This window comes from Microbulbifer halophilus (genome assembly GCF_026183675.1).
Lineage (GTDB): Bacteria > Pseudomonadota > Gammaproteobacteria > Pseudomonadales > Cellvibrionaceae > Microbulbifer > Microbulbifer halophilus.
On record NZ_JAPIVK010000004.1, the window covers coordinates 1 to 115343 of the forward strand.

Consider the following 115343-nt stretch of genomic DNA (forward strand, 5'->3'; position numbering starts at 1 on the left):
AGGGCCCGGCGGTGGTGGTGCTGCACGCGGTCTCGGGCCACCTGCTGCCGCTGCGCCCGCTGATCGAGGCCCTGCGCGAGCGGGTGAGCCTCTACGGCCTGGCGGCCGGCGCCGGGGTGCCGGACGGGGACGACCCCGACAGCCTGGAGCGACTGCTGGCGGGCTATACGGCGGCTGTGCCGGAGAGCCTGCGCGACAGGCCCCTGGTGCTGGTGGGCTGGAGCCTGGCCGCGCGCCTGGCGCTGCTGCTGGCCGACGAACTGCGGGCCCGGGGCTTCCGGGTGCAGGGGCTGGCCCTGCTCGACTACGACCCCCGCAACACCCTGCAGGGCGCCGGCGACGAGGCGGGGCAGCTGCTGGCCGACCTGGATCACTACTGCGAGAGCCGGGGCACAGTGCTGCCGGACGGTTGCCGCGAGTCGCTGGCGGCGGAGATCGCCGGCCGCGACTACGCCGCCGCCGCGGAGCTGGCGCTGTCCAGGCCCGAACTGCTCGATGCCCTGGGCGGCGGCGTGCCCGCGGACTGGATCCGCGAGCGGGTCGCGGCCCGCTGGGCCTTCAAGAAACTGATGTATGCCGCGCCGCTGCCGCGGGTGGATGTCCCCCTGTGGGTGTGGAACTGCCGCGGCGGGCCCTGCGACCCGGAGGCCTGGCAGCCCTACAGCAGCCGACCGGTGTGGGGCGGGACCCTGGAAGCGGATCACTTCTCCATCCCGGCCTCGGCGGAGCTGCACCGGCAGCTGTTGGGGCAGTTGTCAGAGGTAGAGGGTCAGTGACCAGTAAATAGGGCCGGATGCCGGCAAACGGATTGGGAATATGCAAACGATAACGACATTACTGCGCCCGGTGCGCTGGCAGATATTGCTCGCGGTGCTGGCCAGCGCCCTGAGCGCGGCGGCGGGTATCGGGCTGGTCGCCTGGGTCAACCGCGCGCTGGAGAGCGGATTGGGCGACACGGCCGCGGCGCTGGGGCTGTTTGGGGGGCTGGTGGCGCTGGTGTTCGCCAGTGGCGTCTGCGCCCAGGTGCTGCTGGTGCGCCTGGGCCAGGGGCTGGTGTGCCGGCTGCGCCTGCAACTGGTGGCGCGGGTGCTGGGCACCTCGCTGGAGCGGCTCGAATCCCTGGGTGCGCCGCTGCTCTACAACGCCCTGACCCGGGATATCACCGCGGTCGCCTCGGCCTTCAAGCAGCTGCCGATCGCCGTTTACAACGGCCTGCTGCTGATTGCGGGCATGGTCTACCTGGCGTGGCTGGACTGGGCCCTTTTCCTGGTCACCCTGGCGGTGATCGCCCTCGGGGTCTGGGGCGATATCCTGCTCGGGGGCCGGGTCAAGCGCCTGATGCGGCGGGTGCGGCAACTGGACGACACACTGTTCGAACAGTTCGAGGCGGCGGTTGAAGGGCGCAACGAACTGGGATTGAGCCGGCCGCGGCGGCGCCATCTGTACCTGAACCGGCTGCAGCCGGCGGCGGCGGAGTCGATGCGCGCCGCCACCCGGGCCGAGGCGCTCTGGGCGGTAAATCTCAACTGGACCACGGCGCTGGTATTCCTACTGCTGGGAGCGGTGTTCTTCGCCGGCACCGCCTGGGAGCTGGTGACCCGGGAGGTGCTGGTGGGTTATGTGCTGGCGATCATGTTCCTGCGCACGCCCATCGCCACCATCCTCGACGCGGTGCCCGCGGTGATGCGCGGCAATGTCGCCCTGGGAGCCATCGACCGGCTGGCGCTGGGGCGGGCGGAGGACTTCACCGAAGCGGACGGCGGCGAGCCGCTGCCGCCCTTCCGCGAACTGGTTCTGCGGGGGGCCGGCTACCGCTACCCGGGCGGGGGCGGCGAGCCGGGCTTCCAGCTGGGGCCGCTGGACCTGCACATCCGTCGCGGCGAGTTGATCTTCGTTGTGGGCGGCAACGGCAGCGGCAAGTCCACGCTCGGCAAGCTGCTCACCGGCCTCTACCTGCCCGGCGAGGGCGTCGTGACCCTCAACGGTAGGCCCCTGGACGCGGCCGCCGCGCCGCGCCACCGCGCCTATTTCGCGACTGTCTTCCCCGACTTCTACCTGTTCGCGGACGTGCTGGACGAGCGCGGGAACGATGGCGGTGTGGATGCGCGGGTGGAGTACTACCTGGCGCGCCTGGGACTGGAGGACAAGGTGAGTGTGCGGGAAGGGCGCCTGTCCACCACGGCCCTGTCCCAGGGACAGCGCAAGCGGTTGGCGCTGCTGCTGCTGTATATGGAGGATCGCCCGGTGCTGCTGCTGGACGAGTGGGCGGCGGACCAGGACCCGGTATTTCGCGAGGTGTTCTATCGCGAACTGTTGCCGGAACTGAAAGCGGCTGGAAAAACGGTCATCGCTATTACCCACGACGATCGTTATTTCCATCTGGCGGACCGGGTGTACAAGCTGGACAGCGGGCAACTGGTGTCCTGGGAGCGACAGGGGGCGGTGTTCAGTGAGCAGTGACGGGACTATCCGGCTCTGGCTGCGATCTCTCGGTAGGCTGTCCATCCGGCACCTGCCCGGACAATTGCCCGAATTGATTGGTCATCGGAATCGCAGGCTCCCACCCGTGGTCGGTGGTGGGATATTTCCGTATACCAGCCACCAAATGCCCCGTTTCCCGGCGCGAAGCGCCCGCCTGTGCAATACTTCCTGCAGCAGTGAGTTCAGTGCGCGCCCCAAAAAATTGCGTCAGTTTGGTGCGCCGCGGAACAGGGAGGAAGTGAGCAATGCGATTGAGTTCTACCTTTGCACAGGGGCGTTATCACTACAGCTGCGATGGCCGCGAGATGCCGGTGCAGGACAGCTGGCAGTTCGGCAAAGACAGCGATGGCCAGCGCATCCTGATCAGCCAGCGCCTGGTGGGCGAGCAGGGGTACGGCATGGAGGTGCGCGCGCGCCTGAGCGACGGCCTGGTGAGCGAGTGCCACGTCCGCTGGCGAGATGAGGTCGACGAGGTGGAGGCGCAGTACTGCCTGCAGAGCGCCGAGGGCGAGGCGCCGCGCCTGGGCGACGGGATCGCCGCAGACTGGACCGGCCCCAACGGCCCGCAACAGGCGCGGGTGGAGGGGCGCGGGCGGCTGCTGTTTCCGCTAATGCGGATCTTCATGGGTCCGCTGCTGCTGAAACTGGAACAGTTCCGCGAGGGGCTGGAGGTGGTCATGCCGGATATCGTCGACCCCTCCCAGCGCGGCAAGCTGCTGGCCCCGCGTATCAGTCATCGCAGTGCCCGACCCATGGCCGGCGACGCCGCTACCCAGGGTGCCCTGGAACTCGGCGCCGATATCACCGGCTATGTCTACCAGGGCGACGAGGCCGAGCGGGATGTGCACTGCTATGTGGACGGCCGCGGTCTGCTGGTGGGCTACGACTGGCCCTCCAGCACCGGTCGCCTGTGGCAGGTGCGATTGCGCGACCTGGAATGGTCGTCGCAATTGCGCAAGCTGTTCTAACTTCTAAGCTGTTTGGGTAACTGGCTTTAGACAGGGAGTAAAAGCCCGTGCCCCGCGTTGATGTTGAACGGTCTGTAGCGTTCGCTTTTCCTCTGTTCCTGTTATTTTTCACGATGCTCGGCAGTGCCCCGTCCACTGCCGCTACACCCGGTCTGCTTTCTCTTCCCGGCCACGGGGCGGGTGCGCTGATGGTGGACGCATTCGAATCGGAAACATCCTACGGCGGCGCCGGTCGGGAAAGCGTCGATATCGCTTTCAGCGACAGGGCGGAATGGGTGCGCGATGTGGTCAGCGACCGCCTGTCGCTGATTCCCCACAAAAGAAACTATGTATTGCCGGCCGTGTTCCGCCTCGACAATCTCGACGAAACCGAGTCCCCGAACGGCGAATTTGACGATAGGGAAGTCGAGTTCCAGTTCTCCGTGCAGGTGCCACTGTGGAGCGGGGCGGTCGGGGAGAACTCATTCGTGAGCCTCGCCTACACCAACCGCAGTTACTGGCAGGCCTATAGCGGCAGCGCCCCCATCAGGGAATCGAACCACGAACCGGAGCTGCTGGTTACCTGGCTGAGTGACTGGAGGCTCTGGGGGTTCGACTGCGTGGCCAGCCAGGTGGGGCTGAGCCACCAGTCAAACGGGGAGGGCGGAGCACTGTCGCGCGGCTGGAACCGGGTATACGGCCGCTTCATCTTCGAACGCGATGACTATTTTTTCAGCCTCAAGCCCTGGTACCGGATTCCCGAGGATCGGGCCTCCGATGACAACCCCCATATAGAGCGCTATCTGGGCAACTTTGAGTTCGATGCGGGTTATCGCGGCGATTTCTTCAGTACCTCGGTCATGGTGCGCAACAATCTGAGATCCGACAATCGGGGTGCCGTCGAACTGCGCTTCACGTTTCCGCTGGGCAGAAACATCAGTGGATACCTGCGCTATTTCAACGGTTACGGTGAGAGCCTGATCAATTACGACCAATCGATTCAGTCGGTGGGCATCGGCGTGGAGCTGGCCCGGGGACTCTAAGTGAAATGCGATCGGCGCCATCTTTCCGTATGGTGGGGAAACCAGCCGTTTTTCGGTGTAAGCTTGCGACAAATCGACATGGAGCCATGTGGGAGGAGCCGTTGCTGCGTCGCGAATTACCCTGTTGTATGACGGTTTGTCTGGTTTTTTACAGCTTTTCCCCCTATGCCCTGTCGAACCCGCAGGCCGGTGCAGAGATGGAAATTCCCGGGGAAACCGCCGGCCAGGCAGAAGCCGGGGAACTGACACCCAAGCAGCGCCAGGAAGTCTGCCTGCGCGAACAGCTGCTGGTTGCCCCGGCCAGCATCACCCTGGAGGATATGCGCCGATACTGTGCCGATCAGGTACGCAGCGCACCCGAGGACCAGGAAGCTCGACCGGTATTTGCTACGGCGCCCGGGGAACCGCGGGAGGCATCGCCGGACGAGCCCCGGGTGAGTTTCGCCGCCCAGGCGATCCGGGAGTCCGCCAACAATCCCTTTACGCTGGCATCCCACAAGGTCAATTACCTTTTGCCGCTGGTCTACAACCCGTCGCCGAACAAGGCGGGACTGGAAGGTGTGGAGGTCGAGGGCGGGCCGATTGATCTCGACAGGCTGGAGGTTCAGTTCCAGCTCTCGGTACAGGTGCCTGTCTGGCGGGGCTTTCTCGGCCAGGCCTCGTTCATGAGTCTCGCCTACACCAACCGCAGCTTCTGGCAGGCCTACAATTCCGAGGATTCCGCGCCGTTTCGCGAGACCAACCACGAGCCGGAGCTGATCATGACCTGGCTCAACGACTGGGGCCTGTTCGGCTTCCAGAATGTGGCCAACCAGTTGGCTTTCAACCACCAGTCCAACGGTCGCAGCGAGCCGCTGTCGCGCAGCTGGAATCGTATCTACGCCAATTTCATCTTCGAGCGGGATCAATACTTCTTCAGCCTGAAACCCTGGTACCGGATTCCCGAAGACAGGGAGGACGACGACAACCCGGATATCGACGACTACCTGGGCCATTTCGAACTGACCGGCGGCTACCGCGGCGGTGGACACAACTTCACCATGCTGTTGCGCAACAACCTGCAGTCGAAAAACCGCGGCGCCGTGGAGCTGCGCTGGAGCTTCCCCATCGGCAACCGGGTGCGCGGCTACGTGAAGTATTTCAACGGCTACGGCGAGAGCCTGATCGACTACGATGAATCGGTGCAGACGCTGGGGGTCGGATTTGAGTTGGCGCAGGGGTTTTAGGTTAATGTGGAACCTGGATCGGTCGATCCGCATTCATGTTTGAGTCGCAGGGTACGCACGGCGCACCCTATGGGAGTCCCGAGTAAGACCCGACACCGATGAGCTTCGAAGACACCTACCGCCTCAGTGCCCACGCCGTGCTCACCAACGAACTCGGTGAGGTGCTGCAACTGCGCGCTACCTACGCCGACCGCAACTGGGGCCTGCCCGGCGGTGCGCTGGATCCGGGGGAGACGATACACGAGGCGCTGCTGCGGGAGTGCAGCGAGGAGCTGGGTCGCGCTGTGCGTATCGATTACCTGAGCGGTGTCTACTACCACCGGGTCTACGGCTCCCACGTGTTTATCTTCCGCGCCCATTTCGACGATTCCGGTGTCATCACTCTCTCCGGCGAACACTCGGAAATGGCCTATTTCCCGCTGGCTGAACTTTCGCCGGTGCAGCGCCGGCGGGTGCAGGACTGCCTCGATTTCGACGGGCGGGTAAAGAGCGCAAAATTCTAAATATTTTCACTATCGCGGCATCAGATCTCGCCAGAATGCCGTGTTTTGGGGAATTGCGCCAAATCGTTTTGGCCCGAGGAATTCCCTTCACTGCTCCTTTAGTATCTTTCCTGCGGCCTGCGGGGCGCGTACCGGTCGCGGCCGGATGGAAATCAAAAAACAAAGAAAATCAAACAGTTAACTGGAAGAGACAGAAGCCCCCGGCAAGCTGTCCGGGCTATGCTGATGGAAGAGAACTATGGGTGTGGATCTGAAAATGCCTGAACTGGGCAACCTGGGCGATACGGTCCAGCCGCTGGAATGCCGCGTGGCGCTGATCAGCGCCGACCGCCAGTTGGCGAGCGACTGGGTCAACGCGCTCAATATCACCGCGGCGCAGCACGAGAATCCCTTCGGCCTGCGCTTCGAGGCGGTGGATGCCGGCGCCGCGGAGCGCCTGGTCCGCGAGGAGGACAAACTGCAGGCGCTGATCGTCGATGCCGGTACCGAGGCCGGCGGGCTGGCCGCGGCGGAAGCGCTGGTGGACAGGCTGCACGGGCTGCGCGCCCAGCTCAACGTCTTCCTGATGGCGCAGAGTGTCTTCGGCGGGGAGGGCGGTGTCGTATCGGTGTCGGTGCGCCAGCGCTTCGACGAACTGTTCGACCGCCGCGAGGGCAACTTCAACCAGATGTTCCGCCTGGTGCAGGCGTTTATCGCCCGCCGCGCCTCCACACCGTTTGCCGATACCCTGAAGGAGTATGTCTTCTCTGCGCGCGACGCCTGGCATACCCCGGGCCACTCCGGCGGCGACAGCCTGCGCAACAGCCCCTGGGTGGGGGACTTCTACCGCTTTATGGGCGAGCATATCTTCAACACGGACCTGTCCGTTTCCGTACAGGTGCTCGACAGCCTGCTGGAACCCCACTCGGTGATCCAGGAGGCCCAGGACCTGGCGGCGCAGGCCTTCGGCGCCGAGCACACCTTCTTCCTCACCAATGGCACCTCCACCGCCAACAAGGTGGTGATCCAGCAGATTCTCGGCGGCGGCGGCAAGATCATCGTCGACCAGGCCTGCCACAAGTCGGTCCACCACGCCATCGTCATGAACCGCTGCGAGCCGGTCTACCTGAAGTCCACCCTGCACCCGGAGTTCGGTATCTACGGGCCGGTACAGCGCGCCGATATCGAGCAGGCCCTGGACGCGCACGGCGATGCGAGTCTGCTGGTGATCACCTCCTGCACCTACGACGGCCTGCGCTACGACCTGGAGCCGATCATCGAGTACGCTCACGAGCGCGGCGTCAAGGTGCTGGTGGACGAGGCCTGGTATGCCCACGGCCACTTCCACTCCGAGCTGCGCCCCACGGCGCTGGAGTGCGGCGCCGACTATGTGACCCAGAGTACCCACAAGATGCTGTCCGCCTTTTCCCAGGCCAGCATGATCCATGTACAGGATCCGGACTTCGACGAGTTCCGCTTCCGCGAGAACCTCAACATGCACGCCTCTACCAGCCCCCAGTACGCGATGATCGCGAGCCTGGATGTGGCGCGCAAACAGATGGCGATGGAGGGGTACGGCCGCCTGAAGCAGTGCCTGCAGATGGTGGAAACACTGCGCAAGGCGGTGGACGATACCGGTGTCTTCCGCGCCCTGACCCGCGAGGACCTGATTCCGGCACCGCTGGCGGACGACAATATCCGCCTGGACCCGACCAAGGTCACCATCGACATTTCCGCCAGCGGTTACTCCGGCAAGGAGATGCAGATCAAGCTGTTCGACCAGTACGGTATCCAGGTGGAGAAGACCACCTACAATACCGTGACCGTACTGGTGACCCTGGGCAGCACCGAGAGTAAACTGCTGCGCCTGATCCACGCCCTCAAGCAACTGGCGCGCAGCGCCCGCAAGCGCCCGCACGTGGGTACGCCGCGGCGCCTGCCGGAATTCACCCGCTTCACCTGCCTGCCGGCGGATGCCTATTTTGCCGATACCGAGGAGCTGCCGCTGATGGACAACGGCGCACTGGCGGAGAAACAGCTGATCGGTCGCACCAGCGCCGACGAAATCGTGCCCTATCCGCCGGGTATCCCGGTGCTGGTGCCGGGGCAGGAAATCTCTGCACAGATCGTCCAGTTCCTGCAGCAGTTGCTGCAGGGGCAGAACGCCACGGAAATTCACGGCCTGATTTTCCGCTCCGACGAGCCGATGTTGCGGGTGGTCAAGGAGGTGGTCAGGAAGAAGCAGGGAAAGAAGTCTGGGGTGAAAGATTGACCCGGCAATAAAAATATTGCCGGGTTACTAAGGAGTGCATAAGTAGCCCGACATGGAATTTCGGACCGTATGAGGCATGGATGCCGATTACGAGCGTACACGGATGTATTCACAGCGTGTCTGAAATTTCATGTCGGGCTACTTATGCACGTATTAATAATAGCGGCACAGGGGCGTGCCGCCATCAGCCACAAGCCGATGTGAGCCGTTGAAATACAAGTAACTCCGCGTATTGGATGAACCGTTACGCCGACTATCTTGCAAAACTCCTAGTGTGCCGTGCGGGAAGTTCGCGAACAAAGGAGCACAGCCAAAGCGCTCAGATCAAGGCGAGAAAGCGCTGGAATAGCAGCGTTATTTCAAGCTTTCTCAACGCAGAGCTGGGCGCTTTGGCGCAGCGAACTGTTTGCGAACTTCCCGTACGGCACACTAGATCACCATAAGTCCCCCCTTTGAAGCTCTCTCCCTAACGTCCTCCCTTGCCTGCAAACGCGCCGAGAGAAAGGCCCTCGTGCCGGACAAATGCCATCCCGAAGGCGCTGGCGGATCCGTAACCGACCCGCAGGGCGATCTCCGTGTTGGTCAGTCTGCCCTGCTGCAGCAGGGTTTTGGCGATTGCCATGCGCCAGTCCATCACGTACTCCATCGGCGCGCGTCCGATTTCCCTGCGGAACTTCTCGAAGAACCCGGAGCGGGACATGCCCGCCTCCTTCGCCAGCCCGGAAACGGAAATCTCGCCACCGGCATCCGCGTGGATGCGCTGCAAGGCGGCGGCCAGCTTCGGATCGGTCAGCCCGCGCAGCAGCCCCGGCGGCATCTTCACGGCGGGCCCCGAGCGCAGCGCCTCGATCAGCAGCACCTCCAGCAGCCGCTCGAGGATCAGCTCACGCCCCGGACGGTCGGCGCGGGTCTCCTCGTGGATCGCCGGCACCAGGGCCATCAGGCGATCGTGCCCGGAGACATGGATCATCTCGGGCAGCAGTGACACCAGCAAGTCTCTGGCGGGCGTCTCGAAGCGGCAATGCCCGACCAGGGCGCGCATCTGCACAGGGGCGTCCGCCGGGCCGAGGCGAACCCGCCCGGGTCCGATATCGAGCGGCTGGCCCGGCCCCCCGGGTTCCGGCGGCACCTCGCTGGTCATGCTGAAGTCATGCAGGTCGGGGATCAGGACGAAGTCTCCGGCCGTCAGCGTGACCGGCTTGCGACCGCTCACCTCGACCCGGCAGCCCCCCTCGACCAGCGCGCAATAGAAGGGGCTGGCCATGTCATGCCGCTCGACCTGCCACCGGCCTCCCGCCTCGACCAGCTTCGAGATGGACACCGCCGGTTTGAGCAGGGTGACGACGCTGGACAGGGGGTCTTCGATACCATCGGGCATATTCTGGACTATTGATGATTTATTGTGGACTTTCATACATAGCATGAACGGATGTCGCTGTCTAAACTCGCCTGCTCATCAACAAAGGAGACCCGCTATGCCCCGTATACTTGTCACCGGTACCTCTTCGGGCTTCGGACAGGCCATCGTCGCGCACTTCCTCGACCGGGGATGGGAGGTCGTCGCCACGATGCGCAATCCTTCCCCCGAGGGCCTGCCCGTATCGGACAAGCTGCGCCTGCTGCCCCTCGACGTCACCGACACGGACAGCATCGCCGCTGCCATTGCCGAAGCGGGCCCGCTCGACGCCCTGGTGAATAACGCCGGCGTCGGCATGCTCAACGTGCTGGAAGGTGCCGAGATGGCCCGCGCCCGCGAACTCTTCGAGACCAACGTGCTGGGGACCCTGGCCATGACCCGGGCCGTGATGCCGGGAATGCGCAACCGCAGACGCGGCGTGATCGTCAACATCAGCTCCAGCGTGACCCTGCGCCCGCTGCCCGCCCTGTCGGTCTACAGCGCCAGCAAGGCGGCGGTCAATGCTTTCACCGAGAGCTTCGCGCTGGAGGCCGCGGAATTCGGCGTGCGTACCCGGCTCGTGCTGCCCGGCAGCGCACCGGAGACGTCCTTCGGACGCAATGCCGTGGCTCGAATGGGCGTGGAAGTGCCTGAAGCCTATGGCCACTTCGTGCAGGCCTATTTCCAGAGCCTCCAGTCCGCCACCGAGAAGACCCAGGCCCGCGATGTCGCGCTGGCCGTCTGGCGCGCCGTCACCGATGAGAGCGCCCCGATGAAGCTGCCCGCCGGTGCCGACGCCGAAACCTGGTTCCGCGAAGCAGGCCTCTCCGCCGCCTGACCCCGCCGCCTGACCCAAGGGGCGCGGCGGAGCGACCGCGCCTGCATCTTACAAAGAGGCTGATAGATGAACCGACTGATCAAGCTGTCCCGCGTCCTGCCGACGCCGGACCCCGCCCCGACCGTGGCCTACACGCCCATCCGCCTGAACATGCCGGGCCGCCAACCGCTGGAGCTGCGCCTGACCGCGCCGGCCAGCGGGGACGCCCTGCCGATCGTGATCCTGTCGCACGGCTTTGGCCCGTCGAACTACATTCCCTCGAAGGACGGCTATGCCCCGCTCGCCCAGTTCTGGGCCGAACGGGGCATCGCCGTCATTCAACCGACGCACGCCAGTTCACGGGTCGGCGGGCTGGACCCCGACCGACCCGAAGGCCCCTTCTACTGGCGCGAGCGCGTGGTCGAGATGCGTGCCATCCTCGACCAGCTGGCCGAGATCGAGCGGCAGGCGCCCGCCATCGCAGGGCGGCTGGACCACGACCGGATCGCCGTGGCGGGCCACTCCTTCGGCGGCCACACCTGCAGTCTGCTGCTTGGCGGGCGTTTGCAGGGGGAGGATTTCTCCGATCCGCGCATCCGTGCTGGCATCCTGCTGGCGGCCCCGGGACGTGGCGGCGCCGACCTGACGCCCGACCATGCTCGGCGCTTCCCCTTCTTCGACGTGGATTTCAGCGGCATCGAATTGCCGACCCTGGTGGTCTGCGGCGCCGAGGATAACCCGCATTTTACGCCGCGCGGCCCCGAGTGGCACGCGGATGCCTTCCACGACGCGCCCGGGGCCGATGCCCTGCTGACCATCAGTGGCGTGGGCCATGGGCTGGGCGGCATCGCGGGGCTGGACGCGAAGGAGACCGAGGCAGAGGACCCCGAGGCACTGGAGGCGACCCGGCGTTTGATACTGGCCTGGCTGAGGCGCACATTCTCCATTGAGCAGGACGCCTGGACACAGAGCCAGGCCGCGCTCCGGGACAGCGCGGCCGCCATCGCGAAAATCTCCGTGAGAGAGCGCTGATTCGAAGGCCTGCAGCAGGCCTTTGTCGAGCAGGCTTCTGTAAGGGAAGGACTGGCGCAGTCGCCGACCGCGATCTTCTGGTATTCTCGGTCATCGACTGCGGCCAACGCGACGGTCGCTCGTACAAGAACGCTGACGAAAGGTTTGCGGATCCATGCGAAGCCTGCACTGGGAAAGTACTTCCGCCGCCGTCTGGCGCGCCAGACACCAACACCTGAAACCGGTCACGCGCCTTGATCCGGTTCGCCCGGACCAGTTGCTGGGTATCGAGCACCAGAAGCAGCAGTTGGTGGAGAATACGCAAAAATTCCTGCGCGGCGAGCCGGCCAACCACGCGCTGCTGTGGGGCGCGCGCGGCACGGGCAAGTCCAGCCTGATCAAGGCGCTGCTGAACGAGTTCGCCGATGGTGGATTGCGTTGTGTGGAGGTGGATGTGGCGGATCTCGATGACCTGCCGGAAATCGTCGACCTGCTGGATACGGAATCCGCCAGGCCCTACCGCTTTATTCTCTTCTGCGACGATCTCTCCTTCGAGCAGCGGGACCTGCGCTACAAGCACCTGAAGACGATACTCGCCGGGTCGCTGGAACTGCCGCCGGACAATATCCTGCTTTACGCCACCTCGAATCGCCGCCACCTGCTGCCGGAAGATGCGCGGGATAACGACCAGACCCGCGTGGTGGGCAATGAGCTGCACCACGGTGACAGCGTCGAGGAGACGCTGTCACTGGCCGACCGCTTCGGCCTCTGGCTCAGCTTCTACCCGGCAGACTGGAAAACCTACCTGGAAATCGTCGACAGCTATTTCCCGGACTACAAAGGCGATCGCGAGGAACTGCACCGGGCGGCAAAACAGTTCGCCATGCTGCGCGCCAATCACAGCGGGCGCACGGCGGAGCAGTTCTATTTCAGTTATTCCTCCTAGTGTGCCCGGGTAGCCCGGGTGGAGCGCAGCGGAATCCGGTGGGTTGCCGGGCCAGATAGCTTTCCTACACGGGAAGAGCATCCCCGGCAGAAAGACAGATTTCTCTGGCCTCCCGCGGCGTCACACCGAACTGCCTTTTAAACGCCGTGGCAAAGTTGGCCGGATTCCTGTAGCCGGCCATCTCGCCGGCCCGCTGTACCGTGACGCCATCCCCCTGCAGTGCCGCCAGTGCCCGCTCCAGCCGCACCCGGCGCAGATAGCCGAAGACGCTCACTCCCTCCGTGCGGCGGAAGAGTCGCTGCAAGCCGCTGGCGCTGATACCGGCCTCCCGCGCAATGATGTCAACACTGAGTGGTGCGCCCGCCTGTGCCTCGATGAAGGTCCTGGCGCGCTGCAGGCGAGTGCGGTCGAGTCGGTCGAAGAGGGAATCCCCATCACCGCAGCCGGGATCGTGCTTCCGGGGCACCCACTCTGGCGGAGGATTGGTCGGCACAGTGTTGTCTGTTTTCTGATCGTCCATGGCGGCAGGCGTGACAGCAGGGGTATCAATCGGCGAATTCTGCTGCCGGGTAAAGAAATTTGATCGTTGCGCAAAGGTTTGGCGATTGCCAATCGATGGAGATCTTCTTATAGTTCCGATCTTAATTCAAATACAAATGATAACTACTAGCAAATGCATTTTTGCGCTGCGAACGTGCTGGTAGTTTGCTGTTTCCCGGCTTCCACGATCATCATCCGGAGTTTCCATGACATTGCGCCCTTCCGCGAATGCGAGTTTTTTTGCGGCCGCCTCTTTGTTGTTGCTCACCGCCTCCCAGGCCAACGCCCGGCAGACAGACAGCGACAACCTGGAGCAGGTAGTGGTCACCGCCACCGGCCTGTCTACTGCCTCGTCGTCCACCAAGACAGGGCTGCCGATCATGGAATCGCCGCAGACCATTTCGGTAATAAACCGCGAGGAGATCGATCTGCGCGCGGCGTCGACCATTGCCGATGCGCTGTCCTACTCCGCCGGCGTACAGCCGGAGCCCTCGGGGATCGACAGCCGCACCGACGAGATTGCCGTGCGCGGATTCGGCGCCGGCGGCTTCTCTTCCAATAACAACTTCGTCGATGGCCTGCGACTGCCCGCCGGCGGCCAGTGGACCCGCTTCGGTTTCGACACCTTCGGGCTGCGGCAGGTCGAGGTACTGAAAGGGCCGTCCAGTGTGCTCTACGGCCAGGTGGCCCCGGGCGGCATGGTCAATATGGTCACCAAACGCGCCGGCGCCGATACGCAGAACGCATTGCAGGTACAGGGCCAGGGCTATACCGACCTGGGCAATGTGTCCGGCCGCATCGCCGCCGATTTCGGCAGTGCGCTGAACGCCGATGGCACTTTGCAGGGGCGTATTGTCAGCGTGGCCGAGGACGGCGGCACCCAGGTGGATGAGGTGGACAACAGCCGCTACTACCTTTCGCCCAGTGTGACCTGGCGCCCCAGTGAAAACACCAGCTGGACCTTCCTGGCCCAGTACCAGCGCGACGAGGGCGGCGCCACTTTCCAGTTTTTGCCCGCTGCCGGCAGCCTGGAATCCTCCAACGGCGATCGTATCGACAACGACGCCAATATCGGCGAGCCGCAGTGGAATACCTTCGATCGCGACCAGTTGCTGGTGGGCTCCTTCTTCGAGCACGAGATCAATCCCAATCTGACGCTGCGCAACAACGCGCGCTTCACCCATATCGACACCCTGTATCGCGTTACCGTGCTGTCCGGCGACACCGTCGCCGACTGCGCCGCTTCGCCTTTTGGTCCGGAGTGTATCGATGGCCAGACCATCGGCCGCCGCGCGGTGCAGGGCGATGGCGAGAGCGACGGCTATGCCATCGATACCCAACTGGAGGCCCGCTTCGATACCGGTGCCCTGAGCCACACATTGCTCGGCGGCCTCGACTACTTCCACACCGATTGGGAGCACTACCGCGATGTGGTGATGCTGCCGGACCTGCCCCGCGGCCAGGTGGACCCGCTGTGGAATATCTTCGACCCGAAACCGCGCGGCGCCGCAGACTACGCCGACAACCTGGCGCCACAGATCTACGGTGCCGCCGAAAGCGAGCAGACGGGCCTGTATCTGCAGGACCAGATCAGTGCCGGCCAGCTGCGTGTCTCCGTGGGCGGCCGCTACGACGCTGCCGAGGACCGGAGCACCGACCTGCAGAGCGGCACGGGGTTCTCCACCGAAGCGGATGAAATGACCTGGCAGGCCGGTGCCGTCTACCTGTACGACAACGGGCTGGCTCCCTATGCGAGCTATTCGCAATCCTTTCTGCCGCAGCTGGTGGATCCGTCGCAGACCCTGGGCGGTGTCCTGTTTGACCCGACCACCGGCGAGCAGGTCGAGGCGGGCCTCCGCTATCAGAGCGGGCGCAATGTCTACCTGAGTGTGGGTGCCTTCGATATTACCCAGGAAAATGTCTCTATCGCCGATCCCGACGGCGCCCTCTGTGGTCGCCGTGTCTGTCGGGTACAGACCGGCGAGGCCCGGGTGCAGGGTATGGAATTCGAGGGCAGGGCGTCCCTGGCGAACGGCACCACCCTGATCGCTTCCGCCTCGCGCCTGGATGGCGAGGTGACCCGTTCTGCCGATGCGATTGTCGGCAATGCGCTACCGCAGGTGCCGGAAGTGCTGGCGTCGCTGTTTGTCGATCACCGCATCGAGCAGGGGGGCCTGGCCGGGCTGGGTTTTGGCGCCGGTGTGCGCTACACCGGCGAGAGCTACGGCGATACCAACAACACCCTGGAGATTGGCGACTACACCCTGTACGACCTGCTGATGCGTTACGAGCTGGGCGTTTCCCGCCCGGGGCTCGACGGCGTATCCCTGTCCCTGAACGCGCGCAACCTCTCCAACGAACGCTATGTGGTGACCTGCTCTACCACCCAGTCCTGCTTCTACGGCCAGGGGCGTGTGGTGACGGCGCGGCTGCAATACCAGTGGTGAGGTGGAGATAATCTCGGTGACTGCTTTTCTGCTTTTTTCCGCCGGTTTTCTGATAGCGCTCGGCTCGCTGGCGTTGTATCTCGCCAGCCCCAACCAGCGGCTGCTGTCGCGCCCGTTCCCGCGTCGCCCCCTGGCGATTGGCGGCAGTGTCGCGCTGGTCGCTGCACTGTCTCTGCAACTGCAGTACTCGGGTGCGGCGGCGGCCGTATTTATTGTAGTGACCGGTGCCATGCTCATCTGGACGCTGCTGCCGATGGCGATTGCCTACTGGCGGCACCGCCGCCAGGCAAACAATAACCGGCGGATTGTGAAGGGGAGTGCGCGATGAGTACGCGGAAACTGACCAGCCGCAACTGGTTCGGCAAGGCCAGTGCCGGCGCTATCCCGGGTTTTCTACTGTCGTTGGCCCTGTGCGGTGTCTTCGCCCGTTTCGGCCCCGGTGAAGTCGGCTTCTTTTCGCCCCAGGCGCAGTTCACCATGTGGCTGATGGCACCGCTGTGGGCCTGCATCCTGAGTTTCTGTTTTCTCTTTCAAACCGGTGCCCGCGCCTGGCTGTGGTTGGGCGGGGCCAGTATTGTTTTATGGGGGCTGCTCTACGCCAGCGGCCCGCTGATGGCTTAGGCGGTAACCATGAAAATTCGCAGCGATATTATCCGTATGTACCGCGATATCCACAGTTGGGTGGGGATCGTCTGCGGGCTGGCCCTGTTTATCGCCTTCTACGCCGGTGCCATCACCATGTTCGAGACGCCGTTGCAGCGCTGGGCGTCGCCGCCGCCGCAGTTCGAGCAGCCCACGCCACTGGAGAAAACGCCCGAACTGGTGGAAAAGGTATTGGCGAAATATCCGCAAGCCGAGAATCGCTACGAGATCACACTGCAGACCAGCCCGGAGAGACCGGCGCGTATGAGCTGGCATACCGGCCCGCGCGGTGGCGGCGCACACTATTTTGCCAACCTGGCCGCGGACGGCTCCCTGCAGGTGACCAGCGAAAGCCCCTCTGCCGTGGCGCAACTGGTGGACGACCTGCACCGGCAGGTGGGGTTGCCCTTCGAGCACGAGATTTCCGACCCGATTATGGGCACGGTATCATTGTTGTATTTTATTGCGCTGGTTTCCGGAGTCATCGTACTTCTGCCGACCCTGGTGAAGGATCTGTTTATTCTCCGAATCGGCAAAAACCTGAAACGGCTGTGGCTGGATTTTCACAATGCGCTGGGGTTGTTCAGCCTGCCATTTCATATCGTCATGTCGCTGACCGCGGTGGTGTTTGCCTTTCACCACCAGTTCTACGATGCGCAGAGCGCTGCGCTCGCCAGCGGCGAACGGCCACCTGCGGAGACGCATGCCGAGATGGGGCATACCGGTGACACGCTGTCGCCAGTGGCGATCGTTGACAGGCTCAAAGAGCAGTCACCCGAGTTCCGTCCCGCCTATCTGCAGTACCACTATGAGGAGGACCACGGGCTGGAGCTGCGGGTGGCCGGAGTGAATCCTCGCCATGGAATGCGTGGATCCACGGTGGGTTTTGCCGGGGTGGACCCCTATAGCGGCGAGCTGACCATGACCGGCTATATGCCGGGCGAACAGAGCGGCTGGTTCGCCACCATCACCAGCTTTTTTGCCCTGCATTTCGGCAACTTCGGCGGCAGCCCGGTGCGCTGGGGTTACTTTTTCCTCGGCTTGGCCGGTGCCGTACTTTTTTACACTGGCAACCTGTTGTGGATCGAAAGCCATCGCAAGAAACGTCGGAAAGGGTATGAGCACCGGGAAGTGAAACAGACGGGCGCCTCGAGCGTGCTCGGCGCCCTGACAGTGGGAGTTTCCCTGGGTTGTGTGGCCGGTATCTCGCTGACCGTGGCGGCGGCCAAATTCCTGCCGCAATGGGTTGGCGACCCGGCCGGTTGGCATTTCGGTATCTACTATGCGGTTTTTCTGCTGGCCACCGCCTGGGCCTTTATCCGCGGCGCGGCGACGGGGGCAGTGGAGTTGCTGTATGCGTCTGCCGCCGCGACGCTGGCGATTCCCTCGGCGAGCCTCGTTTCCGCATTGGTGCCCGAACTGGGTTGGAACCACGGCGGTTCCACTTATCTGGTCGATCTGGCGGCGGTAGTCGGTGCCTTGGCGCTGGTCGTGTTGGCGCGGAAGACGGCGGAGCGGATCCGCAGTGCGCCGGCAGAAAGTATCTGGTTTGCCGGCCGGGTGGAGCAGGGCGCTTCGGAAAGTGTCGACCGGGCCGGGGCCTCCTCTCCGGCATGATTACGTTGAAGTGACAACGCCTTCTGAAGCAACTATTTCCCCGTTTCAGGGGCGTTGACCGGCTCACCGATCACATATCGAATCCCGCCCAGAATATGCCGCATAAACAGCGGATCCCGGTAGCTCTCGGCGGTGTGCCCACCGCCTGTATAGAAGGCGCGGCCGCCGTCGTACGCGTGATACCAGGCGATGGGGTGATCTTCACCGTTTTCCCCGCCCTCGTAGGTGGATTCGTCCAGATTTATCAACACATGGACATCCGGGTTCAGGGATTTGAAGTTGTACCACTCGTCGAAACGCCGCCAGCGGTTGCCGTCCAGTTGCGTCTTTAGAAAGCCGGTCGACGGGTGGTCAAAATCGACCACAACCTTTTCCGCCTCCTGCTGCTGCGGATGGCTGACAAAGTAGGCACCCACCAGTCTGTTGTACCAGGGCCAGCCGTGTTCGGTATCGGCGGCGGAGTGAATACCCACAAAGCCGCCGCCGGCGCGGATATACTGCTCGAAGGCCCGGCGCTGTCTGTCATTGAAAATACTGCCGGTGGTATTGAGGAAAACCACGGTATCGTATTCCGCCAGTGTCGCGCCGTGGAAGAGTCCGGCGTTCTCGGAAATATCCACCGTAAAGCCTTCCCGCTGCCCCAACTCCAGCATGGCCCGCTTGCCATCGATAATGGAGTCGTGGCGCCAGCCTTCGGTCTTGGAGAAGACCAGGATCCGGGGCTTGTCCGCTGGCTCTTCAGCCGCGACCAGTGATGGCACCAGCAGGACACCGACGGCTAGGGCGGCGGCCAGTAGTGGGTGCCGTTTATTCTTGTTGGACATGGCTGTTCCTCGGAGGCTATCCGTTGCGCCCAATTGCGCCTGTCGATGAAGTCTCGCAGAATAATACGTTGATTTGAACGCATATCGGGAGAGCCGGGCTCTATGACTCATGGCCGGATACGACGCTTTTTCTGGCTGGTGCTGGCCTGGGTTTCCCTGGGACTGGCGATGGCCGGGGCCCTTCTGCCGCTGCTGCCCACCACACCCTTCCTGCTGCTGTCGGCCTGGGCCGCCACCCGGGGGTCGCCGCGGCTGGCCCTGTGGCTACACGAACATCCGCGTTTCGGCCCCATGCTGTACGCCTGGCGCGAGGAGGGTGCGATTCCGCGCTCCGCCAAGATCACCGGCGTGCTGCTGATGCTGGCCAGTTGGTTGACGCTCTTCTGGCTGGGGACGGACTGGAGAATACTGGCGGTGCTGGGATTGCTGTTCGCCCTCGGCGGCACCTGGCTGGCCACCCGACCGCTGCCGGGCGGGAGGCGATGATGGCGAACCTTTTCTGGATCAAGCATCTGCATATCGCCCTGGCTGTGGTCTCGGTCGGCTTGTTTGCACTGCGCTTTTGCGCCCGGCAAGTGGACGCGACCTTTGTGCATCGGCTGAGGGTCAAGGTGGCGCCGCACCTGATCGATACGCTGTTGCTGGCATCGGGGGTGGCGCTGGCGGTACTCTACCGCCTGTCGCCGCTGGAGACGCACTGGTTGTTGGTAAAGCTGTTACTGCTGGTGGGTTATATCGGCGCGGGTATGGGGGCCATGAAGGCGGCGGATGGCGGGCGGCGTTTTTTTTACGGCCTGCTGGCGCTGTGTTTTGTCGCCGGGGTGGTATTTATGGCGGTGCTCAAACCCTTCTGAGGAAGTGGGACGGGGCAGATTTGCAGTTTGTAGGATGGGCAAAGGAGCGTAGCGACGTGCGCATCAGGGCGTTGGGTGATGGGCACGAGCCCGCCATGGATGGCGGTAATGCCGAAAACGCAGGGAGCAGTTTTCTGCCTGCGCTTTGCCCATCCTGCGAAACTCCGGCACCCCGCCGATAAGCGGGGGCCGGAACTCCGGAAATGCGCCTTAAACCACCAGCGGATTGCCCCGTTCGATCAGGGTTTTCACATCCAGGCCGGTGGGCAGGCAGCCGGTGTTGTGGGCGCCCTGCGCGCCCAGGCGCGAAGCGATAAAGGCCTCGGCCACGGCGCTGTTGCCGCCCTGCACCAGCAGGTGTGCCTGCATTGCCAGGGCCATCTGGTCCACCAGGCGGCGGGCGCGGTATTCGATCTGGTCCATATCCGCGAGCTGGTCTTTCAGGCTGTCGACCGTTTTGTCCAGCAGCGGATCGGTGCCGGCGCTGTCCGCCAGTTCGTCGAACCAGTGGTTGATCACCGCCGGTGTCTTGGTGATGGCGCGCAGCACATCCAGCGCCTGGATATTGCCGGAACCCTCCCAGATGGCATTGATGGGCGCGTCGCGGTAGAGGCGCGCGGTGATGAAATTCTCGATCACGCCGTTGCCACCCAGGCACTCCATGGCCTCGTAGGCGTGGTGCGGGGTGCGCTTGCAGATCCAGTATTTGCCCACGGCAGCGCCCAGGCGCATCAGCATTTTCTCGTGCTCGCTGTCTAGGTGATCCATTGCGCGGGCCATGCGCATGGTCATGGCCGCGGAGCCCTCCACTTCCAGTTGCAGGTCCGCGAGCACGTTCTGCATCAGCGGCTGGTCGATCAGGGGTTTGCCGAAGGCACTGCGCTGGGAGGCGTGGTAGATGGCCTGCACCACCGCCTGGCGCTGGCCGCCGGAGGAGCCGATCATGCAGTCGAAGCGGGTGGTGGACACCATCTCGATGATCGCATTCACGCCGCGGCCTTCTTCGCCCACCAGCCAGCCGAGGGCGCCGCGCAGTTCGATTTCGGAAGACGCGTTGGAGACGTTGCCGGCCTTGTTTTTCAGGCGCTGTACCCGAATCGGGTTCTTGCTGCCGTCCGGGCGCCAGCGGGGTACCAGGAAGCAGGACAGGCCGGCGTCGGTCTGTGCCAGCATCAGGAAGGCATCGCACATGGGCGCGGAGGTAAACCACTTGTGGCCCACCAGCTCGAAGGTGCCGTCGCCCACCGGCGTGGCAGTGGTGGTGTTGGTGCGCACATCGGAGCCGCCCTGTTTTTCGGTCATGCCCATACCGATGGTCAGGTGGGATTTTTCCGTATGCGGGCGGTTGCTGGGATCGTAGCCGCGGGCGGTGATCTTCGGCAGCCATTCGTCGGCGAGCTCTTTGCTCAGCCTGATGGATGGCACTGAGGCAAAGGTCATGGTCACCGGACAGCCGTGCCCGGCCTCCACCTGGCTGTGCATATAGTATTTGGCGGCGCGCACCACGTGCACGCCGGGGCCTGGATTGGTCCAGGGAGAACTGTGCAGACCCTCGCTCAGGGCCAGCTGCATCAGCTGGTGGTAGGCCGGGTGGTAGCGCACCAGGTCGATGCGATTGCCGATGCGGTCGTGGGGTTCGAACAGCGGCTTGAACTCGTTGGCGTCGTAACCGCGCTCGATCCACTCCGGGCGGCCGCAGACCTCGCCGTAACGCTGCAGATCGTCCTCCGCCCAGTGGCCGCCGTTGTGTTGCACTGCATCGCGCAACGCGGCGTCGCCGGCATAGAGATTGTGGCCGGTGAGTGCCGGCGCCTGGTTGAAGACCCGGTGGGTGGAGGCGGATTCGGACGGGGATCTGTTGTCGGGCATTGATGTTCTCACCTGGTGTCTCGGCACGATGATTTCGGGTAGGGGAGCGCTACACACCGTCTGGTGGATATCCTAGTGGTATCCCCCACAGCCGTCTTGTCCAAATATAACCCGGATATTTACCGACTCGTTCAATTGTGTGACCGGATTTTCCTGTGGAGACAGAATCTCGGTGGGCCAACTCCGGGCAGCGCCTGACTGCGCTTTGTTGACAGCGTTGTCAATAAGCTTGTCGAGTCGATAGTATTGCCGGATATTCATCGGATGGAGCGTGGAATGAAACAGGTGATAGAAAGACTTGCCAGCGTATTGCGCCGCGGCGGAAATCCACTGGGATTGTCGATGGCGCTGTTGCTGGCCGGGTGTGGACTGGTCGGCGACAGCGGGGGCGGGCCCGCTTCACCGGCTTCGGCCATCAGTTCCTCGGAGCTGGCAGTCATCGCCTACTACACCGGCGATGGAAGGGATCTCGATCGCTACGATTTCGGCAAGATTACCCATGTGATCTACAGCTTCGTTCATCTGGAAGGTAATCAGATGGCCTTTCCCGGCCCCGAGGCGGTGGATGCCTACCGCCGACTGGTGGCGCTGAAGGAAGAGTATCCGCACCTGAAGGTGATGTTCGCGCTGGGCGGCTGGGGCGGTTGCGAGACCTGCTCACCGGTATTCGCCGACGCCGGCAACCGTCGCGCCTTTGCGCAGTCGGTGGTGGAGGCGCTGGAGGAATACGGGGGTGACGGTATCGACCTGGACTGGGAGTATCCGGCCATCGAGGGGCATCCCGGCCACCCCTACAGTGCGGAAGACCGCGACAATTTCACCGCGCTGGTGCGGGAACTGCGCCGCGCGTTCGGCGAAAGGTATCTGCTGAGCTTTGCCGCGGGCGGTTTCGACCGATTCCTGCGCACATCCATCGATTGGCAGCGGGTGATGCCGCTGGTCAACAACGTCAACCTGATGTCCTACGACCTGGTCAACGGTTTCAGCAGTGTCACCGGCCATCACAGCCCGCTGTATTCAACGGCGGCGCAGAAGCAGTCCACTGACAATGCGGTGCGCCACCTGCTGGCGCAGGGGGTGCCGCCGGAGAAAGTCGTCATCGGTGCCGCCTTCTATTCCCGCGTCTGGGAAGGGGTGGAGAAGGCGGATAACGGTCGCTACCAGAGCGGCGAGCATATAGCCGGTTTCCCTTTCCGCAAGCTGGCGAAAATTGCTGATGAAAACAGCGGCTACGAACTTTTCTGGGACGAGAGCGCACAGGCGCCCTACGCCTACAACGAGCGGGAAAAACGCTACGCGACTTTCGACAACCGCCGCTCGGCTTCACTGAAAACCCGTTATGCGGCAATGCATGGTCTCGGTGGCATCATGTTCTGGCAGTTGCCGGGGGACAGCGATAAAGAGGGACTGGTGGACGCGATATACGCGGAGAAAACCACCGAGTAATCGCATCGATATCGCGGCTTAACGGACTGATATTAACTAATCGGCCCGACTTGTGCGCCCGCCCAAAAAAGCCCGCCTCGGCGGGCTACAGGACTCCGGCTTGCGAGTGGGGACAGGCGCGGGAAAATAGCTATTGGCGGATCAGCTCAAACTGTTGATTGGTGTTCCCGGCGATACAGGTCCACTGGACAATATTGGCACCGTCCTCGGTGGAGATGCCCTCAACGTCCAGGCACAGTTCGCTGTTGCGGTTGATGATGCGCCACTTGCCGCTGCCGGCACTCTGGAAACGGAACTGCTGGTTGCTGCCACCCCAGTATTCCCACAGCATGATATTGCCGCCGTCACTGGTGGAGAAGGAATCCACATCCAGGGCCATGTCCGGCGCGTTGACCGGGGACACGCGGTGCCAGATGCCGTCCACCGGGGAGATGTTCCATTTCTGGCAGTCGTTGTCGAGCCAGCTCCACTGCTGCACATTGGTGGCGCCGTCGGTGCCGCAGCCGGCCACGTCCACGGCCTTGCCGCTGTGTACCGGCACTATCTGGTAGGTGCCGCTGACGGTACCGTTATTGTCGCCGGAGCCGCCGCCATCGCCGCCGCAGCTCGCCCCCTTGTTGACACCGGCACAGGCGATCACGCGATCCCTGACGTTGCCGGTGTCGTCGAGATCGTAGCTGTAGGGCGGGTCGTAAGTGGTGGTGGAGGCCATGCCGTCGCCGGCTACAATGCCATCGCCATCTTCCCAGGTGACGTTACTGAGACTGTTGCCGCGCGTATCCCAGTAACCGATCTCGTCGCTGTAGAAGGAGACCAGCGGGTTCTGCGCATTCTCGAATACATTGTTTTCCACCCGCAGCAGGGCGCCCATGCGCGAGTTGATGCCGGTGCTGATCACGTTGTTGTAGTAGTTGTTGTAGACGTGCCCGTAACCGAAGCGGAACAGCGGCGCGCGGGAGTTGATGTTTTCCCAGCGGTTGTGATGGAAGGTGATGTAGCGGTTGCCGCTGTCGCTGTCGGAGGAGCCGTGCAGCGATGCCTTCCAGCTGTCGTGGAAGTAGTTGTAGGAAATGGTGATGTACTCCGCTCCGTTCTTGCTGTCGAGTAGGCCGTCGTAATAGTCCTTGTCCACATCGAGCGACGCGTAGATTTCGTTGTGGTCCACCCAGATATTGTTGGCCGGCCCCTCGATACTGATGCCGTCCTTGTCCCCGGTGTCCACTTCGTGAATGGTCAGGTTCTGGATGATGACGTTGCTGGCGCGCCAGACCTTGATACCGATGCCGTCGAAGCGACCGTTGCTGCCGACGCCGATGATCGAGACGTCGGCGGCGTCCTTGACGTTGATCTTGCTGTCGGGGGAATTGCCCGGCGTGATGGTGCCGTCGACGTAGATGGTTACCGGACCGGAGGCGTTGTCGATGGCGTCCTGAAGGGCGGTGCCGTTGTTTACGGTCACGGTATTGCCGCCGGCGCCGCCGGTAGTGCCGCCATTGAGGCTGGCAAAGCCGGTCGGCTGTGCCTGGATGCTGAAGGGAAGCGCGAGCAGGGCAAACAGCCAGCCGCGCGTCAGGAGTTTATGCAGGTTGGTAATCATCGCTGGTTCTCGTCCTTTTATTGTTTGAGTTTCGAGCCAATTCCCCGGCCACCAAACCAGCCGGTATCACTGGATTCGGCTCGCCTTCCGGGCAATGGGTACGGCATTCATTGCCAGACCAGTACGGTGGATTTACCGTAATATGGTATGACCATAATTGCACGCGTTGTTCCACCGCGCAATGGAAGAGGTCAATCCGGTTTCGGTATCCATTATTCAATTTTATTTTATTAATGGCTTGATGTTGTTGAAACAAAAGGATTTTCTGGCTGTTCAGCGGTTGCCCGTTCAGGTGGCCTCTATTTTTCTGGCACCGGGTTAAACCCGAAATTGTGCGCTGGGTTTTCAGTTGTCATACCAATTAGCGCGAGAGTGTTGCCGGTAGAGGGGGACTGGTATGAGGGCCGGGAGGGCGCGGTGGATTGATTTGCCTCCCGATGTTTCCGGCGTAGCTCCCCTCTCCCGCCGGGAGAGGGGTTGGGGGAGAGGGCGGTGAAGGGCCCCGGTGGCTTCCGCGGCCCCGGTGCTGGACTTCGCTGCGCTCACTCCGCGCCTGTGTCACCATTGACCCTGGCGGTGCGCACGGCACCCCCTACTGAAGAGTCCCGAGTCCCGCTAAACGCTGCGCTTGCCGCACAGGTTCAGCGTCAGCTCCAGCAACCCCGTCCAGGGGTCCTGGTCCCGGCCGCCCTTGATGGCGTTGTCCACCGCGCGGGCGCGCAGCAGCAGGCTTTCCAGTTGGCGCGGTTGCAGGCGCGAGAGGGCGGACTGTACCAGCGGCTGGCGTTTCTGGATGCGCACCAGGCGTTGCAGCGGCTGCCCCCGATCCAGTTTTTCGCCGATCTCCAGCAGGCTGCGGATCTCGCGCGCCAGCGCCCAGAGAACCACCGGCGCCTCCACACCCTCGGCGCGCAGGCCCTGCAGAGTCTTGATGGCGGCATCGGCGTCGGCGGCCAGGGCCCTGTCGATCAGGCCGAAAACGTCGTAGCGGGCGGAGCTGGCCACGGCGTCGTTCATCGTCTCTGCGGTGATCAGGTTGTCGTCGCTGAGCAGCTTGAGTTTTTCGATTTCCTGGCTGGCGGCGAGCAGGTTGCCCTCCACCCGTTCCGCCAGTATCTGGATGGCCTCCGGCTCCGCATCCAGGCCGGCGGCGCGCAGGCGCTGGTGGATCCAGCGCGGCATTTCCCGCGCGTCTACCGGCCACACCTGGATCAGCGCGCCCTGTTGGTCCAGCGCCTTGATCCATTTGCTGTTGAGTTGGGATCTGTCCAGTTTCGGCAGTACCAGCAACAGCAGCAGGTCGTCGCTGGCGAGGCGGGCGAATTCCTGCAGCGCCTTGCTGCCCTTGTCGCCGGGCTTGCCGTTGGGCAGGCGCAGTTCGACGACTTTCTTCTCCGCGAACAGCGACATGCTGCCGGCGGAGGCGAGCAGTTGCCCCCAGTCGAAATGCTGTTCCGCGTGCAGCAGTTCGCGCTCGCTGAAGCCGGCTTTTTTGGCCGCGGCGCGGATGCTGTCGCAGCACTCCTGCACTACCAGCGGTTCGTCACCGGAGACGACGTAGATCGGCAGTAGGCCCTTGTCCAGGCTCTGCGGCAATTGCCGGGGGGGCATTTTCATCTGAGTACCTCTAGAAATCGTAGCGAGCGGGTGGCTGGTGGTGGCCGCCGGAGCGCAACACCCGGGACGCCGGCCGCCGGAGCGTACTTCAGTACGTGAGGAGTGGACCGGGCTGGCGCACCAGCATCGCCGGACGCCGCCAGGCGCACGCGCAGTAGATTTAAAGAGGTACTCATCAGTAGCTTCTGTCTTCTGCGGTAGCGTTGACGTCGATGCGGCGCAGCCGGTCGATAATGCGGCCGATCAGTTCGCGGCGCATTTCCTCGCGTAGCAGTCGCTCCTCTTCCCCTTTGCTGACGACTTCGTCGTCGTCCCACTCGAGGGTGCGGTAGACATCGGCCTGGGCGTTGTTCAGCAGCCAGCGGCCACTGCTGTCGCGTACGCTGTAGAGGGCGCTGGTGATCAGTTCGTACTCGGAGGCGCGGCCCCTGGCGTCCACGGAGACGGTGCGTTTGCGTTCGGTTTCCTCGTGGATGGTGAGGGCGTAGTCCGCTTCCCGCGGCGTTTCGGCCATCGGCAGGCCGGCGTTCTGCAGCAGGCGGGTCAGTTCCCCGGCGATATCGCTGCGCGGGTCTTCGCTGGAGATGTACAGCTCGCTGCCCGGGGGGAAGTTTTTCGGCGCACCGCGCAGGTGCCAGCCGCAGCTGGCGGTGGCGAGTAGGGCAAGAAGGAGCAACGGGCGGAGTATGTTCATAGTTTCTGAGTTTATCGCTTCGGTTTTATGGGGGGCAGAAAGAATACCAACGCCTGATGCGAAGGCCCCGATGCCGGTGGCTGTTTGCGGGACTGTGACTCGGGCCATCCCTGGCCCTCGCCCTTCGGGCGCCTTCGGCGTCCAAAACGGCAATCCTGCCGTTTTGTCTGCGAGAGGGACCTCGCAGACAAGCCTACAGGGATGTACTCACGGGGGGACGCCCAGTCCGTGTCCCGCAAACAGCCACCGGTAGCGGGGCCGCCACTAAGTCTGCTTACCGCTCGACAACGATCCAAGGCGGGCCTGCGGCCCGCAAGCGGAGCTGGAGCTCCGCGCTCCCGGGATTACTTGGCGACGATGTTGACCAGTTTGCCGGGCACCACGATCACCTTGCGCACGGTGGCGTCGCCGATGAATTTCTGCACATTGTCGTCGGCCAGTGCCAGCTTCTCCAGTGTTTCCTTGTCGGCGTCGGCCGGGGCGTCCAGCTTGGCGCGTACCTTGCCGTTGACCTGTACCACCAGGGTGATGCTGGAGCGCACCAGGGCGTTCTCGTCCACCAGCGGCCACTGGGCGTCCACCAGCGGAGTGTCGTTGCCCAGCGCCTGCCACAGGCTGTGGCAGATATGCGGGGTGACCGGGGCCAACAGCAGCACGGCGGCCTGCAGGGCCTCGCGCTCCACCGCCAGGCCCTGCTCGCTGTCGCGCTCGGCCAGCCTGGTGATGTCGTTCAGCAATTCCATGACCGCGGCAATGGCGGTGTTGAACGTCTGTCGGCGGCCGTAGTCGTCGCCGACTTTGCGGATGGTCTCGTGGGTCTTGCGGCGCAGTTGCTGCTGCTTGTCGGAAAGCGCTGCCTGGTCGATGGCCGCGCTGCTGCCGCCGGCGTCGGTATGGCCGTGCACGGTTTTCCAGAGCTTGCGCAGGAAGCGGCTGGCGCCCTCGACACCGGCGTCGTGCCACTCCAGGGTCTGCTCCGGCGGCGCGGCGAACATGGTGAACAGGCGCACGGTATCCGCGCCGTATTCCTCCACCGCCGCGTGCGGGTCGATGCCGTTGTTCTTGGACTTGGACATCTTCACCACGCCGCCGGCGGTGACTTCCTCACCGGTGGCGCGCTCGACAGCCTTGATCGGCTTGCCCTTGTCGTCGCGCTGGACATTCACGTCGGCGGGGTTGATCCAGGTCTTGTGACCGTCTTTCTCCCTGTAGAAGGATTCCGCCAGCACCATGCCCTGGCACAGCAACTGTTTGAAGGGCTCGTCGCTGTTCACCAGGCCCTCGTCGCGCATCAGCTTGTGGAAGAAGCGCGCGTACAGCAGGTGCAGGATCGCGTGTTCGATACCGCCGACGTACTGGTCCACCGGCAGCCAGTAGTTGGCGCGATCGGGGTCCAGCATGCCCTGTTCGAAATCCGGGCAGGTATAGCGGGCGTAGTACCAGCTGGATTCCATGAAGGTGTCGAAGGTGTCGGTCTCGCGCTCCACCGGCTCGCCGTTCAGCTCGTCCTTGCGCCATTCCGGATCCGCCTTGATGGGGGACTGCACACCGTCCAGTTCCACATCCTCCGGCAGCAGCACCGGCAGCTTTTCCGCCGGTACCGGTATTTCGCCGCCGTCGGCCAGGTTGAACATGGGGATGGGCGCGCCCCAGTAGCGCTGGCGGGAGACACCCCAATCGCGCAGGCGGTAGTTGGTGGTGACGCGGCCCTTGCCGCCGGCCTTGAGCGCTTCCGAGATAGCGTCGAAGGCGGCCTGGAAGTCGAGGCCGTCGAAGCCGCCGGAGTTCACCAGCTTGCCTTTGCCGGTAAAGGCCTCTTTCTCCAGGTCGATGGTTTCATCGCCACCGGCCTCCACTACCTGCTGGATGGGCAGGCCGTATTTGCGCGCGAATTCCCAGTCCCGCTGGTCGTGGGCGGGTACCGCCATCACGGCGCCGGAGCCGTAGTCCATCAGCACATAGTTGGCGACCCACACCGGGATCTCGTCGCCGGTGATCGGGTGGATGGCCACCAGGCCGGTGTCCATGCCCTTTTTCTCCATGGTGGCCATATCGGCCTCGGACATGGACTGTTTCTTGCTCTCGGCGACAAAGGCTTTCAGTTCCGGGTTCTTCTCAGCCAGTTCCAGCGCAATCGGGTGTTCGGCCGACAGGGACACATAGGTCACGCCCATCAGCGTGTCCGGGCGGGTGGTGTAGACATCGAAGTGGTCCACGCCGGCGACGGTTTCCGGCAGTGCGAAGGACAGCTCCACGCCCCGGCTCTTGCCGATCCAGTTGCGCTGCATGGTGCGCACCTGCTCCGGCCAGTGGGGCAGCTTGTCCAGGTCGGCCAGCAGTTCCTCGGCGTAGTCGGTGATCTTGATGAACCACTGCGCCAGTTCGCGGCGCTCCACGGTGGTGCCGCAGCGCCAGCAGCAGCCGTCCTCGACCTGCTCGTTGGCCAGTACCGTGGCGTCGTGGGGGCACCAGTTGACCGCGGAGTCTTTTTTGTAAACCAGGCCCTTTTCGTACAGGCGGGTAAAGAACCACTGCTCCCAGCGGTAGTAGGAGGGCTGGCAGGTGGCCAGTTCGCGGGACCAGTCGAAGCCGAAGCCCAGTGCCTTGAGCTGGCCCTTCATGTAGTCGATATTGGCGTAGGTCCACTTGGCCGGCGCGGTCCTGTTCTGGATGGCGGCGTTCTCGGCCGGCAGGCCGAAGGCGTCCCAGCCCATCGGGTGCAGCACATTCTTGCCCTGCATACGCTGGTAGCGGGAGATGACGTCGGTAATCGTGTAGTTGCGCACATGCCCCATGTGCAGCTTGCCGCTGGGATAGGGGAACATGGACAGGCAGTAGAACTTTTCCCTGCTGGCGTCCTCTGTCACTTCAAAGCTCTGCCGTTCCTCCCAGAACTGCTGGGCGGACGCTTCGACTGCGGAGGGGTTGTACTGCTCTTCCATCGATTGGGGACCTATACTCTGTGATCGAAAATTGCGGGGAGAATGTCCAGAACCTCGTTCGGGCGCCCCGGACCGGGCTCGCCCGCGGCATCGGATCGGATGCCAAGCGCGGGATTATAGGAGGGATATCGTGACGAAGGAACCGAAGTTGCCGCCGGAAGAGGATCTGGCGGAAGAGTTGCGCCAGGATCTGGAAGATCTGGTGGAGGGAGAGCTGGCGGTGGAGGACCTGACCGCCAACAAGGTGGCTTTCCTGCGCGCCTGGTTAAAAGATGACCTGCACCGGGCCGCCGACTACCTGCGGGGCCTGCGGGGCGAATTGCAGACACTGGAGGAGCGCGGTGGCAGTTGGCTGCTGGACAGCGCCGATCCCACCGAGACCGCCTGGCCCAACCTGATGCGCTGTATCAGGGCCGGCAAGCCCTGGGCGCTGGCGGGCGAGCGCACCGTGGCCGGCGAGGAGCTGCAGTGCCTGGGCTGCGGCTACCGGGCCCTGCCGCCGGAGAACAGCCAGATCACGCCCTGCCACCGCTGTGGCTACGGCTGTTTCCGGCAGATCGAGGGGGGCTTGGAAGAATAGAAACTCGAGTTTTGGGGGCGTGGTGCCCGTAGGTGGTACAAGCTGGAGCGGGGTGCGCCTTTCTGGGACACGGACTAGGCGTCCCCTCGTTAATACATCCCTGTAGGCTTGTCTGCGAGGTCCCTCTCGCAGACAGTCCCAGAAAGGCGCACCCCGCTCCAGCTCCCTGTCCCTGAACTGAACCCGGAAACTTGAGATAGAAATAATACCGGGGCCGAAGCGTTCGCGATGGTGTGGCGAATGTCCTGTGGAAGCCTCGAGAAACAATGAGAATAGTCACCTATGGAGTTCCACGCGATCTTGACCACCCTGGTTATGCCCCCGCTCGCCCCCTTGCTGGCCCTGTTGCTGGCCCTCATCTTCTGGTTTTTCCCGGCCAGCTCGCTTTTCGCAAAACTGTCACTGCCGCTGGCTATGCTGTCGGTCGCCGCGCTGTGGATATGCGCGACACCGGCATTTTCCGCTTGGCTGGGCGGGCAGTTGGGCAAGCCGGTGGAGGATCCGCAGGCGGTGCCCCAGGCCGTGGTGATTCTGGGCGGCGGACGTTACCGGGATGAGAAATCCGGTAACGAACGCCTTTCGGCCACCACCCTGGAGCGGGTGACCCGGGCGGCGGAGATGGCGCCGGAACCGCTGCCGATCCTGGTTTCCGGAGGGCGCGTATACGAGCGGGAGCGGGCGTCCGAGGCGGAGCTGATGGCCGCCCTGTTACAGAAGCTGTTCCGGCGGTCGGTAACCTGGCGCGAGAATTGCAGTCGTACCACCGCCGAGAACGCGGTCAATTCCGCCGCAGTGCTGCACGACTCCGGCATCGAGAGCGTGGTGCTGGTCACTCACTGGTGGCATATGCCCCGCGCAGCAAAGGTTTTTGCCCGCGCGGGGATACAGGTGCAGCCGCTGCCGGTGGGCAGTGCGGAGGAGTTGCTGCCGCGGGCGCAGACCGGGCTGTTGCGCTGGTTGCCCAGTGCGGCGGCGATGCTGCGGACCCAGGTTTACTGGCGCGAGCTGCTGGCGCGGGTCTGGTATTACTGGAGGCCTCTGCCGCCCGTGCGCGAATGCTGAGGAACCAGATCGGCTCCCCGGGATCCTATCAGCAGGTTGACCGGGGCCGGTACAATATCGTCGGATGACCTTGTCGGGCCCGACAGGTGGGCATAGGTTCAGTGTCCGTGTTGTTGTTTATTGTCGGCAGGACTAGTGGCTGTGAACAGCAATAACAATAAAAGAGGTACAACGAGATGACGGATATTCCTTCATCCTTTTCCCCGATCCAACTGCATAATCGCCTCAACCGGCCGGTGCAGATCGGGTTCAAGCGAACCGTTCAGGATGGCCGCGAGCTGGTCTTCCTCTGCGCGGGCAGCGAGGGGGCGGCTCAGGTCAGCAAGAATTTTGAGACCTTTGCCGGGCAGATTGTGCGGGAATTTCGCATGGAACCGGCCGAGGTGGACTTTGTCGAGCTGCGCTGCGACGGCGACGAGCGCCACTGGTACCGCTGGCACGCCCAGTGGGTGGGTTCGGCGCCGATGGAATGCCGGGCGGAGCTGGTGGTGGGAGAATCCGGCCGCCGCTACCTGGCGCAGGCGCTCAGCCGGACCGAGGAGGCGGCGTAGGGTCGTCCCTGGCCTACCTTATTGGCACTGGCCCAAGGTGCCGGAAATAAACAGGGTGGACATAAAGTTCTCCCCTTCAGATAGACTGGGGAGGCCTATCAAGCCCGCGCTTTCTTGGTGTGGCCGTTTTTCTGCAACAGGTCCGCCAGGGCCTGCTCCAGGGTCGGAAACTGGAAGCTGTAGCCGCTGTCCAGGGCGGTGCCCGGTTCCATTTTCTGGCTCGCCAGCAGCAGTTCCTCGGCCATATCCCCGAATACCATTTTGAGCGCCCAGGCCGGCGCGCGCATCAGGGATGGGCGGTGCAGTTGCCTGCCCAGCAGGCGGGCAAAGCTGTTGTTGGTGACCGCCTCCGGTGCGCAGGCGTTGAAGGGCACGCACAGGTGGTGGTCGATGGCGTGCAGCATCAGGCCGACGATATCGTCCTCGTGAATCCAGCTCATCCACTGCTCACCGGAACCCATGGGGCCGCCCACACCGAGGCGGAAGGCCGGCAGCATCTGTGCCAGGGCACCGCCGCGGGTTGAGAGGACGATTGCCGTGCGCATACTACCGACGCAGATGCCGGCCTGTTGCAGGGGCAGGGTGGCCGCCTCCCAGTCCCGGCAGAGCTGTGCGGCGAAGCCGCCGCCGGGGGGGCTGTTTTCCCGCAGCAGATCGCCGCCGCGATCGCCGTAGTAGCCCACCGCGGAGCCCGACAGGAAATAGCCCGGCCGCTGTGTCCGGGACAGGGACCACTGCACCAGCCTGTTGGTGATTTCCAGGCGCGAGTCGCGCATCTCCGCGCGTCGCTTTTCCGTCCAGCGGTGCGTGATGGGTTCCCCGGCCAGGTTCACCACCACATCCACCGGCGTCTCTACTTCCTCGGGCTCTCGACAGCCGGACGCCGCTTCACCACAGAGTTTATGGACCCTGTCCGGTCTTCGGCTGAGAACCGTCAATGTGTTTCCCCGCGCCAGCCACTGTTGGCAAAACAGTCGGCCGATGAGGCCGGTACCGCCGCTGATTAAACAATGCATAGAAGAGGGCATCCGTGCCGCCGTTTTGAAGTAATTTGTCTGCAGCATAGCAGCCGAGGCCTGCAGTGACGGGCGCTGGAGGCTGTTGACGCTAGATATGTGCAGTTTTGGGGAAGCTGTGCGGAGGGGCGAACAATTTTCGGCGCCGGCGGAGGGCCGGCACCGGTTTCGGCAGGGGAATCAGTCGGAAAGTTCGCCGGCCAGCGGGGTTTCCGAGTCGGCCGTTTTCCGGCGCCGCAGCAGTACCGCAGCCGCCAGCATCGGCAGCGCCAGTGCGAAGACGGCGGAGATACCCGCCAGCATAAACGGCGTGCTGCCGCGCATCGTCGAGACCTCGCCCACCAGGGTGGCCTGTTCGAACTGGGGCAGCCTGCCGGTGATGCGGCCGCGGGGGTCGACGATGGCGGTCACCCCGGTATTGGTGCCGCGCACCAGATAGCGGCCGGTCTCGAGCGCGCGCATCTGCGCCATTTGCATATGCTGCAGCGGGCCGATGGAGTCGCCGAACCAGGCGTCGTTGCTGATGGTGAGCAGTACCTGGTTGGACAGGGCGCTGTTGGCCACCATGCCCGGATAGACGATCTCGTAGCAGATCAGCGGTGCCCAACTGGCGCCGCCGGCGTGCAGCGGTTGCTGCTCCTCCGCGCCGGGGCGGATGAAGGAGGTGGGTAGGTCGAAGAATTCGATGGTGCCGCGGATCCATTCCTCCAGCGGCACATACTCGCCGAAGGGCACCAGGTGGCGCTTGTGGTAGACCTGCGGGCTGCGGCCGAAAACGGCCGCGGAGTTGTGTACCACGCGGCGGTCGCTGTCCGCCTGCCGCCGGTCGTAGAGCAGGCCGCTGATCAGGTCGATGTCGGTTTTTTCCGCGTTGCGCTGCAGTGCCTCCATCAGGTTGGGAGCCTGGTTGTACAGCAGCGGCAGCGCGGCCTCGGGCCAGATGATCACGTCCACCTGCTGGCCACTGAGTTCCCGGGTGCCTTTCTGGTAGCGGCTGATGGTCTCGCCGCGGAACTCCGGCAGCCACTTTTTATCCTGGGGAATATTGGCCTGTACCAGGCCCACCGCGATGGTCTCGCCCTCGGGTTGCGTCCAGTGCACCTGGGCCAGCAGGGCGCCGGCGGGCCAGGGCAGGGCGGCGGCCAGCAACAGTGCGACGCTGGATTTGCCGCGGACCGGGACCAGCCGGCCGCTGACCAGCAGCGCGATCACCGCGCCGGTCAGTGCCAGCAGCAGGCCGATGCCGTAGACACTGAGTACCGGCGCCCAGCCGGCCAGCGGTGTACCCAGGTGGGCGTAGCCGGCAAACAGCCAGGGAAAGCCGGTAAAGATCCAGCTGCGCAGCCACTCGCCGGCAAACCAAAGGGCGGCGAAGGCCAGGGCGAAGCTGGCGCGGTTGTCGGTAAAGCGGCCGAGCAGGATGAAGGGCAGTGCCAGTACCAGTGCCAGCACGGCGATGAAGGCGCCGGTGAGCAGCAGGCCGAGGATGGCCGAGGAACCGCCGAACTGGGTGATGGAAACATAGACCCAGGAGGCACCGCTGCCGAAGAGCCCCAGGCCATAGCAGAAGGCGAGCCGGAAGCTGCGTTTGCCCGGAAGCGGTTTTTCGCCGGCGGCGCGCAGGTAGAGCCAGGCCAGCAGCGCCAGCGACAGCAGGCTGCAGATCCAGTAGTCGTAGGGGGCGAAAGACAGGGTCATCAGGCCGCCGGCCAGGAATGACAAAAGCGGTACGATGAAGGGTGAATACTTTTTCACAAATGGTATCTCGCCGCGACTCAATTGTTTACAAACACATCTGTAGGAGCCTGCTTGTGACCGCCATGGATGGCGGAAATGCAGGGTTTGCATGGAGCAAAAATCTGCCAGGCGATCTCGGAGCGGCCCCGTGTATGATCGCCTGCGCGGCAGGCTCCTGCGGCACGGGGAAAAGGGTGCCGGGGCCTCTCACTCATCGTTCCGCGTTCCGCTCTCATCGCTCCGCATCACCCGCAGCAGGTGGATCTGCCGGTTGTCGGCGTAGAGTACGCGGAACATGAAGCTGCCCAGGCGGGTGATCTCGTCGCGCCCCGGCAGGTGGCCGAAGGACTGCATGATGAGGCCGCCGATGGTGTCGAACTCCTCGTCGCTCAGCTCGGCTTCGAAATAGTCATTGAATTCCTCGATGGGGGTGAGGGCCTTGACGATATAGTCGTTCTCGCCCACCTTGCGGATAAAGCTGTCCCCTTCCTCCTCGTCGGTCTCGTCTTCGATTTCGCCGACGATTTCCTCGAGGATGTCTTCAATGGTGACCACGCCAGAGACGCCGCCGTACTCGTCGATCACCACTGCCATATGGTAGCGGTTCTCGCGGAATTCCCGCAGCAGGATATTCAGGCGCTTGCTCTCGGGAATGATGTTGGCCGGGCGGATGATATCTTCCAGCCGGAAGCCCTCTGTCCCTTTCAGGACCAGCGGCAGCAGGTCCTTGGCCAGGAGGATACCGCGGATATCGTCGACGCTCTCGCCGATGACGGGGAAGCGGGAGTGGCCGGATTCGATGATCTTGGGGAGAAACTCTTCGGGCTTGTCCTGCAGGCTGACGACCACCATCTGCGAGCGCGGAATCATGATTTCGCGCACCTGCTGGCTGGAGACATCCAGCGCGCCCTCGATGATGGACAGGGCCTCCGCGTCCACCAACTGGTTTTCCGCGGCGTCCTTGATGATATCCAGTAGTTCATCGCGGGACTTGGGCTCTGCCGAAAAAGCCCCGAAGAGCTTTTCCAGCCAGTTCTTGTCGCCCTTGCTGGATGGGGGGCTACTTGGGGGTTCGTCAGTGGTCATGGAAGTGGCCATGCTCCGGGTTTCTCTCACTCTTACACTAGTAACTGGTCGGGGCGGGCAGGGCGCCCGCCATACCTATTCCTGTATTTCCGTAGGGATATACGGATCCGCAAATCCCAGCCCCTTCAGCAGGCCGGTTTCCAGGTTCTCCATGATCTCCGCATCCGCATCCTCGATATGGTCGTAACCCAGGAGGTGCAGTGTGCCATGGACCACCATATGTGCCCAGTGCGCCGTGGCGGCTTTGCGCTGCTGTTGCGCCTCCCGGGCGACAACGGGGGCGCATATTACAAGATCCCCGAGCAGTGGGAGGTTCAGCTCCTCCGGCAGCTCGGCGGGGAAGGACAGCACATTGGTGGGCTTGTCTCTGCCGCGGTACTGGTGGTTCAGTTGCCGGCTCTCGTCTTCGTCGACGATACGCACGCTGAGCTCCGTCCCGCTGCGGCGGTCGCCCAGGGCGGCGGTCACCCAGCGCTGGATCTGGCGGTCGGGGGGGAGGTCGGTGCAGCGGCTGGCCCGCTGCACTTCCAGAGTGAGTTTGCTCATGGTCGCGATGGCATCGGCAGTCGGCGGCTTCAGGCCGCGTCTTCGCCCGGTTTGCCGGCCACGGTGTCGCCCGCTTCGTGCGCGTCGTAGGCTTCGACGATACGCTGCACCAGCGGGTGGCGCACCACGTCCTTGGCGCCGAAGTGCGTGAAGCTGATGCCGTTCACCTTGCCCAGTACCTCGATCGCGTGGCGCAGGCCGGAGGACTGGCCGCGGGGCAGGTCCACCTGGCTGGGGTCGCCGGTAACCACCGCGGTGGAGCCAAAACCGATGCGGGTCAGGAACATCTTCATCTGCTCGCGGGTGGTGTTCTGGCTCTCGTCGAGAATCACGAAGGCGTTGTTCAGGGTGCGGCCGCGCATGTAGGCCAGCGGTGCCACCTCGATCACGTTGCGCTCGATCAACTTGCCCACCGTCTCGAAACCGAGCATCTCGTAGAGGGCGTCGTAGAGCGGGCGCAGGTAGGGATCCACCTTCTGGCTCAGGTCGCCGGGCAGGAAGCCCAGTTTCTCGCCGGCCTCCACCGCCGGGCGCACCAGCAGGATGCGCTCCACCTCGTCCTTCAGCAGCGCCTCCACCGCACAGGCCACCGCCAGGTAGGTCTTGCCGGTACCGGCCGGGCCTATGCCGAAGTTGATATCGCTGGACTGCACCGCACGCACGTATTTGCGCTGGTTGCCGCCGCGCGGTCGCACGGAGCACTTCTTGGTGCGGATCAGCACCACCTTGTCCGCCTCGTTGTCCCGGTCGGCGCTGCCCTGCTGCAGCTCTTCGACACCGGACTGCTGCAGGGCCAGGTGGACCTCCTCCGGCGTCAGGTGATCGCGGCTGTCGGTATCCCGGTAGAGGGCGTTCAGCAGCTCGCCGGCGGCGCGGGCCGATTGCGGCTCGCCATAGAAGGCAAACTGGTTGCCGCGGTTGCGGATCTCGATATCCAGTCGCTGTTCAATCTGGCGCAGGTGTTGATCGAATTGGCCACAGAGGTTGGCCAGGCGGCGGGCGTCGTTGGGCTCAAGGGTGATACTGTGAGCGAGGGTATGTGTTTCCAAATTGGTTTCCGGCACCTTTGATTGGGAGTTTCACTGCTAGGGTATACCCATTTTCCCGGTGGGGGAAAGGGCGGTGTGTGACGAATGGGTTCTAACCTTATAAGCGTTTTATAACAGGCCGGTATTACAGTTTCGGGACTCGGTGTAGGGTGCGCCGTGTGCACCGTCATCCAGGTCCGATCGAAGGGGCTTCGAACGGCGCCCCCCTCTCCCTAACCCACTGACTCGCGCCATCCCTGGCACTCGCCCGCTTCGCGGGCGCCTTCGGCGCCCAAATTTGATCCTGTCAAATTTGTCCCCGCGGGAGAGGGAACTTGTACCGGGCCGCGATCTACACCAGCGGTCCATCCAGCTCCGAATCCACCAACGTACCGCGCAGCGAGTTGGGCAGCGCCTCCTCGATGGATACATCGGCGAACTTGCCGATCAGCGCCAGGTCGTCGGCGCGGAAGTTGACCACGCGGTTGTTTTCGGTCCGGCCCTGCAACTGGCCCGGGTCCTTCTTGGACACGCCGGTCACCAGCACCCGCTCGATGTTGCCCACCATGCGCCGCGCGATTTCCGCTGCCTGCTGGTTGATGCGGTGTTGCAACAGCTGCAGGCGCTGTTTCTTCACGGCTTCCGGCGTGTCGTCGGGCAGGTCTGCCGCCGGCGTGCCCGGGCGGGCGGAATAGATGAAGCTGAAGGAGATATCGAAGCCCACGTCCTCGATCAGCTTCATGGTGTCCTCGAAGTCCCGGTCGGTCTCCCCGGGAAAGCCGATGATAAAGTCGGACGACAGGCAGATATCCGGGCGGATCCGGCGCAGGCGGCGGATCTTGGACTTGTACTCCAGCGCCGTGTGGCCGCGCTTCATGGCCATCAGGATACGGTCGGAGCCGCTCTGCACCGGCAGGTGCAGGTGATTCACCAGCTCCGGCACCTCGGCGTAGACGTCGATCAGCGCATCGGAGAACTCCACCGGGTGCGATGTGGTGTAGCGAATGCGGTCGATGCCGTCGACAGCGGCCACATAGGTGATCAGCTCGGCGAAGTCGACGATCTGGCCGTCGTCGCCGGCGGCCCGGTAGGCGTTGACGTTCTGGCCCAGCAGGTTCACCTCGCGCACGCCCTGGTCCGCCAGGTGGGCCACTTCCTCCAGCACGTCCGCCACCGGGCGGCTGACTTCCTCGCCGCGGGTGTAGGGCACCACGCAGAAGGTGCAGTACTTGGAGCAGCCCTCCATGATGGAGACGAAGGCGGTGGCGCCGTCCGCCTCCGGTTGCGGCAGGCTGTCGAACTTCTCGATCTCGGGGAAGGTCACGTCGACCACCACGGCGCCGTTCTTCTGTTCCCGCGTCTGCATCATTTCCGGCAGCCGGTGCAGTGTCTGCGGGCCGAAGATCAGGTCCACATAGGGTGCGCGACTGGAGATGGCGTCCCCCTCCTGGCTGGCCACACAGCCGCCGACGCCGATGATCAGGTCGGGATTCTTTTCCTTCAGGTGCTTCCAGCGGCCCAGTTGGTGGAACAGTTTTTCCTGGGCCTTCTCGCGGATGGAACAGGTGTTGACCAGCAACACGTCGGCATCTTCCGGGTCGTCGGTGGGCACCATGGCGTGGGACTCGCCGAGCAGGTCGCGCATACGCGACGAATCGTACTCGTTCATCTGGCAGCCGTGGGTCTTGATATAGAGCTTTTTCACCCCCTTGTTTTCGGGGGCTTCGGTCAGTTCGGAAGACATAGGTCGCCTGGTTAAAAACTGTTCAGGTGAAAAGGTGGGGCATTATAGCGGCCCCTCTGCGGACTGCATAGACGGGTCACTGCTAGAGTGCTAACCTTCCGCGCTTTTTCGGGCAGAGCCCGCGTCGAGACTAGAATCCGCAAGGGATCACCCAATCCGAGATTTCTATGGCCAACCCAATCTACAAAGTCATCTTCCACAACCAGAACCAGGTGTACGAGCTCTACGCCCGGGCCATCTACCAGAGTGATATGTACGGTTTTATCGAGGTGGAGGAGTTTGTCTTTGGCGAGAAGTCGCAGTTGGTGGTGGACCCCAGCGAGGAGAAGCTCAAGTCCGAGTTCAATGCGGTGAGTCGTTCCTATATCCCCATGCACAGCATCGTGCGCATCGATGAGGTGGAGAAAGAGGGCACCGGCAAGATCGTCGAGGTCAAGGGCGACAAAGTGACCCAGTTCCCCTACCCGGTGCCGGGGCGGCCGCCGGTGGATACCGAGTGACCTGACCGCCGGCGATTCCGGCGCCGCTCCCTCCCCGCCAGCCCCGGTGCAGCTTGCGGCGCCCCGGGCGCCGGCTTCAACCTCTTTACCCTTCCGGCGACCCCTTGCCCCCGCGTTTCATCGCATGCCGGGCGCAGGCATTCGTCTGCGCGGCTATTCTGTAATCAGGGAAAACTCCTGACTCGAGTTTCCGAATTCGGTGTAGCAGCCGATGGCACAAGCCGGAGCGGGGTGCACCTTTCTGGGACACGCCGTGAATCCATCCTTGGAGGCTTGTCTGCGAGGTCCCACTCGCAGACAGTCCCAGAAAGGTGCACCCCGCTCCGGCTTTCAAAACTTGAGATACCTAAAAGCGGGATGTATTTAGGTGAAGTCGATGACCTCCATACCGGCAAGCAAGGCGGCAATCTCCGCCCTGAGGCTCGAACAGCGCGTCGAGCGGGACGTGAAGGCGGGTATCCCGGAGCTGGACCGGACCAGTCACACCGAGAGCGAGGAGAGTATCCGCGCCTACGTCGCCAGCGAAATCGTCGGCGCCGTCCACCGCAAGCGCCAGGATGAAATCGACGAACAGGCGGAGGCCCGCAACGAACTGCATATCCGCCAGCTCTACCAGGAGCTGGGCAATACCGACCGGGAGCTGAGCAGGAAGATCGACAGCAGAAAGTCCGCGCTGCTACAGGAGCTCCGACAGTCGGCCCGGGACCTGTCCTCCGCGCGGGCCGACCTGGAGATATTCCGGCACAAGAATGGCCTCACCCGCGATGCCATCTACCGCGAGTCGAAACTGCTGCATTGCGCCATCATTTTCTTTATCGTCATTTTCGAAACGGCACTGAATGCCTTCTTTCTCTCCCGGGGCAGCGAGCTGGGACTGCTGGGTGGATTCTTCCAGGCGTTTATCCTGTCCCTGGTCAATCTCGGCCTGGCCGCTTTTATCGCCTTCTCCCTGCGCAACCTGTTTCACGTCAATATCCTGCGGAAACTCTGTTTCGGGCTGCTGTTTGTCGCCATCTCGGCGGCGTCGCTCTATTTCGTGCTCGGGGTGGGGCACTATCGGGAAGCGCTGGAGGCGGACCCGTTTACCGCCTCCGAGGTGGCCGTCACCAGCCTCTGGAGCGCTCCCTGGGGCATCCGGGACTTCAATTCCTGGATCATGGTGATCGTCAGTGCCATCGCGCTGTCGCTGCTGGTGGCGAAGTTTTTCGTCGTCGACGATCGCTACCCCGGCTACACGGCGGTTTCCCGCCGCGTCAGGGACCTGCAGCGGCAATGGGTGGAGCGCTGCGGCGATGCCTTCGATGAAATCGGCGAGGCGGTGGAGGAGTCGCGGCAGGCGCTGTCGGAAAAGGACCGTGAGATCCGCTCCCAGTTTATCCGCTTCAAGGCCAGTATCGAACGCAGCGAGGACATCCGGCGCGAATACCAGGAGGATATCACCAGGGCGCAGGGATTGCTGGATGAACTGGTGCGCTACTACCAGTCCCATTCGGCGAGGATCATGAATCGGCGAGCGGCCTATTTCGGTGAACTGCTGCGATTCGAGCTGGGAACCCTGCCGAAGCTCAATACCGTCGGCCTCGACCAGCACCGGGAAGAACTGCAGTTCTTCGAGCAGATGGTGGCCGCGCTCGACCGGGAATACGCGGCCGCCATGGATCGGATCGGCGAGCAGTGGGAAGGCGCCCGGGCCGATATCAGCGCATTTATCGGCCGGGTCGAGCGGGAAAGCGGGCTGAGCCTTTCACAATGAGGTACTCCCGAAACAGGTTTTCGTCGGAGGACCGCAGGGGGCTGATGCTCTTCGCCGCCGGTATCGCGGTGCTCGCGGCGCTGGCCGCGGTGGTGTTGCAGAAGATTCACTCCCCGGAACACGACTACGACCGGCAGACACTCTGCAACGAAAGCCTGCGGCGACAGGCCCACAACCTTTTTATTATCGATGTGTCGGACGCCATGTCCGCGTACCAGAAAAAATTTCTCAGCCGGCATATAGCGCGGCTGCTGGAAGCATCCGCGGTCAATGACCGCTTCACCATTTTTGTACTCGACGAGCGCTACAGCGGCCTGTCCGAACCGGTGGTCGACCTGTGCAAACCCAGGTCCGCCGAGGATGTGAGCAGCCTGACGGCGAACCGGTTATTTGTCGAAAACCTGTATGAAAAACGCTTCGAATCGCCGCTCCGGGGTGCCATCGCCGACACCGTCTCCGCCGGCGACCAGCCCATCTCCCCGATCTACGAAGCACTGTCCGATGTGGCCGCCCTGAAACGTATCGATCCCCGCGCGCAGGAGGTCAACCTGACCCTGGTCAGCGATATGATCCAGAATTCCGGGGCGGGATCGGTTTTCAACAGCGGACCCGAAGCGATCGAGAAACTGCCGGCGATCGACCTGCGCCGCGCCAGGACCCGGGTGTTGTGGTTGAACCGGGAGAAATACAGCCAATACCAGACCCCGGAACTGGCCAGCAGCTGGGAGGACTATCTCGCCAGTGTGTCGCGCTTCGATCAGATTGAAAGAATCCGGAACTGAGCGGTTTCGGGTTCTTGTTTCACCTGGTTCCGTCTGCCCATTTGATCCGGAAGCTGGCACCGGGCTCCGCCCTGCAACAAATTCTTCACCAAAGAATCCCAAACTTGTAAAAAAACCCGGTCAAGGTATCTCAAACCGCAACTTGGGACCTTGGCATGAGCAACCGCTATCGCGCACTGTGGATTTCCGATGTTCACCTGGGCAGCCGGGACAGCGAGCCGCAACGGTTGGCGGATTTTCTGGCCGAGAACCGCGCCGATACCGTCTACCTGGTCGGCGATATCTTTGACATGAAGGCACTGGCCCAGGGCAGGGGAAGCTGGTGTCGCCACTCCTCCATGCTGATGGGCATGCTGGCGGAACTCAGCAGTCAGACACCGGAAGTCATCTACGTACCCGGCAACCACGACGCCCCCATGCGCAGCTGGGCCGGCAAGCGGCTGGGCAATATCCGTGTGGAACGCGACTGGGTGCACGAATCCGCAGACGGCAGGCGCTACTGGGTAACCCACGGCGATCAGTTCGAACACCAGATCGACGTCAATCCACTCAGTTACCAGATCGGCGATCACAGCTACTACCTGATGCTGCGCATGAACCGCTGGATCAATTACTGGCGCGGCCGCTTCGACAAGCCCTGGTGGTCGCTGGCCAACCACGTCAAAACCCGTGTGCAGGCGGCGAGGCGGATGATGGACAGTTTCGAGGAAGTGGCTGTTCGCGAGACACAGCGGCGCGGTCTCGACGGTGTCATCTGCGGCCATATCCACCGCGCCGCCCTGCGCCGCAACAGCGCCGGCGAGTCCCCCGTGACCTACGCCAACTGCGGCGACTGGGTGGACTCGATGAGCGCTGTGGTGGAGCTGCCCGACGGCGGCCTGGATCTGCTGCACTGGCACCGCGCGCCGAAAATCGCGCGCATCATGACCGAGGCGGTGGCGGCATGATCCGGGTCGAGTCTCTTTTGCAGGACAATCCCTGGTACAGCGCCGCGCCGCAAAAACCGGCGCGCCGGCTGGTATCCGCGACCCTGAAGAAAATCTGCTGCGAGCAGCAGTTGCAGGAATTCGGGCGGCTCTATCCGCATCTGGGCGGGCTGGATTTTATCCGCCAGGTGTTTGCGTTTTTCGATTTTCACTACGACCTGAACCCGCTGGAGCTGGAGCGGATTCCCCGCAGCGGGCCGCTGGTAATCGTATCCAACCATCCGCTCGGCAGTCTCGACGGCCTGGCGCTGATCGACATGGTGGCGCGGGTGCGCAAGGATGTAAAAGCGGTGGCCAGCCAGTTGCTGTGGAATATCGAGCCGCTGCGCTCCTACCTGTTGCCGGTGGACAATTTCAACGGCCGCACCCGCCGCGGCGATGTGGAGGGGATTTACGAATACCTGCGCGCTGATGGTGCCGTTATCGTTTTCCCGGCCGGCGAGGTTTCGCGCCTGACACCCCAGGGGGTGCGCGACGGCCGCTGGAATCCGGGCTTCGCCCGTTTCGCGGAAAAGACCGGTGCACCGATACTGCCGGTGCAGGTGCGCGGGCGCAATTCTCTGTGGTTCTACGGCCTGTCGATGGTGAACCGGCCGCTGTCGACCCTGTGGCTGATTCGCGAGATGTTCAAGCAGAGCCACGGCAGTATCGATATCCGCGTCGGCAACCCGGTGGAGGCGGAGCACTTCCGCCAGTGGCCGCTGACCTCCCGCGCCCAGGCGCGCCTGTGGCGCCGGCATGTCTATCGGCTGCACAAATCGCCGCGCCCGCTGGGGCCGGAGATCATCGCCGGGGCCGAGCCGGCGGACGATGTCGAGCGGGGGATCGAGGCCTGCGAGACGCTGGTGGAGCAGGGGAATTTCTCGGTGCGGCTCTATCGCCAGCGGCCGGATTGCCCGGTGATGCGCGAGCTGTCCCGCATCCGCGAAATTGCCTTCCGGGCGGTGGGCGAGGGCACCGGCCAGAGCCGCGACTGGGATGCCTTCGATGCCCACTACGATCACCTGTTGTTGTGGGACGGCGCGCGCCGGCAGATCGCGGGCGCCTACCGGCTGGCGAAAACCGACAGTCTTTCCCCGGAGCAGATTTACAGCGGTACCCTGTTCAACTACCCGAGCCCGCCACAGCAGTGCCTGCCGGATTCGGCGGAGTTGGGGCGCAGTTTCCTGTTGCCGGAGTACTGGCGCAGCCGCGGCCTGGATCTGTTGTGGTGCGGCATCGGCCAGTGGATTGCGCGCAACCGCGTGCGCTACCTGTTCGGGCCGGTTTCCATGCCGGGCAATTTTTCCGCGCGTGCCAAGGCGGCGATAGTGCGCTATTTCCTGCACCACTTTGCCACCGACAATCCCCTCGGCGATGCCCGCCTGCCGTTTTCCGAGGCCCGCGACGATCTGCCGCAACTGGTCGGCGATGCGGCGGAAGACATGGTGCAGTTGAAGGGGATCCTGAAGGAAGAGGGGGTGATGCTGCCGCCGCTATTCAAGAAGTACACCGCGGTGACAGAACCCGGCGGAACCAGTTTCCACGCCTTCAATGTGGATCCGGATTTCTGCGATTCGGTGGACGGGCTGGTGGTGGTGGATCTGGAGAAGATGGATCCGAAGTTTGCCAGGCGCTACCTCGGCGCTTTGGCTGAACCGGCGTAGCGGTAGGGTGCGACGTGGCAGACAACTGCTCCATGCGCTCTCTGCATGACCGCCGTCCTTGGCGGTCTCGCACCACTGATCCTGTAAGCAGAGATCGGGACGGCCCTGCTGCCGGTGGCTGTTTGCTCAACAGCCTCATCGGCAATCGTTTCCCAAACAGCCCCCGGCAGCAGGGCCTTCACGTCCGGCCTCGATATTCTTTTTGACGTTGACCGGACGGTGCGCACGGCGCACCTTACTGAGAGTCCTGAAACCTACGCCATCTGCAACTGCTTGCGCACGCTCGCCAGCTTCACACACAGCACAAACACCGACATGGCCGTATCCACTTCCTCCAGTGGCGGGAAGCTGGGGGCGATGCGGATATTGCGGTCTTCCGGGTCCTTGCCGTAGGGGAAGGTGGCGCCGGCGGGTGTCAGTTTGACGCCCGCGTCCGCGGCCAGTTTGATCACTTCGGTGGCGCAGCCGGGACGGGTGTTAAAAGAGACGAAATAGCCGCCCCTGGGTTTTTCCCATTCGCCCAAGTCCGATTCGCCAAAGGATTTCTCCAGTTGCTCCAGCACGCATGCGAATTTCGGCTTCAGGATTTCCGCGTGCTTCTGCATATGTTCCTTGAGCATGGTGAACTCGGCGAAAAAGCGTGAGTGGCGAAGCTGGTTCACCTTGTCCGGGCCGATGGTCATGGCCTGCATCTGCTGTTTCAGCGACGCCAGGTTGGCGGGGCTGCTGCTGACGAAGGCTACGCCGGAGCCAGCGAAGGTGACCTTGGAAGTGGAGGCGAACTGGATCACCGAGTCGGCGGTATCGTTGGCCAGGGTGGCGCTGCGGATGCTGGGCAGGTTCACCTGCTGCTCCAGGTCGTGGATTGCGTAGGCGTTGTCCCAGAAGATGCGGAAGCCGGGGTTGGCGATCTGGCCCAGTTGCGCCAGGCGATCGACGGTGTCTTCGCTGTAGGTGACGCCGGTGGGGTTGGAGAACTTGGGGACACACCAGATACCGATGATATCGCGGTCGTTGCGCACCAGTTCCTCGGCCGCGTCCATATCCGGGCCACTGTCGGTCATGGGGACATTGACCATGCCGATGCCCAGTTGCTCGCAGATGGAGAAGTGGCGGTCGTAGCCGGGCACCGGGCAGAGGAATTTGGGGTTTTCCAGCTCGCGCCAGGGGGTGTTGCCGGCGAAACCGAACAAGTAGCCGGTGAGCACGGCGTGGTACATCAGCGTCAGCGAGCTGTTGCCGCCGGCAATCACTTCTTCGCTGGGCACCTGCAGGATGTCCGCGCCCAGGTCGCGGGCGCAGGCGAGGCCGTCGAGGCCGCCGTAGTTGCGGGTGTCGGTGCCGTCCGCCGCGCGGTAATCGCCGTTCAGGATGCCGTCCAGTTTGTCGGCCAGGTGAAGCTGATCGGCGGAGGGTTTGCCGCGGGTGATGTCCAGGCTGAGCTCGTGTTCGCAGATGCGCTGGTATTGCGCGCTCAGTTCCTTTTCCCACTCTTGCAGTTGTTCGCGGCTGGCGGAGTCGATATGCACGGTGATTCCTCGATTGGCTTATGGGGGGCTGGAGCTTAGCAGCCGCAGGGCGGATTCGTCAGCTCCGGTGGCCAGTGCGCCGGGGGGGAGCGGCGGGAATGCGCCGGCTTGCAAGAATGTGATCACGTAGAGGCTTGCTTATGCCTGCCGATAAGGCGAGTGGATAAGCCGACCCCGATATTTTTTAGACGGTAGGGTACGCCGTGGCAGACAACTGCTCCATGCGTTCCCTGCATGACCGCCGTCCTTGGCGGTCTCGCACCGTTGATCGGGTCTGTAGAGGCTGCCGAAATTCGGTTCGTAAGCAGGTTCTGGGGCGGCCCTGCTGTCGGTGGTTGTTTGCTCAACAGCCTCATCGGCACAAATCGGCAGGGCCGCCGATTTGGACGCCGCAGGCGCCCGAAGGGCGAGGGACATGGATGTCCCAAGTCAATCGTTTCACAAACAACCCCCGGCAGCAGGGCCTTCGCATCCGACCTGGATATTCTTTTCCAGCTGTAGCTCTGGCGGTGCGCACGGTGCACTCTACAGAGAGTCCCCTGTCCCCAAATCAGCGATTGGCCAGCTCGCGAAAGTCCCCCGCGTATTCGCGCAGGGTTTCGGCCAGGTGTTGCTGTTGCTCCGGTGTGGTGCTGGCGAGCATCTGCTCGCCCAGCGCGCGGGCTTGGCGGTGTCGCTCCTCCTGCATCTGTCGGTATTCGTCGGACCACAACTGTTGCGGGTCCAGCATCAGGTCGCGCAGCTGCGCCCGGTAATTATCGGGTTTGTTGCGCAGCAGTTCGAGAAAGCGGGCCTGCCATTTTCCGCGCTGCCGGTCTCGCAACAGCGGGTCGTAGGCAGCCCGGGAGACCCAGGTGGAGATCAGGGCTTTCTGTTTATCGGTGAGGGAGCCCAGCCAGCGCTCGCTGTGTTTGCGGATCCGCTTCCGGCGCTTCTGTTCGACTTCTTCCGGCGATTCGCGCCACTCCTCCAGTGACTCCTCGCGCTTTTCCCTGAAGTTTTCCGCCAGCTCGCTGATCTGTTCCGGCCGGAGTCTCGCCGCCAGTGGGATCAGCAGGTCGTAGAATTGAGTACTGGAGGCTTCCCAGAAACCGCGTGCCCTGTCTTCCAGCGTCTCCAGCGGCAGATCTTCCAGTTCACCTGTTTCCACCCGGTCGGCGAGTTCCATCATGGCGTCGGCGTAGCGCGGCAGTTGGGTCTGGCGGTGCCAGGCCAGGAAACTGTCGAGGGAGGCCTGTAGCTGGCGCTTCTGTTCGCGGTCCAGGTCGACATAGTCGTCCAGCTGCCAGCGCAGCCAGCGGTCCAGTTGCCCGTAGGCGAACTGGATGCTGGAGCAGCCGGCGAGCGACAGCAGTGTCGCCAGCAGCACCGTGGTGCAGAGGCTTCGGAGGCGGTGGTCCGGGGCGGGCTGGGCCGCTTGAGTCATTCGTTGCATCCCTAGTAGTGAGTAACTCAAGTTTCGGGGTTCGGTTCAGGGAGCTGGAGCGGGATGCGCCTTTCTGGGACACGGCTAGGCGCCCCCGCCGTGAATACGTCCCTGTAGGCTTGTCTGCGAGGTGTCCCGGCCGCTCCAGGTATTCACGGCGCCTTCGGCCCCTCTCTCAGATAGTCCCAGAAAGGCGCACCCCGCTCCAGCTTGTGCCACTCATAGGCGCCACTAGCTCCGAACCTTGAGTGAGTAACCCGCCGCAATTCTGGCAGGCCGGTCCCCACAAGCATAGCCGGCGGTGCAGCGAATGCGTGGCGCTATTCGATCCAGACCTCGACCCGGCTGTTCTTCACCGGCGCGTGTTCGCGATTGCCGGTCAGCGGGGCGAAGGCGCCCAGTGCGAGGATGCGGCTGTCACCCAGTTCGTGTTCCCGCAGCAGGGCGCCCTGCACCTTGAGGGCGCGAAAGCGGGAGATCAGGTCAGTGATGTTGTCGTTGGATTTGCGGTCCGAGAAACCCACCAGGGCCAGGCTGAGCTGCTGTGCGGATGTCTCCATATAGGTTTCCAGGCGGCGCAGGTCGCTGAGCGCGCGGCTGTCCAGTTCGGCGCTGCCGTCGGTAAAGCGGAAGGAGATGCTGAGGCGCTCGCCGGATTCCATCAGCTCGCGGTAGGCGGCCGGCGCGTTGGGGTAGGGGGTCATTTTCAGTGCCACTGGCGTCAGGTTGATGAAGCCCGTGTCCGCCACCAGCTTCTGCCCCTGCCGGGATTCCACGAAATGCAGGAATTCGTCCAGGTGCGGTTTGGACTGGTCCGGACGCCGGTACAGGTAGAGGCGCCGCGTAAGGGGGAAATCTTCGGTGGCGACGATGCCGCGGTCGGGCACCACGGCGGCCAGGTTGCCCGCCTTGATGGCGACTTTCTTCACGCCGCCGGCGTCGGCATAGGGCAGGTAGCCGATGGTGCCGGCGCCATTCAGTACCCGCCGGTGGGTCTCGGCGTTGCCGGACACCTCGCGCACCCCGCGCGCCGCCGGGCGGCTGCCGCCGAAGACCTCGTTGTCGAAGGTGGCGCGGGTGCCGGATTCGATATCCCGGTGCAGTGGCCGGATCGGCAGGTCGGCGCCGCCGAGCTCGCTCCAGTTGCGGATTTTGCCGCTGTAAAGGCGACCCAGTTGGTCGATGGTCAGTTGTGACACGGGATTGTCCGGGTGTACAGCCACCACCAGCGCGTCCAGCCCGATCACGTGTTCCGCCTCGGTGCCGGCGAGGTTGCCGAAGCGCTCGAGCATCTCCACTTCCCCGGGCCTTATCTTGCGCGAGGCCATACCGATATCCGCGCTGCCGCTGTCGAGCGCCTTGAAGCCGGTGCTGGAGCCCAGGGCGACGATCGGCACTTCCACGGGCTGCCCCGACAGCCGCGCGCTGATCCAGTGCCGCTCGCCGGCGCTGCGCTGTTCGATATCAGAGGCGTCGAGGCTCTGCAGATAGCCCTTCACCAGCCGCGGTGCCAGTTCCGCACCGATGGTGTTTGAACCGGTCATCCGGAACAGCGTCGTCGATTCCTGTGCCTGTACCGGCGCCGCCAGTAACTGGCCCCACAACAACGCAGCCACTAGACTGCGTATCCACAAGCCTTCCATATCTCGTGACCTCAATAGTGTGTCCACGGGTTGGACTTCCCGGCATTCCGGACTGTGCGGACGTGAGACGCGGCGCACAGTCTGAAGTGGAAGCTTTATCGCAGAAAAGTGTGACGCGAGTATTGCAAACAGGTGTTGTGCTTTCGCTCTGGTGCTGCCTGGCTGTGAACCCGGTGTTCGCGATAGAGGTGTTCGAAATTTGTACAGATTGGGGGTGTCTGCGCCCGCGGGTGGAATTTTTTCCGGAAATGGGATGACAACGCTGTCATTCGTCCTGTAGTATCCCTCAAATATTGGCACTGGCGCCCCTCGCGCGCCGATCGGGCCCGGTGGGGAAATCGTGTGGGAAGCCCGGTGAAGACACATAACAATACAAAATCTTAGAGGCCGGTACAGATGGTTGCTTTGAGAGACAGGGACATTCTATTTATTGGTATCGATGGCGGCGGCAGCAAATGTCGCGCCTCTATCGTCGATGCCGACAATCGACTTCTCGGGAGCGGTGTTGCCGGTCCCGCCAACCCGCTGCACGGTTACGCCCAGACGATCGATTCCATCGCCCGCTCCGCAGCGCTGGCCCTGGCCGATGCCAGGCTGTCGCCGGAGATCCTGGGTGAGCTGGTTGCCGGCGTCGGCCTGGCCGGCGTGAATATGCCGCGCCTCTACAATGAAATGGCCTCCTGGGCCCATCCCTTCAGGAAGATGTATCTCACTACCGATCAGCATTCCGCCTGTCTCGGCGCCCACCGCGGTGGCGACGGCGCCGTGATCATCGCCGGTACCGGTTCCGTCGGTTACAGCTGGGTGAACGGCAAGAGCACGCTGATTGGCGGCCACGGCTTCCCCCATGGGGACAAGGGCAGCGGCGCCTGGATGGGCATGGAGGCGGTGAAGTACCTGCTGATGGCCCTCGATGGTCTTGCGGAGGATTCCGGGCTGAAGGGCGAGTTGCTCGAGGTGCTGGAGAGTCGTACTGCCAACGAGGTTTTCGAAAAGATCGGCGGCAAGTCCTCCAGCCACTACGCGCGCCTGGCGGTGCCGGTGATCGAGTGCGCCGAGGCGGGCGATCCGGTGGCGGCGGCGATTGTCCGCGACGGCGCCGCCTATATCAGCGATCTGGCCGACAAACTGCTGGAGCTGAAGCCGCCGCGGTTGTCGATGATCGGCGGCCTGGCGCCGCGACTGCGCCCCTGGCTGGCGCCACACGTGCTGGATCACCTGTCGGAGCCGCTGGATGCGCCCGAATACGGCTGTGTGTATTTCGCGCAGCAGTCTCTGGCGAAGGAGGCCGGCGGGATTCCGGTGGCGAAGAAAGCCGACAGCAAAGCACTCTACGGATAACGGAAGCAGAGATTCTATGACCGCAGCAACCCCCGCCGGGGCAACACAGGTAGACAGCGCCATGGTCACCACCGTGATGGAAACCGAGGCCCGCGAGGCGCCCGAGCGCATCGACGGGCAACTGCAGGCCAACGCCGAGATCATGGCGAAGCTGGGCGAGCGGCTGCGCCGCGAACCGCCGAAATTCGCGATGATTGTCGGTCGCGGTTCCTCGGATCACGCCGGCGTCTTCGCCAAGTACCTGATCGAGATCGAGACCGGCGTTCCGACCTTCGCCGCGGCGCCGTCCGTCTCCAGCGTCTACGGGCGCACACTGAAGCTGGACGGGGCGCTGGTGATCGTGATTTCCCAGTCCGGTCGCAGCCCGGACATCCTCGCCCAGGCGCGCATGGCCAAAGAGGCGGGCGCCTACACCGTGGCGCTGGTCAACGACGAATCGGCGCCGATCAAGGATATCGTCGACCAGACAGTGCCACTGAAAGCCGGCCCGGAAAAAGCCGTGGCCGCCACCAAGAGCTACCTGGCGACCCTTGCCGCGGTACTGCAACTGGTCGCCAACTGGACCGACGACAGGGCACTGCTGGAGGCGGTGGACAAGCTGCCTCAGACCCTGCGCGACGCGGTGGCGGCCGACACCCAGCTGCGCCCGGAAGACCTGGCGGCGGTAAAGAACCTGGTGGTGCTGGGGCGCGGCCCCGGCTACGGCATTACCCGCGAACTGGCGCTGAAGCTGAAAGAGGTCTGCAATATTCACGCGGAATCCTTCTCCAGCGCGGAATTCCTGCACGGCCCGGTGACGTTGGTGGAACAGAAGCTCACCGTGATCAATGTGCCGATCGAAGACGAGTCCTTCGAGGCCCACAGCGAGCAGATCGCCGATATCATCCGCCGCGGCGGCACCCTGGTGAACCTGCATGTGCCGAGCAAGGGCGTGCACCCGCGCGTGGCACCGCTGGCGCTGTTACAGCGTTTCTATATCGATGTGGCCCACGTGGCAGTCAGCCGCGGTATCAATCCGGACGAGCCGGCGGGCCTGAAGAAAGTCACCCAGACACTTTGATTGCCGGTAGTGGAGACTGACGTGGCGCGCATATTCATTGCGGAACAGCTTTTTGACGGCGAGCGGCTCCACCGCGATATTCCGCTGGCCATCGACGATCGCGGCCGTATCGAATCCGTCGGCGGCGACGCGCCGGCCGATGCCGAGAGATTGGGCGGACTGCTGGCGCCGGGCCTGGTGGATGTGCAGGTCAACGGTGGCGGCGGTGTGCTGTTCAACAACGATCCCAGCGTGCACGCGCTGGAAAAAATGAGCGGCGCCCACGCCCGTTTCGGCACCACTGGTTTCATGCCCACGCTGATCACCGATCGGCTGGACGTGATGCAGACGGCCGCCGACGCGGTCAGTGCGGCATTGCACGAAGGTGTGCCGGGTGTGCTGGGGGTGCACTTCGAGGGGCCGCACCTGAGCGCGCCCAAGAAGGGCACCCACGAAGAGAAATTTATCCGCCCGCTCAGCGACGACGAGCTGGCCCTCTACGCGCGCGACGACCTGGGGCTCAAGATGGTGACCCTGGCGCCGGAGAATGTGGCGGCCGGGGATATCCGCAGGTTGGTGGACCTGGGCGTGAAGGTATGCCTGGGTCATTCCAATGCCGATGGCGCTACTGCAGCCGCGGCGGTCGATGCAGGGGCGCGCGGTTTTACACATCTGTACAACGCCATGTCGCCGCTGCATTCCCGCGAGCCGGGCATGGTGGGCACGGCGCTGATCCGCGACGAAGCCTGGTGCGGCCTGATTGCCGACGGCCACCATGTCTGTGCCGAGGCCATGACACTGGCGCTGAAGGCCAAACCGCGCGGCAAGGTGATGCTGGTGAGCGACGCCATGTCGCTGGTGGGCAGTGAGGAAACGAGCTTCCCGCTGTTTGATCGCCTGGTGACGAAGCAGGGCGACAAGCTGACCTCCACCACCGGCGAGCTGGCCGGTTCGCACCTGGACATGATTGCCGCGGTGCGCAATATCCGCGACTGGTGTGGGGTGGAAATCACCGAGGCGCTGCGCATGGGGGGGCTTTACCCGGCGCAATTTCTGGGCACGGACGCCGGGCGCATTAAGGCTGGAGACAGCGCGGATCTGATTCTGCTGAACGAGGAATTACAGGTTCAAAAAACCTGGGTTGACGGTAGGGAAGTTTTTGCAGTGTAGGAACCTGAAAGCAGGCTCCTGCAGAAGACTATAACGATAAAAGGTGCTCCTGATGGATACTGCCGCTATTGACGAAAAAAACCGGGCCGAGGCCAAAGGCAGCCTGGTGCCGATGCTGATTATCGGCATGCTGTTTTTTATTTTCGGTTTTGTGACCTGGTTGAACGGCTCGCTGATTCCGTTCCTGCGCATTCTCTGCGACCTGAATGACTTCCAGGCACTGTTCGTAACCTTTGCCTTCTATATTGCCTATACGGTGATGGCCCTGCCGATGTCGTTCATTCTCAGTCGCACCGGCTACAAGGATGGCATGGCGATCGGCCTCGGTATCATGGCCGTGGCGGCACTGGTCTTTATTCCCGCCGCGCAGACCGGCAGCTACCCGGTCTTTCTGCTGGGCCTGTTCGGCCTCGGCGCCGGCCTGACGATTCTGCAGACGGCCTCGAACCCCTACGTAGTGAGAGTAGGGCCACCGGAGAGCGCCGCCACCCGCATCGCGATCATGGGCATCCTGAACAAGGGCGCCGGGGTGCTGGCGCCGATGGTGTTTACCGCGCTGGTACTGTCCGGCCTGGCCGACTTCAATACCGAGGCCATCGCCAAGCTGGGTGAAGCGGAGCGCGAAGCCAAGCTGGATGACGTGGCCGGCCGCCTGGTGATGCCCTATATCTACATGTCGGCCCTGCTGGTGCTGCTGCTGGCGCTGGTGAAATTTTCCGGCCTGCCGACGATCGAGGAAGAGAAGTCCGAAGACAGCGAAAGCAAATCCGGCATCCTGCAGTTCCCGCAGGCGGTGCTGGGTGCCGTGGCACTCTTCTCCTATGTCGGCGTCGAGGTGATTGCCGGCGATACCATCGGTCTCTACGGCGAGCGCCTGGGTGTGGCCAACTTCTCTTCGCTGACGTCCTACACCATGGTTTTCATGGTGATCGGCTACCTGATCGGTATCTTCAGTATTCCCCGCCTGATCAGCCAGCAGCAGGCGCTGCTGGGGTCGGGGATTGCCGGCAGCCTGTGTGTTTTCGGTGTGCTGTTCGGCTCCAGCGAAAGCACCGCAATCGCCGGCGCGCTATGGGGCTGGGCGGGCATCCCGGTGGTTCCCGACACGGTCGCTTTCGTCGCGCTGATGGGGCTGGCACACGCGCTGGTATGGCCTGCCATCTGGCCGCTGGCGCTGGAGGGGCTGGGCAAATTCACCGCGCAGGGTTCCGCGCTGCTGATCATGGGCATTGCCGGCGGTGCCGTTATTCCCCTGGCCTTCGGCAAGGTTGCCGAGGTGGCCGACGCCACGGTGACCGGCTACTGGGTCGCCCTGCCCAGCTATCTGTTTATCCTCTTCTACGCTCTCAAGGGGCACAAACTGCGCAGCTGGCAGGGCAGTGGGCAGTGATCGACCGGGCGGCCCGCCGATGGCGGCGCTGCCCGGCTCCCCGGGCATTTCACAATCTGGCTTGAATTATTCTGTTGTTTTCTCTTTGGTTCTCGTCATCTTCGCCCTCCTTTGTGAGGGCTTTTTTTCGTGCGGAATGCGGAATGGTCACGGATCGGATATTCCGCGTTGATGAGACGCGCCCTGCCCGAAAAGAACATCGAGGTCAGATATGAAGGCCCTGCTGCCGGGGGCTGTTTGGGAAACGATTAACTCGGGACATCCATGTCCCTCGCCCTTCGGGCGCCTTCGGCGTCCAAATCAGCTGTCCTGCCGATTTGTGCCGATGAGGCTGTTGAGCAAACAGCCCCCGGCAGCGGGGCCGTCCCGGTATCTGCTTAAGGGGGCTGAGTTTAAACGCGAAATGATGAATGGTCACGGACCGGGCATTCCGCATTCTTCATTCGTCGCTCATCACTTCANGGGGCCGTCCCGGTATCTGCTTAAGGGGGCTGAGTTTAAACGCGAAATGATGAATGGTCACGGACCGGGCATTCCGCATTCTTCATTCGTCGCTCATCACTTCAACGGGCGCCGGCCCACTGGAATCGCGCACTACCAGTTCCGGGGTAAACTCGCGCCTGATACCCGCCTCCTTGCTGGCCGAGCCGCTCTCCGCGCCCTTGCCGCGGGTTCGGCTCAACAGCAGCGCGGCGGCGCACTTGGCGATTTCGTTGTTGGGCTGGTGGGCGGTGGTCAGTTTGGGCCAGGTCTGGCGGGAGAAGGGGCTGTCCTCGAAGCCGACGATGGAGAGCTGTCCGGGAATGTCGATATTCATCAGGCGGGCGGCGAAGAGGGCGCCGGCGGCCATTTCATCGTTACTGGCAAAAATGGCGGTGGGTGGCTGGTCCGACTGCAGCAGTTTCTTGGCGCCGCTGACACCCGAGTCAAACGAATACTCCCCCTTCAGGACCAGCCCCTCTTCGAGGGAAATACCGGCAGTTCGCATGGCGCGGCGATAGCCGTCCAGGCGGCCGTAGGTGGAAACGTGCTCCTCGCCACCACAGAGAAAACCGATACGCCGGTGGCCATGCTCCAGCAGGTGCCGGGTCAGGTCGTAGGCGGCGGCGCTGTCTTCCACCTGAATACAGTTGCCCTCATCTTCCAGCGCCGCTTCGCTGGAGACGATACGGATATAGTCGACCCCCAGGTGCCTGACAGTGTCGATCACCGATTGGGTTTCCGAGAACGGCGGTGTCAGTACCAGGCCGGCGATCTTGGAGTGTTCCACCAGGTCCTGCAGTTCCTCGTGTACTGCACCGGACCTGGAGTTGCTGGGGTGTATCAGCAGCTCGTAACCGCGCGCTTTGCAGGCATCGAGTATGCCGTTCTGCATGTCGATCACATAGTAGGCGTTCGGGTTGTCGTAGATAAACGCGATGGTGTAGGAGCGGGTACCGGCCAGGTTGCGCGCGGCGAGGTTGGGCTGGTAGTTGAGCTCCGCCACAGCCTCCATCACTTTCTTCCTGGTGGCGGGGCGCACGGAGGGTTCGTTGTTGATCACCCGGGAGACGGTCTTGATCGACACGCCGGCTCGCGCGGCGACATCGTTGATGGTCACTTTCATCTGTGGCGCTGGTCCTTATTGTGCGGGCTCTTCTGGCCGAATCCGGCATTTTAGCAGTAATGACGGCGGATTTATCGGCCTGGTCGCGGGAGCCTGGCGGTGGGCACTCCGGAGGCGTGCAAATTTGTGCCATACACAATCGTCACCATTCGTGGGTTCAAGTTTCGGGGGGCAGCGGTGAAGTGTCCCATCGGCAGGTACCCCGAACCCTCGGTTGTGAAGTTTTACTACAAATCAAATTGACAGCGCTGCCCCTGTGTGGGAGTCTTCCACTGGAAATGACAGCGCTGTCAATATTGTTCCGGACCCGCTCGAGGCGATGGGATCCATGGCAGTGGCATAAGAAAGAACAATAACCGGTCCCTGTCTCCCCCATGGCGGGGCCGCGACAATGGGGTTCTCACTATGGATATCACCCGACTTCCCTCCTGGCAGCAACTGGAATCCCTGGCGCCGCAGATGCGGGCTCGCCATCTGCGCGAGCTGTTCGCCGGGGATCCGCGGCGGGGGCTGCGCTACTCGCTGGAACTGCCGGAATTCCTGTTCGACTACTCGAAGAATCTGGTCGATGATGAAGTTTTTGTAAAATTATTACAGTTGGCCCGGGATACCGGTCTGGAGGACTGGCGGACCGACCTGTTCTCTGGTGCGCCGATCAACCGCACCGAGGGGCGTCCGGTTCTTCATCCGGCCCTGCGGGGTGGATTGCCGAATCCGGTCAGCCTGGACGGCGCGCCAGTGCAGGATCTGGTGGAAACCGAGCTGGGGCGCTTGAAAGAGTTTGTAAATTTACTACATAATGGTGCCGTGACAGGATATACCGGCAGGCGCATCACCGATGTGGTCAATCTCGGGGTCGGCGGCTCCCATCTCGGTCCGGAAATGGTGATCGAGGCACTGCGGGCCCACCGTAGTGACGAGGTGCGGGTGCACTTTGTTTCCAATGTGGACGGGGCCCAGCTTGCGGATGTACTGGCCCGGCTGGATGTCGAGACCACCCTGTTTGCGGTGTCTTCGAAGACATTCACCACTGCCGAGACCATGACCAATGCACGCAGCGCGCTGCGCTGGCTCGGTGACCTGGCGCCGCGGACGCAGTTGCTGCGGCAACACTTTGTGGCGGTGACGGCCAGCCCGGAAAAGGCGCAGGCGTTCGGTATCGATCCCGGGCGCGTGTTCCGGTTCTGGGACTGGGTCGGCGGGCGTTTCTCGCTCTGGTCGGCGATCGGCCTGCCCATCGCCATCGCCCTGGGTTTCGAGCGCTTTCGCGAGTTGTTGGACGGGGCGGCCTCGATGGACCGGCATTTTCGCGAGGCGCCGCTGGAGGAAAATGCGCCGGTGCTGATGGCGCTGTTGAGCGTCTGGTACTGCACTTTCATGGGCTATCCGGCGCACGCCATTCTGCCTTACGAGCAGGCGCTGCATAGGCTGCCGGCGTATCTGCAGCAGGCGGAGATGGAGAGCAACGGCAAATCTACCACCAGGGCGGGGGAGGAGGCCGGCTACGCAACCGGCCCGCTAATATGGGGCATGCTCGGTATCAACGGCCAGCACGCCTTTTACCAGTATCTGCACCAGAGCCCGGAAGTGGTGCCGGCGGATTTTATCGGCAGCGTTACACCGGGCCACGAGCTGGAAGGGCACCACGAGATTCTGCTGGCGAATATGTTCGCCCAGAGCCAGGCGCTGATGAACGGCGTCGATCGCGAACAGGTAAAGGCGGAACTGGCATCGAAAGGGTTGAGCGAAAAAGAGATCGAACAACTGGCTCCCTACAAGGTGCACCGCGGCAGCAGGCCGAGCAACAGTATACTGTTGCGACAACTGAATCCCCGTTCGCTGGGCGCATTGATTGCGCTCTACGAGCACAAAATTTTTACACAGGGCGTCGTCCTGCAAATTTATTCTTTCGATCAATGGGGCGTGGAACTGGGCAAGGGGCTCGCCGCGGCACTACAACCACAATTGGAGAGTGGTGAATTGCGCAGTCAGGATGCCTCCACCGCCCGCCTGATCGACTACTACCAGCGGGTAAGGAACGGCGCCGCAGCGCCGGAGACTGCCGGCTGAACAACAGGCGAAAGGGTTATGGTTCACAGCAAGGTTCAAGCAGTTACCGAACGGATTATCGAGCGGAGCGAGGAGACGCGCTCGCAGTACCTGGCACAGGTGGATCGCGCGCATTTTGAAGGGCGCGCGGCCAGCCATCTTTCCTGCGGCAACCTGGCGCACGCGATCGCGGCTTCGAGCGATGAGGACAAAAAGCTGATCGCCTCAGGGCGAGGCCCCAACCTGGCGATCGTCAACGCCTACAACGATATGCTGTCGGCGCACCAGCCCTACGGCGGCTATCCGCCGTTGCTGAAAGAGGCCGCCGCGCGCAACGGTGCCACGGCCCAGGTGGCCGGCGGCGTACCGGCCATGTGCGACGGTGTCACCCAGGGGCGCGCAGGCATGGAGCTGAGTCTCTTCTCCCGCGATGTAATCGCCATGTCGACGGCCATCGCGCTGTCCCACGATGTGTTCGAGGGTGGTATGTTCCTCGGCATCTGCGACAAGATCGTGCCCGGCCTGGTCATCGGCGCGCTCGCCTTCGGCCACCTGCCGGCGGTGTTCGTGCCCGCCGGGCCCATGCCCACCGGTATCTCCAACTCGGAGAAGGCGCGCGTGCGCCAGCTCTATGCCGAGGGCAAGGTCGGCCGCAAGGAACTGCTGGAATCCGAGAGCGCCTCCTATCACAGCCCCGGCACCTGCACCTTCTACGGCACCGCCAACTCCAACCAGATGCTGGTGGAGATCATGGGCCTGCAGCTGCCCGGCAGTTCCTTCATCAACCCGGGTACCGATCTGCGCAATGCGATGACCAGCGAGGCGGTCAAGCAGTTGGTGCAGATCACCGAACCCAGCCGGCACACGCCCATCGCCAAAGTCCTGAGCGAGAAGACCTTCGTCAACGGTATTGTCGGCCTGCTGGCGACCGGCGGCTCCACCAACCACACCCTGCACCTGGTGGCCATGGCGCGCGCCGCGGGTATCCAGATTACCTGGCAGGATATGGCGGAACTGTCCGATGTGGTGCCGCTGCTGTGCCATGTCTACCCGAACGGAACCGCCGACATCAATCACTTTGCCGCCGCCGGCGGTATGCAGTTCCTGATTCGCGAACTGCTGGGCGCTGGCCTGCTGCACAACGACGTGCACACGGTCCTGGGCGACTCCGGCATGGAGGCCTACTGCGAGGATCCCTTCCTGGACGAGGACAAGACCGGCGTGGTCTGGCGCCCCACCGTCGAGGAAACCGGCGATGCAGATATCCTGCGCCCGGTGAGCGACCCCTTTTCAGACCACGGCGGCCTGCAGTTGCTGGACGGCAATATCGGTCGCAGCGTGATCAAGGTGTCGGCGATCAAGCCGGAATTCCGCAAGGTCAAGGCGCCGGCGATCGTGTTCGACAGCCAGGACCAACTGCTCGAACGTTTCAAGGCCGGCGAACTGGAAAAAGACTTTGTCGCCGTGGTGCGCTTCCAGGGACCGCAGGCCAACGGCATGCCCGAGTTGCACAAGCTGACGCCGACCCTGGGTGTGCTGCAGGACCGCGGCTTCAAGGTGGCGCTGATTACCGACGGGCGCATGTCCGGCGCCTCCGGCAAGGTGCCGGCGGCGATTCACGTATCGCCGGAAGCGGTTGAGGGCGGCCCCATCGCGAAAATCCGCGAGGGCGACCTGATCGAACTGGACGCCGATGCCGGTGTACTGCGCGCGCATGTCGATGACGTCGAGCTGGAACAGCGCCAGCCGGCGGAATGCGATCTCTCCGGTAGTGCCCGGGGCATGGGGCGCGAACTGTTTACCAATATGCGCGCGATTGCCAGCGGTGCCGAGAGCGGCGCAAGTATTCTTTACTGAGTGAGCGCGTACGGAATTCGGGTTTCGGAGTTCGAAATGCTTTTCGATGCCACAAGCCGGGGCGGGGAGCGCCTTTCTGTGACTGTCTGCGAGAGGGACCTCGCAGACAAGCCTACAGGGACGTATAGACGGCGTGTCCCAGAAAGGCGCTCCCCGCCCGGGCTGCCGAAACTGAACCCCGAAACTTGAGTACAGAAAAACGCGATCCAACAACAGAGCAGAAAAATATGGCTAATGCTTTTGACATGGTGTTGTTCGGTGGCGGCGGGGACCTGTCGCTGCGTAAACTGATCCCGGCGCTCTACCGGGCGCACAAGGAGGGCGGCCTGGCTGAGGGCAGCCGCATCCTGCCCATTTGCCGCCGCCAGGGCGATGTGGACAAATATCTCGAGACCGCCCAGGACGCGCTGAAAAAACACCTGCGCGAGGGCGAATACAGCGAGTCCGTGTGGCGGGAGTTCAGCCAGATGCTGCGCGCGGTCAACGTGGATATTGCCAAACTGGACGAGCACTGGGACGAGTTGGCGGATATTCTCGGTGCCGACGAAGAGCGGGTGCGCCTCTTTTACCTGGCGATTCCGCCGGCGGTGTTCGGCATCTGCTGCGAAAACCTGTCCCTGAAGGGGCTGATCAACAGGCAGTCCCGCGTGGTGGTGGAAAAGCCGCTGGGCTACAACGCCCAGACCGCCGACGAGATCAACAGCAAGATCGCCACCTATTTCCCGGAAACCAGCATTTTCCGCATCGACCACTACCTGGGTAAGGAAACGGTCCAGAACCTGCTGGCGTTGCGTTTCAGCAATGTGTTGTTCGAACACCTGTGGGATGCCAAGACCATCGACCATATCCAGATCAGCATTGCCGAGACCGTCGGTCTCGAAGGCAGGGCGGGCTTCTACGACGAGACGGGCGCGCTGCGGGATATGGTGCAGAACCACCTGTTGCAGCTGTTGTGCCTGATCGCGATGGAATCCCCCAACAGCATGTCGGCGAAGAATATCCGCGCCGAGAAAATCAAGGTGCTCGAGGCGCTGCGTCCGCTGGTGGGTGAAAAGGTGGACGAGAATATCGTCCGCGGCCAGTACGTCGCCGGCGGATACGACACCGAACTGGTGCCCGGCTATCTGGAAGAACTGGAGGCGGCCACCAGTAATACCGAAACCTTTGTCGCTATCCGCGCCCATATCGACAACTGGCGCTGGGCCGGAGTGCCTTTCTATCTGCGCACCGGCAAGCGCATGGAGAAGCGTTACGCGGAAATCGTGATCCAGTACAAGGATGTTTCCCACCACGTGTACGAGGAATCTGCAGGCCCGGTAGTCCCCAATCGCCTGGTGATCCGCCTGCAGCCGGAAGAGAGCATCAAACTGATGCTGATGGCGAAAAAGATGGACAGCCTCACCATGGAACTGCAGCCGGCAGAGTTGAACCTGACTTTGTCCGATACCTACGACAGCTTCCGCAGCGACGCCTACAAACGCCTGATGCTGGACGCGGCCGCGGACAACCCGGCGCTGTTCATCCATCGGGAGGAAGTGGCTGCGGCCTGGGCCTGGGTGGATCCGATCATCGAGCACTGGCGCGAGACCGACAGCCAGCCGCAACTTTACCGCGCCGGAAGCTGGGGGCCGCAGGCCGCCAACGAGCTGCTGGAGCGGGACGGTCGCCACTGGTTCAACGCACAGTAAACGCCCACCGGGCGAATGGAATTTCTCATGGTAGAAGAAAAATTTTATTCCGATCGCGAGCGCCTGGTGCAGGCGCTGACCCAGGACTGCGCCAGCGCGTTGCAGAAGGGGATCAAGGAACACGGCCAGGCCAGTTTCATGGTTTCCGGCGGCAGCACCCCGGAGCCGGCCTATCGCGCCCTGTCCAAACGGCCGCTGCCGTGGCAGCAGATCAACGTCGCCCTTGTCGACGAACGCTGGGTGGAAAAAACGGAGAAGGGCAGCAATCAGGCGTTTATTGAAAAATGCCTGCTGCAGAACAACGCTGCCGAAGCACCTTTCCTGGGGATGAAAACGCCCCACGCCACCGCGGCCGAAGGCCAGGCCGATTGCGAGTGCGCCTACGGCGAGCTGCCGCGCCCGTTCGACATCTGCATTCTGGGCATGGGCGGCGACGGCCATACCGCCTCCCTGTTTCCCCATGCACAGGGGCTGGAAGCGGCGCTGGACCCGGAGGCGACGCAACTGTGTCGTGCCATTACCGCGAAAAAAAGCGAGGTTACCGGCGAGCACACGGAACGCATGACCCTGAGCCTCGCCGCGATCCTGCAGTCGCAGGATATAAAACTGCTGATTACCGGCGAGGAAAAACTCAAGGTCTACCGCGAGGCGCTGCTGGGCAGCGACGAACTGGCGATGCCGGTGCGCAGCATTCTCAAGCAGGGGCTGAAGCCGGTCACCGTCTACTGGGCACCGTAAAGAGGGCCCCGGCGGTTGCTATGGGGCCTGTTGTAGGGTGCGCCGCGCGCACCGTCGAGAAGGAAGCTGGAATTTAACGATGCAAGACAATTTCTCCGAAGTACTCCAACAGGCCGGCGTCGTGCCGGTACTGGTTATCGATAAAGTCGAAGAGGCGCTGCCGCTGGCCCGGGCGCTGGTGGAAGGCGGCCTCAATGTGCTCGAAGTCACTCTGCGCACCGAGGCGGCCCTGGCCGCCGTGGAAGAGATTGCCAAACACCTGCCGGACGCCCATATCGGCACCGGCACCGTGCTCAATGGGGACGATGTCCAGCGTTCCGTCGACGCCGGCGCGAGCTTCCTGGTGAGCCCGGGCGCGACAGAGTCCCTGCTGGACGCGGCGGACAAAACAGAGGTGCCGCTGCTGCCCGGCACCGCCAATCCCTCCGAAGTCATGCGACTGCTGGAGCGTGGCTATCGTTACCAGAAATTTTTCCCGGCCCAGGCCGCCGGCGGTGTACCGATGCTGAAGTCCATCGCCGGCCCGCTGGCCCAGGTGCAGTTCTGCCCCACCGGCGGTATCGGTCCGGGCAATGCTGCGGATTACCTGGCGCTGCCGAACGTAGTCTGTATTGGCGGCTCCTGGATGGCTGCACCCAAGCTGGTGCAGGAAAAAAACTGGGCGGAAATCACCCGCCTGGCAAAGGAAGCGAAGTCGCTGAAGGAGCAGTAGGACACCGCTCCGGCTCCCGGGACTCGAGTAACAAATTTAAAAATTGAGGCTAGTGAGATGAAAGTTAAAATTGCCATCAATGGCTATGGCCGCATCGGCCGCAATGTCACCCGCGCAATCTACGAATCCGGCTATGGCGATCGCGTGCAGTTGGTGGCCATCAACGACCTGGCACCGGTGGAAGCCAACGCGCACCTGACCCGCTACGACACCATCCACGGCCGTTTCAACACCGATGTGGCTGTCGACGGCGAATCCCTGGTAATCGGCGGCGACCGCGTGCGCGTCTGCCAGGAGCGCGATCCGGCACAACTGCCGTGGGAAGAGCTGGGTGTGGACTTGGTGCTGGAATGCACCGGCCTCTTCACCACCAAGGACACCGCGTCTGCGCACCTGGAAGCCGGCGCCGGGGCCGTTCTGATTTCCGCGCCCTCCAAGGATGCGGACCTCACCGTGGTCTACGGCGTAAACGATGACAAACTCACCTCGGATCACAAAATCGTATCCAACGCCTCCTGCACCACCAACTGCCTGGCGCCGGTGGCCAAGGCACTGCACCGCGAACTGGGTATCGAGCGCGGCTTCATGACCACCGTGCACGCCTACACTAACGACCAGAACACCCAGGACGCAGTGCACAAGGATATCTATCGCGCCCGCGCCGCCGCCGACAACATGATCCCCACCAAGACCGGTGCCGCCGCCGCCGTGGGCCTGGTGCTGCCGGAACTGAAGGGCCTGCTGGATGGCATGGCTGTGCGCGTACCGGTGAACAATGTGTCCCTGGTGGACTGCCAGTTTATCGCCGGCCGCGAGACCACCGCCGAGGAAGTCAACGCAGCCATGCAGAAAGCCGCTGAGGCGAGTGGCGGTGTCCTGACCTTCTGCGACCAGCCGTTGGTGTCCTCGGACTTCAACCATACCACCGCATCCAGCCACTTCGACGGCAACCAGACCCGCGTCAACGGCAACCTGGTGAAAGTCATGGCCTGGTACGACAACGAGTGGGGCTTCTCCCACCGCATGCTCGACACCAGCCTGGCCATAGCAGAAGCGCTGGAGCTGCAGAAAGCCACCGAACCCGCCTAAAAGGCACTTTTCCCTCCCCTCTCCCTCCGGGAGAGGGGCCGGGGGAGAGGGCTTCTCCCCGGCTCCCCATACCCTGAACATAACTTCGAACTGGTTTTTATGATCCGCCACACCAAAATCGTCGCCACTCTCGGCCCAGGCACCGACAAACCCCGCGTGATCGAGGAAATGGTCCGCGCCGGCGTCAATGTCGTGCGCCTGAACTTTTCCCACGGCAGCCCCGAAGACCACCGCAAGCGCGTGGAGGCCGTGCGCAGTGCCGCCACCGCCCAGGACAAGACGGTCGCCGTGCTCGGCGATCTGCAGGGCCCCAAGATCCGCATCGCGCGCTTCGCCGAGGGCAGCATCTGGCTGGAGAACAACAGCGAATTCGCCCTGGACCTGGACTGCCCGCCGAACGGCGGCGACCAGACCCGGGTCAGCGTCGACTACCCGAGCCTGATCAGCGACTGCGAGACCGGCAATATCCTGCTGCTGGACGACGGCAAGATCCGCCTGGAAGTGACCGGCACCACACCGCAGAAGCTCTATTGCCGCGTGTTGCAGGGCGGCAAGCTGTCCAATAACAAGGGCATCAACCTGCTGGGCGGCGGCCTCTCCGCGCCGGCACTGACGGAAAAGGACTACCGCGATATCAAACTGGCGGCGGAACTGGAAGTGGACTTCCTCGCCGTGAGTTTCCCGCGCTGCGCCGAAGATCTGGAAACCGCCCGCAGCGCCATGCAGGACGCCGGCAGCCAGGCCGCTATCGTGGCCAAGGTGGAGCGGGCGGAAGCCGTCGCCGACGACGAACAGATGGACAACCTGATCCTCGCCGCCGACGCCATCATGGTGGCCCGCGGCGACCTGGGCGTGGAGATCGGCGACCCGGCCCTGATCGGTGTACAGAAAAAGCTGATCAACCGTGCCAACGCCCTCAATCGCGGCGTGATCACCGCCACCCAGATGATGGAGTCCATGATCACCAGCCCCACGCCCACCCGCGCCGAAGTGATGGACGTGGCCAACGCCGTGCTGGACGGTACCGACGCCGTGATGCTGTCTGCGGAGACGGCGGCCGGCGATTACCCGGTAGCGGCGGTGGAATCCATGGGCGAAGTCATCGTCGGTGCCGAACAGTACCTGGGTAGTGTATCGCGCCCGGCAGCCAGCCAGAGCGCCTCCGATCGCATCGACACGGTGATCGCCCAGGCCGCCATCGACGTGGCCGCGCGGGTCGAGAGCCTCTGCGCTGTGGCCGCACTGACCGAATCGGGCCGTACCCCGCGCATCATGTCCCGCGCCACCACCCAACTGCCGATCTACGCACTGACCCGCCACCCGCGAATCGCGCGCCAGTTGGTGCTGTTGCGCGGTGTGGAGCCGGTGGGTTTCGACCCGGCCTCGGTGCCGCTGGGCCACCTGACCGACTCGATTATCGAAGTGCTGGGCTCCCGCCTGGATCTGCACAAGGGCCAGCGGATCCTGATCACCCAGGGCGAGCGCCTGAATATGGGGGGTCACACCAACTCCATGCGCATCAAGGAAATCGAGTAATAATCCCCGCCGAGGCTGTTCTGTCGCCACTCCCGTGCGATGGAACAGCTTTCCCGACGCACCTCTCCCCGGGTTCTCGTCCTTCCCGCCAGTTTTGAAGCTGGACGAAAACTGTTACCGCTAAAATTGTCATTCATGACTTTTTAACGCCGTTTCCGTGCAGCCTTCGCGCCGTTTTATGACAATTTGTAAGCTGTTGATCTCTCGATAATTTTTCAGATATGTATAAATATTGAACAGATGGTGGAACCCAAGTACACGAATGCGGCGGTAAATTGCCGGCGAAGCAGTAGCTTTTTATTTTTTTTATGTGTATTGTCGATCATGAGAATGACAGCGCTATCATAAAAATGAATGACAGCGCTATCATTTAGCGGTACAAGGTGAAAAAAATTTCTAACCAAACCTTTATATCAATAAAAAAGGAAGGGGAAATCGATGCTAAAGCGCAACAAACTCGCACTTTCTGTCAGTGCAGCTGTTCTCAGTGGCGGTCTCGCCGCTCCGGTGGCTGTGGCTCAGGATGCTGCTCTGGAAGAGATTACCGTTACCGGTATTCGGGGTGCCCTGCAGGACGCCGTCAATATCAAACGCGATGCGACCGATCTGGTCGACGCCGTGTCTGCCGAAGATGTCGGCAAGTTTCCGGATTCCGACGTAGGTGAAGCACTGGGTCGTATTCCGGGCATTACTGTCGGTCGCGCATTCGGCCAGGGCGCGTCCGTGTCCATCCGCGGGGCGGCGCCGACGATGACCCTGACTCAATTGAATGGCCAGAACGTTGCTTCCACCGGCTGGTTCGACAACATTCCGGTTGACCGCAGTTTCAACTATTCCCTGCTGCCGTCAGAGCTGATCGGTGGCATCGAAGTGTACAAGTCCTCCCGTGCCGACCTGAACGAAGGCGGTATCGGCGGCACTGTTATTGTCAAAACGCGCAAGCCGCTGGACATGGATGCGAATACTGCCTGGATTGGCACCAAAGGTCGTGTCGGTACCATCAGTGATGAACTGGCCCCGGAAGTTTCGGGCCTGTACAGCTGGAAGAACGATTCCGAGACTTTCGGTGTGTTGGTATCCGCTGCGGTTGAAGATCGTGAATATGTCCGTCGCGGTACCGAATCCGACTACCGCTGGTCCGGTGACGTTGCCCCGACCACCTTCCTGCAGGACCAGGAGCGCAAGGCGCTGGATCTGACACTGCAGTATGCACCGACTGACGCGCTGGCATTCACTCTGCACGCCATGTCCCTGGATTTACAGGCGGACAACACCAATACCAGCTCGTACTTGTTTACTTTGCCTCGGTATGGCGCGGATCATCCTCAAGAGGGTGAGCTGTTAGATAATGTCACTTGCCACAGTGCAAATGCTGCGGGTCTGTGTACTTCCAGCACTACTGAAAATGCCACTGTAGCCAATAAAACCTTCAATCAAACCTGGGGCCGTAAATCGTCCATGGGTTCTGATACCTTCGACTTCAACACCGAATATGAAGGCGATGGCTTCCGTCTGAGCGGCAATATCGGTGCCACCAAAGCGGACGGTGGTACTGACTTTACTACCAACTTCTCCCACTTTACCGACGACATGTCCAGGTGGCAGGGTTCTATCGATGCCACTGGTAAGGAAATCCAGATCGATCCGACTCTGGATCCGAGCCTGACCCTCGACAATTACGCGGATACGTCCAGTCCGGCTGGGTGGGCTGTCGCTGGCGGCCCCGTAGAGGACGAAGAAAGCTACGCTCAGTTGGATGTCGAGTTTGATCTGAACACGGGGATCCTGACTTCGTTCAAGACCGGTGCCCGCTGGACTGATCACGACGTCAATCGCCGCAGTTATCGTGGAATTTTCCACAAAACGCTTAACGAAGACGGTGACCTTGTGGACGACCCGGTTGTTGTCGATACATCCTCCCTCTATGGCGGTACCTATGAAGTCGGGCAGGACGGCTTTACTGCACCGAAACCCAATCTGGATGCAATGGTCGCAGCAACGCGCGACAGCATTGATCACTGGGTGGAAGAGCGTGCAGGTCATTCCGACCTGAACGAAGAAAATACCGCCCTGTACGGCATGTTCACTTTTGAGTCCGGCGCCCTGAGCGGTAACTTCGGTCTGCGTTACATCTCTACCGACGCGTCCCGCACCCAGTACGACCTGGATGGCACCGAGCCGGAAGACGGCGAGATCGCTGCGAATATCGGCTACAGCTACTCCCTGTCCACCTACAGTTCCGACTACAGTGATGTGCTTCCTAGTGCCACCGTGCGCTATGAGCTGTCGGAGGATTGGGTGTTGCGCGCATCGGCATCCCAGGCGATCAGCCGCCCGAGTTATGACGATATGCTGGTGACCTACAATGGTTTTGCCGACGATCGTGACAACAACCAGACGCAGCGGTTCGGCAGTGAGGGGCTGCTGCCGATGAAAGCCACCAGTGGCGACATCGCGCTTGAATACTACTACGGCGATGGCAACCTGGTATCCGCGACTTATTTCATGAAGTCTATCGATGACTTTGTGACCTCCGAAATCCTGGTCGACCAACAGATTGGTCTCGAGGATCCCGCCGGCGGTGATTCCTGGGCAGTAGAAACCCTGGAGAATACCGGTGGTGCCGACATCCGGGGGATCGAACTGCAGATCCAGCACGCATTTGACAATGGCTTTGGTGTGGCTGCCAACTACACCTATACCGATGCCGATGCACCGAAAGATGCGTTCATGGATCAGCTGCCGATCTTCACCGAGTCCTCCGAAACCGCGTATAACCTGGTTGGATACTGGGAAAGCGATACCTTCTCCGCTCGTGCGGCATACAACTACCGCTCCGAATACCTGATCCGGGAAGGTGGTTTCTGGTATGGTAACCGTATGCACGATGACTTCGGTTCTCTGGATCTGAGCTTCAACTGGTATGCTACCGATAACGTGGATGTTACCCTTGACGTTGTCAACGTCCTTGAGGAAGACGACATCCAGTACGGTGCTGCAAGTGCTGACAGTTCATCTACCGGTATGAAGGCTCCCCTCCAGGAGGGTTTCCCGGCCTGGTCGTTCCAGGGCGAAGCCGTGTACCAGTTGGGTGCCAGTTACAAGTTCTAAGATCGCGCGGCAAGGAAAAGCCCAGCTTTACGCTGGGCTTTTTTTTGCCTGAAGGTAAGTGAAGTATGGCAATACAGACTCTTGAGATCGGTGATGAAAAGAGAAAAGTCATGATTGTTGATGACTTTCTCGAGAACCCGGAAGAACTGGTTGCGTTTGCAAAGGAGGCAACATTTGCGCCGTGGCCCATGGCTGCAGAGCGCAAAGGATACCCGGGCGTCAGGGCGGCCGCACCTGAAGATCACTCCAGGCTTATCATGGATCGTATTGATCCTCTGGTTCGAGAGCAGTTCCAGGTGCCCCTGTCGGATAAACTCAAGATTCACCAGGAGACGCTCAATTTAATCACCGTGCCTGAAGAAGAGCTGGGTCCGCTGCAGAGGGCCCCCCATTTTGATACCAGTAATCCCAGGCTATTTGCCGTCCTGCTGTATCTTTGCGATGAGAGCCACGGGGGGACGGGTTTTTACCGGCATAAAAGTACAGGCTATGAATCTATAACCCCTGAAAGGTGCGAGCATTATCTGGATTGCTGCTATATCGAGTTCAATAAATATCGCAGGCCGAAAAAGTACTGTTCGGAATCGGACGATTTGTTTTCCAGGATTGGGTTTATCCCTGCCCGATTTAACCGCTTGGTGGTTTATCGTGGAGTAATGTTGCACAGTGCGAATATTCTAGGCGAGAAAAGTATCAGCTTCTGCCCCGCTACGGGGCGGTTGACTGCGAACCTTTTTGTTACCTATGAATAATCCATTTTTTGGCCTGTTAACCCGATAGCCGAATAGGTTGCCACCTTAATGAGACTTTGAATGACTCCGTAATTATTGACAGGTCAACCTGGTTTGTGTGACCGAGGATCCTGTTTCCCGCGATGCAGAGCAGTTCCGCTGGTACAGCCAGGCTTTAGCTCCTGTAGCTCTCCTTCCTGTCCCAAAGACCACCTCGTGCTCCACGGCTGTTCTGTCTGAACTTTACCCAATACCTCGCTGGGGGCGGAATCACGGTGTACACCTGTATCCGCTTCGTTCCGGATAGCGCGAAACCCGGTAGAGACGCTGCCGGATAGGTGTTTCCCTTTTTCTTTCGGGGAAATATACTGTCCGCTTATTGAACACAATAATCAATCGAGAACAGGTATAGATGTATGTCTGAGAATCAGCCCCCCAAAATCGTCCCCCTGCGCAGCGACGTCCACGGTAAGCTGAAAGTCCGTGAACTGGGCACCTTCGAGCATGTCAAGAGCGCGCATATGGTGCCGGTGACCGCCCACGAGTTCTCCCGCCTGGGGGCGGAGTACCCGATTGTTTTTGTCAAGAATTCCGAGACCGATCAGTTCCAGTCCGTGGCCCTGTTGGGCCTGAAGGTGGGTGAGAACCTGTTCGTGGACGGCGACAAGTGGAAAGGGGTCTTCGTGCCCGGCAGTATCCGCAATCACCCGTTCGTACTGGCGCCCGCCGGTGAGAACAAAGAGCAGATGGTGGTCGGTCTGATCGAGAATAGCCCGGTTCTGGGTGAGGAAGAGGGCAACGCGCTGTTTTCCGATGGCGAAGAGACCGATTACCTCAAGGCGAAAAAGGAAAATCTGGTCGGCTATCTCGAGAGTGAGCAGATGACCAAGGCCTTCATCAGCGTGTTGGCGGAGAAGGATCTGCTGGCTTCCCAGAATGTATCCGTTACTGCCGGTGGGGAGAAGATCAACCTGGGCGGTGTCTACATCGTCGATGAGAAGAAGCTGGGTGAGCTGAGCGAAGAGGATTTCGCCGATTTCCGCAAGCGCGGCTTCCTGCCGCCGCTGTACGCGCAACTGACCTCCATGCACCAGTTCTCGCGACTGGCCAGGATGCAGGCGGAAGCCTGATCTGTTCCGGTGTCCGGACAGGGCTGTAGCGGCCCTGTTTCGGCGATCCCTCGCCTCCCTCCCTCTCTGGACACCGATTGCATTTCCTCTCCCTGCGGCGTCCGGCCGCTGTATATCTTCAGAATGGTGGCGTCGTCTCGCGTACAATCGCCTGCGGAAATCAATTTTTCAGAAAATCTGCGATTTCTTCTTTCATGTTGGAGTCGTTGCTCAGTTTGCAGTAGCGGTACTGCTCGAGCCTGCCGGTTGGCAGTGGGTGGGGGATGGGGATCTGGCGGAAAAAATGGCTGGGGCGGTAGGATTCGAACCTACGCATGACGGGATCAAAACCCGCTGCCTTACCGCTTGGCTACGCCCCAGTATCAGGACTGTGAAGCGACTGCTTACAGTTTGAAAATGGTAGCAAGGGGGAGACTTGAACTCCCGACCTCAGCATTATGAGTGCTGCGCTCTAACCGGCTGAGCTACCTTGCCACAGATTGTCTCGGCTCCCTTTATGCCTTCTGGGCTAACCGAGGGCGCGCATTATCGGGCGCTCGGGCGGGCCTGTCAAGACCCATTTTAGTAATTTAATCAGTAAGTTAGCGTGTCTGCCGGGCCGCTATCGGCGGCGCCCGACGGCCGCCAGCAGCGAGCCGCTGACCACGGCGAAGGCGCCGATCCAGCTGATCCAGTTGAGCGGTTCCACTTCAATATAGTCCGGCCAGATGCGGCCGATCAGTGCGCTGAGCGCCAGGGTCATCAGTGGTACCAGGGACAGGGTGGCGCTGACCCGGGAGGCTTCCCAGGCCGCCATGGCCTTGGCGAAGGCGCCGTAGGCGATCAGGGTGTTGGCGGTCAGAAAGAGCAGCAGCGTCCAGCCCAGGGGGCTCAGCTCGATCACGCGGGTGGGATCGGCCATCGGCAGGAAGCACAGGGTGCCTGCCAGGTAGATAAGCACCAGCAGGCTCTGCGGGCGGGTACTGGTAACGATCTTTTTCTGGAAGAAGCCGTAGGTGGCCCAGGTGGTGGCGGCGATCAGGATAAAGCCGACGCCGATCAGGTATTCCGGGTCGGCACCGGTGACCAGTTCCTGCAGGCGCTGGTTGAAGAACAGTGGCAGGCCGGTGGCGACCATCAGTACCCCCAGCCACTGGCGCGGGGAAAAATTTTCACCGAGCCAGATGACGCTGGCGAGCAACAGCAGCAGTGGCGCCAGCTGGATCAGCACCTGCACGGCGCCGGCAGTGATATAGCTGAGGCCGCTGGCGTAGGCGATATAGTTGCCCAGCAGGCCGAGGACGGCAAAAGTGGTCAGTGGCAGGAGTTTGCGGGTAAACAGTTGGCCCAGGTGCAACTGGTGTGTCCAGCCGTAGTAGGCGCCGGCGAGCAGGGCGGCGCCGGAGAAGCGGTACCAGGTGACGGTGGCGGCGCTGATATCGCCCAGCAGGCCTTTCATGGCGATGGGCAGCAGGGCCCACATGAAGGCGGTGGTCAGGGCCAGCGGCAGGCCGACTTTCCAGTTGGATTGGGGCATGGAATCTCCCCGGCCTTTACTCCCGATGGCGGGAGTATGGCTGGTGTGATGGGGTGGCAGGGGAGGTTCGCCCTCTCCCCCGGCCCCTCTCCCGGAGGAAGAGGGGAGCTATTCTTTCGAACCTGTGAGCGTAGCGAAGCCCAACAAACAGTGGCGTGCAGGAGGTTGTAGAGGGCTCTCCGCACTCTTTGCCCGAGTTTCGGCCTTTACACGTTAAAGCGGAAGTGAATCACGTCACCGTCGGCGACCACGTAATCCTTGCCTTCCAGTCGCCACTTGCCCGCTTCCTTGGCGCCGGCCTCGCCGTTGTTGGCGATGTAGTCGTCGTAGCCGACCACTTCGGCACGAATAAAGCCCTTCTCGAAATCCGTGTGGATCCTGCCGGCCGCCTGCGGTGCGGTGGCGCCCACGGGGATGGTCCAGGCGCGGACTTCCTTGACGCCGGCGGTGAAGTAGGTGTGCAGACCCAGCAGCTCGTAACCGGCGCGGATGACGCGGTTCAGGCCCGGTTCCTCCATGTCCAGCCCCTCCAGGAACTCCTGCTTCTCGTCGTCTTCCAGTTCGGCGATTTCCGCTTCCAGCTTGTTGCAGATGGGAACCAGTACCGCGTTCTCCTCGGCGGCGATGGCGGCCACTGCGTCCAGGTGCGGATTGTTGTCGAAACCGTCTTCGTCCACGTTGGCGATATACATGGTGGGCTTCAGGGTCAGCAGGGTCAGCTCGCGCAGGTCTGCCTGCTCGTCTTCGGACAGGCCGAAGGAGCGCAGCGGCTTGGCCTCGTCCAGGTGCGGCTGGATTTTTTCCAGCAGTGCCTTCATCTTGATGGCGTGCTTGTCCTGGCCCTTGGCGGCGCGGGTAAAGCGCTGCAGCGCCTTCTCCACTGTGTCCAGGTCCGCCAACGCCAGTTCGGTGTTGATCACCTCGATATCCGATACCGGGTGTATCTGGTTGGCCACGTGGATCACATTGTCGTCTTCGAAACAGCGCACCACGTGGGCGATGGCATCGGTCTCGCGGATATTGGCCAGGAATTTGTTCCCCAGGCCCTCGCCCTTGGAGGCGCCGGCCACCAGGCCGGCGATATCGGTGAATTCCATGGCGGTGGGAATCACCTTTTCCGGCTTGACGATCGCGGCCAGTCTATCCAAGCGCGGATCCGGCACCGGCACCACGCCGGCGTTGGGCTCGATGGTGCAGAAGGGAAAGTTCTCGGCGTCGATCCCCGCCTTGGTCAGCGCATTGAACAGCGTGGATTTGCCCACGTTGGGCAGGCCGACGATTCCGCAAGTAAAACCCATGGTGCTTTTTCCGTATGCGTAGGGTGCGCCGTGGCAGAAAACTGTTCCCTGCGTTGTCTGCATGACCGCCATCCATGGCGGCCTCGCACCGGTTGATTGGTTTACTGGTGCGCGCGGCGCACCCTACGATTTTGTGTGGAGGTCTTTCATGGCCGCGCCCCAGTCGCCGCTGGCAGCAGCGGGCATCACGTCGATGGCGCGGTCGATGGCTTCCGCCAGTTGTTCCTGTTCCGCCCTGGGGGCGCGCTGCAGGACGTAGTTGACCACCTCGCGGGCATTGCCCGGGTGGTCGATGCCGAGGCGCAGGCGCATGAAGTCGCGGTTATTGCCCAGCGCGGAGATGATGTCCCGCAACCCGTTGTGGCCGCCGTGTCCGCCGCCGGCTTTCAGGCGCGCGGTCCCCGGGGGCAGGTCCAGCTCGTCGTGAGCGACCAGGATGGCCTCGGCGGGAATCTTGAAGAAGTGTGCCAGCGGGCCGACAGACTGGCCGCTGCGATTCATGTAGGTGGTGGGAATCAGCAGGCGGATATCCTGCCCGCCGATCCGCACTCGGCCACTGAGGCCGCGATATTTCTTGTCGGACACGAGCTGGACGCCGTGACGGCTGGCCAGCTCGGCGACAAAGTCGGCACCGGCGTTGTGGCGCGTCCGGTCGTACTCGGGGCCTGGATTGCCCAGGCCCACGATCAACTGGATTGGAGTGTCCGGTGCCCTGGCCAAAATACTGACCCTTACTCTGCGCCTTCGCCGCTTTCGTCTTCAGCCTCTTCGCCTTCGGCTTCTACGGCGCCGCGCGGTTTATGTACTGAGGCGACAACCAGGTCGTGGTCTTCGCCGTGAGTCAGGTCCACGGATTCCACACCTGCCGGCAGCTTGAGGTCGGAAATGTGCAGTACGCCGTCCAGGTCCAGATCGGCCAGGTCCACGTCGATGTATTCCGGCAGTTTGGAAGCGGGAGCGCTGATTTCCAGCTCGGTCAGGGTATGGGAGACGATACCGCCCGCTTTCACACCCTTGCAGCTTTCCTCATTCAGGAAGTGCAGCGGCACTTTCATGTGTATCTTGGTGTTGGCGGAAACGCGCTGGAAGTCCAGGTGGTAGATGATCTGCTGGGACGGGTGGCGCTGCAGGTCGCGCAGGATTACCTGCTCTTTCTTGCCGTCTACGTCCAGGTTCAGGACGGAGGAGAAGAAAGCCTCGTTTTCCAGTGCTTTCCAAAGCTCGCGGGCCAGTACGGAGACGGACTGTGGCTCGGTTTTGCCACCGTAGATGATGCCGGGTACGCGACCTTCCTCGCGACGCAGGCGGCGGCTCGCACCTTTCCCTTCGTCGCTGCGGACGCTGGCGTTCAGTTGGATATCAGACATGGGGTAGACCTCGGGTTGTCTGCCCAGAGCGACCTGCGACCGGACCGCTCTGGCGTTGCTGTAGATCGGGCCTAGTATCGCGTGGCCCAAATAGTAAACGCCCGGCGGTACAGCCGGGCGGGCGCGTATTATACAGAGGACAGGGGGCAGAGGACAGAGGGCAGAGGGCAGATAGAGGATTCTGTTCTCTGTCTTCAGTTTTCCGTCAGCGGAACATCGCCGACAGGGATTCCTCGTTGCTGATGCGGCGCACGGATTCGGCCAGCATGGCGGACAGGGTCAACTGGCGGATCTTGGGGGCCTTTTCCATCTTGTCCCCCAGGGGGATGGAGTCGGTGACCACCAGTTCATCCAGCACCGAGTTGTTGATGTTGTCGATTGCCTTGCCGGACAGCACCGGGTGCGTGCAGTAGGCGATTACTTTCCTGGCACCGTGGTCTTTCAGGGCGTTGGCGGCGTTACACAGGGTGCCGGCGGTGTCGACCAGGTCGTCCACCAGCAGGCAGGTGCGGCCGTCGACCTCGCCGATAATGTTCATGACCTCCGCCACATTGGCGGCCGGGCGGCGCTTGTCGATGATTGCCAGGTCGCACTCGAGGCTCTTGGCTACGGCGCGGGCACGCACCACGCCGCCGATATCCGGGGAGACCACCGTCAGGTTCTCGTGGTTCTGGCGCTCGATATCGTCCAGCAGGGTCGAGGAGCCGTAGACGTTGTCCACCGGCACATCGAAAAAGCCCTGGATCTGCTCGGCGTGAAGGTCGACGGTCAGGACCCGGTCGATGCCCACGCTTACCATCATGTCCGCCACCACCTTGGCGGAGATGGGTACCCGCTGGGAACGGACCCGGCGGTCCTGGCGGGCGTAGCCGAAGTAGGGCACCACCGCGGTGATGCGGCCGGCGGAGGCGCGGCGCAGGGCGTCCACCAGCAGGATCAGCTCCATCAGGTTGCGGTTGGTGGGCTGGCAGGTGGACTGCACCACAAAGACGTCGCGACCGCGCACGTTATCGGTGATTTCCACTGCAATCTCGCCGTCGGAAAAGCGTTTTACCACCGCTTCGCCCATGGGGATCGCCATATGGTCGACGATTTTCTGTGCCAGTTCCGGGTTTGCGTTACCGGTAAAGACCATCAAGTCAGCCACTGCGAGTTCCTTTGGTTTCGTTTCTTTGAGAGGGGTGAGAAATAGTCTAGACGCCTGTGGTTGTGAAAGCTGTCAGTGCGCAGTCACCTTTTGCAGTGTGCGACACAGGCGGCCGCGAAGGATAGAGTAAGGGAATGGCTGGGGCGGTAGGATTCGAACCTACGCATGACGGGATCAAAACCCGCTGCCTTACCGCTTGGCTACGCCCCAGCAGATCTGCTGCCCTGGCCGTTCAGGCCCCGGCTGCAATTTTCGCGAGTTGGCGATGGGTGGGGGATTCGTCTACCCCGGCGGCGACAAAGCCGCGCCATCTTTCCGGCAGTTCTGCCAGTGCCGCTTTGGCTGCAGTCGCCGAGTCGAACGCTGCGAAGACGCAGGCCCCGGTGCCGGTCAGTTGCGCCTGGGCAAACTGTTGCAGCCATTCTCGGGCCGCGCGGATTTCCGGGTAGAGGCGTTCGACCAGTGCCTGACAGTCGTTGCCGAAATGCTGTTCCAGCCAGCGACCGTCGAGCCGCCCCTCACGAAGGTGCGCTAATGTAATTGCGGCGGAATCTCTTGTCAAACCCGGGTGGCCGAATACCGCCGCAGTACTCACAGCACAGTCCGGCACCACCACCAGATAATGTCGCGGCGGCGTTTCCACCGGAACCAGTTTTTCCCCCACACCTTCCGCCCAAGCGGTGCGGCCGCGCACAAATACCGGCACATCCGCGCCCAGTGTGCGCCCGAGTTGCGCCAGCCGGCTCAGCGAGAGGTCGCACTGCCACAGGTGATTGAGCCCCAGTAGTGTCGTCGCCGCGTCACTACTGCCGCCGCCGATACCGCCGCCGTGGGGCAGTTTTTTCTGCAGCACAATATGCGCCCCCCTGCCGCAGCCGCTTTCCCGTTGCAACAGCCGCGCGGCGCGATAGATCAGATTCTCTTCGAGGGGTATCTCCAGGCTGCCGGAATCAACACTGATCTCGTTGTCGTCGCGGAGTTCAAGCCGGAGTTCGTCGCCGAAGTCCAGCAACTGAAACAGCGTCTGCAGTTCGTGATAGCCATCGGCCCGGCGGCCGAGGATGCGCAGGATCAGGTTGAGCTTGGCGGGGGCGGAGAGAAGCATGGGCGGATGATGACAAATTTGTTGGGAACAAATTTGGACGCCGCAGGCGCCCAAAGGGTGAGCGCCATGGACGGCGCGAATCAATGATGAATGATAACGTCCGCAGCTCTGTTCATCATTCACCCTTCATCGTTCACCATTCAAAAGACCCACTCCTTGATCACCAGCGTTACATTCACCGGCCCCGCGGCCTGGCTGGTGGTCGCCTTGATCTTTGTCGGCAGCGTGTAGGGGCCGCGGTTCTCGTAGCCGCTGAAATTCAGTTGCCAGCCGGATTGCTGCAGGCTCTGCAGTTGCCCCCCGGCGTTGCGCTGCTCGCTGGCGCCGCCGCCGGGGGCGGCCAGGCCGCGGACCCAGTAGTACATCTCGTCGATCGGCAGCGGCCAGCCGAGGGTCTGCATGGTCAATTGTGCGGGACTGGGGGCGTGCACCGGCGGGTCGTCGCCGCGCTGCAGGCTGACGCCGGCGGGGCTGCCGCTGATGACCGTGGCTCCTGCGCCCAGGGGGCCGCTCAGGTGGATGCGATAGCGGGGGGAGTTCTTCTGTTCCCAGGTCAGGTTGGCGCTGCCGTTGTCCTTCGGCGAGCGCACGCCGATTTTGCCCTTGATGGTCCAGCGTTGCAGCTGTTCCACCGATGGCTGCGTCTCCGGTGGCTGTTCCGCCGGAGCGGGCGGCTGGGTTTTCTGGCTGCTGCAGGCCACCAGCAGCAGGGCAAAGCAGCCGAGCAGTAACTTGGCGCCCTGCGGGGACTTTGGCCCGAGTCCCGTCATTTCAAGTATCCGATGCATGCTGTTCCAGTGATTCGTTGATTTGCAGGCGCTTCATCGCCGCGGGAATGATTTTGCTCTGCGGGTTTTTTTCCAGGGCGTCGCGCCAGACCTGCATGGCCTGTTCGCGGTTGCCCTGTACCCAGAGGACTTCCCCCAGGTGGGCGGCTATCTCGTGATCCGGCAGTTGTTCCAGGGCTTTCCGCAGGTATTTTACCGCTTCGCTGTGATTGCCCAGACGGTACTGTACCCAGCCCATGCTGTCGATGATGGCCGGATCGTCCGGCCGCAGTTCCAGCGCCTTGGCGATTAACCGGTGGGCTTCATCCAGGCGCTCTTCGTCCCCGATCAGCTCGTAGCCCAGTGCATTGAGGATGGTGGGGTTGTCGGGATCCTGCTGCAGCAGTTTGCGCATACCGCGTTCGAAGTCGGCGGTGTTGCCCAGTTGGTTGTTGAGCAGGGCGCGGGCGTAGATCAGGCGGCCGCTGCCGCTGTGTTGCTCCACGGCCCCATCCAGCAGTTCCAGCGCGCGCTGGTGCCGGTCGTGTTTCTGCAGCAGTTCGACTTCCATCAGGTAGAAGTGTTCGGACTGTTCCGGATGGCGCCGGCGCAGTTCGGCAAACCACTCGCTGTTGTCCTCGGCCTGGCCGCTGGCTGCCAGCAGTTCGGTGCCGCGTGTGATGGCCGGAACATAATCTCCGCCCGGCTCCACCTGGCGAAAGTGGGCGACGGCGGTGCCGGTATCGTTGGCCTCGTCGGCGATACCGCCGAGATAGAAGTGGGCCGCGGATTCGTGTTCGCCGAGGGCCAGCAGCCGCTCGAACAGTGGTTTTGCTTTGGTGTAGTTGTGGGTTTCGAAACGGATCAGCGCCAGCGACAGGACCATGTTGCCGTCGTGGGGGTGCTGCTTGACCAGCCTGGCGAACTGTCGCTGGGCCATCTCGAGATCCTCGCGGATCAGCAGGCGCGCATACTGCAGGCGCAGGCGGCTTTCGTCGGGGTAGACGGAAACCAGCTTTTCCAGCAGTTGCAACGCCTCACCCCGTTTCTCCTGGTCCACCAGGATATGGCTCTCCAGCAGCGGCGCGTCCAGGTTGTCAGGGTGCTGCTCCTGGACGCGCCGGGCGATGCCCAGTGCCCGGGGGTAGTTTTCGGAAGCGCGCAGCATCATTGCCAGGGCCAGCGCCACTTCGCCGTTTTCGGGGTACTGGGCCGCCAGCTGCTCGAATTCGGGCAGCATGGCATCGGTCAGCGGCCGATTGGAGGTGGCGGTGGCGGCCAGGGACTGCAGCGGTGCATCGCCGCCCAGCGCCAGCGCCTTTTTCGCGTGCAGGAGGGCGTCGTCCAGGTCGCCGGCGAGGGTCAGTTCGGCGGTGGCCGCCAGTTGCGCCTCGGGGTTGTCCGGTTCCAGCTGTACCCACAGTCGCGAGGCGCGCAGTGCCGCGCGGCGGGCGTTGAGAAAACGCGCGATGCGGGTGGCGCGGGCGGCCACGCCCGCATCCTGGGTGCGCTCCGCCTGGGTGTAGTAGTTGGCCAGGGCCACATCGTACTGTTCGCGGTTCCCGGCCACCTCCGCCACGAGCAGGGTGTAGAAAGCGTCGATGGGAAAGGCGCGTGCCGGGGATCCTGCACTTTCCGGCTCTGAGGCTTCGGTCTCTGCGGATTTGGCCTCCGTGGCTTCGGAGGACGCTTCGACGATTTCCTCCGGCGGCCTGTCCGCCGGGGCGCGGGTCGTTTCCGGCGTCTCTCGCGATTGCTCCGGCGCCTCTTGTGGCTGGTGGGCGCAGGCGCCCAGCAGCAGGCAGATGGCGGCGCCCAGCAGCGGGCGGGGTCGGTGGCTGTATCTGGCTGAAAGCATAGAAGCGTGTCCGTACGTTGCACCGCGCGGGGCCCTGCGCGGGATGGCTGTTTATCGTCGAGTGGGCACGGGTAATTCTAGTCGCGATTTGCACTGGCGGCCGCGACCTGGCTCCTGAATCCCCGTCCCCTGCGCGCTGTTCGTCTCCACCCGGAATCGGGCCCGGGAACGGATTAAACGGTGTTTCAACCTTGCAAGCCGTGCGGCCGACCGCGAAAATGCGCCCCCGAAAGCGGAACGCCGACAGGAATCTATGCCAATCCTCGCCCTGGGTATCAATCACGACAGCGCGCCGATCGAGGTGCGCGAGCGGGTGGCGTTTGCCCCCGAAGTGATGCCCGCTGCCCTGGCAGAGGCGCGCCGGGCGCTGGCCTGCCCGGAACTGGCCATTCTCTCTACCTGCAACCGCACCGAAATCTACGGCGAGGTGGCGCCGGAGCGGCTGCTGGACTGGCTGGCCGGGTACCACGGGGTGTCGCGGGAACAGCTCGAGAGCAGCAGCTACAGCTACACCGGCGAGGCCGCCGTGCGCCATATGATGCGGGTGGCCTGCGGGCTCGACTCGCTGGTCCTCGGCGAGCCGCAGATACTGGGCCAGATCAAGTCCGCCTACGCGGTGGCGCGCGAAAGCGGCAGTGTCGGCAGCCTGTTGCACAGCGTTTTCCAGCAGGTGTTCGCAGTGGCCAAGAAAGTGCGCTCCGAGACCGCCATCGGCGAGAATCCGGTGTCCGTGGCCTATGCCGCCGTATCCCTGGCATCGCGCATCTTTACCGACCTGGGCAAGCAGACGGCACTGCTGATCGGCGCCGGCGAGACCATCGAATTGGTGGCGCGCCACCTGCTGGAGCAGGGGATCGAGAAGCTGATTGTCGCCAACCGCACACTGGATCGCGCCCAACAGCTGGCGGAGAATTTCGGCGCCGAACCCATTCTGCTGGCGGATACCCCGGAATACCTGCCGCGGGCGGATATCGTCATCAGCTCCACCGCCAGCCAGCTGCCGATCCTCGGCAAGGGCGCGGTGGAGTCGGCGCTGAGAGAGCGCCGCCACAGCCCAGTGTTCATGGTCGATATCGCCGTGCCGCGGGATATCGAACCCCAGGTGGGCCAGTTGGACGATATCTACCTGTACACCGTCGACGACCTGCGGGGTGTGATCGACGAGGGTCGCCGCTCGCGGGAAAAGGCCGCGGAGGCGGCCCGCGAGATCGTCGACAGGGCCGCTACCGAATTCATGCAGTGGCGCCGCTCCCGGGGCGCCGTGGACACCATTCGCAACTTTCGCGAAAGGGCCCAGGATATCAGCGACGGCGAACTGGAACGGGCGCTGCAGCAACTGGATAAGGGTGGGGACCCGCGGCGCCTGCTGGAGCAACTGGCGCGCTCGCTGACCAACAAGCTGATCCATGCACCCACGGTCAACCTGAAGCGCGCCACCGCCGGGGACGACCCGGAGCGGCTGCGCCTGGCGCGGGAAATCGTCGGCCTGGAGCCGCCCGCCGAAACAGAATCAGAGAAAAAGAATAGATGAAAGACTCGCTACTGAACAAACTGGAAAACCTGGTGGAGCGCCACGAGGAGGTCTCGGCGCTGCTCGGCGATCCGGATGTGATCGGCGACCAGGGCCAGTTCCGCGACCTGTCCCGCGAATTCTCCGAGCTGGAGGAAGTGGTCAAATGCTACGGCCGTTACAGACAGCTGCAGGAGGATATGACCGCGGCGCGGGAAATGCTCGACGAGAGCGACGCGGACATGCGCGAGATGGCGCAGGAGGAACTGCGCGAGGCGGAAGAACAACTGGAGCCGCTGGAGCGCGAACTGCAGGCCCTGTTGTTGCCGAAGGATCCCAACGACCGCAAGAATGTCTTCCTGGAAATCCGCGCCGGCACCGGCGGCGACGAGGCGGCCATCTTCTCCGGCGACCTCTTCCGCATGTACTCCCGCTACGCCGAAAAGCAGGGCTGGCGCATCGAGGTGATCAGCGAGAACGAGGGCGAACACGGCGGCTACAAAGAGCTCATTACCCGCGTGTCCGGCGAGGACGTCTACGCGCGGCTGAAATTCGAATCCGGCGCCCACCGGGTGCAGCGGGTGCCGGAGACCGAATCCCAGGGCCGCATCCACACCTCTGCCTGCACCGTGGCGGTGATGCCGGAACCGGACGAGCGCGATGCCGTGGAGATTGGCAAGGCGGATCTGCGCATCGATACCTACCGCGCCTCCGGCGCTGGCGGCCAGCACGTGAACAAGACGGATTCCGCCGTGCGCCTCACCCATGTGCCTACCGGCATCGTGGTGGAGTGCCAGGACGAACGCTCCCAGCACAAGAATCGCGCCAAGGCCCTGGCGCTGCTGCAGGCCAGGCTCTCCAGCGAACAGGAGGCCGCCGCGGCCCGGGAGATTTCCGACGCGCGCAAAAGCCTGGTGGGTAGCGGCGACCGCTCCGAACGCATCCGCACCTACAACTTCCCCCAGGGCCGCGTCACTGACCACCGCATCGGCCTGACCCTGTACAAACTCGACGAAGTCATGCAGGGCGGGCTCGGGGAAGTGATCGAACCGCTGCGCACCGAGCACCAAGCGGACCAGCTCGCGGCGCTGGGACAGTAACGATTTTCTCCCCTCTCCCTCCGGGAGAGGGGCCGGGGGAGAGGGCGTCTGATATGGCCACCGTCAAACAGAATCTTCACCGCAGCCCCGAACTCACCCACAGCGACAGCGCCCGCCTCGATACCGAACTGCTGCTCGCCCACAGCATCGGCCGCGATCGTACCTGGCTCTACACCTGGCCCGAGTATGAATTGAGAGGAGAGGAGCAGCGCCGTTTCGACGCCCTGTTCGAGCGCCGCAAAAGCGGCGAGCCGGTGGCGCACCTGGTCGGCGAGCGGGAATTCTGGTCGCTGCCGTTGAAAGTCGATGCCTCCACCCTGATCCCGCGCCCGGATACCGAACTGCTGGTGGAAACCGCGCTGGAACTCTGCCCCGGAGAAAAACGGCGCGCGCTGGACCTGGGCACCGGCAGCGGCGCCATCGCGCTGGCGCTGGCGAGCGAAAGGCCCGGCTGGCGGATTCTCGCCGCGGAGAAATCCGCGGATGCGGTTGCGCTGGCGGAAGAGAATCGCCGTGCGCTGGGGTTCGACAATGTGGAGATCCTACAGAGCGACTGGTTTGCGCAGATAGCGCCGCAACAGTTTGACCTGGTCGTCAGCAACCCGCCCTACATCGATGCCGCCGATCCGCACCTGGCGCAGGGTGATGTGCGTTTCGAACCCAGGTCGGCACTGGTTGCCGACCGCGAGGGGTTGGCCGATATCGAGCGGATTGCGCATGAAAGCCTGCACTTCCTGGAAGAGGGAGGCTGGCTGCTGGTCGAGCACGGCTGGCAGCAGGCCGGGGCAGTGCGAAAAATTTTCGCCGCCGCCGGCTTTCAGGATATCGAGAGCCGCAACGACTACGGCAACCGGGAGCGCATTACGCTAGGCCGTTGTCAAACATCAAAAAATAAATAGCCAACATCAAAGAGCCACATCGGCGACTCCCGTCATTTGATATTGGATTTCCGTCACTCGTCATCACTGTCCGCATCATGCGCCTCGACGTCCGGCGGGCCCTCGTCGGTAGGCGGCGCCTCGGGGGCAGTGCTTTCCGGTTCGGTGTCATCGCCGTCTTCCCCGGGCTGCGGTTGTTGCGGCTTGTCCTCCGGCTCGCTTTCCGCGGTCACTTCCGCCGGCGGGCTGATCTGTTCTTGCGGTGCCCGGATACCGATGTGGTAGGCGGCAAAGCCCGGTTGTACCACCTGGTTCATCGCCATGCCGAGAACGCGGCCGTCGTGCTCGGAACGGATTTCCTTGCGCACATTGGTGATCGGGTTGGTGATGGTGCCCAGCAGGTCGCCCTCGCGCACCGACTCGCCCAGCTCCACTTCACTGAAAATGATGCCGCCGGTGGTGGCTCGCTGCCAGGTAGAGTTGTAGTAGACGGGTTCCGGGTCGCCCCAGAGGCGGAATTTGCTCACCATGTCCAGCTGGTTCAGCAGGGTGCGGATGCCCTTGACGCTGTGGCTGACGGAGCGCTCGTCCAGCACCATGGGCGCACCGGCCTCGAGGGTGACGGTGGGAATGCCGGCCTCCACCGCGGCGCGCCGCAGCGTGCCCTCGGCGCCGTCGCTGTGCAGCACCACGGTGGAGCCGAAGCCCTTGGTCAGTTTGACCACCTTGGGGTCGTGGAGGTCGGCGCGCAGTTGTGGCAGGTTGGTGCGGTAGAAAGAGCCGGTGTGCAGGTCCACCACCGCGTTGCAGTGTTCGATTACCTCGTTGAAAAACGAATAGGCGATACGCGAGGCGGAAGAGCCTTCCGGATGCCCGGGGAAGTGGCGGTTCAGGTCGCGGCGGTCGGTCAGGTAGCGGGAGCCGCGGTGGAAGCCCTGCAGGTTGACGATGGGCACACCGATCACGGCGCCGTGCAGCTTGTCCTTGTCCAGGTTGTACATCACCCGGCGCACCGTCTCGATCCCGTTCAGTTCGTCGCCGTGGATCGCCGCGGTCATGCACAGGGTCGGCCCCGGTTGGGCACCGTTGACCACCAGCACTGCGGTGGGACTGTAGACGCCCTCGAAATGCTGGCTCGGCGACCAGGCCAGGCGGGTGGAGGTGGCGGGGGGCACTTCGGCGCCGAGCAGGCGCAGGGGCTTGCGGGTTTCCGGCGCAGGTTCTTCCTGTTTTCCCTTCTCCGTGTCCGTGCCGGCATCGGCCGTGGGCTTTTCCGGTTGTGCCTCTTTGTCTTCCATCACCGGCTGATCCAGTTCGAGGTTTTCCGCCCGCGGTATCGGCTGTCCTTCCGCGATATCCGGTTTTTCCGCAGTTTCCGTTTCAGCGGTCGTGTCCGCGGGCGTCTGTGCCACTTCCTCCAGTGGCTGATCCAGTTCCAGGTTTTCCGCTTTGGGGACCGGCTTGTTCTCGGTGCTCTCCCCGTTTGCGGTCGGTTGCTCTGTTTTCGGCGCCCGCTCCTCCCGGGTTTCTTCTTCCCCCTGCGCGGCGACTGTCTCCTGCGGCTCCTCGCCGCTCTCTGTCCAGGCAAATACCGGGGCTGCGGCCAGTAACAGGGTGAGACACAGGCTCTGGCGGGTGGGGCTCAGGGACGAGCGCAAATGCATGCGATGACTCCAGGTAGGGAAATGGAAACTCAGGTTGTTCGGCACGGGAAGTGCCTACTAACGGCACCCCGCACAGGTTCCCGAAACCGAACCCGAGTAGGAAAATACGACGCGATTATAGCCAATGCGTTCCGGGGGTTTTGTATCCCGTCGACGAATTGGGATCAGGTCCGCAACAGCGTTTTGCGACTGGTGCGCCAAAGGCGTAGGCCCAGCAGGATCGACGCCACGCCCAGGCCGATACAGATACCGGTCCAGTAGCCGTAGACACCCCAGAGGGTTTCCCCCAGCCAGTAGGCGGAAGTCAGCCCCACCAGCCAGTAGGAAAAGAGCTGCAGGTACATGGGCACGCGGGTATCCCGGTAGCCCCGCAGCGCGCCCCAGGCCATGGCCTGGGCCACGTCCACCAGTTGGAAGGCTGCGCACAGCAACAGCAGGTTGGCGGCCACGGCAATGATATCCGCATTGCCGGTGTAGAGCTGCACGAACAGGTAGCGCAGGCTGATCAGCACCAGGCCGCAGGCGAGCGCGTAGAGCAGGCCGCTGCCGACCCCCACCAGGCTGGCGAAGCGCGCGCGTTTCGGCCGATCCTGTCCCAGCAGTTGCGCCACGCGGATACTCAGCGCCTGTGCCAGTGCCAGCGCCACCAGGTAAAAAATGGAGCCGACATTCAGGCTTATCTGGTGGGCGGCGACAATGGTGGCGCCGTAGGGGGCCAGCAGAATCGTCAGGCTGGCAAAGAAGGTGACCTCGCTGCCGGCGCCGACACAGATCGGCAGGCCCACGGCCAGCAGGTGGCGCTGGGTCGGCCAGTGGGGCCTGGGTGGCAGCGCCTTCAGTTGCAGGGCGCGGTAGGCCGGGTCGTTACCGGCGTGCCAGAAGAGGGCGGCGGCGATGGACCAGCTCACCAGCGCCGTGGCCCAGCCGCAGCCGGCACCGCCCATGGCGGGAATCGGCCCGGCGCCGAACACCATGGCGATATCCAGCGGGATATTCAGAACCGCCGCGGCCAGGTAAATGCGCATCACCGGCCGCACCTGACCCATCCCCTCGCAGTAGCCCCGCGCCGCGGTACCCATGGCGAAGGGCAGGGTGCCGGTGGCCAGTGCCAGCAGGTACTGCTCCAGCACCCGGCGCACCGGTTCCTCGGTGTCGATCCACTGGCTCCACCAGGGCACCGCCAGCAGGGCGCCGACGACGATCAGTCCGCCCACCAGCGCGATCCACAGCGCCTGCTGCAGCTGTCGGGCGGCTCCCCGCTCGTCCCGGCCGCCGCGCAGGTGGGCGACGATTGGCGATACCGCCGCCAGCAGCCCCATGATGGCGACTGCACAGACGGCCCAGACACTGGAACCCAGCGCCAGGCCGGCCAGGTCCACCTCGCCCGCGCGGCCGGCGACGATGGTGTCGGTGACCCCCATGCTGACGACCGCCAGGTTGCTGATCACCAGCGGACCGCCGAGGTTGGTCAGGTGCGAGAGGTCGGTGGCGATGGCCCGTCTGTACAGCTTGATCATTGGCAGGATACCGGGATCGCAAGAAAAGAGGGGCTGAATTATGGATGGCGCTTCCGGTCCGTTCAATCGGCTCCCGGAACCGGCCCCGCAACCCGGGGAAATAAGCATTCGGGCCAGTCACCCTATAGGTGGTATACTCGCCGATTGATTGAGCATTTGAGCGAGTATTCACTTGATAGGAAAGCTGTTCCGCAGGTCCACCGACGAAGACGAATCCCGGAAGTCCCCCTCCGCGCCGGAGAAATCCACCCAACCCGCGAGCCGGGACGAGGCCGCCGGGAACGGGCCTCGTCGCGACAATGGGAGCAGGGGCGGAAAGGGCAGGGGTCGCAAGGCGGCCGCCGGGCGCGCGCCCTGGTCCCTGGACCAGTTTCGGGTGCCGGAACAGGAGGGCAAGGTACGCTTCCACGACCTGGACCTGCCGCTGGACCTGATGCATGCCATCTACGACCAGGGTTTCCAGTACTGCTCGCCGATCCAGGGCCGATCGTTGCCGCACACGCTGAACGGCCACGACCTGGTGGGCAAGGCCCAGACCGGCACCGGCAAGACTGCCGCTTTCCTGATCACCATCATCGACGACCTGCTCAAGAATCCGTTCGAGGGCGAGCGCTACGCCGGTGAGGCGCGCTCGTTGATCATCGCCCCCACCCGCGAGCTGGTGATGCAGATCGCCGACGACGCCAAGGCCCTGTGCAAGTACACCGACCTGGAGATTCACACGCTGGTGGGCGGCATGGACTACCAGAAGCAGCAGCGCCGGCTGAACGAGCGCCTGGTGGATATTCTGGTCGCAACTCCCGGCCGCCTGCTGGATTTTGTCGGCAACCGCGATTGCTATCTGGACCAGGTGGAAATCCTGGTGATCGACGAGGCCGACCGCATGCTGGACATGGGCTTCATCCCCCAGGTGCGCCGCATCGTCCGCCAGACACCGCGCAAGACCCATCGCCAGACCATGTTCTTTTCTGCCACCTTCACCCCGGAAGTGGACACACTGGTGGACCAGTGGACCGAGGACCCGATCATCGTCGAGATCGAGCCGGAGCGGGTGGCCACCGACAGTGTCGAGCAGCATGTCTACCTGGCCGCGAGCGAGGAGAAGTACACACTGCTGTACAACATCCTGCAGAGCGACGCCGTGGAGAGCCTGCTGGTGTTCGCCAATCGCCGCGACCAGTGCCGCCGCCTGCACGAGAACCTGACCGCCCACGGCATTCCCGCCGGCCTGCTGTCCGGTGAGATTCCCCAGAACAAGCGCGTGCGCACCCTGGACGATTTCAAGTCCGGCAAGACCCGGGTGCTGGTGGCCACGGACGTGGCCGGCCGCGGTATCCATATCGACGGTATCAGCCATGTGGTGAACTTCACCCTGCCGGAAGAGCCCGAGGACTATGTCCACCGCATCGGCCGCACCGGCCGCGCGGGCAAAACCGGCACCTCCATCAGCTTCGCCTGCGAGGACGACGCCATGCGCCTGGAGCCGATCCAGGAACTGCTGGGCGAGAAGCTCAATTGCGAGCAGCCGCCGGAGGAACTGCTGGCGGAGCCGCCCAAAGTGAAGGTAAAACGCAGCAGCGGCCCCGGTGGCGACAAGCGCGGCGGGGGCGGGCGCCGGGGCGGCGGCCGCCCGCGGCGTTAATCTCCCGGGCACAAAAAACGGAGGCAATGCCTCCGTTTTTTTATGGGCGATCCGTCTGGCAGTAAGGAATCGTCATACCGGCGCAGGCCGGTATCCAGTCCCGGCGTGCGGCCCTGGATTCCGGCCTTCGCCGGAATGACGCTAGGGAGTCCCGGCGGTCCTCAGTCGATATATTCCACCGCCTTCACCACCTTCTGCACGCCGCCGATGCTGCGGGTAACCTCCGCTGCGCGCTCGGCTTCGGCGCGGGTCAGCAGGCCCATCAGGTAGATCACGCCGTTCTCGGTGATCACCTTGATGCGGCCGCTGTCGACTTCATCGTTGGCCAGCAGCACACTCTTTACCTTGGTGGTCAGCCAGGCGTCATTGCTGCTGGCGAGCAGGGAGACATTGCCGCGCACCTGGATCTCGTTGTAGACCTGGCGCACATTCTGTACCTGTTGCGCGGTGCGGCCGGCGAGCAGGCGCATTTCGTTGTCCTGTATCTGGCCGGTCAGCAATACCACACCGTTGAATACATTGACGTCGATATTGGATGCTTTCAGGTCCGGGTGCGCCTTGTTGATATTGACCGTGGTGACCGTATCGATCTTCTGGTCGTCCATGTAGGTACCGAAGGAGCGCTCCCCCGGGTCCTGCTGGATGGGGCCGTCGTGTGTGGCTTCGAGCACGGTGCTGCAGCCGGCCAGGGCGGCGCTCAGGGTCAGGGCGGTAAAGAATCGGTTGAGTTTGGTCATCGGTTTTTTTCTCATGGGTTCAGTCCTCGTAGCCACCGAACAGGCTGTTGTCGATCAGGTCGCACAGGCAGAAGATGGTCAATAGATGCACCTGGTGTACCTCTGCTGCGACTTCGGACGGCACGCGGAGTTCAATATCGTCCGTATCCAGCAGCGCGGCACAGTCGCCGCCCTCGCCACCGGTCAGGGCGAGGATGCCCATATCGCGATCGCGCGCGGCGCGCATGGCCTGCACCAGGTTGGAGTCGTTGCCGTCGCTGCTGACAATCACCAGCAGGTCGCCGGGTTGGCCCAGGGTGCGCACCGGCCTGGCGAAGGTTTCCGCGCGGCCGTGGTTGCGCGCAACGGTACCGATGGTGACGCCGTCGCTGCAGAGTGCCATGGCGGGCAGGCCGGGCCGTTCGCGGTCAAAGCCGCCCAGCAACTGGGAGCAGAAGCTCTGTGCCAGGGCGCCACTGACGCCGTTGCCGCACAGCAGCAGTTTATTTTCCCCCAGCAGCGCGTGCACGATCATGTCGCTGGCTTCGGCCACCAGCGGCGCCAGCAGTTCGCCGGCGTTCATGGTGGCTTCCAGGCTGCGGTGAAATAGGGTTACGACTCGCTGTTCCATTGATTCCTTGATGATTTCATAGGCGACCGGAGCGACAATATAAAATTACCGGGGTTCGCCTGTTCGCTTGCAGGCAAGCTCCTACAGAGCGCCAAAGGCGTTTTCGATCCACTGGATATTCCCCGCATCGCCCTCTATGGCAACCACGTCGAAGCGGCAGGGGCAATCGAGTCTGTGTTGTTGCAGGTAGCTGTCCGCGGTGGCCAGCAGCTTGCGTTGTTTGCGTGCGTCCACGGTGGCGCTGGCGGAGCCGTAGCGGCTGCTGCGGCGGTAGCGCACTTCCACGAATACCAGTGTGTCGCCGTCCCGCGCGATCAGGTCGATCTCGCCGTGGCGACAGCGGTAGTTGCGGGCTTTGATTTTGAGGCCGGCCCGCTGCAGATGGCGCGCGGCGGATTCCTCCATGCGCGCGCCCAGTTCGCCCGCGGGCCTAAAGAGTTTCACGGTTCCCGGTCAGTTCGAGCTCCCCGGATTCCTCCGGTGAGCGGGGCTCGGCGGTGGTGACCGGAACCGGCGATCCCTCGTCGATGCGGGCCCAGATCTGCTCGCGCACGATGCGGCCGCCGGCGTCGAGGCTCAGGGCCCCGGTCAGGCCGTGCACCTGCTGTTGCGGGAACTGGCGCAGCATCGGCAGCCGCGGATACAGGCGGAACGCATCGGCGCCGAGCGCGTAGAGGCGGGCGAAGGCCGGCGCCGGCGAGGCCTGCTGCTCGATATTCTTTTTGGTGTGGTTGTCCTTCTCGAACAGCCAGGGCAGCGCGGTGAAGTGAATGCCGTTCATGTCCCTGTCACGGGTGCGGTTGATATCCCCCTCGAACACCTGCGAAGTGGCGTAGATGGGCAGGTCGCCGGCGTAGAAGAAGGTCAGCATCGGGTTGATCTGGCGCGCCTGGTCGGGCTGGGCCAGGGTGACGATCATGTCCACGTCACCGCGGCGGCGTGGCGTGAATTCCAGCGGCGCCGCAAGCTTGCGGCGCAGGGCCGCCTCGCGCGATTTGCTGTCCTCGATCAGCAGCGCGTCGCTGACCATTTTCGAGAAATTGCTGTTGTCGTAGAAGGTGCGGATGATGCTGACGCTGCCACCCTGGCGCTCCCATTCCTCGCGGAAGGCCTTTGCACCGCGCTGGCCCCAGCCGGCGTCGGTGGCCAGGACCATCGCCTGGCGATGACCCTGGCGGTAGGCGTGGCGGGCCACCTGGCGCGCCTCGTCCTCGATGGCGAGACCGAACTGCACCAGGTCGTCGGTGAGGCGGGCGCTGTCGTCACCGGAATCCGGGGCGTAGTTCAGCGCCAGTGTGGGCACCGGCAGTTTCTCGGTGGCCAGCAGGTTGGCGACCTTGCGCTTGTCCAGCGGGCCGACGATGGCCTGGGCACCGGTATCCACGGCGCTCTGGTAGACCTCTTCGAAGGGTTGGTCGGTGCCGGTATCGTACACCTGCACCGCCGGGGCCGGTGCGCCGGCGTCCAGCGCCGTGTAGTAGGCGGCCATGAAACCGTCGCGGATGGCGCGGCCGGCGCTGCCCAGCGGGCCGGAGAGCGGCAGTAGCAGGGCGATGCGGTCCGGGCGCTGGGCGGCCAGTTGTTCCAGCAGGCGCAATGCCTGCGGCGGATGGCTGGCGGCACTGTGGTGTGGCCACTGCTGGCGCCAGCGGCTGAGGGCGGTCAGCTGCGAGCTGATATCGGTCTGGGTGTCGCGGCCCAGCAGGGCCAGCTGGTACCAGCCGCGCATCCGCGTGTCGACACTCTCGTCGGCGCGCAGGTGCAGTTCGCTGGACGGCAGCTGGGTCAGCAGTTGCCAGAAGTCATCGTTGTTTGCGGCGATATCCTCTTCGCTCTCGGCCATATCGGCGATCTGCCGGCGCTCGGCAATGGCGCTGTCGAGGTCGCCCAGCAGCCCCCAGAGATCGGCGCGCAGGTCGCGCAGGGGCAGGGCGGTGTCGGCGGGCAGCCGCGGCCAGGTGGCGTCGAGGCGCGGCGCCGTGGCCAGGTCGAGCGCGCGGAAGAATTCGTCTTCGGCGGCCAGCAGGTTGCCGTACACCTGTGCGTAGCGGGCGTACTGCACGTCGTCCAGGTGTTCCGGCTCGACCTGGATAGCGGCTTCCCTGGCGGTCGCGTTATCCCCCAGCTCGTATAGAATGGCGGCCGCCTGCAGGCGCTGCTCGTCGCGCATCGGCGACGGCAGTGTTTCGGCACTGCGCAGCAGGCGTACGGCGTCGCTGCGGCTGGCGGTTTCGGAACCGGTTTCCACCGGCATCTGCAGGTCGGGTTGCGGCGATTGGGTCTGGCAGGCGGCCAGGGCCAGCGCCAGGGCGCCGGCCGCAACTCGGGTGACAATCGGGGTCGCGCGCCGGGACAGGGCGGACATACTCTTCTCCCGCAAAACTTAACTCTTGATTATGGGGTCGTGCACTATGGGGACGGATCAGGCGCTGCTTTATATTGTTGCCACGCCCATTGGTAACCTGGCCGATATGGTACCGCGAGCCATTGAAGTTCTACAATGCGCCGATCTGGTTGCGGCGGAGGACACGCGTCACAGTCAGCGGCTTTTTTCCCATTTCGATATCGATACGCCGCTGATGGCCTACCATGACCACTCGGACGACAGGCGCACCGGGCAGATACTGCAGAAGCTGGAACAGGGGCAGACGGTGGCATTGATCTCCGATGCCGGTACGCCGTTGATTTCCGACCCGGGCTATCGGCTGGTGCGCGAGGCCCGCGGCCGCGGCATTCGCGTGGTGCCTATCCCCGGCGCCTGCGCCTTTGTCGCGGCCCTCAGCGCCGCCGGTCTGCCCAGCGATCGCTTCAGCTTCGAGGGTTTCCTGCCGGCGAAATCCGGCGCGCGCGAAAAGGCGCTGCAGGGGCTCGCGAGCGATGACCGCACCCTGGTTTTCTACGAGGCCCCGCACCGGGTGGCCGATACCCTGGATGCAATGGCAGCGGTGTTCGGCGGCGATCGCGAGGCGGTGATCGCCCGGGAAATCTCCAAGGCGTTCGAGACGGTCCACCTGGCGCCGCTGGAGGAGCTGGCGGCATGGGTGCGCGCCGACCGCAACCAGCAGCGCGGCGAGATAGTGCTGCTGGTGCGCGGCGCCGACCGCCGCCCGAGTGCCGAGCTGGACGGCGAGGCGCAGCGGGTCATGAAGCTGCTGATGGCCGAGCTGCCGCCGAAGCGCGCCGCGGCGCTCGCGGCGGAGATTACCGGCGTGAACAAGAAGGCACTGTACAACTGGAGCCTGGAGCAGAAATAGCCGTTCGCGGGGGCGAGCCCCACCCACCACCGACACCCAACCACTGCCGAACGACTAATCTCCCTAGTGGGCCGTGCGTAAAGTTGTGTAACAAAGGAGCCCAGCCAAAACGTCCAGACCAAGGCGGGAAAGCGCTGGAATAGTGGTTCTGTTTCGAGCTTTCTCAACGCAGAGCTGGGCGCTTTGGCGCAGCGAACTGTTACAGAACTTTGCGCACGGCCCACTAATTGAGGGGCCCGTTTGCGGGCCGCCAGCAATCGACACGGGAGCCTGGCATGACCGCGCATGTCTTTGTCATCGGCCTGGATCACTTCCACCTCCGGCAGTTGCGGACCATCCGCAACGCCGGGGACTACCGCTTCCACGGCCTGCTGCCCTACGACATGGTGGTCAATCCCGAGACCTATCCCATCGGCGAGATGATCGAGCAGGGGAGGCGGGAGCTCTCCGCTGCCGGTGTGCCGGTGGAGGCCGTCATCGGTCACTGGGACTTCCCCACCACGGCGCTGCTGGCCGTTTTCCGGCGGGATCTCCGCCTCCCGGGGCCGGGTCTCGCCGCCACCCTGATCGCGGATCACAAATACTGGAGCCGCCTGCGCCATAGGGAGGTGATCCCCGAAAGCGTGCCCCGTTTCCAGAGCCTGGATCCGTTCGACCCGGAGGCGGAGCACCGGGTCGAGCTGGATTTTCCCTTCTGGATCAAGCCGGTGATCGGTTTCTCCTCGCAGATGGTATACCGGGTGGCGGACGCCGCGGAGCTGCACCGCGCCCTGTCGGGCATCCGGCGGGGCATCGGCCGCTTTGGCGAGCCCTTTGCCCGGTTGATGGAACTGGCCCGGATACCGGCGGACATTCCTGCGGAGATAGAGGCCAACCACTGTGTTCTGGAAAAGCCCATCGACGGTTGGCAGTGCACGCAGGAGGGCTATATCCAGCATGGCGAGGTGGTGGTCTACGGCACCGTGGATTCCGTTCGCGAGGGACCGCTCGATTCCTCCCTGAGCCGCTACGAGTTTCCCTCCCGCCTGCCGGAGGCGGTCAGGGCGCGGATGGTGGCCATCACCGAGCGGGCCATTCCCGCCCTGGACCTGGACGACACCCCTTTCAATGTCGAGTACTTCTGGGACCGGGACAGCGACCGGATCGGGCTGCTGGAGGTCAACGCCCGCATCTCCAAATCCCACTGCCCGCTGTTCGCCGACCTGGCCGGCGCCTCCCATCACGAGGTGGCGGTGGATGTTGCCCTGGGGCGCCGGCCGGATTTCCCCCGCTGGGAGGGCGAGCACCGGGTCGCGATCAAGTTCATGCTGCGCCGCTTCGAGGACGGAATCGTCACCCGGGTTCCCGGCGAGGCCGAGCTCAGGGCACTGGAGGCGGAGTTCCCCGGTACGCGGATTCAGGTGGAAGTGAAGGTGGGGGACCGCCTGTCCGAACTGCGCGGCCACGAGGTCTACAGCTACGAGGTGGCGGTAATTTTCATGGGTGGCCGCGACCACGGGGAACTGGAGCGCCGCTACCGTGCGCTGGTGGAAAAGCTGCCGCTGGAAATCGACAAAGAGGGACTGGAAGCGTGAAGATCATCGACCCCCTGCCGCAACCGCTCCGCGAGATCGAGTACATCCAGATCCCGATAAGCGACGGCACCCGGCTGGCCGCGCGGATCTGGATGCCGGAGAACGCCGAGGCCGAACCGGTGCCCGCCATCCTTGAGTACATTCCCTACCGCCGGCGGGACGGCACCCGCAGCCGGGACGACATCATGCACGCCTGGTTTGCCGCCCGTGGCTACGCCTGTGTGCGGGTGGATATCCGCGGCAGCGGCGACTCCGAGGGCGTGCTGGAGGACGAATACCTGCAGCGGGAGCTCGACGACGGCCTGGAAATCATACGCTGGATCGCCGAACAGCCCTGGTGCAATGGCAGGGTGGGCATGATCGGTATCTCCTGGGGCGGCTTCAACGGCCTGCAGATCGCCGCGCTCAGGCCCCCGGAACTCAAGGCCGTGGTCAGCGTGGCCTCCACCGACGACCGCTACGCGGACGACGTCCACCATATGGGCGGCTGCCTGCTGGGGGACAACCTGTCCTGGGCCTCCACCATGTTCGCCTGCAACGCCCTGCCGCCGGATCCGGAGATCGTCGGCGAGCAGTGGCGCGACCTGTGGTTCCAGCGCCTGCGCGGCAGCGGCCTGTGGCTGGAGAAGTGGCTGCGCCACCAGCGCCGGGACGACTACTGGAAGCACGGCTCGGTCGGTGAGGACTGGGATGCCATCCGGTGCCCGGTCATGGCCGTGTCCGGCTGGGCGGACGGCTATACCAACGCCGTCTTCCGGCTGCTGGCCAACCTGCGGGTGCCTCGCCTGGGGCTGGTGGGGCCCTGGAGCCACAAGTATCCCCACCAGGGCGTGCCGGGCCCCGCCATCGGCTTCCTGCAGGAGTGTCTGCGCTGGTGGGACAAATGGCTGAAGGGCCGCGAGACCGGCATCATGGAGGAGCCCATGCTGCGGGCCTGGATGCAGGATCACCAGCCCCCCACCACCTATTACGAGCAGCGCCCCGGCCGCTGGGTGGGCGAGCCCGACTGGCCCTCGCCCAATATCCGCGAGCGCCCGCTGATACTGGCCAGCCCCGGCACCCTGGAGTGGCCCCACACCGAGGTGGACGAGGCGATGATGACCATCCAATCGCCGCTTTCCGTGGGCCTCTTCGCCGGCAAGTGGTGCTCCTACGCCGCCACCCCGGACCTGCCCCACGACCAGCGCGAGGAAGACGGCGGTGCCCTGGTGTTCGACTCTGCCAGACTGACAAAGCCCCTGGAGATCCTCGGCGCCGCGCGGCTGGAACTGACGCTGGCCGCGGATCGCCCGGTGGCGATGCTGGCCGTGCGCCTTTCCGATGTGGCCCCCGACGACAAGGTGACCCGGGTGACCTACGGCCTGCTCAACCTCACCCACCGCGATGGCTCGGAAAATCCGCGACCGCTGGAGCCGGGCAGGCGCTACCGTGTGCGGCTGCACCTCAACGATATCGGCCATGCCTTCCCCGTGGGCAACCGACTGCGGCTGTCGATCTCCACCTCCTATTTCCCCCTGGCCTGGCCGGCCCCGGAGCCGGTGCGGCTGACCATCTTCACCGGTGCCAGCCGGTTGCTGCTGCCCGAGCGCCCGCGACGGGATACCGAGGATGAGGCCATCGCTTTCCCGCCGCCGGAGGGGGCACGGCCCGCGGCGGTGCGGATGGTTCGCGAGGGACAGCACAAATGGCGCGTGATCCGGGACCTGGAGACGGATATCTCCACCCTGGAAGTGATCAACGACGACGGCATCGTCCATATCGAGCCGGTGAACCTGCACATGCAGCGAAAGACGCTGGAGTGGTACAGCTACCGGGGAGACGACTACACCTCGCCGGAGGGCGAGACACTGTGGGAGTGGGGCTTTCGCCGGGGTGATTGGAATATCTACACGGTGACCCGCACGGTGCTCGATTCCACGCCCTCGCATTTCCGTATTCACGCCGAACTGGATGCCTACGAGGGCAGGAAGCGCGTCTACTCCGACAACTGGGACGTGGAAATACCCCGCGACCTGATCTGAGAGTGCCCGACCGCGAGCTGGCCACTAACTGCCAAATACTCCTTGCCTTCCCCGGCCCGGCCAATTAATCTCCGCCGCCGAGCTGGCCGGACAATCGCTGTTTCCCTTCGGGGGAGTGGAGGAAAGTCCGGGCTCCACAGGGTGGGACGCCAGGTAACGCCTGGGAGGCGCGAGCCTACGGAAAGTGCAGCAGAGAGCAGACCGCCGATGGCTTCTTAGGGAGCACAGGTAAGGGTGAAAGGGTGCGGTAAGAGCGCACCGCGCGGCTGGCAACAGTCCGCGGCACGGTAAACCCCGTCCGGAGCAAGACCAAATAGGCCCTCTACAGGTGTGACCCGCACCGGGGGCGGGTAGGTCGCTTGAGGTGTCTGGTGACAGGCATCCCAGATGAATGATTGTCGCGGGCGGTCCGCCGCCCGACAGAACCCGGCTTACAGGCCAGCTCGACAGATTTTCCCCGTCGGTTTGACGACCGGCGCAGGTTGGAGTGAGTGCAGCGAAGTCCAACAAGGGGGCTGGGGAACCACCGGGCCTTCCGGTCCCCTCTCCCCCGGCCCCTCTCCCGATGGGAGAGGGGAGCTGTGCGGGGAGCGTCTTTATGGCTGTTGCGGCTGGGCCGCCGCGGCAAAGGCCTGCATCAACTGGTTGATCTCTGCCTTGTGTTCGGCCGCTGCACTCAGGTCGTCCTTCCCGACGCAGGGGAAGTCCTCCCTGAACTGGGCTTCCATCTCTTCAGCCGCTTCCGGTGCCCGCTGCGCAAGATTCTGCATCATTGTCTGCTTCATGCCGGCGGAGAAGCCGGCCATGGTGGCCTGCAGGTACACGGCGTACTGCTCCGCACTGTCCAGGCCGTGCTTCCTGGCGATGGCGTCGACCGAGTCGTAGACATCGTGCTTCTGCAGTTTTTCCCTGATGAAGGCCTGCCTTTTCTCCAGGTCACAGCGGTCTGCCTCAGACACGGGTTTGTTTTCGTCGGACTCCGATTCCGAGGCGAGGGAGGATTCCTGCAGGAGCGGCGCGATTTCCGGGGAGGCCGCCTGCAGCTTTTCCAGGTTTGCCGGGGTGATCACGGTGTCGGCGTGCGCTGGCAGGCCCAGGGTGAGTGCCAGCAGTGCGGCGGTCAGTGATAGTTTCTTCATGAAACGCTCCTTGTCGCAATTGATCGGCCCGGAACGATACTGGCTTGCCCAAAAGCTGACAAGTCGGGCCCCCGGCCCCGTCTTCCATGAGTGTTCCCCGCCGCAAACCGCGCCAGCTGCCCTAATCGGTATCAGTGTTCGCTAACACCATTCATTTCAGTCGCATTCCCTCGGAACTTAAAGTAACTTCTCAGGTTGAATAAGTAAGTACTTGCTCAGCTTTGCAAATACCGCTGTAAAAAACGCCTGTCTATTTCCTGTTCAGCGCTGGAGGCCGCGAAGTTACTGGGAGTTCGCCGCTCTTTGCCGGCGATTTCCTTGACTTTAAGCGGGCCAGATTTATAGTGTCGGAAGTGGAGAAAAGTGGAATTTTGTGGGTCTGAGTGGTTTGTTGATGGTCGTGAGTGGGTGTTTACACCGCGACGATGAAAATCGCGCACAGATCCGTATAAAAATCCGCCAATAGATCTCTCGTTTGAATCGGCGCGCCGGCAGCGTTTTTACCTGCGCATTTGCAAACAACGCACTTGGACAAAAAGTGTATCTAGGCAGCCACGCAATCAATATGGACGCCAAGGGGCGTCTGGCCATTCCGGCGCGGGTCCGCGACACGCTGCTGGAGGATTGCGGTGGGCGCCTGGTGATAACGGCCCATACCGAAGAGCGCTGCCTGCTGGTGTACCCAGAGCCCCAGTGGCAGGAGATTCTTCCGAAGATTGAAGCGCTTTCCAGTTTCAACAAGGTGGCGCGGCGCGCCCAGCGGCTGTTGATCGGTTACGCCTGTGAACTGCAGGTGGACGGCAACGGCCGCGTGCTGATTCCGCCCACTCTGCGGGAATACGCCCACCTGGAGAAAAAGCTGATGCTGGTGGGGCAGGGCAAGAAGCTGGAACTGTGGAGCGAAGAGAGCTGGATGACCTGGCTCGACGACAGTGAAGGCGAGGGTGAAATGCCGGAGGAGATGGCTTCGCTCTCTTTGTAATGCCCGGGATTTGAGAAATATGGTCTCGGGAAATGTTGATGTTCGATGCGAAGGCCCTGCTGCCAGCGGCTGTTTGCGGGACCTTCTGCGGCCATGGATGGCCGTGGAGAGCGTACAGGGATGTATTCACAGCGTGTCCCGCAAACAGCCGCTGGCAGCAGGGCCGCCCCGAACCCCGAAAGAAGGGGGCGGAGGTCAGCACATAAAGGAGAAGGTAAAAAGGGTGTCTCAGGAACTGCATCGCAGTGTGTTATTGCGCGAGGCCGCGGACGCCCTGGTTACCGACCCGGGCGGTTTTTATATCGACGGCACCTTCGGTCGCGGCGGCCACAGTGCGGTGATACTGGAAAGGCTGGGCGAGGGCGGCGAACTGCTGGGGGTGGACAAGGATCCGGAAGCAGTGGATTACGCCCGCGAGCGCTTTGCCGGCGACGGGCGCTTCTCGATCTGGCACGGCTCCTTTGCCGATATGGACGAGGCCGCCGCGGACAGGGTCGGACAGGTGACCGGCATATTGCTGGACCTGGGTGTCTCCTCGCCGCAACTGGACCGGGCCGAGCGCGGTTTCAGCTTCCGGCAGGATGGCCCGCTGGATATGCGCATGGATACCAGCCGCGGCATTAGTGCGGCGGAATGGGTCAACAGCGAGTCGGAAGCGGAACTCGTCAGGGTTTTCAAAGAGTACGGCGAAGAGCGTTTCGCCCGTCGCATGGCCGGCGCCATCGTGCGCCGCCGTGCAGAAAAGCCGTTCGAGCGCACCCTCGATCTGGCGGAAGTGGTCAAGGCAGCCAATCCCGCCTGGGAAAAGGGCAAGCACCCGGCGACACGGGTATTCCAGGCAATCCGCATCCATATCAATGGAGAGCTGGACGACCTGAAGCAGGCGCTGGAGAAGTCGCTGCAACTGCTGGCCCCCGGCGGTCGGCTGGTGGTGATCAGCTTCCACTCGCTGGAGGACCGCCTGGTGAAGCGGTTTATCCGCGAAAAGGAACGCGGCCCCAAACTGCCGCGCGGCCTGCCGGTGATGGACACCGAGATCGTCAGGCCGCTGCGCTCGGTGGGCAAGGCGATCAAGGCGAACGACGTCGAGGTGGACGAAAACCTGCGCTCGCGCAGCGCCGTGATGCGGGTCGCCGAGAAGTGTTGAGCGATTGGCGGATAGCGGTGAAGAAGCCGTTAAACCGCCGGTTACAAACTCGGGTTTCGGGGAGCCGTAGCGGGGTGCGCCTTGTGCCGCCGGGGACTTCGTCTCCAGAACCTGCGTTGCAAAAGAGTAGGCGCCTATGAGAGGCAAACGAACATTGCTGGTAGCCGCCCTGTGGCTCGGCACCATCGCCTCGGCACTGGCGGTGGTCCACACCACACAGCGCAGCCGCGCGCTGACCGCCGAGCTGGTGGAAGCGCAGAAAATCCGCGATGAACTGCGCTTCGAACAGGAGCGCCTGCTGCTGGAAAAGGGCGCCTGGTCGGCCTACAGCCGCATCGAAAAGGTGGCGCGGGACGAACTGAACATGCATGTACCGTCGCCGGATGAGCGGGTGCTGGTGCCGGCGGAATAACGAAAAGATTGAACGGAGCCCGCCGTAGGAGCCTGCTTGCAGGCGAAGAGAACGGAGCCGCTGAGGTCTTCGCCTGCAAGCAGGCTCCTACGGCGACATAGTCCAAACAGATAAAGCGATAGGGATGGGAGCGCCATGGGCGCAGTCAAGAAACAGCAGATCAAGCCGGGTATCGCCCGCTGGCGCTTTGCGCTGGTGGCGCTGCTGTTGTGCCTGCTCGCCCTCTCGCTGGTTTTCCACCTGGCGCGGCTGCAGGTGTTGCCGCAAGAAGAGCGGGGTTACCGCTTCCTGCAGGACCAGGGCAACGCGCGCACCATCCGCACCGAAGAGATCGCCGCCTACCGCGGCTCCATCGTCGATCGCAACGGCGAGCTGCTGGCGGTCAGTACCCCGGTGCACAGCCTCTGGGCCAACCCGCGGCTGCTGCGCGAAGCCGGCGCGGGAGAGTTGCGCCAACTGGCCTCGGCACTGGAGATGAAACCGGCCGCCCTCAGCGGGCGACTGGAAAAGTATCGCGACAAAGAGTTCATGTACCTGCGCCGCCACCTGGCGCCGGAGCAGGCGCAGAAAGTGCTGGAACTGGATACCTCCGGTGTCTACAGCAAGAAGGAATACCGGCGCTTCTATCCGGCCGGTGAAGTTGCCGCGCAACTGCTCGGTTTCACCAATATCGACGACCGCGGCCAGGAGGGTATGGAGCTCGCCTACGACCAGTGGCTCTCCGGCGTGCCCGGCACGCAACAGGTGGTCAAGGACCTGAAAGGGCGCACCGTGCAGGATCTGGCCGTAAAGCGCGAGGCGCGACCGGGGCGCGACCTGCGCCTGTCCATCGACCTGCGGCTGCAGTACCTGGCCTATCGCGAACTCAAGCATGCCGTCGCCGAGAACGAAGCCTCTTCCGGCTTTATGGTGATCCTGGATACCCGCAGCGGCGATGTGCTGGCGATAGCCAACCAGCCGTCCTTCAACCCGAACAACCGCCGCGGCCTGACTGCGGCGGCGATGCGCAACCGGGCACTGATCGACCAGTTCGAGCCGGGTTCCACGGTCAAGCCGATCACCGCGCTGGCGGCGTTGGAAAGTGGTCGCTATCGGCCGCACACCCCCGTCGACACCAGTCCGGGCTATATCCGTGTGCCCGGCAAGACGTTGCTCGATCACCGCAACTACGGCGTGATTGACCTGACCAAGGTGATCACCAAGTCCAGCCAGGTGGGCATCACGAAAATTGCCTTGGACCTGGAACCAAATAACGTGCGCGGACTCTTTTACCGCCTGGGATTGGGCGAGACGGTCGGCACCGGCTTTCCCGGCGAGGCGGCGGGAATCCTGCCCAGTCGCAGTCGTTGGCAGCCCATCGAGCGGGCCAACTTCGCCTTCGGTTACGGCTTGACGGTGAATGCCGTGCAGCTTGCGCAGGCCTACAGTGTGATTGCCAACGCCGGGCTGAAACGCCCGGTTTCGTTGGTTTTGAGCGACAACAAAGCCGACACCGAGCCGCAGCAGGTGGTCGAAGCGCCACTGGCGCGGGAAGTGACGACGATGCTGGAAACCGTCATCGGCCCCCGCGGTACCGGCAAGCGGGCCGACGTGGAAGGCTACCGTGTCGCCGGCAAGACCGGCACGGTACACAAGGTGGGCAGCGAGGGTTACGTCGACAACCGCTACCGCTCCGTGTTTGCCGGCTTTATTCCCGCCGACCGGCCGCGCCTGGCGGCAGTGGTGGTGATCGACGATCCCCGCCAGGCCAAATATTACGGTGGCGAAGTGGCCGCACCGGTGTTCGGATCGGTCATGGCCGGCGCCATGCGCCTGCTGCAGGTGCCGCCCACGGAAGTGGAATCGGCGGAACAGCAGCTGGCAGTGCAGTTGAGCGAGAGAGGTAGCGAATCGTGACTCGACACCCACAATCCCGACGGAAAGTGTCCCTGCAGGAACTGGTTCCCGGCTACGCCGGCATTCCCGACGTGGCGGTATCCGGCGTGGCGCTCGACAGCCGCCTGGTCAAACCGGGCGATGTCTTCATGGCCCTGCGCGGCAGCGTGGTGGACGGGCGCGAATTTGTCGACGCGGCCATCGCCGCCGGTGCTGGTGCGGTGCTGGCGGACGGCGACCGACTGCAGTGCGACACCCGCGAGGGCGTCGAGGTGGTCAGTGTGCCCGGCCTGGCGAAGCGCGTGGGGGAAATCGCCGCGCGCTTTTACGGCAATCCCAGCGAAGGCATCTACCTGGTGGGTGTGACCGGCACCAACGGCAAGTCCACCTGTGCCTACCTGACGGCGCAACTGCTGGCGCGGCATTTCGATTCCGCCGGCGTGATGGGCACCATCGGCAACGGTATCTGGAAAGACGGTGACATCGAACTGCATGAAACCGGGCTCACCACACCGGACCCGGTGCGCCTGCAGGCGGAATACGCCGACTTCCGCGATCGCGGCGTGACCGCCGCGGCGATGGAAGTGTCCTCCCACGCGCTGGCGCAGGGGCGGGTACACGGCCTGATTTTCGATACCGCCATCTTTACCAACCTGTCGCGGGATCACCTGGATTACCACGGCAATATGGCTGCCTACGGCGCCGCCAAGGAAAAACTGTTCGGCCTGCCGAAGCTGAAGCGCGGTGTGATCAACCTGGATGACCCCTTCGGTGGCCAACTGGCGGAGCGCTGCAAAATCCGCGGCCTGCGGGTGATCACCTACGGCCTGCAGGCCGGCGACCTGCACGTGACCGACCTGCAGCGCCACGACAGCGGCTTTTCGGTACAGCTAACATCGCCCTGGGGCGACGGCGAACTGCGGGCACCGCTGATCGGCGATTTCAATATTCACAATGCGCTGGCGGTGGTCGCCGCGGCGGCCTCCGGTGGTATGCCGTTCGAGGAGATTCTCGAGGTCTTCCCGGACATCAAGCCGGTGCCCGGCCGTATGGAACGGGTGAAGGTGGATGGCGCAGAGGGCGAGGTAAGCGTGCTGGTGGACTATGCCCACACGCCGGAGGCGCTGCGCGCGGCCCTGGCGGCGGCGCGCCCCTATTGCAGCGGCAGGCTCTGGTGCGTGTTCGGCTGCGGCGGCGATCGCGATACCGGCAAGCGCGCCCCCATGGGGCGCATCGCCTCGGAAATGGCCGACCGCGCCATCGCCACCAGTGACAACCCGCGCGGCGAGGAGCCGCAGAAAATCATCGACGATATCGTCGAGGGCGCCGCGAGCAATATCGAAGTGGAAATCGATCGCGCGGCGGCCATCGCCCGCGCCGTCGACGCTGCCGAGCCCGGCGATATCGTGCTGATCGCGGGCAAGGGCCACGAGGATTACCAGATCATCGGCGCGGAAAAAATTCATTTCTGCGATCGCGAACAGGCTGCGGTCGCGCTGCGCAAGCGCGCCGATCGCGTCGGGGGGGAAGCGGAATGATCAGTCCCCTCTCCCTGCAACAGCTGCAAGGTCGTTTCGGCGGTGAGCTGGTGGGCGGTCCGGTGTCGTTCGAACATGTGTGCACGGATACACGCGCGCTGGACGAACAGGCGGTATTCGTCGCCCTGAAGGGAGAGAAATTCGACGCGCACGACTTTGTCGCCGACCTGGAAGGGAAAGTACGGGGGCTGGTGGTGGATCGCGAAATTCCCGACTGCGCACTGCCGCAGTGGCGCGTGCCGGACACCACCGTGGCGCTGGGCCAGATCGGCCAACTGTGCCGCGAGCAGTTCAATGGCCGCGTCATCGCGATCACTGGTTCCAGCGGCAAGACCTCGGTCAAGGAAATGCTCGCCGCCATCTTCGGCCAGCGCCACAAGCCCTGCGTGACCCATGGCAACCTGAACAACCAGTTCGGCCTGCCCATGACACTGTTCGGCCTGGAGCCGGATCACGATGTGCTGATTCTGGAGATGGGCGCCAGTGGCCCGGATGAAATCGGCTACCTGTGCGGTATCGGCAAGCCGCAGGTGAGTGCCGTCAACAACGTGATGCCGGCGCACGTGGAGGGCTTCGGCTCCGTGGATGCGATTGCCGCGGCCAAGGGCCAGATCTACACCGGCCTCGAGGCCGGCGGTACTGCGGTCATCAATGCCGACGACAACTACGCGAACTACTGGCGCGATCGCCTGCCGGAGGGGATACACCGCCTGGACGTGGGGCTGGGGCACGACTGCGCCATCCACACGGACAATATCGAACTGGATGCGGAGGGCCGCCCGACCTTCGACCTGGTGATCGAGGAACTGACCCACCGGGTCAAACTGCAGTTGCTCGGCGAACACAATGTGCACAACGCGTTGGTCGCCGCCGGCTGCGCCTTCGCCGCCGGTGTGCCCGCGGCGGAAATCGCCAGTGGCCTGGATTTGGTGGCCGGCGTAAAGGGCCGCATGCAGGAGCATCGCGCCGCCGGGGGCGCCACCGTGATCGACGACAGCTACAACGCCAACCCGGGTTCCGTGGCGGCGGCGATCGATCTGCTGGCGCAGCGCCGCGGCAAGAAAATCCTGGCGCTGGGCGATATGGCGGAACTGGGCGCGGATGCAGAGGAAATGCACCGGCAGATCGGCGAGCTGGCGCGCCAGCGCGGGCTGGATGCGCTGTTTACCCTGGGCCCGCTGGGCAGCGCTGCCAGTGCCGCCTTCGGCGCAGGGCGGCATCTGCCGCTGAACAATTTCCGGGACCGGGAGTCGCTGATCGCGGCGCTGGCCCGCGAACTGAATGACAACACCACGGTGCTGGTGAAAGGTTCCCGCAGTGCTCAAATGGAACTGGTAGTGCAGGCACTCACCGAGGATGCACCCACTACAGATGACGGGAACGACTGAGAGGTAAAACGATGCTGCTCTGGCTGGCAGAACTATTACAACAACATGTGAGCACTTTTGCAGTGTTCAACTACCTGACGGTGCGCGCCATTCTGGCATCGCTGACCGCGCTGGGCATTTCCCTGATCGTGGGCCCGCGCATGATCACCTGGCTGAACCAGTTGCAGGTGGGCCAGGCGGTGCGCGACGACGGCCCGCAGACCCACCTGAGCAAATCCGGCACGCCTACCATGGGCGGCACCCTGATACTCGCGGCCATTTTTTCCTCGGCACTGCTCTGGTCCGACCTGAGCAACCGTTTCGTCTGGGTGACACTACTGGTGACTTTCATATTCGGTGCCGTGGGCTTTGTCGACGACTATAAAAAAGTCGTGCACAAGAATCCGCGCGGCCTGATCGCGCGCTGGAAATACCTGTGGCAGTCCGTCGCCGGGATGGGGGCGGCCCTCTACCTATACGCAACCGCCGCCAGCCCGGCGGAGACCCAGTTCTTCGTGCCATTTTTCAAGGATATCGCCATCGACCTGGGGCCGGTGTTCTTTATCCTGCTGACCTATTTCGTGGTGGTGGGCTCGAGCAACGCGGTCAACCTGACCGACGGCCTCGACGGCCTGGCGATCATGCCCACGGTGATGGTGGGCGGTGCGCTGGGTGTGATTGCCTACCTGGCCGGGCACGTGGAGTTCGCCACCTACCTGCATATACCGTCGATCACCGGCGCCGGCGAGCTGGCGGTCTTCTGCGCCGCGCTGTGCGGGGCCGGGCTCGGGTTCCTGTGGTTCAACACCTACCCGGCCCAGGTTTTCATGGGCGATGTGGGTGCGCTGGCGCTGGGTGCGGCACTGGGCATCATCGCCGTGATCACACGCCACGAAATCGTGCTGTTCATCATGGGCGGTGTCTTCGTGATGGAGACCGTCTCGGTGATCCTGCAGGTGGCGTCGTTCAAACTGACCGGCAAGCGCCTCTTCCGCATGGCGCCACTGCACCACCATTTTGAATTGAAAGGCTGGCCGGAACCGCGGGTAATCGTGCGTTTCTGGATCATCACCGTGGTACTGGTGCTGGCGGGCCTGGCGACGCTGAAATTGCGCTAGGCGTAACCGGACGGTGCGCACGACGCGCCCTACGAAACAGAACGAAGCGAGTCGGAAAACGCAGGATGGGCAAAACGCAGCGTGCCCATCAAAATGGATGAACGAATGAAAGGGCTATATTCAGAGCCAATAAACCAATGACACTGATCGCGACCTCGGAGAAAAAAGTGGTAATCGGCATGGGCGCAACCGGTCAATCGGTTGTGCGCTACCTGCTGCGCGCCGGTTTTTCGCCTCTGGTCGCGGACAGCCGCCCGCAGCCGCCTGGGCTGGAAAAATTCCGGGAGGAATTCCCGGACGTACCGGTGGAAACCGGCCCGCTGAGCCCGGACACCATGCGCGGCGCCACAGAGATTATCGCCAGCCCGGGCATCGCCCTGGCCGAACCGGCGTTGCGGGAGGCGGTCGAGGCGGGCATCCCGGTTGTCGGCGATATCGAACTCTTCGCGCGCGAACTGAACAGCCTGGAGCAGCCGCCGAAACTGGCCGCGATCACCGGCTCCAACGGCAAGAGCACCGTGACCCGGCTGCTGGGATTGATGGCGGAGGAGGCCGCGGTAAAAGTAGCCGTGGGTGGCAATATCGGCGTGCCGGTACTGGATCTGCTGACGCAGCCGCTGCCGGAGTTGTTTGTGCTGGAGCTGTCCAGTTTTCAGCTGGAAACAACCAATACGCTGGCACCGACGGCGGCCACCATTCTCAACCTGAGCGCGGACCATATGGACCGCTACGACAGTATGGTCGACTACCACCGGGCCAAGCAGCGGATCTATCGCAATGCGCAGCAGTTGGTGGTAAACCGCGCGGACCCGTTGACCCGCGGTCCCCTGTCGAAACACAGCCGCGAGTGGAGTTTCGGGCTGGATCAGCCGGACCTGCAACAGTTCGGCCTCTGGCAGGGTGGCGGCGAGGCCTGGCTGGCACAGGGCCGGGAAAAGCTGCTGCCGGTGAGCGAGCTGGCCATGGTGGGTACCCACAATGTGGCCAATGCACTGGCGGCCCTGGCACTGGGCAATGCACTGGAACTGCCGATGGCGGCGATGCTGTCGGTGTTGCGCCGTTTCAACGGCCTGGCGCACCGCTGCGAACGGGTTGCCGACCTGGAGGGTGTCACCTACGTGAACGATTCCAAGGGCACCAATGTGGGCGCCACCCGCGCGGCACTGGAAGGGCTTGCCACGGATGTGCGCAGGATCGTGCTGATTGCCGGCGGCGAGGGCAAGGGCGCAGATTTCGCGCCGCTGGCGGAATCTGCCGACACGATGCGCGCACTGGTCACCATCGGTATCGACGGCGAAAAGATTGCGGAGGCCCTTGCCGGGAAAACGGAAATTCAATCCGCCGCCTCCATGGGCGACGCGGTAACACGGGCGTGCGCACTGGCCCAAGACGGCGACTATGTGCTGCTGTCGCCCGCCTGCGCCAGCTTCGATATGTACCGCAATTTTGAGGCGCGCGGCGACGATTTCCGGCGCGCGGTCGGGGCGCTGACGGGCTCTTCACAGACCGCCGGAGGTGCCGCATGAATCCGGCGCAGGGCGAAAAGCTGCAGACGGAAAAGAAAGTCGACTGGGTGCTGCCGTTCTGCGTGCTGGCCCTGGTCAGCATCGGCGTGGTAATGGTGGCTTCCGCCTCCATTGCCTTCGCGGCGGATATCTACGGTGACCCCTGGTATTTCCTCAAGCGTCACCTGGTATTCCTGGCCGTGGGCGCGGGTGCCGCGCTGGTGGTGAGCCAGATTCCGCTGTCGGCCTGGTCGAAACTGTCCTGGCCGCTGCTGTTGTTCTGCTGCCTGCTGTTGGTGGCAGTGCTGGTGCCGGGTATCGGTCACGAGGTGAACGGCAGTCGCCGCTGGCTGACATTCGCCGGCTTTACCGTGCAACCGGCGGAAGTGGCGAAGTTTTGCCTGCTGGTATTTTTTGCCAGCTTCCTGACGCGTCGCAACCGGCAGCTGCACCACTGGAGCAGCTTTATGGTGCCGGTGGTGATTCTCGGGCTGGTGGCGCTGCTGCTACTGGCGCAGCCGGATTTCGGTTCCGTGGTGGTGATTTCCGGCACCCTGCTGGCAATGGTATTCCTGGCCGGCGCGCGGTTGCCGCATACCTTCCTGCTGGTGGGGTTGGCGGCCAGTGCCCTGGCGTTGCTGGCACTGATGAGTCCCTATCGGCTGCAGCGGTTGACGACTTTCCTGGATCCCTGGAGGGACCAGTTTGCCGGCGGCTACCAGTTGACCCAGTCGCTGATCGCTTTCGGTCGCGGCGAGTGGTTCGGTGTGGGGCTCGGCAACAGTGTGCAGAAACTGTTTTACCTGCCGGAGGCGCACACGGATTTTATTTTCGCCATCCTTTCGGAGGAATGGGGCATGGCCGGAGGCATGGTGGTGATCGGACTGTTCGCCGCGCTCACCTGGTCGCTTTTGCGGCTGGTGCGCGATGCACTGGCACAGGAAAAATTTTTCGCCGCGCTGCTGGCGTTCGGCATCGCGGTGCTGCTGGCGGGGCAGGCGTTCGTGAATATGGGCGTGGCCTCGGGCCTGCTGCCCACCAAGGGGCTGACACTGCCATTTGTCAGTTCCGGCGGCAGTAGCCTGGTGATCTGCTGTGCGCTGTTTGCGCTGGCACTGCGCCTGCAGGCGGAGTTGCGGATTGAAACAGAGGGCGAGAGAACGGGCGGTTCTGTTCGACAGCTGCCGATCTTCAACCCGCTGCAGCTCGGGGACAGGAATGTGAAAGGGGAGGCGGCCTGATGGTTGAAGAGAAGATGCTGCACCCCGGCGCGTTCTCGGGGAAAAAATTTCTGCTGATGGCCGGCGGTACCGGCGGCCACGTATTTCCGGCGCTGGCCGTGGCCCGCGCTCTGCAGTCGCAGGGTGCGAGCGTCGAGTGGCTGGGTACCGAGCGCGGTATCGAAGCGCAGCTGATTCCGGAGGCGGGTATCCCGCTGCACTTCATCACTGTCGAGGGGGTGCGCGGCAGGGGCAAGCTGGCGCTGCTGAAGGCGCCGCTGCAGATTGCCCGCGCCGTGCGCCAGGCCGGCGCGGTGGTCAGGTCGGTGGCGCCGGACGCGGTGCTGGGATTCGGCGGCTTTGCCACCGGCCCCGGCGGTGTTGCCGCGCGCATGGGCGGTATACCGCTGATCATCCACGAACAGAATGCGGTGGCCGGCACCACCAACCGGTTGTTGGCACGCATCGCCAGTCGTGTGCTGGAAGCTTTTCCCAGCGGCCTGCCCGGCGGCCGGCAGGTGGGCAACCCGGTGCGCGACGAGATAGTGCAGTTGCCGGCGCCGGAATCGCGCATTTCCCGGCAGCGGCCGCTGCGCCTGCTGGTGCTGGGCGGCAGCCTCGGTGCCGTGGCGATCAATGAGCTGGTGCCGCGGGCGATCGCAATGTTGCCGGAAGAGTTGCGACCGCAGGTGGTGCACCAGGCCGGCAAGCGCCACCTGGATATCGCGCGGGAGTCGTACCGGCAGGCGGGCATCGGCGATGCGGAAGTGGTGCCGTTTATCGCCGATATGGCGAACGCCTACGGCAACACCGACCTGATCATCTGCCGCGCCGGCGCGCTGACAGTGTCGGAGATCGCCGCCGCCGGTGTGGGGGCCATCATGGTGCCGTTTCCGTTTGCAATTGACGATCACCAGACCAGAAACGGCGAGTGGTTGCAGAAGGCGGGCGGCGCAATTGTGCTGCAGCAGGATACGCTGACGGCGGAACAACTGGCGGAGCAGCTGACAGACCTGTTCGCACAGCCGGAAAAACTACAGGCAATGGCTACCGCCGCGCGCGGTGCGGCCATGATCGACGCCACGGAGCAGGTGCTGGACGCCTGCCGCGAAGAAATGACAGGGCACTGAGGTAATTGACTATGTCCACAGAGAGCAACCGCTACAGCGTGCCCACCATGCGCCGCATTCGCCGCATTCACTTTATCGGTGTCGGCGGCGCCGGTATGAGCGGTATCGCCGAGGTGCTGCAGAACCAGGGCTACGACGTATCCGGTTCCGACCTGAAGGAGTCTTCGGTCACCGAGCGCCTGCGCGAGCTCGGTGTCACCGTGCAGATAGGCCACGGTGCGGACAATGTGCGCGATGTGGATGTGGTGGTGAACTCCTCGGCGGTACACGGCGACAACCCGGAGCTGGTGGCTGCTCGGGAAAACCGCATCCCCATCGTGCGCCGCGCGGAAATGCTGGGTGAACTGATGCGCTATCGCTACGGTATTGCCGTGGCCGGCACGCATGGCAAGACCACCACTACCAGCCTGATTGCATCGATCTTTGCTGCGGACAGGAAAGACCCGACGTTTGTCATCGGTGGCCTGGTGAACGCCGCCGGTGCCAACGCCGCCCTGGGCGAGAGCCGCTACCTGATTGCCGAGGCGGATGAGAGCGATGCGTCCTTTATTCACCTGCAGCCGATGGTCACCGTCATCACCAATATCGATGCGGACCATATGGAGACCTACGGCGGCGACTTCGAAAAGGTCAAACAGATTTTCGTCGACTTCGTGCACAACCTGCCGTTCTACGGTCTGGCGGTAGTCTGCGGGGACGACGAGCATATTCGCGAAGTGACACCGCAGTTCTCGCGCCCGATATCCACCTACGGTTTCGATGAGGGCAACGACTTCCGCATCGTCGAAGTGCGACAGGAGCCATTGCACAGCTATTTCAGCGTGCGGCGCCCGGATGGCGAACTGCTGGAAGTCTGCGTCAATACGCCGGGGATTCACAATGTCCTGAATGCGACCGCGGCGATTGCCGTGGCCACGGAAGAGGGGGCCAGTGACGAGGCGATTCGCGAGGGACTGAAAGGTTTCCAGGGCGTCGGCCGTCGCTTCCAGGTTTTTGGTGACTACGCGGTGACCGACGAAGCGGGCGCGGAAAAAGTGATGCTGGTGGACGACTACGGCCACCACCCGCGGGAAGTGGGCGCCACCGTGCAGACAGTGCGCGACGGCTGGCCGGACCGCCGCCTGGTGATGATCTACCAGCCGCATCGCTACACCCGCACGCGGGATCTGTTCGAGGATTTCGTCGATGTGCTGTCGCGGGTGGACAAACTGATACTGCTGGATGTGTACAGCGCAGGCGAGCAACCGATTCCCGGTTCCGACGGGCGCACCCTGGCGCGCAGCCTGCGCAACCGCGGCCTGGTGGATCCGATCTTTGTCGAGACCATCGACCAGGTGCCGCCGGTACTGGCGGACCTGCTGGAACCCGGCGACATAGTCCTGACCCAGGGCGCGGGCAATGTCGGTGCCCTGTCGCAGCAGTTGGCCAAGTGGCGATTGGGGGAGAGGAATGCGGAATGATGAGTGCTGAATGCGGAATGGCGGCGAACGGCTGCGGAGGCCTCTCAATATTCGCCTGCAAGCAGGCTCCTACAGGGACTGCGTAGGATGGGCAAAGCGCAGCGTGCCCATCAGAAAAAGAAAAAACCCGTCCGCGGCGCCCGCCCGATTGCCGATGGCGACGGGCGCGAGGGCCGCAACTGGCGGCCGCTGCTGATCGTTGTGCTGGCCATTGGCATACTGGCCGCAACGAGTTACGGCGGCCTCTGGCTCTGGCAGCGCGCGCCGGTGGACGAACTGAGCCGTGTCGACGCGCTGGAGGAGGTTCGGGTCAAGGGCCCGTTTCGCGCGGTGACCCGGCGGCAGATAGAAGAGATATTGCTGCCGCACCTGAGCGAAGGTTTTTTCGGCGCGGATATCGGCGCAATGCGCGCGGCACTGCTGGAGAACCCGTGGATCACCGCCGCCTCGGTCAGCAGGCGCTGGCCCCGGGGAGTGGAAGTGGCGGTACGGGAAGCCCGGCCGCTGGCGGCCTGGGGCGACGACAGATTGCTGGTGGCGAGCGGCGAGCTGCTGTCCCGGCCGGCGGAGATGGAAACCGGTCGCCTGCCGGAGCTGGCCGGCGACGAGGAACTGGTGGAGCGCATTGTCGCCCAGTACCAGGCACTCGCGGGGCTTCTGACCACGCGGGATATGGAAGTGAAAAGGTTGTCCTTCGACGACCTGGCCGGGTGGCGGCTGGAGCTGGTATCCGGAGTGGAACTGCACCTGGGGCACGATGAACTGCTGGAGCGGGTCAATCGTTTCCTCAGCCTGAGTCGCGGTGTTCTGGCGGAACACCTGGCAAAGGTGGCGCGGGTGGATACCCGCTACAGCAACGCGGTGGCGGTGCAGTGGAAGGAAGGCAAAAAGTAGGCGAAATCAACGGTTGGGCGCACCCCACCGGCAAAACAGAATACAAAGCGAACGCTGTGCCCTGGTCCGTTATCGGGAATGCGGTCCGGAGTTCAGTTGAGCGAGGTTGGAACAAAAATGACACAAGCATCCGATCACCGCATGATCGTGGGTCTGGATATCGGCACTTCCAAAGTGGTCGCGATTGTCGGCGAGGTATCCGGCGATGGCGACCTGAATATCGTCGGTATCGGCTCGCACCGCTCCACCGGTATGAAGCGGGGTGTGGTGGTGAATATCGAATCCACGGTGCAATCGATCCAGCGCGCGGTGGAAGAGGCGGAACTGATGGCCGGCTGTGAAATTCACTCGGTCTACGCGGGTATCGCCGGCAGCCATATTCGCAGCCTGAACTCCCACGGCATCGTGGCGATCAAGGATCGCGAAGTGACCCAGCAGGATGTGGACCGGGTGATCGATGCCGCGCGCGCAGTGGCGATTCCGGCGGACCAGAAAATCCTGCACACGCTGCCGCAGGAGTACCTGATCGACAACCAGGAGGGCGTGAAGGAACCGCTGGGGATGTCCGGCGTGCGGCTGGAGGCGAAAGTGCACCTGGTCAGCGGCGCGGTCAATGCGGCGCAGAATATCGAAAAGTGCATCCGCCGCTGTGGCCTCGAAGTCGAGGACATCATCCTGGAACAGCTCGCCTCCAGCTACTCGGTGTTGACCGACGACGAAAAAGAGCTGGGCGTGTGCATGGTGGATATCGGCGGCGGCACCACCGATATCGCCGTGTTTACCGGCGGCTCCATCCGCCACACGGGTGTGATCCCGATCGCCGGTGACCAGGTGACCAACGATATCGCCATGGCGCTGCGCACACCCACGCCCCATGCGGAGGAACTGAAAGTCAAGTACGCCTGCGCGCTGGCGAAGCTGGCGCGCGAGGGCGAGACCATCAAGGTACCCAGTGTCGGTGATCGCGCGCCGCGGGACCTGTCCCGCCAGGCGCTGGCGGAAGTGGTGGAGCCCAGGTACGACGAACTCTTCACCCTGGTGCAGGCGGAACTGCGCCGCAGCGGTTTCGAGGACCTGTGTGCAGCGGGTGTGGTGCTGACCGGCGGCTCCTCGAAAATGGAAGGCGCGGTGGAACTGGCCGAGGAGATTTTCCACATGCCGGTGCGCCTGGCGGTGCCTCAGGGTGTGGCGGGACTGACCGATATCGTCAGCAACCCGATTTACTCCACCGGCGTGGGCCTGCTGATGTACGCCATGCGGCAGGACGAAGTCGGCGCGGGCGTCAGCCAGCGCCCGCATCGCGACGAAAACCCCTGGTGGGACAAGGTAAAACACTGGTTTCGGGGAAATCTGTAGGGGAGGCCGGGACCGTCGGGACCCGGAAATAGAGAGCAAAGCGCAGACCTGCACCCATCGGATTTTTTCGAGGTTTTGGGAAAGGTCGATTGAGAAAGAGTTTCGGGTGGTATCTCCACCCGAGGTTCCGGGGCCCGAGGGTCCCGGGATCCCGAACGGAATTTGACATGAGCAAAAAAGGGGAACAGAGATGTTCGAACTAGTCGATAGCGTACAGGACAAGCCTGTCATCAAAGTGATCGGTGTCGGCGGCGGTGGCGGCAATGCTGTGAAGCATATGATCGTCAGCGAAGTGGAGGGTGTGGATTTCATCTGCGCCAATACGGACGCCCAGGCACTGAAAGATATCGAGGCGCGCACCATTCTGCAGTTGGGTAACAATATTACCCGCGGCCTCGGCGCCGGTGCCAACCCGGATGTGGGCCGCCAGTCGGCGATGGAGGACCGCGAGCGTATCGCCGAAGTCCTGCAGGGTGCCGATATGGTGTTCATCACTGCCGGCATGGGCGGCGGTACCGGCACCGGCGGTGCGCCCATCGTGGCGGAAGTCGCCAAGGATCTGGGCATCCTGACCGTCGCCGTGGTTACCCGTCCCTTCAAGATCGAAGGGCGCAAGCGTTCGCAGGTGGCCGAAGAGGGCATCATCGAGCTGCGCGACAAGGTCGACTCCCTGATCACCATCCCCAACGATCGCCTGCTCGAGGTACTGGGCAACAAGGTCACCATGAAGGGTGCCTACAAGGAGGCGGACAATGTGCTGCTGGGTGCGGTACAGGGCATCGCCGACCTGATGATCCGCCCGGGGATCATGAACGTGGACTTCGCCGATGTGCGCACCGTCATGTCCGAAATGGGCATGGCGATGATGGGGTCCGGCGCCGCCGTGGGCGAGAACCGCGCCCGCGAGTCCGCGGAGAAAGCCGTGCGCAGTCCGCTGCTGGACGACGTCAACCTGCAGGGCGCCCGCGGTATCCTGGTGAATATCATCACCGGCAGCGAAGACGGCGGCTGCCAGGAGCTGACCCTGGGTGAGTACTCCGAAGTGGGGGAAATCGTGCAGGAGATCGCCTCCGACGATGCCACCGTGGTGATCGGCACCGCCGTGGACGACAAGCTGGGCGACGAGATGCGTGTGACCGTGGTCGCCGCCGGCCTGGGCGAGGGTGCCCAGCAGGGTGCGCGCCCCACCAAAGTAGTGGATAACACCCGCCGTGCGGAACTGCGCGAGCCCCGTGAAGGTCAAAGCGCCATGGGCAATCAGGGTGCCATGCCCGGTCGCGAGGCCGTGGAGACCCGCGCGCGCGCAGAGAGCGAGCGTCCCAAGCGCCCGGCGCCGGGACTGAATCCGTCAGATGCGGATATGGAATACCTGGATATCCCGGCATTCCTGCGCCGCCAGGCGGATTGATTCGGCCGCTACTCGACCGACACGCTGTAGGCGCCTGCCCCGCAGGCGATGGAAACGGCCCTGCCGCTGGATCCCAATGCCCCGGGAAGGTGAGGTGCACCGCTGAATCTGCGGTCCCCCGCGCGGGCCGGGAACAGGGTCCACACAGCCAGAAATGCCGGACAGCCGCCGCGTCGAGGCAGCACACCGCTCATGTCACCCGGCCCCCGGCCGGGCTGCCTCGGGGTAGCGGCTGCAAAATCCGGTTTATTGCTGTGGTTATTTTGATTGGTTCGGGCTATCGATCGGGTTAACAAATTTTTACAGCGTTGGAACCATTTCGCACCTTAGAATTGCGCTGATTGAACGATTGAGATCGGGGTAGCAATATGGCGCCGCAATCTTCGCGCTAAGCTATTCTGAGAGTATGGGGCGACCAGTGGGGATGACCGGGCGGCCAAATATAGTTTTGGTGCTGGTTTTCTGGTACTATCGCCCGCTTGCTGCGGCCTTTGTGCCGCTTACCGACTGGGAAATGACAGATACATGATCAAACAGCGCACCCTCAAAAATGCTATTCGCGCCACTGGCGTGGGGCTCCACACCGGCAAGAAGGTCGTCCTGACCCTGAAACCGGCGCCCGTGGATACCGGCATTGTCTTCCGCCGGGTCGATCTGGATCCGGTGGTAGAAATCGAAGCCCGCGCGCAAAATGTGGGCGATACCCTGCTGTCCA

Annotated in this window: 95 protein-coding genes, 3 tRNA genes and 1 other RNA gene (1 of these 99 running past the window's edge); 62 read left to right on the forward strand and 37 right to left on the reverse strand. The window is 63.2% G+C overall.

Going from position 1 to position 115343, the window contains the following annotated elements; all coding sequences use genetic code 11:
• The 7 genes from OQE62_RS03015 to OQE62_RS03045 form a co-directional block, all read left to right on the forward strand.
• A partial coding sequence (locus OQE62_RS03015; RefSeq protein WP_265720515.1) for a thioesterase domain-containing protein occupies positions 1-776 on the forward strand: 776 nt, incomplete at its 5' end.
• A 40-nt stretch (positions 777-816) separates the two neighbouring features.
• Positions 817-2460, forward strand: a complete 1644-nt coding sequence (locus OQE62_RS03020; protein ID WP_265720516.1) for a cyclic peptide export ABC transporter — start codon at positions 817-819, stop codon at positions 2458-2460.
• 266 nt (positions 2461-2726) lie between these two features.
• Positions 2727-3449, forward strand: coding sequence for a hypothetical protein (locus tag OQE62_RS03025; RefSeq protein ID WP_265720517.1), 723 nt, complete (start codon positions 2727-2729; stop codon positions 3447-3449).
• A 188-nt stretch (positions 3450-3637) separates the two neighbouring features.
• Positions 3638-4471: a phospholipase A gene (locus OQE62_RS03030; RefSeq protein WP_265720518.1), complete on the forward strand. Its 834-nt coding sequence runs from the start codon at positions 3638-3640 to the stop codon at positions 4469-4471.
• Positions 4472-4599: 128 nt separating this feature from the next.
• On the forward strand, positions 4600-5697 hold the full coding sequence (locus OQE62_RS03035) for a phospholipase A (protein ID WP_265720519.1): 1098 nt from the start codon (positions 4600-4602) through the stop codon (positions 5695-5697).
• A 98-nt stretch (positions 5698-5795) separates the two neighbouring features.
• Complete coding sequence (locus tag OQE62_RS03040) at positions 5796-6200, forward strand: NUDIX hydrolase (protein WP_265720520.1); 405 nt, start codon at positions 5796-5798, stop codon at positions 6198-6200.
• A gap of 256 nt (positions 6201-6456) precedes the next feature.
• Positions 6457-8451 carry an aminotransferase class I/II-fold pyridoxal phosphate-dependent enzyme gene (locus OQE62_RS03045; RefSeq protein ID WP_265720521.1) on the forward strand — a complete coding sequence of 665 codons (1995 nt, stop codon included), beginning with the start codon at positions 6457-6459 and terminating at the stop codon, positions 8449-8451.
• Positions 8452-8917: 466 nt separating this feature from the next.
• Here the strand turns inward: OQE62_RS03045 and OQE62_RS03050 are convergent, their stop codons facing one another.
• On the reverse strand, positions 8918-9829 hold the full coding sequence (locus OQE62_RS03050; protein WP_265720522.1) for an AraC family transcriptional regulator: 912 nt from the start codon (positions 9827-9829) through the stop codon (positions 8918-8920).
• A 97-nt stretch (positions 9830-9926) separates the two neighbouring features.
• Between OQE62_RS03050 and OQE62_RS03055 the strand changes: the two genes are divergently transcribed.
• The 3 genes from OQE62_RS03055 (at position 9927) to OQE62_RS03065 (ending at position 12621) form a co-directional block, all read left to right on the forward strand.
• Positions 9927-10685, forward strand: coding sequence for an SDR family oxidoreductase (locus tag OQE62_RS03055; protein ID WP_265720523.1), 759 nt, complete (start codon positions 9927-9929; stop codon positions 10683-10685).
• Positions 10686-10751: 66 nt separating this feature from the next.
• Positions 10752-11696, forward strand: a complete 945-nt coding sequence (locus OQE62_RS03060; protein WP_265720524.1) for an alpha/beta hydrolase family protein — start codon at positions 10752-10754, stop codon at positions 11694-11696.
• Positions 11697-11850: 154 nt separating this feature from the next.
• A complete protein-coding gene (locus OQE62_RS03065) occupies positions 11851-12621 on the forward strand; it encodes an ATP-binding protein (RefSeq protein ID WP_265720525.1) in 771 nt (256 codons plus the stop codon).
• A gap of 64 nt (positions 12622-12685) precedes the next feature.
• On the opposite strand, the gene OQE62_RS03070 is transcribed toward OQE62_RS03065, so the two are convergent.
• Complete coding sequence (locus OQE62_RS03070) at positions 12686-13114, reverse strand: helix-turn-helix transcriptional regulator (protein WP_265720526.1); 429 nt, start codon at positions 13112-13114, stop codon at positions 12686-12688.
• A 253-nt stretch (positions 13115-13367) separates the two neighbouring features.
• On the opposite strand from OQE62_RS03070, the gene OQE62_RS03075 reads away from it, so the two are divergent.
• From OQE62_RS03075 to OQE62_RS03090, 4 genes are read left to right on the forward strand one after another with little or no spacing between them, the layout of a single operon-like run.
• The gene (locus OQE62_RS03075) at positions 13368-15608 is read left to right on the forward strand and encodes a TonB-dependent siderophore receptor (protein ID WP_265720527.1); all 2241 of its coding nucleotides are present in this window, start codon (positions 13368-13370) and stop codon (positions 15606-15608) included.
• Between the two features lie 16 nt (positions 15609-15624).
• Positions 15625-15936, forward strand: coding sequence for a hypothetical protein (locus tag OQE62_RS03080; protein WP_265720528.1), 312 nt, complete (start codon positions 15625-15627; stop codon positions 15934-15936).
• Entirely contained in the window at positions 15933-16229 is a 297-nt protein-coding gene (locus tag OQE62_RS03085; RefSeq protein WP_265720529.1) for a hypothetical protein, read from the forward strand. Before OQE62_RS03080 ends, OQE62_RS03085 begins: the two co-directional genes overlap by 4 nt.
• 9 nt (positions 16230-16238) lie before the next feature.
• Positions 16239-17867, forward strand: a complete 1629-nt coding sequence (locus OQE62_RS03090) for a PepSY-associated TM helix domain-containing protein (RefSeq protein ID WP_265720530.1) — start codon at positions 16239-16241, stop codon at positions 17865-17867.
• A 32-nt stretch (positions 17868-17899) separates the two neighbouring features.
• Here the strand turns inward: OQE62_RS03090 and OQE62_RS03095 are convergent, their stop codons facing one another.
• Complete coding sequence (locus tag OQE62_RS03095; protein ID WP_265720531.1) at positions 17900-18691, reverse strand: ThuA domain-containing protein; 792 nt, start codon at positions 18689-18691, stop codon at positions 17900-17902.
• Positions 18692-18793: 102 nt separating this feature from the next.
• Between OQE62_RS03095 and OQE62_RS03100 the strand changes: the two genes are divergently transcribed.
• Together OQE62_RS03100 and OQE62_RS03105 are read left to right on the forward strand one after the other, a co-directional pair.
• On the forward strand, positions 18794-19177 hold the full coding sequence (locus OQE62_RS03100; RefSeq protein WP_265720532.1) for a YbaN family protein: 384 nt from the start codon (positions 18794-18796) through the stop codon (positions 19175-19177).
• Entirely contained in the window at positions 19177-19545 is a 369-nt protein-coding gene (locus OQE62_RS03105) for a SirB2 family protein (RefSeq protein WP_265720533.1), read from the forward strand. The genes OQE62_RS03100 and OQE62_RS03105 overlap by 1 nt, the downstream gene beginning before the upstream one ends.
• A gap of 210 nt (positions 19546-19755) precedes the next feature.
• Here OQE62_RS03105 and OQE62_RS03110 read toward each other — a convergent pair whose 3' ends face one another.
• A complete protein-coding gene (locus OQE62_RS03110; RefSeq protein WP_265720534.1) occupies positions 19756-21414 on the reverse strand; it encodes an acyl-CoA dehydrogenase family protein in 1659 nt (552 codons plus the stop codon).
• Between the two features lie 276 nt (positions 21415-21690).
• Between OQE62_RS03110 and OQE62_RS03115 the strand changes: the two genes are divergently transcribed.
• Positions 21691-22860: a glycoside hydrolase family 18 protein gene (locus OQE62_RS03115; RefSeq protein ID WP_265720535.1), complete on the forward strand. Its 1170-nt coding sequence runs from the start codon at positions 21691-21693 to the stop codon at positions 22858-22860.
• 130 nt (positions 22861-22990) lie between these two features.
• Here the strand turns inward: OQE62_RS03115 and OQE62_RS03120 are convergent, their stop codons facing one another.
• The 4 genes from OQE62_RS03120 to leuS all read right to left on the reverse strand — a co-directional run bounded on the left by OQE62_RS03120 (position 22991) and on the right by leuS (position 29710).
• Positions 22991-24457, reverse strand: coding sequence for a pectate lyase family protein (locus OQE62_RS03120; protein ID WP_265720536.1), 1467 nt, complete (start codon positions 24455-24457; stop codon positions 22991-22993).
• 615 nt (positions 24458-25072) lie between these two features.
• Positions 25073-26074 carry a DNA polymerase III subunit delta gene (gene holA, locus OQE62_RS03125; protein ID WP_265720537.1) on the reverse strand — a complete coding sequence of 334 codons (1002 nt, stop codon included), beginning with the start codon at positions 26072-26074 and terminating at the stop codon, positions 25073-25075.
• A 175-nt stretch (positions 26075-26249) separates the two neighbouring features.
• Positions 26250-26768, reverse strand: a complete 519-nt coding sequence (locus tag OQE62_RS03130) for an LPS-assembly lipoprotein LptE (RefSeq protein WP_265720538.1) — start codon at positions 26766-26768, stop codon at positions 26250-26252.
• Between the two features lie 344 nt (positions 26769-27112).
• The gene (gene leuS, locus OQE62_RS03135; RefSeq protein WP_265720539.1) at positions 27113-29710 is read right to left on the reverse strand and encodes a leucine--tRNA ligase; all 2598 of its coding nucleotides are present in this window, start codon (positions 29708-29710) and stop codon (positions 27113-27115) included.
• 130 nt (positions 29711-29840) lie between these two features.
• Here leuS and OQE62_RS03140 point away from each other — a divergent pair, with 130 nt between their 5' ends.
• The 3 genes from OQE62_RS03140 (at position 29841) to OQE62_RS03150 (ending at position 31903) form a co-directional block, all read left to right on the forward strand.
• Positions 29841-30290, forward strand: a complete 450-nt coding sequence (locus OQE62_RS03140; protein WP_265720540.1) for a zinc ribbon-containing protein — start codon at positions 29841-29843, stop codon at positions 30288-30290.
• A 300-nt stretch (positions 30291-30590) separates the two neighbouring features.
• Entirely contained in the window at positions 30591-31352 is a 762-nt protein-coding gene (locus OQE62_RS03145; protein ID WP_265720541.1) for a YdcF family protein, read from the forward strand.
• 176 nt (positions 31353-31528) lie between these two features.
• Entirely contained in the window at positions 31529-31903 is a 375-nt protein-coding gene (locus tag OQE62_RS03150) for a hypothetical protein (protein WP_265720542.1), read from the forward strand.
• Between the two features lie 98 nt (positions 31904-32001).
• On the opposite strand, the gene OQE62_RS03155 is transcribed toward OQE62_RS03150, so the two are convergent.
• The 6 genes from OQE62_RS03155 to miaB form a co-directional block, all read right to left on the reverse strand.
• Positions 32002-32967 carry a TIGR01777 family oxidoreductase gene (locus OQE62_RS03155; protein ID WP_322746556.1) on the reverse strand — a complete coding sequence of 322 codons (966 nt, stop codon included), beginning with the start codon at positions 32965-32967 and terminating at the stop codon, positions 32002-32004.
• 132 nt (positions 32968-33099) lie between these two features.
• The gene (gene lnt / locus OQE62_RS03160) at positions 33100-34674 is read right to left on the reverse strand and encodes an apolipoprotein N-acyltransferase (RefSeq protein WP_265720544.1); all 1575 of its coding nucleotides are present in this window, start codon (positions 34672-34674) and stop codon (positions 33100-33102) included.
• A 189-nt stretch (positions 34675-34863) separates the two neighbouring features.
• Positions 34864-35754, reverse strand: coding sequence for an HlyC/CorC family transporter (locus OQE62_RS03165; protein ID WP_265720545.1), 891 nt, complete (start codon positions 35752-35754; stop codon positions 34864-34866).
• A gap of 63 nt (positions 35755-35817) precedes the next feature.
• Entirely contained in the window at positions 35818-36288 is a 471-nt protein-coding gene (gene ybeY, locus OQE62_RS03170) for an rRNA maturation RNase YbeY (protein WP_265720546.1), read from the reverse strand.
• Positions 36289-36317: 29 nt separating this feature from the next.
• Positions 36318-37337: a PhoH family protein gene (locus OQE62_RS03175; RefSeq protein ID WP_265720547.1), complete on the reverse strand. Its 1020-nt coding sequence runs from the start codon at positions 37335-37337 to the stop codon at positions 36318-36320.
• 331 nt (positions 37338-37668) lie between these two features.
• The gene (gene miaB, locus OQE62_RS03180; protein WP_265720548.1) at positions 37669-39060 is read right to left on the reverse strand and encodes a tRNA (N6-isopentenyl adenosine(37)-C2)-methylthiotransferase MiaB; all 1392 of its coding nucleotides are present in this window, start codon (positions 39058-39060) and stop codon (positions 37669-37671) included.
• Between the two features lie 167 nt (positions 39061-39227).
• Here miaB and OQE62_RS03185 point away from each other — a divergent pair, with 167 nt between their 5' ends.
• The 5 genes from OQE62_RS03185 (at position 39228) to OQE62_RS03205 (ending at position 44727) form a co-directional block, all read left to right on the forward strand.
• A complete protein-coding gene (locus OQE62_RS03185; RefSeq protein ID WP_265720549.1) occupies positions 39228-39560 on the forward strand; it encodes a DUF1820 family protein in 333 nt (110 codons plus the stop codon).
• A gap of 376 nt (positions 39561-39936) precedes the next feature.
• Positions 39937-41313 carry a hypothetical protein gene (locus tag OQE62_RS03190; protein ID WP_265720550.1) on the forward strand — a complete coding sequence of 459 codons (1377 nt, stop codon included), beginning with the start codon at positions 39937-39939 and terminating at the stop codon, positions 41311-41313.
• Complete coding sequence (locus OQE62_RS03195) at positions 41310-42095, forward strand: hypothetical protein (protein ID WP_265720551.1); 786 nt, start codon at positions 41310-41312, stop codon at positions 42093-42095. Before OQE62_RS03190 ends, OQE62_RS03195 begins: the two co-directional genes overlap by 4 nt.
• A 155-nt stretch (positions 42096-42250) precedes the next feature.
• The gene (locus OQE62_RS03200) at positions 42251-43042 is read left to right on the forward strand and encodes a UDP-2,3-diacylglucosamine diphosphatase (RefSeq protein ID WP_265720552.1); all 792 of its coding nucleotides are present in this window, start codon (positions 42251-42253) and stop codon (positions 43040-43042) included.
• Positions 43039-44727 (forward strand): lysophospholipid acyltransferase family protein, encoded by a 1689-nt coding sequence (locus OQE62_RS03205; RefSeq protein ID WP_265720553.1) that lies wholly within the window; start codon positions 43039-43041, stop codon positions 44725-44727. Before OQE62_RS03200 ends, OQE62_RS03205 begins: the two co-directional genes overlap by 4 nt.
• Positions 44728-44981: 254 nt before the next feature.
• Here OQE62_RS03205 and OQE62_RS03210 read toward each other — a convergent pair whose 3' ends face one another.
• The 3 genes from OQE62_RS03210 to OQE62_RS03220 all read right to left on the reverse strand — a co-directional run bounded on the left by OQE62_RS03210 (position 44982) and on the right by OQE62_RS03220 (position 49298).
• Positions 44982-46256: an aminotransferase class I/II-fold pyridoxal phosphate-dependent enzyme gene (locus tag OQE62_RS03210; RefSeq protein WP_265720554.1), complete on the reverse strand. Its 1275-nt coding sequence runs from the start codon at positions 46254-46256 to the stop codon at positions 44982-44984.
• 550 nt (positions 46257-46806) lie between these two features.
• Positions 46807-47682: a DUF6279 family lipoprotein gene (locus OQE62_RS03215; RefSeq protein ID WP_265720555.1), complete on the reverse strand. Its 876-nt coding sequence runs from the start codon at positions 47680-47682 to the stop codon at positions 46807-46809.
• A gap of 320 nt (positions 47683-48002) precedes the next feature.
• Positions 48003-49298: a PstS family phosphate ABC transporter substrate-binding protein gene (locus OQE62_RS03220; protein WP_265720556.1), complete on the reverse strand. Its 1296-nt coding sequence runs from the start codon at positions 49296-49298 to the stop codon at positions 48003-48005.
• A 423-nt stretch (positions 49299-49721) separates the two neighbouring features.
• On the opposite strand from OQE62_RS03220, the gene nagK reads away from it, so the two are divergent.
• From nagK to gluP, 4 genes are read left to right on the forward strand one after another with little or no spacing between them, the layout of a single operon-like run.
• Positions 49722-50666: an N-acetylglucosamine kinase gene (nagK, locus tag OQE62_RS03225; protein ID WP_265720557.1), complete on the forward strand. Its 945-nt coding sequence runs from the start codon at positions 49722-49724 to the stop codon at positions 50664-50666.
• Between the two features lie 16 nt (positions 50667-50682).
• Positions 50683-51726 carry a glucosamine-6-phosphate deaminase NagB-II gene (nagB-II, locus tag OQE62_RS03230; RefSeq protein ID WP_265720558.1) on the forward strand — a complete coding sequence of 348 codons (1044 nt, stop codon included), beginning with the start codon at positions 50683-50685 and terminating at the stop codon, positions 51724-51726.
• A 21-nt stretch (positions 51727-51747) separates the two neighbouring features.
• Complete coding sequence (gene nagA, locus OQE62_RS03235) at positions 51748-52875, forward strand: N-acetylglucosamine-6-phosphate deacetylase (protein WP_265720559.1); 1128 nt, start codon at positions 51748-51750, stop codon at positions 52873-52875.
• A 52-nt stretch (positions 52876-52927) separates the two neighbouring features.
• On the forward strand, positions 52928-54265 hold the full coding sequence (gene gluP, locus OQE62_RS03240; RefSeq protein WP_265720560.1) for a glucose/galactose MFS transporter: 1338 nt from the start codon (positions 52928-52930) through the stop codon (positions 54263-54265).
• A 544-nt stretch (positions 54266-54809) separates the two neighbouring features.
• Here the strand turns inward: gluP and OQE62_RS03245 are convergent.
• Positions 54810-55871, reverse strand: a complete 1062-nt coding sequence (locus OQE62_RS03245; RefSeq protein WP_265720561.1) for a LacI family DNA-binding transcriptional regulator — start codon at positions 55869-55871, stop codon at positions 54810-54812.
• Positions 55872-56276: 405 nt separating this feature from the next.
• On the opposite strand from OQE62_RS03245, the gene pgi reads away from it, so the two are divergent.
• From pgi to OQE62_RS03295, 10 genes are all read left to right on the forward strand, one after another.
• Positions 56277-57941, forward strand: a complete 1665-nt coding sequence (gene pgi / locus OQE62_RS03250) for a glucose-6-phosphate isomerase (protein ID WP_265720562.1) — start codon at positions 56277-56279, stop codon at positions 57939-57941.
• An 18-nt stretch (positions 57942-57959) separates the two neighbouring features.
• Positions 57960-59777, forward strand: a complete 1818-nt coding sequence (gene edd, locus OQE62_RS03255; protein ID WP_265720563.1) for a phosphogluconate dehydratase — start codon at positions 57960-57962, stop codon at positions 59775-59777.
• A 227-nt stretch (positions 59778-60004) separates the two neighbouring features.
• On the forward strand, positions 60005-61465 hold the full coding sequence (gene zwf / locus OQE62_RS03260; RefSeq protein WP_265720564.1) for a glucose-6-phosphate dehydrogenase: 1461 nt from the start codon (positions 60005-60007) through the stop codon (positions 61463-61465).
• A 27-nt stretch (positions 61466-61492) separates the two neighbouring features.
• Positions 61493-62203, forward strand: coding sequence for a 6-phosphogluconolactonase (gene pgl, locus OQE62_RS03265; RefSeq protein WP_265720565.1), 711 nt, complete (start codon positions 61493-61495; stop codon positions 62201-62203).
• Positions 62204-62282: 79 nt separating this feature from the next.
• The gene (locus OQE62_RS03270) at positions 62283-62915 is read left to right on the forward strand and encodes a bifunctional 4-hydroxy-2-oxoglutarate aldolase/2-dehydro-3-deoxy-phosphogluconate aldolase (protein ID WP_265720566.1); all 633 of its coding nucleotides are present in this window, start codon (positions 62283-62285) and stop codon (positions 62913-62915) included.
• Positions 62916-62972: 57 nt separating this feature from the next.
• The gene (gene gap / locus OQE62_RS03275) at positions 62973-64004 is read left to right on the forward strand and encodes a type I glyceraldehyde-3-phosphate dehydrogenase (RefSeq protein WP_265720567.1); all 1032 of its coding nucleotides are present in this window, start codon (positions 62973-62975) and stop codon (positions 64002-64004) included.
• 99 nt (positions 64005-64103) lie between these two features.
• Positions 64104-65540: a pyruvate kinase gene (pyk, locus tag OQE62_RS03280; RefSeq protein WP_265720568.1), complete on the forward strand. Its 1437-nt coding sequence runs from the start codon at positions 64104-64106 to the stop codon at positions 65538-65540.
• Positions 65541-65978: 438 nt separating this feature from the next.
• Positions 65979-68651, forward strand: coding sequence for a TonB-dependent receptor (locus tag OQE62_RS03285; protein ID WP_265720569.1), 2673 nt, complete (start codon positions 65979-65981; stop codon positions 68649-68651).
• 65 nt (positions 68652-68716) lie between these two features.
• Entirely contained in the window at positions 68717-69403 is a 687-nt protein-coding gene (locus tag OQE62_RS03290; RefSeq protein ID WP_265720570.1) for a DUF6445 family protein, read from the forward strand.
• A 395-nt stretch (positions 69404-69798) separates the two neighbouring features.
• Positions 69799-70512, forward strand: coding sequence for a SapC family protein (locus tag OQE62_RS03295; RefSeq protein ID WP_265720571.1), 714 nt, complete (start codon positions 69799-69801; stop codon positions 70510-70512).
• 160 nt (positions 70513-70672) lie between these two features.
• Here the strand turns inward: OQE62_RS03295 and OQE62_RS03300 are convergent, their stop codons facing one another.
• From OQE62_RS03300 to OQE62_RS03355, 12 genes are all read right to left on the reverse strand, one after another.
• Positions 70673-70828 carry a hypothetical protein gene (locus OQE62_RS03300; protein WP_265720572.1) on the reverse strand — a complete coding sequence of 52 codons (156 nt, stop codon included), beginning with the start codon at positions 70826-70828 and terminating at the stop codon, positions 70673-70675.
• Positions 70797-70871, reverse strand: a tRNA-Gln gene (locus OQE62_RS03305). Before OQE62_RS03305 ends, OQE62_RS03300 begins: the two co-directional genes overlap by 32 nt.
• 38 nt (positions 70872-70909) lie before the next feature.
• Positions 70910-70986 (reverse strand) — tRNA-Met (locus OQE62_RS03310).
• Positions 70987-71113: 127 nt separating this feature from the next.
• Complete coding sequence (locus OQE62_RS03315) at positions 71114-72028, reverse strand: DMT family transporter (protein ID WP_265720573.1); 915 nt, start codon at positions 72026-72028, stop codon at positions 71114-71116.
• A 206-nt stretch (positions 72029-72234) separates the two neighbouring features.
• Positions 72235-73326 carry a redox-regulated ATPase YchF gene (gene ychF / locus OQE62_RS03320; RefSeq protein WP_265720574.1) on the reverse strand — a complete coding sequence of 364 codons (1092 nt, stop codon included), beginning with the start codon at positions 73324-73326 and terminating at the stop codon, positions 72235-72237.
• 123 nt (positions 73327-73449) lie between these two features.
• The gene (pth, locus tag OQE62_RS03325) at positions 73450-74046 is read right to left on the reverse strand and encodes an aminoacyl-tRNA hydrolase (protein ID WP_265720575.1); all 597 of its coding nucleotides are present in this window, start codon (positions 74044-74046) and stop codon (positions 73450-73452) included.
• An 11-nt stretch (positions 74047-74057) separates the two neighbouring features.
• Positions 74058-74693: a 50S ribosomal protein L25/general stress protein Ctc gene (locus OQE62_RS03330; RefSeq protein ID WP_265720576.1), complete on the reverse strand. Its 636-nt coding sequence runs from the start codon at positions 74691-74693 to the stop codon at positions 74058-74060.
• Positions 74694-74898: 205 nt separating this feature from the next.
• Positions 74899-75828, reverse strand: a complete 930-nt coding sequence (locus OQE62_RS03335; RefSeq protein WP_322746558.1) for a ribose-phosphate pyrophosphokinase — start codon at positions 75826-75828, stop codon at positions 74899-74901.
• Positions 75829-75975: 147 nt separating this feature from the next.
• Positions 75976-76050: transfer RNA gene (locus OQE62_RS03340), tRNA-Gln, on the reverse strand.
• A gap of 22 nt (positions 76051-76072) precedes the next feature.
• Complete coding sequence (gene ispE / locus OQE62_RS03345; RefSeq protein ID WP_265720578.1) at positions 76073-76945, reverse strand: 4-(cytidine 5'-diphospho)-2-C-methyl-D-erythritol kinase; 873 nt, start codon at positions 76943-76945, stop codon at positions 76073-76075.
• Positions 76946-77085: 140 nt separating this feature from the next.
• Entirely contained in the window at positions 77086-77715 is a 630-nt protein-coding gene (lolB, locus tag OQE62_RS03350; RefSeq protein WP_265720579.1) for a lipoprotein insertase outer membrane protein LolB, read from the reverse strand.
• 1 nt (position 77716) lies between these two features.
• Positions 77717-79570: a tetratricopeptide repeat protein gene (locus tag OQE62_RS03355; RefSeq protein ID WP_265720580.1), complete on the reverse strand. Its 1854-nt coding sequence runs from the start codon at positions 79568-79570 to the stop codon at positions 77717-77719.
• Positions 79571-79823: 253 nt separating this feature from the next.
• On the opposite strand from OQE62_RS03355, the gene hemA reads away from it, so the two are divergent.
• Genes hemA through prmC form a run of 3 tightly spaced genes read left to right on the forward strand, consistent with a single transcriptional unit; the run spans position 79824 to position 83079 of the window.
• A complete protein-coding gene (gene hemA, locus OQE62_RS03360) occupies positions 79824-81101 on the forward strand; it encodes a glutamyl-tRNA reductase (protein ID WP_265720581.1) in 1278 nt (425 codons plus the stop codon).
• Positions 81098-82180: a peptide chain release factor 1 gene (gene prfA / locus OQE62_RS03365; protein WP_265720582.1), complete on the forward strand. Its 1083-nt coding sequence runs from the start codon at positions 81098-81100 to the stop codon at positions 82178-82180. The genes hemA and prfA overlap by 4 nt, the downstream gene beginning before the upstream one ends.
• A gap of 53 nt (positions 82181-82233) precedes the next feature.
• The gene (gene prmC / locus OQE62_RS03370) at positions 82234-83079 is read left to right on the forward strand and encodes a peptide chain release factor N(5)-glutamine methyltransferase (protein ID WP_265720583.1); all 846 of its coding nucleotides are present in this window, start codon (positions 82234-82236) and stop codon (positions 83077-83079) included.
• Positions 83080-83132: 53 nt separating this feature from the next.
• Here prmC and OQE62_RS03375 read toward each other — a convergent pair whose 3' ends face one another.
• Both OQE62_RS03375 and OQE62_RS03380 read right to left on the reverse strand, forming a co-directional pair.
• Positions 83133-84722 (reverse strand): succinylglutamate desuccinylase/aspartoacylase family protein, encoded by a 1590-nt coding sequence (locus tag OQE62_RS03375; protein WP_265720584.1) that lies wholly within the window; start codon positions 84720-84722, stop codon positions 83133-83135.
• A 164-nt stretch (positions 84723-84886) separates the two neighbouring features.
• On the reverse strand, positions 84887-86239 hold the full coding sequence (locus OQE62_RS03380; RefSeq protein WP_265720585.1) for an MATE family efflux transporter: 1353 nt from the start codon (positions 86237-86239) through the stop codon (positions 84887-84889).
• Between the two features lie 172 nt (positions 86240-86411).
• On the opposite strand from OQE62_RS03380, the gene rhlB reads away from it, so the two are divergent.
• Entirely contained in the window at positions 86412-87881 is a 1470-nt protein-coding gene (gene rhlB / locus OQE62_RS03385) for an ATP-dependent RNA helicase RhlB (protein WP_265720586.1), read from the forward strand.
• Between the two features lie 161 nt (positions 87882-88042).
• Here rhlB and OQE62_RS03390 read toward each other — a convergent pair whose 3' ends face one another.
• The 4 genes from OQE62_RS03390 to OQE62_RS03405 all read right to left on the reverse strand — a co-directional run bounded on the left by OQE62_RS03390 (position 88043) and on the right by OQE62_RS03405 (position 91593).
• Entirely contained in the window at positions 88043-88618 is a 576-nt protein-coding gene (locus OQE62_RS03390; RefSeq protein ID WP_265720587.1) for a BON domain-containing protein, read from the reverse strand.
• 19 nt (positions 88619-88637) lie between these two features.
• On the reverse strand, positions 88638-89228 hold the full coding sequence (locus OQE62_RS03395) for an SIS domain-containing protein (protein ID WP_265720588.1): 591 nt from the start codon (positions 89226-89228) through the stop codon (positions 88638-88640).
• 81 nt (positions 89229-89309) lie between these two features.
• Positions 89310-89672, reverse strand: coding sequence for a YraN family protein (locus tag OQE62_RS03400; RefSeq protein WP_265720589.1), 363 nt, complete (start codon positions 89670-89672; stop codon positions 89310-89312).
• Positions 89659-91593: a penicillin-binding protein activator gene (locus OQE62_RS03405; protein WP_265720590.1), complete on the reverse strand. Its 1935-nt coding sequence runs from the start codon at positions 91591-91593 to the stop codon at positions 89659-89661. The genes OQE62_RS03400 and OQE62_RS03405 overlap by 14 nt, the downstream gene beginning before the upstream one ends.
• 46 nt (positions 91594-91639) lie before the next feature.
• On the opposite strand from OQE62_RS03405, the gene rsmI reads away from it, so the two are divergent.
• The 4 genes from rsmI (at position 91640) to rnpB (ending at position 96527) form a co-directional block, all read left to right on the forward strand.
• Complete coding sequence (gene rsmI, locus OQE62_RS03410) at positions 91640-92482, forward strand: 16S rRNA (cytidine(1402)-2'-O)-methyltransferase (RefSeq protein WP_265720591.1); 843 nt, start codon at positions 91640-91642, stop codon at positions 92480-92482.
• 275 nt (positions 92483-92757) lie between these two features.
• Entirely contained in the window at positions 92758-94056 is a 1299-nt protein-coding gene (locus OQE62_RS03415) for an ATP-grasp domain-containing protein (protein WP_265720592.1), read from the forward strand.
• The gene (locus OQE62_RS03420) at positions 94053-96077 is read left to right on the forward strand and encodes a CocE/NonD family hydrolase (protein WP_265720593.1); all 2025 of its coding nucleotides are present in this window, start codon (positions 94053-94055) and stop codon (positions 96075-96077) included. The genes OQE62_RS03415 and OQE62_RS03420 overlap by 4 nt, the downstream gene beginning before the upstream one ends.
• 78 nt (positions 96078-96155) lie before the next feature.
• Positions 96156-96527: RNase P RNA component class A (gene rnpB / locus OQE62_RS03425), an RNA gene on the forward strand.
• 146 nt (positions 96528-96673) lie between these two features.
• On the opposite strand, the gene OQE62_RS03430 is transcribed toward rnpB, so the two are convergent.
• Positions 96674-97216: a hypothetical protein gene (locus tag OQE62_RS03430; RefSeq protein WP_265720594.1), complete on the reverse strand. Its 543-nt coding sequence runs from the start codon at positions 97214-97216 to the stop codon at positions 96674-96676.
• A gap of 538 nt (positions 97217-97754) precedes the next feature.
• Here OQE62_RS03430 and mraZ point away from each other — a divergent pair.
• The 15 genes from mraZ to lpxC all read left to right on the forward strand — a co-directional run.
• A complete protein-coding gene (gene mraZ, locus OQE62_RS03435; protein ID WP_265720595.1) occupies positions 97755-98198 on the forward strand; it encodes a division/cell wall cluster transcriptional repressor MraZ in 444 nt (147 codons plus the stop codon).
• Between the two features lie 223 nt (positions 98199-98421).
• Positions 98422-99345 (forward strand): 16S rRNA (cytosine(1402)-N(4))-methyltransferase RsmH, encoded by a 924-nt coding sequence (rsmH, locus tag OQE62_RS03440; RefSeq protein ID WP_265720596.1) that lies wholly within the window; start codon positions 98422-98424, stop codon positions 99343-99345.
• Positions 99346-99481: 136 nt separating this feature from the next.
• Positions 99482-99757, forward strand: a complete 276-nt coding sequence (ftsL, locus tag OQE62_RS03445) for a cell division protein FtsL (RefSeq protein WP_265720597.1) — start codon at positions 99482-99484, stop codon at positions 99755-99757.
• Between the two features lie 135 nt (positions 99758-99892).
• On the forward strand, positions 99893-101653 hold the full coding sequence (locus OQE62_RS03450) for a peptidoglycan D,D-transpeptidase FtsI family protein (RefSeq protein ID WP_265720598.1): 1761 nt from the start codon (positions 99893-99895) through the stop codon (positions 101651-101653).
• Positions 101650-103170: a UDP-N-acetylmuramoyl-L-alanyl-D-glutamate--2,6-diaminopimelate ligase gene (locus OQE62_RS03455; protein ID WP_265720599.1), complete on the forward strand. Its 1521-nt coding sequence runs from the start codon at positions 101650-101652 to the stop codon at positions 103168-103170. The genes OQE62_RS03450 and OQE62_RS03455 overlap by 4 nt, the downstream gene beginning before the upstream one ends.
• Entirely contained in the window at positions 103167-104558 is a 1392-nt protein-coding gene (locus OQE62_RS03460; RefSeq protein ID WP_265720600.1) for a UDP-N-acetylmuramoyl-tripeptide--D-alanyl-D-alanine ligase, read from the forward strand. The genes OQE62_RS03455 and OQE62_RS03460 overlap by 4 nt, the downstream gene beginning before the upstream one ends.
• Positions 104559-104569: 11 nt before the next feature.
• Positions 104570-105655 carry a phospho-N-acetylmuramoyl-pentapeptide-transferase gene (mraY, locus tag OQE62_RS03465; protein WP_265720601.1) on the forward strand — a complete coding sequence of 362 codons (1086 nt, stop codon included), beginning with the start codon at positions 104570-104572 and terminating at the stop codon, positions 105653-105655.
• Positions 105656-105792: 137 nt separating this feature from the next.
• Positions 105793-107181, forward strand: a complete 1389-nt coding sequence (gene murD / locus OQE62_RS03470) for a UDP-N-acetylmuramoyl-L-alanine--D-glutamate ligase (protein WP_265720602.1) — start codon at positions 105793-105795, stop codon at positions 107179-107181.
• Positions 107178-108401 carry a putative lipid II flippase FtsW gene (gene ftsW / locus OQE62_RS03475; RefSeq protein ID WP_265720603.1) on the forward strand — a complete coding sequence of 408 codons (1224 nt, stop codon included), beginning with the start codon at positions 107178-107180 and terminating at the stop codon, positions 108399-108401. Before murD ends, ftsW begins: the two co-directional genes overlap by 4 nt.
• Complete coding sequence (murG, locus tag OQE62_RS03480; RefSeq protein ID WP_265720604.1) at positions 108401-109510, forward strand: undecaprenyldiphospho-muramoylpentapeptide beta-N-acetylglucosaminyltransferase; 1110 nt, start codon at positions 108401-108403, stop codon at positions 109508-109510. Before ftsW ends, murG begins: the two co-directional genes overlap by 1 nt.
• An 11-nt stretch (positions 109511-109521) precedes the next feature.
• Positions 109522-110970 (forward strand): UDP-N-acetylmuramate--L-alanine ligase, encoded by a 1449-nt coding sequence (gene murC / locus OQE62_RS03485; RefSeq protein WP_265720605.1) that lies wholly within the window; start codon positions 109522-109524, stop codon positions 110968-110970.
• Between the two features lie 87 nt (positions 110971-111057).
• On the forward strand, positions 111058-111864 hold the full coding sequence (locus OQE62_RS03490; RefSeq protein WP_265720606.1) for a cell division protein FtsQ/DivIB: 807 nt from the start codon (positions 111058-111060) through the stop codon (positions 111862-111864).
• A 117-nt stretch (positions 111865-111981) separates the two neighbouring features.
• The gene (gene ftsA / locus OQE62_RS03495) at positions 111982-113220 is read left to right on the forward strand and encodes a cell division protein FtsA (protein WP_265720607.1); all 1239 of its coding nucleotides are present in this window, start codon (positions 111982-111984) and stop codon (positions 113218-113220) included.
• 190 nt (positions 113221-113410) lie between these two features.
• Positions 113411-114628 carry a cell division protein FtsZ gene (gene ftsZ, locus OQE62_RS03500; protein ID WP_265720608.1) on the forward strand — a complete coding sequence of 406 codons (1218 nt, stop codon included), beginning with the start codon at positions 113411-113413 and terminating at the stop codon, positions 114626-114628.
• Positions 114629-115153: 525 nt separating this feature from the next.
• On the forward strand, positions 115154-115343 hold the start of the coding sequence (gene lpxC, locus OQE62_RS03505; protein ID WP_265720609.1) for a UDP-3-O-acyl-N-acetylglucosamine deacetylase. Its footprint extends 722 nt past the window's final position; only the first 190 of its 912 coding nucleotides appear in the window; its start codon is at positions 115154-115156; its stop codon lies off the right edge, out of view.

Excerpts from the sequence above, each read along its gene's own strand:
- pgl (WP_265720565.1), top strand. The coding sequence starts at position 61,493 with ATGGTAGAAGAAAAATTTTATTCCGATCGCGAGCGCCTGGTGCAGGCG.
- OQE62_RS03130 (WP_265720538.1), bottom strand. The coding sequence starts at position 26,768 with ATGAACATACTCCGCCCGTTGCTCCTTCTTGCCCTACTCGCCACCGCC.
- OQE62_RS03090 (WP_265720530.1), top strand. The coding sequence starts at position 16,239 with ATGAAAATTCGCAGCGATATTATCCGTATGTACCGCGATATCCACAGT.
- ftsZ (WP_265720608.1), top strand. The coding sequence starts at position 113,411 with ATGTTCGAACTAGTCGATAGCGTACAGGACAAGCCTGTCATCAAAGTG.
- OQE62_RS03045 (WP_265720521.1), top strand. The coding sequence starts at position 6,457 with ATGCCTGAACTGGGCAACCTGGGCGATACGGTCCAGCCGCTGGAATGC.
- gluP (WP_265720560.1), top strand. The coding sequence starts at position 52,928 with ATGGATACTGCCGCTATTGACGAAAAAAACCGGGCCGAGGCCAAAGGC.
- OQE62_RS03285 (WP_265720569.1), top strand. The coding sequence starts at position 65,979 with ATGCTAAAGCGCAACAAACTCGCACTTTCTGTCAGTGCAGCTGTTCTC.
- ftsW (WP_265720603.1), top strand. The coding sequence starts at position 107,178 with ATGAATCCGGCGCAGGGCGAAAAGCTGCAGACGGAAAAGAAAGTCGAC.
- OQE62_RS03215 (WP_265720555.1), bottom strand. The coding sequence starts at position 47,682 with ATGACTCAAGCGGCCCAGCCCGCCCCGGACCACCGCCTCCGAAGCCTC.
- pgi (WP_265720562.1), top strand. The coding sequence starts at position 56,277 with ATGGATATCACCCGACTTCCCTCCTGGCAGCAACTGGAATCCCTGGCG.
- nagB-II (WP_265720558.1), top strand. The coding sequence starts at position 50,683 with ATGACCGCAGCAACCCCCGCCGGGGCAACACAGGTAGACAGCGCCATG.
- OQE62_RS03115 (WP_265720535.1), top strand. The coding sequence starts at position 21,691 with ATGAAACAGGTGATAGAAAGACTTGCCAGCGTATTGCGCCGCGGCGGA.
- OQE62_RS03245 (WP_265720561.1), bottom strand. The coding sequence starts at position 55,871 with ATGAAAGTGACCATCAACGATGTCGCCGCGCGAGCCGGCGTGTCGATC.
- nagK (WP_265720557.1), top strand. The coding sequence starts at position 49,722 with ATGGTTGCTTTGAGAGACAGGGACATTCTATTTATTGGTATCGATGGC.
- zwf (WP_265720564.1), top strand. The coding sequence starts at position 60,005 with ATGGCTAATGCTTTTGACATGGTGTTGTTCGGTGGCGGCGGGGACCTG.
- ychF (WP_265720574.1), bottom strand. The coding sequence starts at position 73,326 with ATGGGTTTTACTTGCGGAATCGTCGGCCTGCCCAACGTGGGCAAATCC.
- OQE62_RS03270 (WP_265720566.1), top strand. The coding sequence starts at position 62,283 with ATGCAAGACAATTTCTCCGAAGTACTCCAACAGGCCGGCGTCGTGCCG.
- OQE62_RS03035 (WP_265720519.1), top strand. The coding sequence starts at position 4,600 with ATGACGGTTTGTCTGGTTTTTTACAGCTTTTCCCCCTATGCCCTGTCG.
- miaB (WP_265720548.1), bottom strand. The coding sequence starts at position 39,060 with ATGTCTTCCGAACTGACCGAAGCCCCCGAAAACAAGGGGGTGAAAAAG.
- OQE62_RS03030 (WP_265720518.1), top strand. The coding sequence starts at position 3,638 with ATGGTGGACGCATTCGAATCGGAAACATCCTACGGCGGCGCCGGTCGG.
- ispE (WP_265720578.1), bottom strand. The coding sequence starts at position 76,945 with ATGCTTCTCTCCGCCCCCGCCAAGCTCAACCTGATCCTGCGCATCCTC.
- OQE62_RS03380 (WP_265720585.1), bottom strand. The coding sequence starts at position 86,239 with ATGATCAAGCTGTACAGACGGGCCATCGCCACCGACCTCTCGCACCTG.
- OQE62_RS03450 (WP_265720598.1), top strand. The coding sequence starts at position 99,893 with ATGGGCGCAGTCAAGAAACAGCAGATCAAGCCGGGTATCGCCCGCTGG.
- leuS (WP_265720539.1), bottom strand. The coding sequence starts at position 29,710 with ATGGAAGAGCAGTACAACCCCTCCGCAGTCGAAGCGTCCGCCCAGCAG.
- murG (WP_265720604.1), top strand. The coding sequence starts at position 108,401 with ATGGTTGAAGAGAAGATGCTGCACCCCGGCGCGTTCTCGGGGAAAAAA.
- prmC (WP_265720583.1), top strand. The coding sequence starts at position 82,234 with ATGGCCACCGTCAAACAGAATCTTCACCGCAGCCCCGAACTCACCCAC.
- OQE62_RS03095 (WP_265720531.1), bottom strand. The coding sequence starts at position 18,691 with ATGTCCAACAAGAATAAACGGCACCCACTACTGGCCGCCGCCCTAGCC.
- OQE62_RS03200 (WP_265720552.1), top strand. The coding sequence starts at position 42,251 with ATGAGCAACCGCTATCGCGCACTGTGGATTTCCGATGTTCACCTGGGC.
- OQE62_RS03190 (WP_265720550.1), top strand. The coding sequence starts at position 39,937 with ATGACCTCCATACCGGCAAGCAAGGCGGCAATCTCCGCCCTGAGGCTC.
- OQE62_RS03290 (WP_265720570.1), top strand. The coding sequence starts at position 68,717 with ATGGCAATACAGACTCTTGAGATCGGTGATGAAAAGAGAAAAGTCATG.
- OQE62_RS03490 (WP_265720606.1), top strand. The coding sequence starts at position 111,058 with ATGGGCAAAGCGCAGCGTGCCCATCAGAAAAAGAAAAAACCCGTCCGC.
- OQE62_RS03185 (WP_265720549.1), top strand. The coding sequence starts at position 39,228 with ATGGCCAACCCAATCTACAAAGTCATCTTCCACAACCAGAACCAGGTG.
- hemA (WP_265720581.1), top strand. The coding sequence starts at position 79,824 with ATGCCAATCCTCGCCCTGGGTATCAATCACGACAGCGCGCCGATCGAG.
- OQE62_RS03020 (WP_265720516.1), top strand. The coding sequence starts at position 817 with ATGCAAACGATAACGACATTACTGCGCCCGGTGCGCTGGCAGATATTG.
- OQE62_RS03330 (WP_265720576.1), bottom strand. The coding sequence starts at position 74,693 with ATGTCTGATATCCAACTGAACGCCAGCGTCCGCAGCGACGAAGGGAAA.
- ybeY (WP_265720546.1), bottom strand. The coding sequence starts at position 36,288 with ATGAGCAAACTCACTCTGGAAGTGCAGCGGGCCAGCCGCTGCACCGAC.
- OQE62_RS03375 (WP_265720584.1), bottom strand. The coding sequence starts at position 84,722 with ATGCATTTGCGCTCGTCCCTGAGCCCCACCCGCCAGAGCCTGTGTCTC.
- OQE62_RS03040 (WP_265720520.1), top strand. The coding sequence starts at position 5,796 with ATGAGCTTCGAAGACACCTACCGCCTCAGTGCCCACGCCGTGCTCACC.
- OQE62_RS03050 (WP_265720522.1), bottom strand. The coding sequence starts at position 9,829 with ATGCCCGATGGTATCGAAGACCCCCTGTCCAGCGTCGTCACCCTGCTC.
- prfA (WP_265720582.1), top strand. The coding sequence starts at position 81,098 with ATGAAAGACTCGCTACTGAACAAACTGGAAAACCTGGTGGAGCGCCAC.
- rsmI (WP_265720591.1), top strand. The coding sequence starts at position 91,640 with ATGGGGACGGATCAGGCGCTGCTTTATATTGTTGCCACGCCCATTGGT.
- OQE62_RS03195 (WP_265720551.1), top strand. The coding sequence starts at position 41,310 with ATGAGGTACTCCCGAAACAGGTTTTCGTCGGAGGACCGCAGGGGGCTG.
- OQE62_RS03055 (WP_265720523.1), top strand. The coding sequence starts at position 9,927 with ATGCCCCGTATACTTGTCACCGGTACCTCTTCGGGCTTCGGACAGGCC.
- OQE62_RS03460 (WP_265720600.1), top strand. The coding sequence starts at position 103,167 with ATGATCAGTCCCCTCTCCCTGCAACAGCTGCAAGGTCGTTTCGGCGGT.
- murD (WP_265720602.1), top strand. The coding sequence starts at position 105,793 with ATGACACTGATCGCGACCTCGGAGAAAAAAGTGGTAATCGGCATGGGC.
- OQE62_RS03150 (WP_265720542.1), top strand. The coding sequence starts at position 31,529 with ATGACGGATATTCCTTCATCCTTTTCCCCGATCCAACTGCATAATCGC.
- OQE62_RS03025 (WP_265720517.1), top strand. The coding sequence starts at position 2,727 with ATGCGATTGAGTTCTACCTTTGCACAGGGGCGTTATCACTACAGCTGC.
- ftsL (WP_265720597.1), top strand. The coding sequence starts at position 99,482 with ATGAGAGGCAAACGAACATTGCTGGTAGCCGCCCTGTGGCTCGGCACC.
- pyk (WP_265720568.1), top strand. The coding sequence starts at position 64,104 with ATGATCCGCCACACCAAAATCGTCGCCACTCTCGGCCCAGGCACCGAC.
- OQE62_RS03120 (WP_265720536.1), bottom strand. The coding sequence starts at position 24,457 with ATGATTACCAACCTGCATAAACTCCTGACGCGCGGCTGGCTGTTTGCC.
- OQE62_RS03165 (WP_265720545.1), bottom strand. The coding sequence starts at position 35,754 with ATGGCCACTTCCATGACCACTGACGAACCCCCAAGTAGCCCCCCATCC.
- OQE62_RS03075 (WP_265720527.1), top strand. The coding sequence starts at position 13,368 with ATGACATTGCGCCCTTCCGCGAATGCGAGTTTTTTTGCGGCCGCCTCT.
- ftsA (WP_265720607.1), top strand. The coding sequence starts at position 111,982 with ATGACACAAGCATCCGATCACCGCATGATCGTGGGTCTGGATATCGGC.
- mraY (WP_265720601.1), top strand. The coding sequence starts at position 104,570 with ATGCTGCTCTGGCTGGCAGAACTATTACAACAACATGTGAGCACTTTT.
- OQE62_RS03100 (WP_265720532.1), top strand. The coding sequence starts at position 18,794 with ATGACTCATGGCCGGATACGACGCTTTTTCTGGCTGGTGCTGGCCTGG.
- OQE62_RS03355 (WP_265720580.1), bottom strand. The coding sequence starts at position 79,570 with ATGCTTTCAGCCAGATACAGCCACCGACCCCGCCCGCTGCTGGGCGCC.
- OQE62_RS03315 (WP_265720573.1), bottom strand. The coding sequence starts at position 72,028 with ATGCCCCAATCCAACTGGAAAGTCGGCCTGCCGCTGGCCCTGACCACC.
- OQE62_RS03060 (WP_265720524.1), top strand. The coding sequence starts at position 10,752 with ATGAACCGACTGATCAAGCTGTCCCGCGTCCTGCCGACGCCGGACCCC.
- OQE62_RS03295 (WP_265720571.1), top strand. The coding sequence starts at position 69,799 with ATGTCTGAGAATCAGCCCCCCAAAATCGTCCCCCTGCGCAGCGACGTC.
- OQE62_RS03430 (WP_265720594.1), bottom strand. The coding sequence starts at position 97,216 with ATGAAGAAACTATCACTGACCGCCGCACTGCTGGCACTCACCCTGGGC.
- OQE62_RS03155 (WP_322746556.1), bottom strand. The coding sequence starts at position 32,967 with ATGCTGCAGACAAATTACTTCAAAACGGCGGCACGGATGCCCTCTTCT.
- edd (WP_265720563.1), top strand. The coding sequence starts at position 57,960 with ATGGTTCACAGCAAGGTTCAAGCAGTTACCGAACGGATTATCGAGCGG.
- gap (WP_265720567.1), top strand. The coding sequence starts at position 62,973 with ATGAAAGTTAAAATTGCCATCAATGGCTATGGCCGCATCGGCCGCAAT.
- murC (WP_265720605.1), top strand. The coding sequence starts at position 109,522 with ATGTCCACAGAGAGCAACCGCTACAGCGTGCCCACCATGCGCCGCATT.
- OQE62_RS03110 (WP_265720534.1), bottom strand. The coding sequence starts at position 21,414 with ATGCCCGACAACAGATCCCCGTCCGAATCCGCCTCCACCCACCGGGTC.
- lolB (WP_265720579.1), bottom strand. The coding sequence starts at position 77,715 with ATGACGGGACTCGGGCCAAAGTCCCCGCAGGGCGCCAAGTTACTGCTC.
- OQE62_RS03105 (WP_265720533.1), top strand. The coding sequence starts at position 19,177 with ATGGCGAACCTTTTCTGGATCAAGCATCTGCATATCGCCCTGGCTGTG.
- OQE62_RS03415 (WP_265720592.1), top strand. The coding sequence starts at position 92,758 with ATGACCGCGCATGTCTTTGTCATCGGCCTGGATCACTTCCACCTCCGG.
- OQE62_RS03085 (WP_265720529.1), top strand. The coding sequence starts at position 15,933 with ATGAGTACGCGGAAACTGACCAGCCGCAACTGGTTCGGCAAGGCCAGT.
- OQE62_RS03335 (WP_322746558.1), bottom strand. The coding sequence starts at position 75,828 with ATGGTCTTTACCGGTAACGCAAACCCGGAACTGGCACAGAAAATCGTC.
- OQE62_RS03405 (WP_265720590.1), bottom strand. The coding sequence starts at position 91,593 with ATGTCCGCCCTGTCCCGGCGCGCGACCCCGATTGTCACCCGAGTTGCG.
- OQE62_RS03395 (WP_265720588.1), bottom strand. The coding sequence starts at position 89,228 with ATGGAACAGCGAGTCGTAACCCTATTTCACCGCAGCCTGGAAGCCACC.
- OQE62_RS03065 (WP_265720525.1), top strand. The coding sequence starts at position 11,851 with ATGCGAAGCCTGCACTGGGAAAGTACTTCCGCCGCCGTCTGGCGCGCC.
- OQE62_RS03300 (WP_265720572.1), bottom strand. The coding sequence starts at position 70,828 with ATGCGTAGGTTCGAATCCTACCGCCCCAGCCATTTTTTCCGCCAGATC.
- holA (WP_265720537.1), bottom strand. The coding sequence starts at position 26,074 with ATGAAAATGCCCCCCCGGCAATTGCCGCAGAGCCTGGACAAGGGCCTA.
- OQE62_RS03205 (WP_265720553.1), top strand. The coding sequence starts at position 43,039 with ATGATCCGGGTCGAGTCTCTTTTGCAGGACAATCCCTGGTACAGCGCC.
- OQE62_RS03390 (WP_265720587.1), bottom strand. The coding sequence starts at position 88,618 with ATGACCAAACTCAACCGATTCTTTACCGCCCTGACCCTGAGCGCCGCC.